Source organism: Lentibacter algarum (assembly GCF_018860975.1).
Classification (GTDB): Bacteria; Pseudomonadota; Alphaproteobacteria; order Rhodobacterales; family Rhodobacteraceae; genus Lentibacter; species Lentibacter algarum_A.
Genome location: NZ_JAHKQI010000002.1, coordinates 169,638 through 283,749, shown reverse-complemented (window position 1 = coordinate 283,749; position 114,112 = coordinate 169,638). Strand labels below are relative to the sequence as shown.

Below are 114,112 nucleotides of genomic sequence, written 5' to 3'. Positions count from 1 at the left end.
TCAAAAGCTCATCACCGCATTTGACGCTGAGGCGCTCACCATCGGGCTTGATCGTCCGCAAGAAGGCGCTGCACTTGTTCAACGGTTGGACGCCATGCAAGCCGCCGCTGCACGGGTGGCCAATGCAGCCCGTCGCGCTCCTTTCCGCCGCATCCTGCGCCTGCCTTTTGGCGACGGAGAAGCACACGCCAACGCAACTTACCGCGCCGCCGTTCAGCGTCATGTTCCCAATGCCATAGCCGGCGGCATCGAGGAGGTGCTCGCAACGCAGGGCGACGGGTTGATCCTCTACGATGCTCTGCGCGCTTGGTCGGTGCTGGTTGGTGATGTCACATGGGGGGGCGCTTACCTAAGTGGCTGGCTGGAAGACAACGGAACTCTCGCCGGACTCGACGGGCTGGCAAAACATGTGGCCTTGCTTGATGCAGCCTCTCCCGGGCTAACCGCACAGGATACTGCGGTGATGGATCAGGCCCGCGGCTTTGCGGCAGAGGTGCCCGAACCCGACCGCGCTTGGCTTGAGTTGTTACGCGCCGAGCGGATGCGTGCCCTCCCTGACTGGCAACCAACGCAAGCGATTGCCGCGCTCGAAACCGTGGTGTTGCGCCGCTCTGGTGAACCCGTCGAACAGGGGATCGCCGGGCTGTTTACTGTCGCAGGTTGGGCCGAGGCCCGCGACTTTGCCGTTGGTGGCGCGGTGCAGCGCGCACGTGACCTTGCTCCAATGATCACCGGACAAACACTGCCGACCGAAAACAACTCTCCGGACTTGCTGATGAACAGGCTTCACCAGGAAACAATGGCCACCTGGAAAGAGTGGCTTGCCGATCTACGCGTGCGTCCCTTCGGGCAACGCGAAACGGCAATAGTTGTTTCCGGCGCGCTGGCACATCCTGAAAACCCACTGACAAATCTGCTCGGCGAGGTCTGGCTGCAAGTCGGCGGCAATGATCGGGGCCGCAGCCACGCGCAGCAACTTACCCTCGCCCGCGAGTTCGGCGCGATGATCCAATATGTCGAGCAAGGACGCATGGCCGAAATTTCGCGCTTGTTTTCACAACTCAACGTGGCTCTCGGCGCCATCGATATCAACGCAAGTCGCGGCACCCAACGCCTGATGAGCATTCAAGACCGTGCCCGCTCGATCGCCGCTTTGCAAAACGCACCGCGTATCGTTGTGCAGATTGCTGAAGATGTGCTGGCGCAGTCTGCACTGCCAGAGCAAGGGCAGAGTGCAAACCCGCTGACACGTGGCTGGCAACAACAGGTGTTTCCGCTTTGTCGCGACACTGTCGGGCGCTACCCCTTCAACGATGGAGGTGCCGACGCCAGCCCAGCCGACTTGGCCGCTTTGCTCGGGCCACAGGGCGCGCTCAGCATCTTTGTGCGGCAAACCGCTGCGCCGTTTCTTGAAACTTCCGAGTCTCCTTGGCGCTGGAAACCTGAAGCCCGTTTTGCCGGAACAACACCGGAAAGCGCAGCCTTTCTTGAGCGCGCCATGCAGATCAGCGAAGGGCTGTTTGACGCTGGCGGGCAGCTCAGCTTTAACTTAACGCTGGCGGCACTGGCCGAGCGCGGGCAAACGATGTTTGCAATTGGTGGCGCAGCACAACCTGTGCGCGCAACGGGTGCACCTGCCGAACTCAACTGGCCCGGGCCGCAACCCCAAGTCGGTGTCGAAGTCAGCTTTCGCGAAAGCGCAGAAAGTGCGCGCATCCTGCACACCGGCCCTTGGGGGCTGATGCGGCTGATCGACGGATTGCGGCTGCGCCAGCGCGACGGTGGCCAGCGTATGCTACTTGATTTGCGAACCGAATCTGGCCGCGTTTTTCTTGAAATGCGCTTTGACAAAAAGCTGAACCCTGTATCGGTGCGCAGCGCCATGAAAGGCCTGACATGCCCTCCAACACTTTAACCGATTTTTCGCCCCTTTTGCTGGATTTCTATGTATAGTGAGCGGGTATTACTTGCGTATTCTTCGACTCGTTTTTTTGAACTGAGGAGCAAACAATGCCATTAGACCGCATCGCCATTTTAACAACACCGCTTGCTGAAGAAGACACATTGCTCTTTTCCAGCCTGTCGGGCGCCGACCACATCAGCCAGTGTTTTGACTTCACCGTTCTGGCGCACAGCTATGACCCCAACATCGCGGGAACCGACTTGCTAGGCCAGATGGTTACTGTCGCAGTAACCTCCAATCCTGATGCCCCTGACGATGCCCGCTATTTTCACGGCATGGTTGATCAGTTCCGCTTTGAGGGGAATGACGACGCAGACATGTTCGTCTATCGCCTGACGCTACGGCCCAAGTTCTGGCTGCTCTCAAAGACCACCGACAACAGGATATTTCAGGATCAATCCGTAGAAGAGATCGTGACTTCACTCTTGTCCGAACATGGCATTGACGACTTCCGGCTTGAGCTGTCCGGTAGCGCGACTGAACCGCGTGACTACTGCGTTCAATTCGGCGAATCCGATCTTGATTTCATCCAACGGCTCTTGGAACACGAAGGCGCATTCTATTATTTCCAGTTTGAAGAAGATAAACACACGCTCGTCATCAGCGACGACTCAGAAAGCCTGGAAACCCCGCCTGATCTGGCTGAAATCCGGTTTGAGCCAAACGTCCTGTCCAGCACCGATGGCAGCGGCGTGATCACCAGACTCACCAGAACCGATAGCATTGTTTCCGGCGAACACACACTCACCGACTACAATTTTGAGTCTCCCTCATCCGATCTGATCGCAAAGTCCAAGCAGTCCAAAGACCACGAAAACGATGCGATGGAACGCTACAGCTACCCGGGGCATTACATGGATGTATCCAGCGGTGACGCTGTTGCTGGCGTTCGGCGCACCGAAGATCAGGCCCTCAGCAACCTGCTCTATGCTCACTCCACCGCCAGCATTCCGCGCTCGGGCAACCTGTTTGAGCTGTGGGATTACCCCCGAGATGCAGAGAACCAAAGCTACCTCATCCTCTCCGCCGAGTATGATATCTGGGATGGTCAGTATGGCGCCGGTGTAGGCCGCGACCAGCCTGAAGGGTTTATGGCAAAGTATCGGCTGGTGCCAAATGCGGGCAAGTTTCGCCCCCCCCGCACAACGCCAAAGCCTGTCATGAAAGGGCCGCAGACAGCGCGTGTTGTCGGGCCCGGCGGCGAAGAAATCTATACCGACGAATACGCCCGCGTGAAGGTTCACTTTTTCTGGGACCGCGCCGAAGAAGGCCAAGGCGACACAACATGCTGGATCCGCGTGAGCGCCGCATGGGCGGGTGCCGGATATGGTTTCATCCAGATTCCGCGCATCGGGCACGAGGTGATTGTCGACTTTCTTGATGGCGACCCCGACCGCCCGATCATCACCGGTCGCGTTTATAACGCTGAACAAATGCCCCCCTATGACTTGCCTGCCAATGCCACGCAGTCGGGCTGGAAATCCGAAAGCTCGCTCGGCGGTGGCGGCTTCAACGAGCTACGCTTTGAAGACTTGAAAGGCTCTGAAGAAGTCTACTTTCAGGCCGAGAAAGACCACAACGAGCTGGTCAAAAACAACGAGAGCCGCCACATCGGAAACGACTTCGCCGAGACGGTTGTCAACAACGCGACACAGGATGTCGGCGTCAACCGTGACGAGACGGTTGGCAGCAACAAAACCACTTCGGTTGGTGTCGACAGAACTGTAAGCATCGGCAGCAACGACACCGAAACAGTCGGCGTCAACCGCAGCCTGACGGTCGGCGCAGATGAAACCATCGGCATTGGTTCGAACTCGACCGAGACCATCGGCGTCAATCACACACAAACTGTCGGGGCAGTTCAGACGATCACTGTTGGCGTTGCGCGTATTGATTCTGTTGGCGCTGCCGAAACACGCTCTGTCGGCGGCCCCCAGACCAACACCATCGGCGCAACACGGCAAATGACGGTCGGCGCCACCCAGTCACATGAAATCGGCGCGACAGACAGCTGGGAGATCGGCGCAGGGCAGTCCGTCAAAATCGGAGCCGATCAAGGCATTGAAGTCGCGGCGAACCATAGCCTGCAAGTCGGGGCTGACAGCGGCTTGGCAATCGGCGCGAACATGTCAACGACAGTCGCCGAGAGCAAAACCGTCGAAGTCGGAACCGACCTGGTTGTCAAAGCCGCCGACAGCATTACCTTTACGTGTGGTGACGCCAAATTTCAGATGAAGAAAGACGGCACGATCGTGTTGGAGGGCAAAGACCTGACCATCAAGGGATCAGGCAAAATCAACATCACGGCCAGCGGCGACATCACCATGAAGGGCAGCAAAATCAATCAGAACTAGCTCGAGCCAACCGCGCCAGTTTCGGCAGCATAAGCTCGACGCGTTCTGGCGTGGCACGACCCCACCACATGACATCCGGCTGAAGTTCCGGTGCGCTTTCTCGCGGCGCTTTGACTGGCGCCAGCAGGTCAGCAAGCGCGTCGGCACCAGCTTGCGCGTCGGTGGCCTGCAACAGCGCAGCCCACGCGGCATCGGCCCATACATCGGCCTCCGCCTGTGCCGCACCGCAAAGCGGGCTGCATGCCACTAGCGGATAAATCCGGCCAACCGCGTCTTCGCTGGGTTCAATCACCAAAAGCCACGAGGCCTCGTTTAACACAGCCACCGCCCGCACCCCGCCCTCGGGCCAGACTTTCGCGTTGCGCACAATCGGCATGATCTCACTGGTCAGCCAGTGGTCAAGCGGGGCGCGCAAACCCGCCGGCAAGCCACGCGCCACAAAGTCTCCTGCTGATGGCATTTTGCCAAAGAACCCCGTGCCCATCAGTTTCTCAAAAACCGCGCGGACACGAAAATCCGGAGAACATCTTGAGGTCAAATGGGTTCTCAACCGAGTTGGCGCGCAGGCTATAGCTTGCCGAATATCCGCCAGCCGAAAGGCGCAGATCAAACGCTTCCGGCAGCGCGGTCGCTGACAGTTTGCCCTTTCGTATGAGGCGCAAGATCGCCCAACTTCCGGTTTCCGATGTCACCAGTTCCGAGGTTCCGTTTACTGGCGCAAAGCTGAGCGTGATCATGTTTGTGCCGTCCGGCCCCGGCCACGTCATAGGCGCAGGGCGTGCGGCGGCGTTGAAGTAACTCAGCGTCTGGCCATCAACATTCAGCGTCACGCGGCTGGCATTGGCCGAGAGGTCTTTTGGCTCAAGCGAAAACGCCAGCACAGGGCCTGCGCCGCCGGGGAACAGCGCATCCCGCATCGAACGGGCGTTTTCAAACGGTTTGAGCAACGCCGCGTCGAGCCCGAAGTCCGCCCGCCACTTCCAAGGCCGAACCGAGTTGTCGATGTAGGGTTGCAGGTGTTCGTTGGTGAACTTGTCGATCAATCCACCGCTGCCAAAAATGCGGGCAAAATCCATCGTGTTCACATCAATCGAGCTTGACTGATCAAAAGGGTAGCGGCCCGACGTCGCAGACGTGCAAAACGGCAGCACATCGGCGCGCCAGCGGGCATTGAGCTGCGCAACAACGGCCTCGCGCGTCACGGCGATCGTATCGCCAGCAATGCCGGCGATCCAGCTGTCGATGGGGTCTGGCAAGATCGCGGCTTCGTTGGCGATAGCACCGGTGAGTTGCGGCAGCCCGCCCCGCGCCAGCAGGGCCGCCCGCGGATCAGGGCTCGCTGCGACAGTTTGCAACTCGTTAGACAAGGCCGTGAGCGCGGCAACAGCATCGCCCAATAACGGCGGCTGTCCGTCGACTTCTTCAACAGTGGCACGGATCGGTGCAAAGTGGTCTGACACCGGCGTGCCCGGCGGCAAAGCGGGTGCCGCCGTAGAGCCGCTCGTTTTGGCAATCTTGCGCCCCGTCTTGATCAGCTTACCCAGTTTGCCGAGCTTGCTTGCAGCCCTAAGTGCTCCGTCCTTTGCCGCGGCATTGCCTTCGCTCTCTTCGATCACCCGCGCCAAGTGCGTTTCGTAAACCACCGATTCCAGCAAGCGTTTTAAGGCTGAGTCAGCCGAGGCCAGATCTTTAAGGTTTTGGCGCGCCTGCACCAGATCATCAATCGGCGTCAGTTTTACGTCCCGCAGAAAACCGTCCCATTGCGAGATGAAATCATCATAGTAAAGCTTGAGAATATCTGCTTCCAAAGTATCCGCCGATGCATCCGCGCTTTCCGAGCAACCTCCGGCGAACACTGCGCGATCAAGCGTTGCTTGCGCGGCTATCTCGGGGATAAGCGGCATAACCGCGGTGTGAAACCCGTCATAAGTAAAGGCTCCGGGCAGGCCAACGCGCAGGGTCTTCTCCGACAAGCGCGTCAGTACGCGAGAGCCGTTCGGCCCGGTTTTCTCCGCCGGAACCCAGTCTTTCAATGCGACGATGGCAGGGTCCGAGCGCAAACTGCGATAAGCTCGCACCGCCAGCGGTATGGTGCAAATGCTCTCAAGCGCAACCGACACCAATGCCGGATCAGGCTCGATCTTGTCTTCTTCGCCGGCCATACGCTCCAAGGCTGCAAGCTGGTGGTCGACAGCTTCGTCAGTGGGAAACGGATCAATCGGAGCGAACTCGGGCAAGGTCAATTGCCACCATTGGCCCAAATATGCCGCATCATACGGGGCTTGCCCTGTCAGCATCTGGTATGACTTCAACGCCCCCAACAAGAACTCCGGATCGCGCGAATGCCGCCACATCGTCGCTTCAAGTAGCGCCACCATACGTGGCTCAAGAATGTTGCGAAGAGCCTGATCATAGGCAATCGTATGAACCTGCGTCAGTTCCGCGTCTGCCCTCGGGCCGATCATTGTCAGCGCTCCGGATGCAACGCTGGTTTGCGCATTTGCGGTTTCGTTGGCGGCTTCAAGCGCTAGGTTCAGGTCTAGCGGATCAGTCGGAGCCTGACGTGCGGCAACATTGGCCAGGCGCGCTGACAAGTTGGTTAACTGGCGTTCTTGCTCCGTCAACGCTCCGTTGTAGCGTAGGAACGAAAACAGAAACACAGTCGCAAGAACAACCGTGACCAGCGTCGCACCTGCCAAAGTGCCGCGCCAAATCCAGCGGCGGCGTTCTTCTGCGCGCGGGTCAAACCGGCCAAGTCCTGCCTCGGGAAAGATCAGATCCGTGAGCATCCCGCGCAGAAAAAAGCTGCGCGTGTTGCCGTATTCGCGGCGCTGTTGGATCGGTGCCGAAAGACCGAGAGAGCCCGCGATGCCGGCAACCATACGGTCGATAGGCGAGCCTTCCTGCGTGGCCGACGTAAAGTAAACACCGCGCATCCACGGGCTTTCTTCATACTTGCTTTCACCAAAAATCGCTTCGATCAATGTCTTGAGCGGGGCCGTCAACTGCTCAAGCTGGCTCGGAAAGCGAAAAATTTCGGCACGGGTTTCGAGCGGAACATCGTCAGCAATACGTGCGACAAGCCGCTCCTCTAGCGCCTCTTGCAAAACGCGCATTTCCCGCTCGACAGTCAGCCCGTCAACACGATCACCAGTGCCCAGAGTTGCACCCCAAACTTGCCCGCGCTCCTCGGCATTGAGTTCTCCAAAGAAGCTCTCAAACCCCGGAACCAGATCAGACTTGGTGATCATCAGATACACAGGCAGCTTCAGGCCGGTCTCCTCGCGCAGTTCTGCCAGCCGCTTGCGTATCTCGCGGCCATGCTCGCGGATCGCGGTATCATCGCCGGCAAGCTCCTGCACCGATAGTGTCAGGATCACACCGTTGAGGGCGCGCCGCCCACGGTGCTTTACGAGCAAGTCAACAAAGCCCTTCCACTCGGCGGCATCAACGTCTGGGTCGCTTTGCTGTTGCACATAGCGTCCGGCGGTATCAATCAACACCGCGTCTTCCGTAAAGAACCAGTCGCAGTTGCGCGTGCCGCCTATGCCTTTCAGATCATCACTCAGATCGATCGGAAAATGCAAACCGGACTGACGCAGCGCTGTCGTTTTACCGGTGCCCGGCGGGCCGATAATCACATACCACGGCATATCGCGCAAAAACTTGCGCCCGCCCAGCTTCGAGCGTTTCATTTGGTCAAGAATGCCCTGAAACTTCGCCTGCACCTCAGCAAGATTGTCTTCTCCCGGCCCTGCAACTGCCTCGGGTGTGGGCGCAGCCAACTCGGCAACAAAGGCGCGGTTTGCTCGGGCGGCGCGCATCTGCCGGAGCAGCATCGACACCAGCCAAAGGATGACAATAACGCCGATCACGACAATGCGGGTCAGTTCTCCGCTCAGCGGCGCGGCCTCACCAACACGGATAAGCGGGCCGTAAAACCAGATCAGCGTGCATAAAATTGTGATGCCGATCAGCGTCCACAGAAACCGTGAAAACAAAAAGCCGAGGATTTTTTTGAGCACACCCATGGCCTACACCTTCTTCTGCAAGATAATTTCGACACGCCTGTTGCGCGCACGGCCCGCACGCGTGGCGTTATCACCGATCGGATCCGTCGCGGCCTTGCCATTGGATGTCACCAGTTCCGCAGGAACACCGGCAGCAATCAGCATATCTGCAATGGTTTTTGCGCGCCCTTCCGACAAGCCCTGATTTGAGCGGAAGGGGTTTGATTTGCGCACCTGTATGCTGTCGGTATGGCCCGTCACGCGGACAGACCCTATGAACTCACTGTTCTGCACAATCACCGCTGCAATACTCTCGATCAGGGTTGTGTAGTCCGGGTTGAGGTCGGCTTTGGCCGAGCGAAACACCTCGGGTGCCGTGGCCTGAACGACGATCACAGCAATCGACACATCCTCGCGGCCCGTCAGAGCTTTTGCTGTGGCCTCCGGTGCAGCAGCACCAAACAGTGGCAACAACTCAAACATCAGCGGGTCAGCACTCAGCTGCGGCTGGGCCTCGGTTTCGATAATCGGCCGGTAGATATCGGCCCGCGTTGGTGGCGGCAAAACACCAGCGAGGGTGAACAGTTGCTCGCCCCGGTTTGACAGCTTGATTCCGAGGCCAACATAAATCGCCGTTGTGAGTGCCAGAGCCATCAGAATGATCGACCACAAGGGCACGATAAAGCGTTTCTCTTCGTCGTCGGCCTCAACACCTTTCCAGTGCGGTGCCAGCGGAGCATCAGCAGCATCACGGTCACGCAGCAACCGGCTCATCTGGCCCCGAGTGCGTGCGATAGCCGCCTCGCCCTGCGCTCCGTCGCGCCTGAACTTGCCGCGAAACCCAAGCGACAAACACAGAAACACCAGCTCCATAAGCTGCGGATCACGTTCGGGGAAACGGACAAGATCTTCCGCAAGATCAAAAAACCGCTCGCCCGCGTCGACGTTGCCATACATCGACACCACAAGCGGCATACGCGGCCAACCACTGTTGCCGCCCCAAGGTGTGTTCAGCGCGATATCGTCAAGCAAAGCGGCCACAAACCATGCGCCCTGATCGGCCCGTGACAGCGGCACACCGACTGCAACAGCGCTATCACGCGCTTGCGTTAGTGTTTCCAAAAGGCGTGTGCGAAGCACTTCGGGGTTTTCCGGCACTGCGGCACTCTCAAGCTCCGGCGCCAGCCCCAACAGCGTAGAAAACGCATTGACCAGCGGGTTGTCACTCGAGCGCGTAGAACGCACCGGAGCACCGCGCACCGGAGCAGCAGCAGGTTGCTGCTGTGCCGAAGCCGAGTTGCGGCGCACCGGCCTTACGCGTGTGCGGGCCGCATCGTTCTCTAAGCCAAAGGGGTCTTCGTTGCTCATATTCTCATCTGCTCACTGCATAACAGTCGACTTCGGGTTCGCGTTCAAACTTACCGGCGACGCCAACAACAAAACCGGGCGCATCTTGCAACGCAGCCCAATGCTCTGACTGCCGGTCAAGCTCAAGGCAAAGCCGGTCGCCGTCATAGGGTATCTCGCGTGGTTGGCTGTTGAGCGGCTTAAGCGGAATGCCCGTGAGCCGCGACTTCCAGAGAGTGTCAAACTGATCAGCCGAACCAACCGTGGCCTGATCAACAAAGAACTTGCGCAGCATTTTCTCTGACATATCGCCACCGATCCTCAGCACGATGCGGTTGTTCTGGATGATCTCCGGGTTGTCGATGCGCACGGTCCAGACGTTTTCGGCATGGCGTGACACCCGCAGCGACCGCGACTTGGGCTCAACATGGCGCAGGGACAGAACCAACGAACGCAGCGTGTCGGCCAGCGCCTGAAAGCTCAGTTGCGGATCAGCATGCGTGTAGGCGGGCAAATCGCCCAACCGCCGCGCAGAAGCTCCGTAAGTTGCCATGCGGCCAGCAATGCCCGCAAGCTCCTGATACAGGTCAGCCGGATGAGAATTGTTCTGCTCCGCCAGATGCGCCAGCCGCGGCCGAACACTGTTGGCCAGCTCCAGTATCAGCAGGTTTTCCATTGACGCGCCCGAGCCGCCCAACACCATCGCCCCGTGAGCGTCAGCAATGCGGTCCATGCCGTTGACCAGTTCTTTGAGCAACTGACTATACCACTCAACCGCTTCAAGCCGCAGCGCAGGAGCCAAAAACCCCGGATCAAGCGAGACTGCCCCTTCCGAAGTCAGCCCCTCCACCCGTGCGATCGGCAGCGTGACGTATCCTGCGGTTTCGTCGCCCGGCAGCAATATCTTGGGTGCCAAACGCGCAACCTCGATCTGGTTGGCATCTGCACCGCCGCGGATGATGTCGCGGGTTTCAATCACGGCCCCGCGATAGCGGGTGCCTGAAGGCGCTTCATGGGCCGGATCAATCAGCGCCGCACCCGCGGCTTCCGAAGGAACAGCAAGATGAACAAGCCCCGCTTTGGTCTTGGCTTTAACAGAAACAGGCGTCACGTCATCGGCCCCGTCCGGCACGCTAATGAACGTCCCGTCAGGCATAAACCCCTGTGCATGTTCAACCGCGATCTGCCCGGTGTCTAACGCCACCGGATCAAGCAGAAGGCCCAGAAACCCGAAGCTCGCCTGAGGCTGCGCCGCAAGCGTTTGCCGCAGCATCCAGTCTGTATAGCGGTCTTGTTGCTGAAAATGCTGGGTGCGCAAAAACAGCCCTTCCGACCAAACGACTTTGTTCTTATCTGTCATATTTGTCCTTTGCAGATCAGGCGCTAGAAAGCGACAAGCCTTTTGAGCCGACATTGATAATGAGACCCGAGCTCGCGCCCGGAGCAGAAATTTTTGCCCGCACTGTTTTCCCTGTCGGGCTGCGGAACCCCCCAACAACTCCGATCACACTCACGCCGGGTTGAATGGTGATAGCCTTGCTCGCTGAGCCGCCCGGGGCCAGCACGATCTGGTCAGAACGGACAAGATCACTGCCAAGCGCGCTGGCGGGGTTTTGAAGCGCAAAGTAATCAGCACCGTCAAAAGACGCGGCACTGGTTAGCTGCAATACCGTCAACGTCACCGGACGGTCGCCGCCGCCGGGGCCGGGGTTCATACCTGCTCCGCTTTGCGCGCTGATCGCTAACACCGCGGGTGGCGCCTCTCCCATGCAACCCGCCAGCAATGCGCCGCCAGCTCCTAAAGCGGCCGTGATCATAAACCTGCGTCGTGTAAAATAAGTCATGTCATTCCCTCTTTCTGTTTTCATAGGCGTCTCTAAAGTCAGCCCCGACATCTCCCAGAAACTGCTTCTCCGCAGTTTCGGCAATGTCGCGGTAACGGTCTTGATAAATCTGCCAGAGCTTGGCGTTGCGCCCGCCTGCCGCCAATGACTCAAGCAAACCCACGTCTTCCATCTCTCGTGCAATCTCCTCGGGGTCAAACTTGTCAACCATACGCCGCAACGCGATTTGCAGCGCGCTCCAAGTGCGAACCTGATGATCAGCCAAGTCCCGATAGGCACTCTCGATGGCCTCTGACGGCCCAAGATAGCCGCGTCCACGCGGGCGAACGAGCGCACTCAGCGCATCCTCCGGAGTTGCCAGAAACTTCAAGGGGTTCACATCGGCGCTGGCGATGATGGTTTGTGCAACGCGGATCTTCTGCTTTTCCTGCGCACGGGTGCGCAAAAGCAGCATCAAGCCTTCGACCATATCACGCATGCACTTGCCGAGTTGCTCCATCTCTTCAGCGGCATCAACAGCCGGAAGCTGCGCCGGATCAATCCCCATGCCCCTCAACAGGGCATCCCGCAGGTCTTCATCTTCACGCTTCACGGCCGCCTTTTTAGCTGCGGGCGGTGCTTCGCTAGACTCTTGCGGGCTTGGCTTTGCCGCCTCCGGAACAACCGCTGCGGGCGCAGGTGCTTTTTCCCAATCGCCAAAGATATCTGCCTTGACGTCGGGCTGTTTCACCTCTGGCGTGGCTTGCGGCTCAGGTGTTGCCTCGGTGTCCGGCTCATCAAAAAAGCCGCCCGAGAAACTCCCTGTGTCGCTCCCGCTTTCCTCCACAACACTCTTGCGTAGATCAAGCCCGAACGGGTCGTGCTGGTCTAGAGGGCGGGGGGCGCGCGCCACTTCCTTGTGGCTCTTGTCCTCGGTCTTATCTGTGCGCAATCCGAACGGATCAGGCAAAGCGGCAGGCCTCACGGGAGCCGCTTCAGGCGGTGGCGTTTCATCCTCGGCAGGGAAAAAGCTTGAAGAGCGCGCAGCGGGGGGCGCTTGCTCGGGTTCCTGCGCCGCTGCCGATGCCGTTGCCGTGCCCGATGCCGCCTCAACCCGAAACGTAAAGTCACCAAGATGCAGCCGCATCCCCGGCTCGATAACTTCGACGTTTCCAAGCCCTACAGGATTAGCCGCATTGTCGATGAACAGCCCCCCTGAAGAGGCATCCGTCACCACAACCTTGCCACCCTCTTCACTGATCACACAATGCCGGCGCGAAATGAACATTTTGGGGTCGTCTATCTGCCAGTCAACATCGGCACTGCGCCCGATAGACATCTGGCCACCAGAATAGACCCGCTCCATTTCCGCTTGCGGCGCAGGGGCCGCTTCTATCACGAGACGGAGTTTCATCCGGCCATCCTTTCTGGCGCACTTGCACCAAAGTTGGCACCGGTATTCGCTGCCGGTTCCGTCACATTCGAGAATCCAAGGTCATCAGAGCCTGACATCTCTTTTGGCGCAAGCCAAGCACTGCGCCCCAACTGACACATGCCCAGTTTTGCAGGCGGCACTTCGCCTGCCGCGAGGATTAGGCGCAAACCAAAGTTAATGTCTTTGCCCGCCGCAAACACCAGCGCGTGTCGCAACCGCACCCAAGCGTCAGGGTCGTCAAGAAACCCGCTAAACTGTTCGAACGTCAGTGGGCCAAGTTGCAACTCGGCGTGGCTTTGTCTGTCAAACACCCGCGCTCCAACGACGCAACCGCTTCCAAGCCCGGCGTGCTGCAGGCCCAAACGGCTCTGCAACGGTTCGGGTATGTCGACCCAGCGCCCTGCGAACTCCTTCAAACTGACAGGCACGCCCAGCACCGTCTCAAGAAACGCACAGAGCCGCTCAGGGCTGCGCGCTTCCATCACCAGCGAGGTTGCATGCCGCAGTTTTGCCCCGTCCAGCCGGATGTCACCTGTGGTTGTTCCCGGCAAGCCCTGTCCGGCCAATGCCCGCATTGTTGCCGTCACGCGCCCACCGCCGCCATGCGCGATGTTGATCTCGGGCTGCGCGTCAGCCCAAGAACGCCAGTAGAGTGCAATCAGACGGTGCTGGAGCATGTTGATAAAATCGAGAAACGACGTATCGGCCGTTGCGCCACTGCTATCACCGGCAAACCAACGGTTTGACAATCGCGCCATGATCCAGCGGGTCATGTGCAGCGGCATCGGCCCCTCAGGCCCGATCAGGCCCAGCACGTTCACGCTAATCTGCGGCTTTCTTGTCTCGGTGCCCGATGTTGCGCTGGCAACGTCACTCGCCGCAAACGACATACGCGCCGTTTGCCCCAGCCGCGCAGGTTCTTTCTGCGCGCCTCCCGCCCGACCAAAGCGCAGCTCTTCGGTTTCCAACTGCCGCAGCAGCTCGAAGAAATCCATTTGCGCAGCGGCTTTGCTGCCCGTCAGATCAGCGCGCGTGTGCCCGTGGTCATCGGCCATGTCACCTCCGTCTGTTGTTGGGTCAGGTGCGTTTTCGTGCGCACAAAGGAATTGATCGCGGTGTGGCGCGCAAAGAGCTGTGCCAGCAATGAAGACAACAGCAAACTGCTGCCACCCGTTAAAAGCGCTTCGTTGATATCAAGGGTGATCTCGGTGCCGTGCCCGAAACACAAAGGCCCTGACAACTCGAGCCGCTCGATGACCGGACGCGACTTCAGGCCTGTCACAGCTGTTCCGTGGCGGCGCAACGCGGGGTCGCCCCTGTCGGCATAAAGCTTGATCAACGCGCGCAAGGGCTCGGTGCCTTTTTCGCTATCAGCAAGGGAAATGTGATTGAGGCTCAGCTGCGAAATCCAACGCCAAGTCAGGTCATCAATCTGGCGCTCGTCAGAAGCGCCCGATGGCAATGCTGCACGCAGCGATGCACGCGGCCTGCGCATCGGTGACAGCAGTTTGACAGATTGCACCGGATCACCGGAGTCCAGCGTAAGTGTCGGCGTGTCATCAAGTATCGGCAGATCACGGTTGGTGCAAAGCGCCCGCACATCCAAGCGCCGCAGCGGGCGGGCGTCTCGCGCATGGGCCGGGCGACCAACCGAAATGTAGAAGTCGTCGCCGGTGTAACTCGACCGCGTCTGCCCGCGGCGGACTTCCTCCGTATCAGGGCGGCGCGGGCGGCGGTCAGCCGAGTAAACATGGCCGCTGTCCGCTTCCGCTTCGACAGAAAATAGCGGTGTCACCCGCGATTGTGGCCCGTCGGTTTCCGCATCTTCAACCCGCAGCAAGCGGAATATCTCAAAGTCGCGCGGGCGGGTTCTGTCGGCCTGAACAATATGCTGGGCAACGTTACGGCGCAGCTCTACCAGATTGCACTCGTGTTCAAAAAGGTTGAGCACCGGTGTTGTGAAAAGGCTGAAGTCTTTTGCGCTAATGCCGGACAGATCATTGCACTCTTCGCGCAGCAGCACCACGATTTCGAGCTTGTTTGCACCCGCAGCCCGCACCATCGGAGCCAGACCTGCCAAGCGCATGAAGTAAAACCGCGAGGGCATTAGAAAATACTCGCGCAACAAGCGGTAGCCTTCAAAAGACTCGCGCACCCGTGGCAGCAGCGCGTCCTCGTCATTGACCCCGATCATGCTCGGAGCCTGAACAGCCTGAAACGGCGCGCTCTTTTGTGACGGTCGGGCAACGGCACCAGTGCCAAAGCCAAACACCGCATCAAAAATCGCTCCGCCACGCGTTCCCGCACCAAAGTAGAGATCGAGCTGATCAAGCGACAACTCGTCAAGCTGCCCCGCGCCGTCGCGCTTGATGGTGATCTTGACACCCGCCGCCGCATCACGCGCCGCAGTGGCGTTGATACCAGCCTGCGCCAATGCGCCTTTGTCTTGGAGGTATTCAACCTCGGCAATCTCAACCGGCCACAGATGAACCGTCTGCGCCGTGGTGTAGGTGCAGCGCGTTTGTTGCCCCTCGCGCAACCCCGACGTCAGCCGCGTGCCGCGCTTCATAACGTGCCCGTCAAGCATCCGCTGCACTTGCGGCCCGGGGCTCATTGACGCCATCGTCATCGCCGGCGCTGGCCCACCCAAATCAGGGTAAAGCGTGTCGATCAGCGTGCGCACATACCGGCTGGACTCACCATCAACCTTAAGCCGCGTGCGCGCCGCAAGGTAGGCAACACCCTCCAGCAACCGCTCAACATAAGGATCAGGGCAGGGAATGGAATCAAGCGCAAGGTTGCGTGCAACATTGGGGTGCAACGCAGCAAACTCTTCGGCCATCGTGCGCACATGGCTCAGCTCTTCTTCGTAGTATTCCAGAAAGGCCTGATCCATCACCGCACCTCAAGCGTTGTCAAAGCACGGCCATTGTCGAGATCAACACTGGTCGAAAGGCGCAGGCGCTCAGGCACCGGCGACAACAGCAGCACACCGTCAATGTCGATGCGCATGCCGATTTTGTCGCCGGTGCGCACCCGAACTTTTACGCTATCTTTTTTTAGGCGCGGCTCAAAAATGTTGAGAACATTCTTTATGTCACGCGCCAGATCATCCTTGTCGAAGTCGGAACCTGAACGCCCCGAAAACGACGGCACCCCGTAGTTGAGAACACTGGCTCGAACCTGCGGAAACTCCGCCAGCTGGCTGGCAGGGCTTTGATGGTCCAGAGTTTCGCGTTCGGTCAGCAAAAATTGAGCCTCCAACCGTTCAATGTTGAACAGCATTTCGATATCTCGGCGCACCGCTTCGCGCAGCACGTCGGAGGTGACAACAACGCCGCCTTCTTCCAACCTGCGCTTGCGCCCCGAAAGCTGAACCAGCCGGTGCGCAAGCTGTTTGGTGTCGTCATCCAGATCATCACGCCGTTCAACTTCGCGGGTGCCGCCAGCGATCACTGCTGACACCTGCTCCACATCTCCGAGCGCCTTTGTCAGGTCTCGCACCAAAGCATCATGCTCGGCTGACATGCCCGGCAGTTCGTCAACCAGCCGGTCCCATAGGGACGGTTGGACAGCTTCCTGCCGGGCGACAGAGTTGGTGTCATCACGATCCATCGCCATAGGCTACCTGACGGTCTCTTAGACGCCGGCCGCGATGTCGTATGTGATCTCGTGCTCGTCACCAGCAGAGTGATCATCTTCTTGAACGGTGTATTTGTAAGTTACGTCTTCAAACACAAGGCCGACGATTTCCTCGATCATCTGGCCATCTTCTTCATCACCCACACCAACGACTTCAAACTTTGAAATCGTCACGTTTTGCATCGTGATGACGAGATAGTCGAGATGCGCTTCGCCAGAGTCTTTTCTCACGCTGAGAACCATCTCAGGAAAAGACTTGCCCTGCATACACGCTAAAGCCAGATAGGCCGATGAAGCATCCGTAAACTTGCGCACATTGATCGGCCCAACCTGAGCGCGTGAACGCGAGCGCCCCTTGCCAACTTGAGCAGCAGACCCCTGTTCGATGTTCCACAGGATATCATGAAAATCAATTTCCTTTTCATGCTCTGCGCGTTGGGATTCACCTTCGATATCGTCAATTTTCCAATAACCTGTAAGTGCCATTTCAATTCTCCAATCTGTTCAGGGTTGCAATCAGGTCTTGACGGAAGGCAGCTCGGAAACGAGACGCAATGAGGCGTTGATGCCTTCCAGTTGGTAATGAGGCCGCAGAAAGAAGCGCGCGTTGTAGTAGCCGGGGCGGCCCTCAACGCTGTCCACTTGCACTTCGGCCGCTGCAAGAGGACGTTTGGCTTTGGCTTTGTCGTCAGCCATCGCCGGATTGGCCAAGACATAGCGGTTAATCCACTCGCTCAACCAAATCTGCATGTCAGCCCGCTCTTTGAACGTGCCGACTTTGTCGCGCGCGATAGCCTTGAGGTAGTGCGCAAAACGGCTCACTGGAAAGAGGTAGGGCAGGTTTGCCGATAGCCGCTCGTTTGCCTGGGCGTCCGGATCAACCAGACGGCCAGCGCGGGTTTCGTCGTCCTGTAAACTGTGCGCGCCAATGAACGCCGCCACATCCGTATTCTTGCGGTGCAGGATCGGCATCATGCCGAGCTTTGCAAGTTCCGCCTCACGCCGATCGTCGATGGCGATCTCGGTCGGGCATTTCATTGCCGTTGATCCGTCATCCGTCGGGAAGGTGTGCACCGGAAGGTTCATCACCGTTCCGCCGGATTCGACACCGCGAATTTGCGTGCCCCAACCGGAGATTTTGTGACTGCGGTTGATGTTCACGCCCATCGCATAGGCCGCGTTCATCCACACATAGTGGTCATGCTGACCGTCGATCTCTTCCTCGAAGTCAAAGCCTTTGACAGGTACTGTCTCCGCACCATAGGGCAAACGGCCAAGCACCCGCGGCATCGCCAAGCCGATGTAACGCGCATCTTCACTCTCGCGCAGACTTTGCCAGCTGGCATAGTCCGGGCTTGAAACAATCTGCTCCAGATCTTGCGGGTTTGGCAGCTCCTGCCAGCTTTCCATACGGAACAACTGTGGCGCGGCAGCTGCAACAAACGGCGCATGTGCCGAAGCACAAATGCCCGAAAGGTTGCGCAGCAAGCTGACATCTTTAGGTTTGTGGCTAAACTCGAAGTCACCGACAATCGCACCAAAAGGCTCGCCGCCGAACATCGAATATTCGTCGCTGTATATCTTCTTGAAGATCGGCGACTGATCCCACATTTGGCCTTCGTAGTCTTCCAGATGATCGCCCAAGTCTTCCTTGGCAATGTTGAGCACGCGGATCTTGAGCTTCTGGTCGGTCTCGGTGTTGTTGATCAGATAGTGCAACCCACGCCAGCTGCCTTCCATCTTGCGCACTTCAGGAGAGTGCAGAATTTCGTTCATCTGCGTTGACAGCATCCCGTCGATGCCCGCGATCAGCGATTTGATAGATTTGACAGCATTGCCGGAAATCGCAGCAGTCCCTGCGCGTTCCTTCGCCGCAAGCGCGAGGTTTGAAACCAGCGCCTGAAGCTTCTCGCCTTCGCTATCCTTAACGCGAAAGTCTTTTTCTAGCAGATCACTGAACTCACCCAGATCAAGTGCTTCGGCTTCGGCGGCGCCTGCTTCGGCTGTTTTCTTCTCGGCCATGCTCAGCTCTCCTCGTCAGATGTTGCAGCCATAGCTTGCTCGGCGGCTTGCGCCAGCAGCGGCTCGTTGGTCAAAAGCTGGGCAATGCGTTTCTCGGCATCTACTTTACCGTCCATATAGCTCAGCAATTCTTCGAGTTGCTTGCGCATCTTCAACAGCTCGTTGAGTTGCGGCACCTGTTCAGCAACCTTGTCTGGCGCAAAATCACTCATGCTTTTGAATGACAGATCTACAAACAGTTCCTCGTCGGCGTCCGCACCGTCTTCCGCCGGCAGGGTGTTCTTGACCCGCGCCTTAACGCGTGGGCTCAGGGCTTCCATGAACTTGTTGAACCGGCCCGCGTCAGTCTCGACAAAGGTGCGGTCGTTGATCGGTTTCTTGGCTTCGCGCGTTTCCGAAGCACCCGCCAGATCGGCCATCACGCCCATCACAAAGGGCAGTTCTATCGTGGTCGGGCTGCCATAGTGCTCCACATCATAAGCGATCTGCACCCTCGGAGCGCGGTTGCGCTCAATTACCTTTTGCTTACTGTCAGCCATTAAAATCCCTCCAGCTGTTGTTCCAAATTTTGGTCGCTTTGTTTTCGTGTCTTTCGCCGTCAAATACTGACGTATGCATCGCTACTTCTTTTTACCCTCGTCGACTCCCGCCACATTGCGAAACTCCTTCAACCCCGACGGCGCGATCTCCTCCATAATTTCGAGGAAATCCATCGCCACCATCCGCCGCATCCGCCGCGCAAGATGCGGCATCGGGCTTCCGGGCTCGGTGCGCTCATAGAACGCTATGATCTGGTCCAGACTGTTCTGGACATCCGCTCGAGACGCGATCGTCCCGGGCGCTGACGGAGCCGGCGCCGCGGCATCCGGTGCCTTGGCCTTCGCGGCTTCCTTAGGGTCTGCCGCAGTGGCAGCGGGGTTATCTTCTACCATCGGAGCATCCTCTGCCGTGTCGGTCACCGCCTTTGCCAATGTTTGGTGACACTGCGCTAAAAACTCCTGCATCTCTGGCATCGCCAGCCCGGGTTGGTCTCCAAATTGCGCCGCTTTAGCAACCGCATCGCTTAAATCGTTCAGCCCCTTTTCGCAGGCAGAAATGCCTGCCATCAGCCCTTCCAATGTCTCCGTGTCCTCGGCGGCCATCATGCGTGTCGCGGCCTGCACACGATTGACGCGCTGGCCGTGCGCAGCCGTAAGCGCATCCTTCTCTGCCTGACTAAGCCCCGACGCAGCTTTTGAAAGCATCTCGAAATCGCTCAATGCTGCTAAGGCCATATCGTCGCCCGTAATCGGCCCAATGCCGCGCGGGTTCAAAATCACTCCAAATCTCATGTCGCCCAGCAAACCGCTGTCGTCATTCTCCAATTGTCGAAAGGCGTTCAGCCGTGGAAGCGCAGCAACTTTCGGGTCATCGCGATCCCGCAAAGCAGGATGTAGACTGTCCCAATGTTGCGCCACGGTTTGCGCCAAAAAATCCAACGCCATAGACAGCGCCTCAAACCCGTTCAAGTTAAACTGCGCCCGCGTCATCAAGACCAAAAGGCGCAAATCACGCCCTTCGTTGGATAGCTCCTGACCCTCACTGATAATCCGGTCCCAATCAACATTCGGGGCGGCATCACTCAGCGATCCATCGTCATTTACACGGGCGGTACGCGCGGCAGGTTCTGTCAGTCTCTCTAAATCGTGAAACCGCAAATCATGTCGCAATTCGACACCTGAGGGGTTCTCCCCCTCGATTGGCGCGAGGAGGCGGTCAAAGTTCATCCCTCTGGGCCTTCTAATAAATCAACTACAACCATAAGTGTTGCACGAGTTTTTGATTCTAGCAACAAGTAGCCTTCCCGATGGGCATTTGAAGCCCGAAAAAGCGCTCTTCCTCGCCTTCTCTGCCTGCTGCACAATGCGGCAAATCTCCGTTCTCGCGCATGTTTTTGTTGTCATGTGCAAACCCGTTCTTGGTGAATCGCCTCGTGCGTGTGATACTGCACGTGTTGACCGCGGCTTGGTTACGGCCATTTCTGGAGAAAATCATGGATGTCACAAAACAAGTAGACGGTGTCGTGATCGGCTTATTTTTAGGCTTCCGAGACGAGGCACCGCAAGTCGTCTTTCCCTCAAATCCCGAGGATCACGCCGTCTCCGCACGGGCGCTTTGCACTTTGTCTGCGCAAGACGCGGGCTGTGAAGTCGCGCTCTTGTTCGAGGACGGTGCGCGCACCCGCCCGCTGATCATCGGACGTATCGTCGAGCCTGTGCGCGAAGCTTCGCCGAACGTCGTGCATGATGGTGAAAATACCCGCATAACGGGCACAGAGAGAATTGAGCTGCGGGTTGGTAAGTCTGTGATCATTATGGAAAAAGATGGCCACATCACCATTCGCGGCACGCATCTGGTCAGCCATGCGTCGGGCTCCAACCACATCCGCGGTGGCTCGGTCAACCTGAACTGATGGCCGTTCCTATCCTCAAAGATATCGTCCGACAGCACGCCGAACAGGCGGCCCATTTGTGGAACGTCTACGACTGGCACCTGCTGAACCCCGACGAAAACCCCGACATGGACGAAGAGCGACTCGAACGCCTCGTCGAGCAATTGAATGCCCACATCGACGGCGTGCGCGTCGCCGGTGACGAAGGCGTAGCCATCGCCGAAGAACGCTACGCCGAGTTCCCCGAAGCCGGCGAGCTGTTCCTGCTGCGCATGCTACAGCCAACAGCACGCGAGCTGCTCATAGCTGACCTCGACCTGAAAAGCGTGCGAAACTATCTGGCGTCGAAACTTGACGCGGCCCGAAGCTGAACCGGCCTATGCCACTTCGACCTCGTTGATGCGCGACCAGCTCTGACCATCATAGCGCAAAACGTCCTTCGCGCCGAGGCTCCAAAGCACGTTCCCACCGTGCCCGAGGTTGTAAAATGTCTCGCCAATCTCCATCGCCTCCGAAACAACATCTAGCCCCTTGTCCTCAGACCAGCTCGCGAGTGCGCGCATCATAGCGCAATAAATTTTTCCATCAAATTCCTGAATTCCCCAGATGTCTGCTTTCGGTTCATCCGGGGCATACACCGTGAAGGCATCCTTGCGCCCTTTGGCCACAACACCCCGTTGGCCGCCAACATAAACACTGCCATCGGCACCGCATACGACGCTAAGAAACGCGAGGTTCGTTGTGCATTGCACCGGCGTCCACTGATCACCATCATACCACCAAATCATGCCGCTGCGCCCGGCTGCATAAATTTCGTCAGCAGCAAACCCATCGATACTCTCCAGATGATTTCCCGGATAGTCTGAAAGCAAGTCGTCCGTCGGGCCAAAACTTTCCCAACGGTCGGGCCCGAGCCGCCGATAGGCTTGCAGGTTCGCCCCACAAGCGACAATCTGATCACCCGCAACACCGATGTCACGCATCACGCCCTGTTGTGTGCCAAGGGTTTCCAGATTGGCTTCGTTACCGTCGCTTTTATCATCGAATACCGCAACCTGACCAACTTCGTTCAAGACGAATAACTCCCCTGATCCGCCTGCGGCATAGGTAAGCCCCGTCACTGTGAACTGATAAAACTCGACTTGAGAAGCCAGTGTCGGCGTGACGGTATAGACAGCGCTATGCGGTTCGCTGGTATCAAATGCAAGCTCGTCAAGAACCAGAGCAACACTGGCCTCCTCCCCGTTCCGCACCGCCGCTTTGGTGATTGAAAGATCCATTAGCAATGGGATCATGACTTGGCTCCTTTCAGCCTAACCGCGCTGGTTCCACTTCAGCATCAAGCTCCGCACGCCCGAGAAGATTTGTGCTGCTTCGCTACCCTGCCCCGGAGCGCTGACATGTATGGGTTCATCAGGCTTCAAGCCCAGATCGTTGATGTGATGATAGTCAAGCTGGGCCCTCAAACATGCGGGATCACATGAAGATAATGGAAAAACGACAGCAACCGACTCGATCGCTTTTTCGCGCACTTCCGAATAGGGAGCAGCGGGTAAGCTAGCGCCGCCGCCCCCTACAAATCCGAAAGGCGTTGGTGTTGTCGGACTTGGCGACGCCTGCGCCCATCCCTTCATTTCCGTATGCATCAAACCGTGGGAGCCAATCGAATGGCCGCTACCCTCGGCACAGATCACAGGGGCCTTAGCTTTACTATAATTGATCTGGGCACCGTCCTTGTCCATGATCTCTAGTGTCTTTTTCGCCTTGGCGACCGTTGTTACAAAACTGGAATCCGGAACGAGGTGATGCCCCGTCTGGCCCTTGCAATGACATTCTTCATCGTATTTTGGCAGCTTGCAAACCAGGGCTGCCAAACAAGGATCAAGTTGCGCCTTGTTGCTCATCTCTTGCACTGCCTTGTTGGTTTTTACAGTGCTTCCAGAAAAGTTCGCGTCCGCCTTCGGAACAGCAGCAGAGGGCATCGGCGAGGTCGCCGACGAAACATGGGTAAGACTATCTTTGGCTGTATCCGGGTAGCGTTCCGACACTGATTTGCCTAAGCCTGCCGCTTCGCAAGAAGCCTCGACAGCATCCTTGTCTTTGCACTCGCGCTGAACTCGCTTGATATCGTCAGCACAAGGGTTGCCGGCCTCTGGAGGGTTCGGATTGCCAATCTTCGGCCAAGGCACCACATTCGGCGGCGAGCCGTGGTTGTTTGTTGAAATATCCGAGAACCGCGTCAGGTTTTTGCCCTGCGCTTTCACGTTCATCGAGAACGCCTGACTGTAGCTTTTGCCGGTGTTCTTGGAGCTGACCACGCCTTTTTTAGCGGCTGCTCCGGCTTCGTCTCCGGTGGTCTTGGTGAAGTATGATTTGTTCTTCTGGTTAACGGTCTCACCGCCGATCTTGACAGTGCTGGTGCCTTTGTCGGTGTCGTCATCCAAGCCAAAGTTCGGATAGGGAACTGGCACGCCCGGAGGGGTTGCCGGGCATTCCGGCGGGGTCATGCAAACATCGGGGAATGCCGCCAAAATCTTGTTGGCCTGCTTCTTGCACGACACTTCAAGCTTGTTTGCAAACACCGTCATGCCGCCGCCCTTTCGCGTATCACTGATTGCAGGATAGCCGCGCCGCAAGCTCCGTCGTCGCCCGTCGCTTCAACCATCAGAACATCTCCCGGAATGTATCCGCGCTCAAACGCCGTCAGGCCCCAGCCGATCATCAGCGGCACAATGGCCGCACCAACATTACCGATGCAATCGCCGGGCGTCCAGATATCCTGCGGATCGCGATGAAGGCGCATTGTGCGCTGCATCGCCAAGGCGCTCTGCTTGAAGAAATAGGACTCTCCCGTCAGGTCGCAAATGCGAAAATCGACTTCGCCAAAGTCGGTCAGCCCGGCGTCTGTCATAGCGTCACGGTAGGCCTGCGTCAGCCCATCGGCGCGCAGGGGCTTGTCGTCGGGGTTGTATAAAAACGCCTCCTCGCGTGCGAGGGCAAGCCCCGTCAGCGCAAAGTGTTGTGGCGGGCCGGACTTGCACAAAACAGCCCCTGCCGCTTCACCGGGGATAAACCCGTTTGCGACATCAGCCGTGAGCAAACGCTGCACCCCCAGATAATGCGCAATCGTCGGGCCGCTCAGCAGGTTGTCAGCACCCACAATCAGCGCGTGCTCGGCCTCGCCGCGTGCAAACATCCGGCGCACCCGCTCCAGTGCAACCAAGCCGGATGGCCGGCCATGCGTGACGACATGCAGCTTGGTCGTTGCTGGCAAGCCCGAGTGCTCGAGAACCCGCTGACCAAACCGATCAACATTGCGCACCGGACGGCCCGGGCGCGTGGTCTCTGCAAGGCAGAGCACAATCTGCAAGTCAGCCAGTGCAGCCTCCTGCCCTTGCAGTGCGTCAACGATGGCGCCAGCCGCCAGATGCGCCAAACGCTTTTCACCAACCCAGTCGCGCGGCAACGAAACCGGCGCACCAAGCAACCAGTCACCACCGGGCGTCATAAACTGGGTCTCCTGAAAGCCATCCACACTGGCCCGCATCGCCGCAGCAGTGGCGGCCCCGTTCAGCCCGACAGCCGTCACCATGCCTGCCTTGATAATGTTAACGCAGGTGCTCATTCGCTTGCCGCCAATGACATATATGACTTGCCCGCTTCCTTGGCCCGTATCAGGCCGCCGCGTGGCCGTCCGATCCAGCATTCGGTAAACTCCGTGACAGACCGCTTGATCGGCACATCCACCCGCCATGTCATCGAGAGTTGCCGCGCCTCGGTGTCAAAGATCAGCGTATCGGGGTAAATCACCTCGTTGCAGGCTGTCTCCCACTCCCGAAACAGTCGCACCGGCAGCGCCGGATCAGGCAGGCGAAACGCCTCGCGGCCTGAAGGGGTGAGGTTCAGCAGCACAACATCCAGCGAGCGTTCGGGCTTGGCTATCTGCTGGTCTTCGCCCACCTGCTGATAATAGCGCTCGTCAAAGTCGCTCGGCAGAAACGGGAACACATTGTCCTGCCAGTCCTGATCATATGTCCCGCCATAGCGCAGCCTGTCTTCCCTGCCGCGCCAGATCGGCCCCAGCGCCATTGGGCGGTAGTCTTCATAGGGTGACGTCACTGGCGCACCGACTTCCTCGGTTAATGGCAAAGGCTGGCCCGAAAGCTTGGCCTGATTGCGAAATGATGCAAAGCCAAGCCCATGCGGGTTCGACATAAAAGCTGGGGGGGTCGGGTCGTCAGGGTTGAGCCGGTCAACGCCGCCAAACGCGGTGTCATACCCAAACTCCTGCCGCTCGAAGGGATAGGGGTCAGTCGCGCGCACCGAGGGGCCCATCACTCGCCACTCTCGCTGGCCGACGACGTGAAAGCTCTTCTGCCATCCACCAACCCGCAAACCAACTTGCACCCGTTCGGCGCGGCGCCCCTCCGGAGCGTAGGCCGCACCTTGCACCACGACGTCACACATCGGTTTGCGAAAGGCGAAGTCGGTCTCCCAGCGTGTCGCACTAAAGCCCGGCTCCCCCGTTGCTTCATCCGCGGCAACCAGCGGAACATGCGTGGCAGATGCCTCGGCCACCGCACCACTGCGCGCAGGAAAGTCAAAGCTGCCCTTGATCACCACAACAAAGTGCTCGCGCCCTTCCACATCCATGCCCATGGTGTGTTGGTGCAAATATCCCGGGCGGTTAAAAACCTTCATAACATCTCACTCGAAGCTGTATTCAAAACCCTGTTCACTGCCTGTCACTGTCACCTTGGCCAGCTCACGGCCATCAAGGCGGTAGTTCAAAATGCGACGACTGAGCTCCGGCATCAGGGTGTTGGTTAAGATCGCGTCAATCATCCGCCCGCCACTTTCGATCTCGGTGCAACGGTCTTTGATCACCTGCATCGCGCCCTCTCCGATAACCAGCTCGGCACCGTAACCCTCACCCAGCCGTTTGGCGAGACTGCGCAGCTTGTGTGTCGAGATCGCCTCGATCATCGCATCACCAAGCGGCAAATAGGGAATGGTCACCACACGGCCCAGCAAGGCCGCAGGAAAGACATCAAGCAATGGCGCGCGCAAAGCCGCGTTCAGCTCCTCAGGGTCGGCAGCCTTGGTGCCATCTGCCGTCATCGCCATGATCTCGTCAGAGCCGACATTTGATGTCAGCAAAATCAGCGTGTTCTTGAAATCAATCCGCCGGCCCTCGCTGTCGTCCATCATGCCCTTGTCAAACACCTGAAAGAAAATCTCGTGGACATCGGGGTGGGCCTTCTCGACCTCATCCAGCAGCACCACAGAGTAGGGCCGCCGCCGCACAGCTTCAGTCAGAATGCCGCCTTTGCCGTAGCCCACATATCCGGGCGGTGCGCCTTTCAGCGTCGAGACGGTATGCGCCTCCTGAAACTCGCTCATGTTGATGGAAATAAGGTTGTCCTCACCTCCATACATCATCTCGGCCAATGCCAGAGCAGTTTCTGTTTTGCCGACGCCCGACGGGCCGCACAGCATGAAAACACCAACAGGCTTTTCTGGCGGCTTCAACCCTGCCGCAGAGGTCTGAATGCGGTTGGCTATCATCTCCATAGCGTGGTCTTGCCCGACAACCCGCTCCGCCAATGTTGCCGCAAGCGACAGCGCGCGCTCCGTCTGGCTGGCCAGCATCCGGCCCATGGGTATGCCCGTCCAGTCCTGCACAACAGAGCCAACAGCCAAGCGGTCAACCGAGGGCAAAATCAGCGGGGTTTCTCCCTGTGCCGTCGCCAGTTCAACCATGCGCTCCTTGAGCGTGGCCAGTGCTTCAGCGCGGTCAAACGGCGGCGCATCCTCTTCACTGTCAGACTCGTGGCTCTCGGCAACTTCCTCCATCATCTCGTCGTCGGCATCGCCCAGATCACCTGTCTCATCGACAGCCGCGCCCAAGCCGCGCAACTGGCCCCGCAGATCAAGGATTTCGGTGACAATCTCCTTCTCGGCGTCCCAGCGTATGTTGGCCGCATCAAAGGCCGCGTTCGCCTCTGCCAGTGAAGCTTCGACAACCTCCTTGCGCTCGCCAACCTCGATACCAATCGCTTCTTCGCGCTCGATGATCCCCTGTTCGATCTCCAGAGCATCCAGCCGCCGCTGGGCGTCTTCCACTTCGGCTGGCGTCGCGTGCTGGCTTACCGCAACCCGCGCGCAGGCGGTGTCCAGAAGGCTAATCGCCTTGTCGGGCAACTGACGGCTGGGGATATACCGGTGTGACAGCTTCACCGCTGCCTCGATCGCCTCATCCAGCAGCTCAACCTGATGGTGCTTTTCCAAAACGCCCGCAACACCGCGGCACATCAAAATGGCTTTGGCCTCGTCAGGCTCGTCAATCTTGACGACTTGAAAGCGCCGCGTCAGGGCCGGATCAGGCTCGATATGCTGCTTGTATTCCGCCCATGTCGTCGCCGCGACAGTGCGCAACTCACCGCGCGCAAGGGCCGGCTTGAGCAGGTTCGCCGCGTCGCCCGTGCCCGCCGAACCGCCTGCGCCAATAAGCGTATGCGCCTCGTCGATGAACAGGATGATCGGCACGTCACTTGACTGCACCTCCTCTATCACCGCCTTCAGGCGTTTCTCGAACTCGCCCTTCACACTGGCACCCGCTTGCATCAAACCGATATCAAGCATCTGCAACTCAACATTGCGCAACTGCGGCGGCACGTCGCCCTTGGCCAAACGTTGTGCAAATCCTTCAACAACCGCCGTCTTGCCGACACCGGCCTCTCCCGTCAGGATCGGGTTGTTCTGCTTGCGCCGCATCAGGATATCAACGATCTGGCGAATCTCGGGATCACGCCCGACAACTGGGTCCATCTTTCCGTCGCGCGCCCGCTCTGTCAGGTTCGTCGCATAAAGCGCCAAGGCTGACTTGCCGCCCGGAGCCTTCTTCGCACTCGGCGCCTCGGTGGCAGCATCACCACTGCGCTCGATTGACTCCGCCAGCAGGTTATCAAGGTCTGACGCCATCGCACCGACATCAAACTTGTCAAACTCCAAACTGATCTTGAACAGCAACCCTTCCAGCACCGGCACATTCAGCGCCGCGAGAATCACATAAGCCGAGCGCACCGTGTCGTCACCGAACTCGAAAGTTGCGTAGTTCCACGCTTCCTGAATAGCCCGAAAAATGTGATCGGAAAACTCCTCAACCGAGCCGGCCCCATGCGGCAGCGCATCTGTGGCCTTCAGTATGTCACCGTCAAAAACATGCCGGTCAACACCGGCCGCATCCATCAAAATCGAAAGGTCAGATCCGTCGGTATCTGCAAGCGTGGTGATGAAATGCACCAGCTCCACATAAGGGTTGCCGCGTCGCTTCGCGGCCTGTGCCGCCTCAGAAAAGCTCTTCAGGCAAGTCGGGTTTAACTTGCCGACCAGCTCCTTACGCTTGATGGTTTCATTAGATCCGCGTGCAGCCATATCAGGGCATCCTCCGTTAAAATTCCGGTGCAAATTCCAGTGTTAAAAAAAAGAACTCAAGATTTGGTCAAAAAGGACTCACACGCTATGGTAGACTCAAATCTGATTTGAATCGACACTTTTGAACATTTCTCGGAATTGAGAGGAGCATCCATATGAAAGACCCTATGCCCTCTGACATCTTTCAGACCGGCCAAGTCCTCAACAATACCTACGAGATCAAAGGCATTCTCGGGCGCGGCGGCACCGGTGAAGTCTATCTTGCTATCAACCAAATAATTGGGCGACAATCCGCAATCAAAGCGCTTAATGCCCAGTTTTCGGGCAACTCAGACTACTTGGAGTTGATGAAGCGCGAAGAGCAAATGCGCAATATCATGCATGACGCGGTGGTGCGCTACTCCGAGTGCTCGCGCACCGATGACGGGCATGTCTTTCTGGTCATGGACTATATCGAAGGCACGCCGCTGAGTGATCTGATGTTTGAGCGCCGCGTCAGCGACCAAGAGCTGCTGATCGTCGCGCACCGCGTTCTGGCCGGCCTTGACGCGACCCACGCTCAAGGGATCATTCACCGCGATCTCTCGCCTGACAACATCATCCTGCGTGACGGCAAGGCCGAGCGTGCAACGATCATCGACTTCGGTATCGCCAAAGACACCGCAACGGGCGCGCGCACCATTGTCGGCAATAACTTTGCTGGTAAGTATGAATATGCCGCGCCCGAACAGCTTGATGGCCACGCCGATTTCCGAACCGATCTCTACGCGCTCGGGGCCTCCCTTCTGGCCGTCGCACGGCGTGATGTGCCCGATGTCGGTAGCAACCCGGGTGAAGTTGTTCGTTACAAGAAAGAGCCGCTTGATGTCTCCGGCATCAAAGCACCCCTGTCAGACCTGATACTGCTTCTCAGCGCCCCCGACCCAGCACAGCGCCCGTCAACAGCCCTTGAAGCACAGGCGCAACTTGACCGCTGGCTCAAGCCAGACACCCACAACAGCAAAGGCACCGGCAGCCCCAAAAAGCGCAGTGGTAAAAGCAGTGGAAACAAAGGCCTGCTGGCCGTGCTGGCTGCTGTTGTCATCGGTGCTGGCGTTTTCTTTTCCGGTGCGCTCGACAGCTTGTTTACCCCGCCCCTTCCCGTTGCCAGCCCCTATAGCCTTGCCGCAGGAAACGGGCCAACCGGCAGCACGTTTTCAGGCCATGCTCCCGATACCGAAAGCGCCGCTCTGCTGCGCGCGGCCTTTGTCGGAAGCACAGGCTCGCAGCCGCCGGAAGGTGCGCTCACGCTCGCCACCGGCCTACCAGACCCCGCTTGGCCCGCGCGCGTCACCGAACTGATGACGCTTCTTCAGCCGCTGGAGGAATGGCAACTTGATGTCACAGACACCTCTGTTGAGTTGATGGCGCTTGCCCCCGACACGAGCACGCGCAACGCCATGAACAGCACCATGCGCGACTGGGCCGCGCGCAGCGAAATGCAGCTGCAAAGCAGTATTCTGGCCGGGCCCGAAATGCTCGGAACCGACGTGCTTGAGGCCGCTCTGGCTGAGCACGCCACATGCGGCGCGCTGTCGCTTCTCGGTGCCGAAAATGGCGCCTACGGCATGTTTGATCCTGTCACCATCACGGGCGATATGTCGGCGCGCAGTGACATCGAGACCTTGCAGCAGGCCCTCACGCCGCTGATCGGAGAGCGCGCATTGCGGGTCGAAACCACGATCCTCAACTCCGATCTCTGCGCAATCCGTTCTGTAATGCCGCCAACATCCTCAGGTGCGGTTTCTGTCTGGCTGGGCCGCGCTGCAACAGGCGACGCGGTGATGACAGGCATTTTCCGCACTGGCGAAAACCCGGTTGTTGACGTGCAGCTGCCCGCGACGATCACAGGCGCCTCTCTTTGGGTGATGGTCGTCGACAACACCGGCAAAGTTTTTAACATCTTGCCCAACATCAACCAGACCGAGCATATGGTCGACACCTTGGGAGTGGTCGAAAACGGTGTGCGGCGTGTTCGGGTTTTGTGGCCCATAGCCGCGCTGCAAGAAGACGCCACACGCCTCGCCATTCAGGTTGATTCCGAAAGCTACGGCAAATCCGAGATCGTGGCGATCCTGTCAAAGACACCCCTGTTCGGCATGCGCCGCCCCCGCGATGAAAGCGTTTCGTCTCTGGCTGAGTCTCTCGCCGAAACCCTCGTCGGGCGTGAAGCCGAGATCATCGGCGTCGCCTCGCGCATTATCGACGCGCGGCCATAACGGGCGAGCGCCAGTAACGAGCGCCTGCGCACGCTGCGTTAAGTTAATTGGCGTTAACGTTTTGGCCGCAAAACTGTCTGCACGCATTATGCATGTGTTTATGCACTGTGGTATGCACGCATTGTGCAGGGGCGGTTTCGCCCTTCTCCGGCGCATTAACCCGACCATGCGTTGCTTGCTTAACTCTCGCCTAAATAGGCCACCAGCGCTGCCGGAGGATTGGCGAAAATCTCGGCGGTTTCGCGCGGTGCATGCACCTGCCCGTCAGCCACCAAGATCACCTGATCTGCAAAGCTCTTGGCGTCCTGCGGATCGTGGCTAACCATCAGCACACCCGCACCCCGTTCTGCGGCGATTTCATCCACCAATGCCAGCATTTGCTGCCTCAGTGCCGGCCCAAGCGCGGCAAAGGGTTCATCAAGTAATATCAAAGGCTTGTCTTGCAACAAAACCCGCGCCAGCGCCACGCGACTCTGTTGTCCCCCCGACAAATCTCCTGGCTTTCTTTGCGCAAATTCCGCCAGTTCCACCCGCTCCAAAGCTGCTTTTACGCGGGCTTTTTCGTCTTGGTTCAGCTTCAAAGAAGGCCGCAACCCAAGCGCTGCATTTTGCCAGACTGTCAGGTGCGGAAACAAGTTGCCGTCCTGAAACAGCATCGCCACAGGCCGCTCGCTTGGTGTCGCCTGTGTTATCTCACGTTCCTGCCACAGTATCCGCCCCTTTGAGGGGGCGAAAAACCCTGCAATTACAGATAGTAAAGTCGACTTCCCTGCCCCCGAAGGGCCGGTGATAACCAGCCGTTTCGCAGCCTCAATCTTGCAGTCCGCCGCCAAAGAAAACGCCCCTTGCCGCACAAGTATTTTGTCGAGTTCAAGCACCCTTTCGTCCTCCCCAATCCAGCAGCGCAAACAGCCCGTAACTGAGCCCCAACAACAGTAAAGCCGCCCCCGCAGCAGCATCCATCCGGTAGGCTCCCATCAAGCGATAAATCTGCAAAGGCAACGTCGCTTGCTCACTGTCAGCGAACAGCGCAATAACACCTAGATCACCCATAGAAAGCGCTGCCGCCAGCCCCGCTGCGAAGCCAAGAGAGGCGCGCATTTGAGGCCATAAAAGCAGCCTGAACCGCGCAAGCCCCTGCAGGCCCAAACCGTCTGCAAGCTTGCCATAATCCCGTTCGACACGGGCATACTCCGGTGCCAGAACGCGCAGCGCAAAAGGCAATGCTAACAAGGCGTTGACCAGCACCGTAACAGGCAAAGAGAGCGCAGACGGGTTGAGAAACGGGTTGATCATCAGGAACAAACCCACCCCCAGGACCAATGGTGAAATTGCGAGGCCCAAAAGCCCGATAACCTCAGCCCAACCACGACGCGCAGAGGCCAATGAAAATGCCGCCAAGAGGCAAAGCACCATTGAGCAAAACGCGACAAAAACCGAAGTGTAAGCCGCTGTAAACACTGAGGATGGTAGGTCTAGAAAACTCGGAATTCCCTTCAAGATAACCGCCAGCAACGGCAGCCCGACAAACCCCGCTGCGAGGCCCAGAACAAGCAAATCCTGCGCCTTAAGCCAAATCGATTCAGGCCTCCATAACACATCACGTTTTGCCAGCCCCGCCCCGAACTCGGCCACCTTTCCAAGCCGCAAGGCAAACAGACCAACCGCAACCACCAGAGCGAGTTGCACCAAAGCAAGCCCCGCTGCACGAGCGAGGTCAAACTCAAGCCGGAACGCCTCATAGATCGCCAGTTCCAACGTCGTCGCTCCCGGCCCGCCCCCCAGTGTCAAAGCGACGGCAAAGCTGCTCAGGCAGATCAGAAAAACCACCAGCAATACGCCAGGCAAACGCTCTCGAAGCATCGGCCATTCAAGGAACCGCATGACATCAACAGGGCGCATCCCCAAGGCCGTTGCAAGACGAAACCGCTCGGGAGGAATGGCCTCCCAGCCTTGTAGCAACAAGCGCACCGCAAGCGGCAAGTTAAAGAAAACATGCGCCAAAACAACACCGTGAAGCCCGTAGATATTGACAGGTGGCAGGCCCATGTTTCCCAACAAGGTATTGAGAAATCCCGCCCGCCCAAAGACGGCCAGTAAGCCAAGAACCGCGACGATCACGGGTAAAATAAACGGAGCGCCCATTAGCAATACAAAGGCGCCCCGCCCGATAAACCGCCGCCGCGCCAGCGCCCGCGCCACAGGAACCGCCAACACAGCACTTAGCACCGCTGACATAACAGCTTGCAACACCGTAAAGCGAAGCGCAGCCCAGTCGGCAGAAGCGAGGTTTTTTGGCCAGCCAACCTGCGCCAAAATCACGGCAATCGGCACGAGCACCAACACGCCCACAAGCGTAGCAGAAACAGCGCCTGCCCCGTTACTTACTGAGACAACGCGGCGCGCCATTCTTCCAATGCTCCAGCACGCACATCAGCGGCCTCCTTGGCCGACAACAGCAACGTTCTTTCAGGTTTCATCATGCCCGCAAACCCTTCAGCCAAACCCGCATCAGGCGTAACTGCAGGATACATCCAGTTGGTTGTCGGGATAACCTCCTGAAACCCGTCCGAAAGCATAAACTTCAGAAATGCATCAGCCAACTCGGGTTGATCGCTGCTCGCCAATTTGCCAGCCACTTCTACTTGCAAGTAATGGCCTTCCTCAAACTTCGCTGTGGTTTTGCTTGCGTCATCTTCCGCGATCAAATGATAAGCTGGCGACGTGGTGTAAGACAAAACCATGTCGGCCTCGCCTTCAAGGAACAACCCGTAAGCCTCTGACCAACCTTTAGAAACGGTCACGATGTTATCAGCAAGGCCTTCCCACACGGCTGCACTTTTATCACCGTAAGCCGCCTTAACCCACATCAACAAACCAAGCCCCGGTGTCGATGACCGCGGGTCCTGGATGAGGATTTTCACATCACTCTCTGCCAAAGCCATGAAGCTGCTAGGGGCGTCAAAACTCTTGTTGTGGACGAAAGCAAAATAGCCCCAATCGTAAGGCAGAAACACGTCATCGTCCCATGCGACAGGCAGATCAAACTCTGCGGTCACACCATGCGGTGCAAACAAGCCGCTCTCGGCAGCCGCCGCTGTCAGGTTGGTATCGAGCCCAAGCACAACATCCGCTTCGCTGCGCGCCCCTTCAAGCCGGATACGTGATAACAACGCTGCCCCGTCTCCAGCGCTGACAAACTTCAAATCACAGCCGCACTGCGCTTCAAAAGCCGCTTCGACTTTCGGGCCGGGCCCCCACTCCGAAACAAAACTGTCATAGGTATAAACTGTGAGTTCTGGGGTTTCGGCAAAGCTCGCTCCAGCAAGCGTTGCAAAAACTCCCGTAGCATATGCAAGATGCTTCATATCATCCTCCTTAAAATGCGACGGGCGGAGTAAGCAGGATGAATTTCCCGACCTTCCCTCCGCCGGTCTTAACCGGTTCAGGTTCAACGGGTCCGCTTTCGCATCTCAGCTCCAAAGAGCCCCCCGAGGTATCGCCAACCTACGCAGCATCACCTGCGCCGACAAGCCCTCTTTTTCTTGGCAAAAATATCCTAGGGGGTTTGGGGGACTGGTCCCCCATGAGTCGGATTGCGCGCAAGCGCAATTCGAAATAAACCAAGCATAAAGGAGCCGCCTCATGAGCATGAACACTTTCGGACACCTGTTTCGCGTCACCACATGGGGTGAAAGCCACGGCCCCGCCCTTGGCGCCACGGTTGACGGCTGCCCTCCGGGTGTGCCGCTCTCTGAAGAGGCGCTGCAAGTCTGGCTCGACAAGCGCCGCCCCGGCCAAAACAAAAACACCACCCAGCGCCAGGAAGCCGATCAAGTTCGCATCCTCTCTGGCGTCTTTGAGGGCGTCACCACTGGCACGCCCATTCAGCTGATGATCGAAAACACCGATCAGCGCTCAAAAGATTATGGCGAAATCAGCCAGACTTTCCGCCCCGGTCATGCCGACATTACCTATCACCAGAAATACGGCCTGCGCGACTATCGCGGCGGCGGGCGCTCTTCAGCGCGCGAAACTGCCGCGCGTGTTGCGGCTGGTGGCGTGGCCCGTGCTGCGCTCAAGGCCCTTGCGCCTGATGTGCAAATCATCGGGTACATGACACGCATGGGCGACAAAGCTATTGATCGCAGCAAATTTGACTGGGACGCCATCGAGCAAAACCCGTTCTGGATCCCTCAAGACGCCGCCACCGCTGCGATCTGGGAAGACTATCTAACTGCCGTGCGTAAAGACAAAAACTCCGTCGGCGGCGAAATTGAAGTTGTTGCCCGTGGCCTTCCCGCGGGGCTTGGTGCGCCGGTCTATGCCAAGTTAGACACTGATCTTGCCGCTGCAATGATGAGCATCAACGCTGTCAAAGGTGTCGAAATCGGCGAAGGCATGGCCGCTGCACGCCTCAAAGGAACCGACAACGCCGACGAGATTTTTATGGGCAATGACGGCAAGCCGACCTACAGCTCGAACCACGCAGGTGGTATCTTGGGCGGCATCTCAACAGGCCAAGACGTTGTGGTGCGGTTCGCCGTCAAGCCAACATCGTCTATCCTTACACCACGCGCCTCGATCCGCATCGACGGAAGTGCAACCGAAGTCGTCACCAAAGGCCGTCACGATCCCTGCGTCGGAATCCGCGCAGTGCCCGTTGGCGAGGCGATGATGGCCTGTGTAGTGCTTGACCACATCCTCCTGCACCGCGGGCAGGTCGGTGGATCTGTCGGAGACACGCGCGGCACGATCGGCTAGTGCTTGCGATCCTTTCCATTACCTTGCCGATCTTTGCGGCGGTCGCGCTAGGGTATTTCACTGTGCGCGGCGGGTTGTTCAAGCCCTCTGATATGCGTCTCTTTGGCAGCTTCGTGCTCAATCTCGCTCTGCCAGCGTTGCTCTTCAACGCAGTTGCAACCCGCGATGTAAGCGACGTCTTCAACGTCACCTATATGGCCGTGTACGCGCTCGGCGCACTGCTCACCATTATAGCCTGCTTTTCCGTGTTCAGCCTGCTCGGCACCTCCTCCTCTCGCCGTGCTGTAGGAGTGATGGGCGCGACATGCCCCAACTCGAGTTTTATCGGCTATCCACTCATGTTGCTGACGTTCCCGGAGTTCGCGGGGCAAATTCTCGCGCTCAATATGCTGGTCGAGAACTTCTTTATCATTCCTGCCAGCCTTGTCTTGTTCGAGCTGTCCAAGGCCGGCCGCCGGACAAGCCTGCTCACGTTGATCGGCCATATCGCTCTCGGTGTGTTGCGTCGCCCGATGGTCATTGCGCTGATCCTTGGCCTCCTTGCGTCGCTGCTCCGACTGCCGATGCCCGAACCGATGACTCGAACTGTCGGCATTTTCGCGGCCTCGGCTTCAGCGCTCGCGCTGTTTTCTATCGGCGGAGCTCTGGTTGGCCTGCCCTTCAAGGGCAACCGGGCGATGGCAACACTTACAGCAGGGGGCAAGCTCTTGCTGCATCCAGTGATGACGATGCTCGCACTTCTCGTAGTGTCGCTCCTCGGCCTTGCTCCGCTCAACAGCGAGTTGGCGATTGCTGTTGTTTTGTCTGCTGCTGTGCCGATGTTTACAATCTACGGGCTGTTCGCAAGCGAACTCGGGCATGAGGGCATGGCCTCGATCGCACAGATGCTGGCAACTGCGGCTTCGTTTATTACCCTCAGTGTGTTGATGCTCGCGCTCCTATGACGCGGCCAAGGCAAGATCCATAAGCGCTTTGATCTCGGCTTTGCCCGTGCCCGCAACGATGCGCCCAAGCTCCTCGCCGCCTTTCAGGACAACCAATGTCGAGCGGCGCGGAATATTGTGTTCGTTGACCAACATCCCCTTGCCGTGCTCGTCCCAATCTACATCAATGAAGGTGATCTTCTTGTCGTAATCGGGGTTGGATTGCTTGAGGCTGTTGATCACCCGCTCCTGCGCGGCACAGGTGGTGCACCAGCTTGCTTTGAAATCAAGAAACACAACATCGCCTTTGGCAAGGTGCTTCTCAACAAGCCCTTCTTTGTAGTTCATCTGGGCTGCAAAGCTCAGGTTCGGAAGCGCCAGCGCGGCAAGACCCGTAAGGCAAAATTGACGTCGGTTCATAAGATCTCTCCAGAGGTTAAATCGAAACAGAAAAGTCGATAAGCCAAGCCGGCAACGCATTGACTGCCCAAGCTTCGACCATGTGATGCAAGTTAAACAACAGCGCCAGCCCGACTGCGACAAACACAGCGCCCATAGCTGGCCGCGCCGCCAAAGCAACACGCTGCATGCGCTCGCGGTTGCGCATCAGCCAAGCTCGCGTGCCGTATCCAAGCGCCAGGATCAGTGTAGAAACGCCAAGTGCAAAAAACACCATAATCGCAGTCGCGCGGCCAAGGCTCTCTCCTTGGCTAGCCAGTGCGATCGCACCGCCAAGTGTCGGGCCGATACAAGGGCTCCAGACTGCACCGAGCAGCAAGCCGCCAGCATACTGGCCCATAAGCGAACTTTGGTTGAGCTCGTTCATCTGCGCATCAGCCCGCGCCGACATACCCGCTGTGGCCCCCGCAAAAACAGCGCCCATACGCGGCACCAACAGCAGCAGCCCGAAGGCGATCATCAAGACAGCGCCGCCCTGAGCAACAGATTGCTCGGTAAGCCCCAAGGCGCGGCCAAAAGCCGTGACAAACACACCGAGCAACACGAAAGATGTGCTCATGCCGGCGGCCAAAGCTACAGGCCCTTTCGGGTTTGCCCCCAAAGCTCCGGCAAGCACCACGGGCAAGACGGGCAACACACAAGGGTTGATCAGCGTGAGTAGTCCCGCCGCATATGCCAAGATAAATTCCATGCTTATGACTTATGCGAGCGCGAATGGTCTTGTCACCAAAACTCTGGTTAACGCAACTTCACGATGATGTGGGTGATTGTTTCGAAAGCTGCACGGCAAGAATTCCGAACGCGATAATCGCAACACCGAAAACATCGAGCCAACCCAGCTTTTCTCCGAGAACCAACGCCGCGATAAGAACACCGACGAACGGGTTGAGAAAGTGAAACGTCGCAGCCCGAACAGCACCAATGCGATCAACCAGAAAGAACCACACGAGCGTCGCTGCGAGGCCGGGCACGAGCGTGGTGTAGGCAAAGGCCGCGATCAACTCGAAGTTCATATCGACACGCGGAGTTTCGAGCAAAACTGCTGCTGCGAACAATGCGGCCGACCCCACGAGCATTTGCAAGCCAACGACCATCATGAAGTTGCCGCCCGAGGTTGCCCCACGCAGAACCAGCGTCGCCAGCGTCAATGCGAGAACGCCAACAACCAACAGAGCAAAGCTAAACATGTCTATGCCACCGCCAAAACGTGACCCCATGATTATGCTCACACCAATCACCCCTGCGATCAGGCCGAGCAAACCCAGCGGTTTGATTTTCTCGCTGAAAAAGGCCCAGCCGGCGACCGCGACCAGCAGCGGCATCGTTGATGCGACAATAGCCGCAAGCGAGGCTTCTATCTTTTGCATCGCCACAAAGTTGAGCCCGAGGTAAACCGCGTTCTGGCAGAGCCCGAAGACGATCGTCGCCCGCCACTGCCCGCGTGTCAGCCGCCAGCTTTGGCCCATCACCCGCGCAATCAGAACGCCAAGTAAACCGGAGATCAGAAACCGGAAAGACAGCGCCCAAATTGGCGAAGCGTGCTCAACAATAATACGCGCCGACGTGAAGGCACTTGACCACATGACCGCAAAGGCCAGCCCCATGAGAATTGCTCTAAGATCCAACACCTGTCTCCAACGTAAAAGGGCCGCCACTGGGGCGACCCTTTCGGAAACTTTGCTGAAAGTCCAGCTTAGCCGTTAACGCTGTCTTTAAGCGCTTTGGCGATTGTCATTTTGACAACCTTGTCCGCGTCTTTCTTGATCTGCTCGCCGGTCGCCGGGTTGCGAACCATACGCTCTGGGCGCTCACGGCAGTAGATTTTGCCAACGCCAGGAAGTGTCACGGCGCCGCCGCCTGATACTTCTTTGGTGATGATCGCGATGATGGCTTCAAGAGCTGAGCCAGCTGATTTCTTGTCGCTGCCCATTTCCTCGGCGAGTGCTGCTACGAGTTGGGTTTTTGTCATTGGTTTTGTCATTGGTTTCTCCTGTAATTGCCCGATATAGGGCCCCATTGCGCTCATATAACTGCATGATGCGGTGCAACACAACGATATGTGTGCTGTTCAGGCAAGAAAATATGCGTTTTTCTGCGTTTTTCCGGCCTAAAGGAAGGCTGTTTCGCTAAAACTGCGTAGTTTCCGGCTGTGCAGGCGCTCAAGCGGCATATCACGCAGTGACTCCATCGCTTTGATGCCGATCATCAAATGCCGGCTCACTTGAGTTGTGTAAAAGTCGCTGGCCATGCCGGGCAGCTTCAGTTCGCCGTGCAGCGGTTTGTCCGACACACAAAGCAACGTGCCGTAAGGAACCCGAAAGCGAAAACCGTTTGCAGCGATCGTTGCACTCTCCATATCAAGCGCAACAGCACGGCTTTGACTGAGGCGCTGCACAGGGCCCTCGTTTTCGCGCAATTCCCAGTTGCGGTTATCGAGGCTCGCAACGGTGCCAGTGCGCATCAGGCGTTTCAACTCATAGCCTTTCAGCATCGTCACATCGGCAACAGCCTCTTCCAGCGCGACCTGTATCTCTGCAAGTGCCGGAACCGGCACCCAAACAGGCAGGTCATCATCAAGCACTTTGTCTTCACGCAAGTAAGCGTGGGCGAGCACAAAATCACCGAGCTGTTGTGAATTGCGTAGCCCTGCACAATGCCCGACCATAAGCCAAGCATGCGGGCGCAAAACTGCGATATGGTCTGTCGCTGTCTTGGCGTTTGATGGCCCGACACCGATGTTCACCAACGTAATCCCCGAGCCGTCAGCCCGCTTGAGGTGATAACTCGGCATTTGCGGCAACTTGTCGGGCGTTGGCAGTAAGCCATCCGCACTGGTGATCTCGGCATTGCCGGTGCCGACAAAGCTGGTGTAGCCGCTGTCTTTGTCGGCCAGCATTTTGCGCGCGTAGGCTTCAAACTCGTTCACGTAAAACTGGTAGTTGGTGAACAAAATGTGGTTCTGAAAGTGCTCTGGCGCAGTTGCAGTGTAATGCGCCAACCGTGCCAGCGAGTAGTCAACCCGCTGCGCCGTGAAAGGTGCCAAGGGCTCGGCGCCGTCCTCTCCGGCTTGGTAGGTTCCGTTCACGATGTCATCGTTGGTCGTGCTCAGGTCCGGCACATCAAAGACATCGCGCAGCGTGAACTCGGCAGCGCCCTCTTGTGGCACGGAAACCCGCGCGTCATTGGCGACGGCAAAATGAACAGGCATCGGGGTGTCGGAGTATCCGACCTCAACAGGCACTTGATGGTTCTCCATCAGAAGTTCCAGTTGTTGCGTGAGATAGTCGGCAAACAAGTCTGGCCGCGTGATCGTCGTGCTGTGCCGCCCGGGCTGGCTGACATGTCCAAAGCTAAGGCGGCTGTCAATCTGTGCATAGCTCGTGGTTTCAATTCGGACTTGCGGGTAAAACGCCCTCATCCGACCGCCCGTAGGCACTTCAATCATCGACTCGCTAAAAGTTTTGCACAGAAACTCAACGGAGATGTCATAGAGCTCGATCAGTCGCGCGACGGCTTCCTTCGCATCATCAAAACTCTGGAATTCGCCCTGATCAGGTGTCACAAATTGCGAAGGCATCCGCCGCTCCTATCAGTTAAAAGAAAACCAGCACTCTGTTGCAAGGCTGGGTTAAGCTTAGGGTGTCACGAAGCCCGATAAGGTTCAAGGAGCACATCATGGACTATGAAACAGTCAGCCCAGAGGAATTTGGCTCAGGCCTCCGCGGGTTTGGGTTTAACTTGTTGGTGACTGACGTGAAGCGCACTGCCGCCTTCTTAGAGACTGTTTTCGGCATGAAAGCACATCGTCTGTCCTCCGATTTCGCGATCATCACTCAGGGTAGCAACGTCATGCAATTGCACGCCGACAGCACCTATGCGTCAAACCCGCTGCTCGGTCTTCTTCCCGAAAATCCGCCTCGTGGTGCCGGCATCGAGATCAGGCTCTATGACTGCGACCCTGACAAAGCGGCGCAAATCGCCGAAGCCGCTGGTGGAACCATCCTTCAAGCCCCGACAGACAAACCGCATGGGCTGCGCGAGGCCTTCATCCTCTGCGCCGATGGTTACGCTTGGGTGCCGTCCCGGCCAAAAACCTGAACGAAAGTCGCAAACACGCTTGAGTGCCGTTTTCAGCCCGTGCAGTCTCCCCAAAAGGGAGTCGGTTTCATGACGTTCACCAACCTCGATCACTGGCACGAGCGCGTCGATATGGCCGCCGCCTTCCGTTGGACGGCGCGGCTGAACATGCACGAAGGCGTTGCCAACCACTTTAGCCTCGCCGTCAACGACGAGGGCACACGCTTTCTGATCAACCCCAATCAGGCGCACTTCTCACGCATCAAAGCCTCTGACTTGCTCGAACTCGATGCGAACGACCCTGCATCACTTGAAGGCCCCAACGCGCCCGACCCGACAGCATGGGGCCTCCACGGCGGGTTGCACCGTGCTTGCAAACACGCGCGATGCGCGATGCATGTGCACTCCATTCACGCAACCGTTCTGGCCTCTCTTGCCGACAGCCGCCTCCCGCCAATCGACCAAAACTGCGCGACGTTCTTTAACCGCTATGTGATCGACGAGAGCTACGGAGGCCTCGCCTTTGAAGATGAAGGTGCGCGCTGTGCCGCGCTGTTTAGCGACCCAAAACAGAAGGTGATGATCATGGGCAACCACGGCGTTTTGATTATCGGCGCAACCGTCGCCGAAACCTTTAACCGCCTCTACTATTTCGAGCGCGCCGCCGAAACATACATCCGCGCTCTGCAAACAGGCCAGCCCTTGCGTGTTTTGCCCGACGACATCGCCGAGAAAACCGCACAAGAGCTTGAGGACTACCCCGAGCAAGACGAGCGGCATTTGTCTGAACTCAAGGCAATCCTCGATGATGAAGGTTCTAACTACGCAACCTGATTGCAGATACCGCTTGAGCCACCTGCCCAACAGCGACAAACCGGAAGCAACGCCACCTTAGCAAGGACACGCCCATGCAATTCGCCATGACCGAAGAACAACAAATGATCGTCGACACGACGCGCGCCTTTGTAGAGAAAGAACTCTACCCGCACGAGGCTCTTGTCGAGCGAACAGGGCATCTGCCGATGGAACTCATCCGCGAGATACAGCCCAAGGCAATAGAGGCCGGGCTTTATGCGGCGAATATGCCCGAAGATGTGGGCGGTGCTGGCCTCGATACGCTTTCGTGGTTGCTTTATGAAAAAGAACTCGGCCGCGCCAACTATGCGCTGCATTGGACATGTGTTGCGCGCCCGTCAAACATTCTGTTGGCAGGCACCGAAGAGCAGCGAGAGCAGTATCTCTACCCGTGTATCCGCGGTGAAAAGTGGGACTGTTTGGCCATGACAGAGCCTGGTGCAGGTTCTGATCTGCGCGGCATGACAGCAAGCGCGAAGGAAGACGGCGGTGACTTTGTTCTCAACGGCACCAAGCATTTCATTTCGCACGCCGATATCGCCGACTTCTCGATCGTGTTCATGGCGACAGGCGAGGAAGAAACCCCGCGCGGAAAGAAAAAGCTGATCACCGCATTCTTTGTCGACAAAGGCACTCCCGGTTTTAGCGTGCGTGACGGCTATCGCAACGTCTCGCACCGCGGCTACACCAATGCCGTGCTCGAGTTTGACAACTGCCGCCTGCCTAAGTCTGCCGTGCTTGGCGAAGTTCACAAAGGCTTCAATGTCGCCAACGACTGGCTCGGTGCAACGCGCCTGCAAGTCGCGGCAACATCCCTTGGCCGTGCTGAAAGGGCCTTTGAGCATGCTTTGGCTTACTCTGCCGAACGCAAGCAATTCGGCCAGCAGATTTCCAAGTTCCAAGGCGTGTCGTTCAAGCTCGCCGATATGGCGCTTGAGATCAAAGCCGCGAACTTGCTAATGCAAGAAGCTGGCTGGAAGTTTGACCAAGGCACAGTCACCGAGGCCGACATGTCGATGGCCAAACTCAAGGCAACCGAAGTGCTGGCGATGGTGGCAGACGAGGCGATCCAGATTCACGGCGGCATGGGCCTGATGGACGAGCTCCCGCTTGAGCGTATCTGGCGTGATGCCCGCGTCGAGCGCATCTGGGAAGGCACCAGCGAGATCCAGCGTCACATCATCAGTCGCGACCTCTTGCGCCCGCTTGGTGGGTGACAACGTGCACCAAGACCTGAGCAAGTTACTAAATCCCAAATCCATCGCTGTCATCGGCGGCGGGGCATGGTGCGCATCTATCATCAAGGCCGCAGAGATGATCGGCTTTGAAGGTAGCATTTTCCCTGTGCATCCAGACGGAAAAATGATCGCAGGGCGCAAAGCGGTTACATCACTCGCCGCATGGGACGGGCCGATTGATGCCGCGTTCATCGGTGTGAACCGCAACGCCACAATCGAGATCGTTGCCGAGTTGGCAGCCCTGAACGCTGGCGGCGCTGTGTGCTTTGCATCCGGTTTTTCCGAAGCCAGCGCCGAGCTTACCGACGGTGCCGATTTGCAGGCTCAACTTGTTGAGGCCGCGGGAGATATGCCCATTCTCGGCCCGAACTGTTACGGCTTTGTCAACGCGCTCGACCGAACCGCTATCTGGCCGGATCAGCACGGATGCCAACCGGTTGAAAGCGGCGTAGCGATCCTCACGCAAAGCTCGAACATTGCGATTAACATGACCATGCAACTGCGCGGGTTGCCTCTTGCCTATACCGTGGCCTGCGGAAACATGGCGCAGACATCGCAAGCGCAAATTGCGATGCAGCTTCTCGACGATCCGCGCGTCACCGCGATTGGCCTGCACATCGAAGGCTTTGGCGACACGGCTGAATGGCACAGCTTGGCACTCAAAGCAGAGGCCAAATGCGTCCCTCTGGTCGCGTTAAAAGTTGGCCGCTCAAGTCATGCTCAGGCAGCAACAGTCTCGCATACTGCCTCTCTCGCGGGGAACGATGCAGGCGCCGATGCCCTGCTCAAACGTCTCGGAATTGCCCGCGTGCCGGATGTGCCGAGCTTTCTGGAAACACTCAAACTCATGCATGTCTGCGGGCGGCTGGAGGCCCCAACGCTGGCAACCATCAGCTGCTCGGGCGGTGAGGCGAGCCTCGCGGCCGACACAGCTCATGGCCGCGCGCTCGAATTTCCGCCGCTGAGCGAAACGCAGAAAAGCCAACTGTTTGAAGCTCTCGGCCCTAAAGTTGCACTGGCCAATCCGCTTGACTACCACACCTATATCTGGCGCGACACCGCGCGGATGACCGACACATTCGCAGCAATGGCCGGGCCTGATACCGGCATCACACTGGCGATTGTTGACTACCCGCACACCGATGCAGGTGACTGGGCCTGCGCGACAGAAGCCATCATCAACGCCCACAAGCGCACGGGGCGGCCCTACGGTGTCGTCACGACACTGCCCGAGCTGCTGCCACCCGAGCTTGCCACGCAGTTTATGCAAGCCGGTGTCGTGCCCTTTATGGGGCTAACCGAAGCGATCATTGCTGTTGAGGCTGCCGCGCTTCAGGCCCCCGTTCCCGGCACGCCCCCCTTACCGGCAGGTGAAGTTGCTGGTGCTGTTACGCTCTCCGAGGCCGAAGCCAAAAGCGCGTTGACGGCTCATGGTATGCCAGTTCCAAAATCCAAGCAGTTGACCACGCTGGATAACCTTGAGGAGCAGCTTGAAGGCATTGCCTTTCCACTGGTTCTGAAAGCCGAAGGGCTGGCGCATAAGTCAGACTCCGGCGGCGTTGCCCTCGGGCTTGCGAGCGCTGAAGATACGATGAAGGCGGCGCAGAAGATGGGCGGCAAAAGCTGGCTTGTCGAAGAGATGGAAAGCAACACTGTTGTCGAGCTCTTGCTGGGCGTAACCCGCGATCCGGCGCATGGTCTGCTGTTAACACTTGGCGCTGGCGGGGTTCTCACCGAGGTGCTTCAGGACAGCGCTTCGCTGCTTATGCCCGTCACCGCAAGCGAGGTCGATGCGGCTCTAACCCGCCTCAAATGCGCTCCGCTCTTGGTTGGTTATCGTGGTAAACCTGCGGCTGATCGCAAGGCTATAATCCGCGCCACTCTGGCAATGCAAGACTACGTGATTGCACATCTGAGCGAGATTGAAGAAGTTGAAGTGAACCCGCTGATCTGCACGCCCGACGGCGCTGTCGCAGTTGACGCACTTATCCGAAAGGCCATGCCATGAGCGATCAACAATCCCCCATCAAAACCCGCCGCGAAGGCGCGATTCTCGAAGTCACTCTTGATCGTCCGAAGGCCAATGCCATCGACCTCGCGACAAGCCGGATCATGGGCGATGTCTTCGCCGAGTTCCGCGATGATGACAGCCTGCGTGTGTGCATCATCACCGGCGCTGGCGAGAAGTTCTTCTGCCCGGGGTGGGACCTTAAAGGCGCAGCGGGCGGCGACGCGGTTGATGGCGACTACGGCCTTGGCGGGTTTGGTGGCTTGCAAGAATTGCGTGACCTCAACAAGCCGGTGATCGCGGCCGTCAATGGCATCGCCTGTGGTGGCGGGCTTGAGTGGGCGCTTTCGGCTGACATTATCCTCGCTGCCGAACACGCCACATTCGCGCTGCCAGAAATCCGCTCAGGCACGATTGCTGACGCAGCCAGCATAAAGCTCCCCAAGCGCATCCCCTATCATATCGCGATGGAACTTCTGCTCACGGGCCGCTGGTTTGATGCCGAAGAAGCTAAAACCTGGGGCATCGTCAACCACATTCACCCCTCGGCTGGCCTTTTGGACGCCGCTTGGGAAATGGCTCGCTTGCTGGCTTCCGGCCCACCACTTGTTTACGCTGCAATCAAAGAAGTTGTGCGCGATGCCGAAGACAGCAAATTCCAAGACGCTATGAACCGCGTAACAGGCCGACACCTGCGCACGATAGATGTGCTCTATGGATCAGAAGACAACCTCGAAGGCGCAAAGGCCTTTGCTGAAAAACGTGATCCAGTCTGGAAAGGCCGCTGAGGTTTGTCGTTAACCTTTTGCAATTCAACACGAATTTGAGCCAACTTACGCCTGCTAGCGACGTGCTGTATTGATTTTGCAGCCGGCCTTCCTGTATTCTGTAGATGGTTGCAATATGGGCCTAGTGCTTCTTGCGCAGTGCTCATAATGCAAACCTAGTCTAAATAAACAGTGTAAGCGGTGTGAAGAATGAATATTGGAGAACGTCTTTGATGATGTCACTCGACTTCGCTACGCACCTTACAAGAGCCCAAAAAAGACTTATATTTCTGATAGTTGACGCTTTGATGGCGCCATCTTCCCTTCTTGTAGCTATATGGTTGGTTGGCGCTGCACCCACAACCGGTCAAGGCATTTGGGGCCTTGCACCATTGCTGGTAACCTTGATGCTGGTCAGTGGTTTTGCCAGCAATCTCCTCGGCTTACCGCGAATCAAATTGAACTCATATGAGCTCCTGGGCATTGTCAGAACGGCGATATTTGCGGCAGTCCTTGGGGCTATAGCCTATGTGCTAAGTTTCAAACTGGCTGATTTCGGCTCAAATGCTGTCTTCGCTGTGTTCACAATGTTCTTGCTGATCGCCACGGTTACAATCCGCATCGTGCTACGGCATCTGCTCATCAAAATTTACCGTCGTGGCAGTGATCGCACCCGAATTCTTGTCTATGGGGCGAGCCAGACTGGCCAGCAACTTGCTATGGCACTGCAATCCGACGAAAGCTTGCAGCTGATCGCCTTTATTGATGATAATCCGACGGTGCAGAACCTTGTTATCGCAGGCCTGCCGGTGTTCTCCCCTGTCAATCTGGCTGACTTGGTTCGCAAGGAGCGGATCGACCGGATCGTGCTGACACTGCCCTCTGTGTCGCAATCCGAGCAGGCCCGCCTTGCCCACAAACTACGCGCTTTGGGCTGCGAAGTTCACTCGCTTCCCAGCTTTGCCACACTTATCGGTGAGGGGGCTATCGGCTCAAAATCCAGTCCTGTTACGATCAATGATCTGCTCGGCCGCGGCAACCTGTCCGAGCAGTTGCCAACCGTCGCCGAGAGCTACTCCGGCCGCAGCATCCTGATCACCGGTGCAGGCGGGTCTATCGGCTCTGAATTGTGCCGTCAGATCATTAGCTGTGAACCAGCAAAGATTGTGCTCTTTGATCACTCCGAGTTGGCGCTGTACACCATCCACAAGGAGCTTTCCGAGTTGGCACCGCAAGCCACTGTTACACCAGTGCTTGGCTCTATCACTGACAAAGGACTCGTTGAGCACGTGCTCGCACAGCACCAAATTGATGTGATCTTGCACGCGGCTGCTTACAAACATCTGCCCCTTGTCGAGGAAAACGCTATTGCCGGCCTGACGAACAATGTGCTCGGCACCAAGACGGTCGCTGAAGCCGCTCGCGCCGCCGGAGTCGCGCGCTTTATTCTTATTTCGACAGACAAAGCCGTGCGCCCCGTCAATGTTATGGGCGCGTCCAAACGGCTGGCAGAGCTTGTGGTGCAAGACCTCGCCTCACGCCCTGAAGGCACGCGGTTCTCGATGGTCCGCTTTGGCAATGTCCTCGGGTCGTCAGGCTCTGTCATTCCATTGTTTGAAGAGCAGATCGAACGTGGCGGGCCAGTGACCCTCACGCATGACGAAGTCACCCGCTATTTCATGACAATCTCGGAAGCCGCGCGCCTCGTGCTGCTCGCTGGCTCCTATTCTCGCGGCGGTGACGTGTTTGTGCTCGACATGGGTGATCCGGTTCCCATTCGCCGCCTTGCCGAGCAAATGATCGCGGCTTCAGGCCTACAAGTCAAAGACGCCGCAAATCCGCATGGCGACATCGAGATAGCTGTGACTGGCCTGCGCCCCGGTGAAAAGCTGCATGAAGAACTGCTGATTTCGTCAGATATGCTGACGACACCGCATAGCAAAATCCTCCGCGTTCAGGAAAGTGCTCTGTCAGAAATTGAAGTTGCAAACGCAGTGCGTGATATCAAAACAGCGCTTGAGCAACACGACGACGACATCGCCCGCGCGATCGTGGCGCGTTGGATCACCAAAGACACCGAGCAAGCCGATAAAGCCGCAACATCTCTCGGTAGCTCGGCCTAAAGCGTTTCGAGATGAAGTTAAGGCATAGCTTGATTTAGAAACGCGCACAGCATCAATAACCTGCACGCGCTTTGCCTGCTCGCGCTGTCTCAACAATAAGTCGAAACGCTTTAGGCTTCGTCTTCTTTAGGGGCAGCAATATAGTCGTGACGGCCAACCGAAACATAGGCCTCAAAGCCCGCGCGCTTGGCGTCTTTGTCAGTGTATATGTTTCGCAAGTCAGCAAGCTTGGGGTGGTGCATCCGCTTCGCCAACCGCTTCAGATCGAGCGCTCTGAACTCGTTCCACTCCGTCAGGATCACGACAAGATCAGCGTTTTGCGCGGCCTTGTAGGCATTCTCTACCCAATGAACGCCGGGCAGCAAAACTTCGCCCTCGTGGGCACCTTGCGGATCAACGACGCGCACCTTGGCACCGCCACCAACCAGCGCCGGAACAATCGTCAGTGAAGGCGCGTCGCGCATGTCATCGGTCTCGGGTTTGAACGTTACACCGAGCACCGCAACAACCTTGCCGTTAAAGCTGCCATCACAGAGATCAAGCAGCTTGTCGATCATCCGCCGCTTTACCTCTTCGTTGACTTTGATAACCGTCTCGGTGATCTGCATGGGCAGGCCGTTTTCCTGCCCGATACGGGCCAACGCCTTGGTGTCTTTCGGAAAACATGATCCGCCGTAGCCCGGCCCCGAGTGCAAGAATTTGTTGCCGATGCGCCCGTCAAGCCCCATGCCCTTGCTGACTTGCTTCACGTCAGCTCCGGTGCGCTCGCACAGCGCTGCGATTTCGTTGATAAACGTGATCTTAGTCGCCAGAAACGCGTTGGCGGCATATTTGATCATCTCTGCGCTCTCAAGGTCGGTTACAATGATCGGAAAATCGCGCAAAAACAGCGGACGGTAGATTTCTTGCATCACCTCTTCAGCGCGGTCACTTTGCACGCCAACAACCACACGATCGGGCTTCATAAAGTCGTCGATCGCCGCGCCTTCCCGCAGAAACTCGGGGTTGGAAGCGACATCGAACTCTAGCTTGGGGTTGGCTTTGCGCACCGTCTGCTTCACCTGCCGGTTGGTGCCAACCGGAACAGTCGATTTGGTCACAATCACGGTATAACCCGTTACTGCCTGCGCGATCTCCTCAGCCGCGGCCATAACATAAGTCAGGTCAGCATGCCCGTCACCGCGCCTTGTTGGCGTTCCGACAGCAATGAAAACTGCTTCCGCATCCGCAACCGCACTCACCAGATCGGTGGTAAATGACAGCCTGCCAGCACTGACATTCTTGGCCATAAGCGCCTGCAAGCCGGGCTCAAAGATCGGCACTTCGCCAGCTTCGAGCATTTCAATTTTTTCAGGGTTCTTGTCGACACAGACAACATCATGCCCGAAATCAGAGAAGCACACGCCCGAAACCAAACCGACATAGCCGGTGCCTATCATCGCAATTTTCATAAAACTTACTGCCTTTGTTTCGTTTTTCTCGCCTATGCCTGCGACACTGTCAACAAACTGGAAACAATGCGCCTCAGCTTGGGCCAAAAAGGTAACGATAACACTTAAAGAAGCTCGGAAATTTCCAGAAAATTTCCGTCAGTATCTCTGATCTAGATCGACATAATCGGCCCGCGAGCCCCCCGTGCGTTTGATGGGCCCCTCCACAACGGCAACATAAGGTGGTCAAGCGCCTCAACCGTCACAACCGACATTGCCTTTCCCCTTTGCTTCTCTAATCTGCGCGCAACAAGTTTATAGGTTCTCCGACATGGAAACGCACACCGATATCCTCGACCCGGCCCGCGCCAACGCCCTGCAAGCCTCTCTTGGCCTGCCCGCAAACATCACGCAAGGCAGCACACTGCCACCGTTCTACCATCAGCTTTACTTCTGGTCGCCTGAGCCGCCCGAAAACCTCGGCCGTGACGGACACCCCGCTACTGGCAACAGCCTGATCCCGAACCTCGGTTTGCCGCGCCGTATGTGGGCTGGTGGGCGGCTTGAGTTCTACACTCCGTTGCTCGCAGGTCATGCCGCTACAAAGCAAACAACCCTGCATTCTGTGAGTGAAAAACACGGCAAATCAGGCCCCCTCGCCTTTGTGACGTTGCAACATGATATCTCTCAAAACAGCAGGGTCGCCCTGCGCGAGTATCAAGACCTCGTCTACCGCGAAGACCCGACATCAAGCACACCAGCTCCGCAAGTTCTTGTGGCCCGCACTGACGAAACATCGTCCAATGCGTGCGACTTCAATTCAACGCTTCTGTTTCGCTATTCAGCTCTCACATTCAACGGGCATCGCATACACTATGACGAAGCCTATTCGCGCGAGGTTGAACATTACTCCGGCCTCGTTGTTCATGGCCCTCTTCTCGCGCAAATGCTCATGCTCATGGCCGAAAAGCACCTTGGAGCGCTCGCAAGCTTTTCCTTCCGCGCCACATCTGCGCTCATGCACACAGAGACAGCCGAGTTTTGTATCAAAGACAACAGCCTCTGGGTTCGTGCGTCCGATGGCCGTCAATGTATGCAAGCCGAAGCTACAACGACGCGTCAGGCCCAAATTCCGCCGGAATAGAGTCTGTTTCGTCCAAAATCATCTCCGCCATCATCCGCGCAATTTCTGTCGCCATTCCAAAGCCGATCTTAAAGCCGCCGTTGGCGATGAACTGCCCTTCAAACAGGGGGTGCGCACCCAACATCGGTGCACGGCTCTTGGCTTTAGGCCGCAGCCCTGCCCAGCGTTGAATGACTTCTGCATCACGCAAAACCGGCAGCACCGCATATGCGCGCTCAAGCACCGCATCAAGCTGCTCGTCGGTGTCAAAAGGTGTTTCAAACTCCCGCTCACTGGTTGAGCCAACAGCTACAGTTCCGTTCCAATGCGGTACAATATGCACTGTGTCTGCAAACACCTGAGGCGCGTTGCTTGCGTCATATTTGAGCAAAGCGCCCTGCCCCTTCACTGCACTGCCGATATTGCCCGCGAAATGCCGGTTCATGCGTTCAAGATCATGCACACCGGTTGCCCAAACAACTTTGCCGGCATCCTCGGCCTCCGTAGTGATCACACCGCCGCGCGCTTCTATGGCCTTTGCTAAAGCCTCGCAGGCTTGCTTGGGGAAAATCCGCGCGGTGAGCGTGTCATGCACATATTGCCCCGTTGCGCTGTCTGGCACCAAGCCCAACAAGTCGTCTGCATGGCACACGCGCCACTGCGCCTTGCCCTTCCAAAGCAATTTCGATGTCTCTTCTCGCCCGCGCGCCAACGCAACGGCGCGTTCGTCAGCAAGCGGCTGTATTCGCCCTGTGCGCGCATAACTAGTCTCTATTCCGGCCCAAAACTGAACATTCTTCCAAAAATCTTCTGCTGCAATCAAGCTCTCAAACTGACGCTCTTTCTTCTCGTTCCAGTTCTCCGGCACATGCGGTGCGAGCGCGCCGACAATGCCGCCACTTGCCCCTGCTGCAACGCCGTTCGGGTCGATCACCCGCACCTTCGCCCCTCGACTTAAGCACTCCCAAGCGATGCTGAGGCCGAAAACACCGGCACCTCGCACTGTCACGTCTACCATTGCCAAACTCCTGCGCGGGCGGCATGCTCGCGGTGAGAACCTTCTACCGGATAACCTCTAAATGAACCAGACAGCCGAGCTTTCCTGGCGTTCAGGCCAAGTGCCTGTTTCCGAGCGCTTTGATGATCCCTATTTTAGCCTCGAGAATGGTCTCGCCGAGACCACTTATGTGTTTCTCGACGGGAATGATCTTCCCGCCCGGTTTCGTGACGGATTTCACATTGCCGAGCTCGGATTCGGCACTGGCTTAAACCTGCTCGCCACGCTCAAGCTCTGGCGTGATAGTGGCCAGCAAGGCTGTCTGCATTTCACCAGCTTTGAGGCCTTCCCGATGGATGCTGAAGCCATGCTCAAGGCGCAGGCTGCTTTCCCCGAACTTGCCGACATCAGAGAAGAGCTCGCGCCGCATTGGCTCTCGGGCGCGACCGCGATCAAAACTGAAAGTCTCAGCTTCAACCTTATCCTCGGTGATGCGCGTAAAACAGTCTCTAATATGGCGCAAAAGTCCGACGCCTGGTTTCTTGATGGTTTCTCACCAGCCAAGAACCCCGAGCTTTGGGAGCAAAGCCTGCTCGCCCAAGTCGCTGCTCAAACTGCCCCCAAAGGAACCGCAGCAACCTACACCGCAGCGGGTTTCGTGCGCCGATCGCTGGAAGCCGGCGGTTTCACCGTGCAGCGCCGCCAAGGATACGGCCGCAAGCGCCACATGACAGTCGCAAGGATGCCCGCATGAGCGCCCAGAACAACACTCGCCTCGGCATCGGGCTGATGGTCGCAACAACCTTCATCTTCGCGGTGCAAGACGGCATTTCGCGCTATCTCGCTGGCGAGTATAGCGTGCTTATGGTGGTGATGATTCGCTACTGGTTCTTCGCCGCATTTGTAACCGCTGTCGCTTCGCGCAAAGACGGTGGCATCCGTGCCGCTGCCCGCACTGAGCAACCTTTCCTGCAAATCTTCCGTGGCCTTCTCCTCGCTGCCGAGACTTGCGTGATGGTCTACGCCTTCACGCTGATTGGCCTTGTCGAAAGTCACGCGATCTTCACATCATACCCTTTGCTCATTGCTGCGCTTTCCGGCCCGATCCTTGGAGAAGCCGTCGGTTGGCGGCGCTGGACAGCGATTTTCATCGGCTTCGTCGGCGTGCTCATCATCCTCAAGCCTGGGCTTGGTGTGTTCGCGCCCGCGGCAGTCGTGCCGCTTGCCTCCGCCCTCATGTTCGCGCTCTACGGTTTGCTAACGCGTTACGCCGCCCGTAAAGACACTGCCGAAACGTCGTTCTTCTGGACAGGTGTTTCAGGCGCGATCGTAATGACAGTTGTCGGCGTGTCCCAATGGGAACCAATGACAGCACATGATTGGTTCTGGATGGCAGCGCTCTGCGTCATCGGCGCAACTGCGCACTACCTGCTGATCAAAGTCTATGAAGTTGCCGAAGCCAGCGCCGTGCAGCCGTTCGCTTACTTACAACTGGTGTTCGTCTCGTTTATCGGCGTGTTTGTGTTCTCGGAAACCGTCGCGCTAAACGTTGCGATCGGCGCGGCCGTTGTTGTGTGTGCTGGGCTTTTCACGCTTTGGCGCGAGCGTCAGTCAAGCTGAAGTTTGCGCATCGTGCCGCCGACAAGCTCCTTGCTGAACGGCACCGGAAGCGCCGCATCTCCAAGCCGCGCACGGTAGACAGGCAGGCTTTCGGCAACGCGCATCACATAATTGCGCGTCTCGTCAAAGGGAATGCTCTCGATCCAGTCAATCACGTCGATCACCCCTTGCCGGGGATCGCCCCGCTCGTTCATCCAGCCGTCAGGCCGCGAAGGGCCGGCGTTATATGCCGCCGCCATCATAATCACATTGCCGTCATATCGCTCTGCCAGTTTCGCAAGATAAGCTGAGCCAAGTTCGGCATTGTAACGCCAGTCGTTCAACACCCGCGACGGCACATGATCATGCCCCAACTCGCCCGCAACTTCGGCGGCGGTCGGCGGCATCAGCTGCATCAACCCAAGAGCGCCCGCGCCGCTGGCAACGCTCGGGTCAAACTCGCTTTCCCGCCGCGCTATCGCGAGCGACATTTCTACAGGCACAGGAAAATGCATATTTTGCATTGGGTGCAGCGCGTAATAGTGCGCAGGCAACGTAATGCCGCGCTTCACGCTGGCCTTTCCAAGCATCACCGCAAGGTGCGGCGCGCCAATGTCGAGTGCAAAATTTCCAAGCTGCCCAAGCGTCTTGCGGTCAGCGTCCTCACCAATCTTCAATATGAACTGTTCAGCCAGGCTCAGTTGCCCGTTCTTGGCCAACAAAGCCACGAGCTTTGCCAAGTCGCCCTGCGCAAACTCCGCCTCTTGCCACGCGGGGAAGTATTCGCTGCCGGAAAGCGCAGAATCAGTCTCTAATCCCGCCCGTTCAGCTGCCAGTAACCCGTAGAAACTCGTCTGGTGCTGGCCTCCGAACTCATACGAAAGTTGCGCCTCTCTGGTCTTTCCGAGCGCGGTATAGGCCTCGCCCAGCCAAAAGCCCGCACGGCCAAGCGAAATCGGTGTTTCAACAGCCCCTATGAACCGCTTGAAATGCACAACAGCCTGCCCCGCGTTGTTCAGCTTTCGCAGCGCAATATACCCCGCAAGCCATTCAAGATCAGCAAAGGAACTACCTGCCGTCAGCCCGTGATTGATGGCCAGCCTGTAAGCCGTGATCGGATCGTCTTCGCGCATGATTTGCCGCGCAAGGCTACGCCGCCATCCGGCCCAGCGAGCCGGTTCCCCCAACTTACCCTCTTCGCTCTGGTCGAGCATCAGCTTGATCGTGCGCTCCTTACTGCCGCGATGATAGTTCCACAGAAACTCCTCATACTTGAGCCCCGGATCACTGCGCAGCTTTTCAGGCACAGAGGCGATAACTGCCTCGGGGTCTTTCGCCTTGGCACGCAGTTGCAACCGCGCACGCGCAAGCTTGGCCTGATCATCAGACACCAGCGCAATCATCCTGTTCGCATCATCCTTCAGGCCGCGAAACAGCGCCATATCAAGCCGCGCCTCGTGATGTGGCGCCAGCAACTTGGCGTGGTCTTTCAAATAGGCCTTATGTAGCTCCGCGCTCAGATCAAAGCTCCGCCATGCCATGATCAGCGTAGCTTCGGCTTCGTCGCGTTCACCTGCCTCGATCAGCGCTTTCGTGAAAGTCAGAATGCCCTGCCCTGTCTGCGCCGTATGCCCCTTGAAAAATCGCAAAACCTGCGAGTTGGGCGCGCCTCGAAAATGCTTCTCGTTGCGTGTCTTGAGGCGCTCAAGCCCCGGCCAATGCGGATAACGCTCTACGAAAGCAAGCACAGCGTCAGCCGGGCCTGCCCCGCCTTGCAACCGCAACCACTCAATAAAAACCTGCGCTTCAGGTGCAGCTTTCGCAGCCAATACATCAGCTGTCGCCCAGTCGCCTTTTGACGCGGCAACAATTGCGCTGCTCAGCGGGCGCGGCGCTGCAGGCGCTTCGGCGAACACGGCACCAACAGGCATAACCATGGCTAAAAGAAACAGGAACCGAGCAAACATCTCTTGCATTTTTCCTTAACAAACAGGATAGAACAGGCGCAGCATAGCTTGTGTTCACACCATGCGCCAACTCACGAAAGCGCGTGCTCATGAGCTAAGGCCTAAAACCGCCGGTCGCAAGGCCTGTAAACACAATGAAGGAGCGCATCATGTTCAAAGGCTCAATGCCTGCCCTGATCACGCCGTTTAGCAACGGAACTGTGGATGTAGAAGCGCTCAAACAACTGGTTGAGTGGCATATCGGTGAGGGCTCTCACGGGTTAGTGCCCGTCGGAACATCAGGCGAAAGCCCAACGCTGACGCATGCCGAGCATGACTTGGTTGTGGAAACCGTGGTTAAAGCAACTGCTGGCCGCGTGCCCGTTATCGCCGGTGCCGGCTCAAACAACACACTCGAATCAATTCGCCTCGCGCAAGCGGCTGAAAAGGCCGGTGCTGACGGTGTGCTGGTGGTTACGCCATACTACAACAAACCGACGCAAGCAGGCCTCATCGCGCACTTCCGCGCTGTGCACGACTGCTGCAACCTGCCGATCATCATCTACAACATCCCGCCGCGGTCTGTTGTTGATATGTCACCCGAAACTATGGGTGAGCTGGCCAAATTGCCACGCATTGCCGGCGTAAAAGACGCCACAGGCGATCTCAGCCGCGTGCCGCTTCAACGTATCACTTGCGGCAAAGACTTCATTCAGCTTTCCGGCGAAGACGCAACTGCGCTTGGCTACAACGCGCACGGCGGATCTGGCTGTATTTCTGTCACCGCCAATGTCGCACCTGCACTTTGCGCCGAGTTCCAGACAGCAACGCTTGAGGGCGACTACGCCAAAGCGCTAATCTTGCAAGACAGACTCATGCCGCTGCATATCGCGATCTTCCTTGAACCAGGTCTTGTGGGCGCCAAATATGCTCTTTCAAAGCTCGGTCTTTGCAGTCCGGAAGTGCGCTTGCCGCTTACGGCTATCACCGCCGAAACAGAAGCCGCCATCGACGCCGCAATGCGCCACGCCGGATTGATAAACTAGACTCTAACTTAGCCAAATTGCGCTATTTCAACACCCGAACTTGTGAGTTTGGCCCGTAACGCACGGGCCATACTCACGGCCTCTGCCGTATCGCCGTGCAGGCATACAGTGTCGATCTTTGCAGGTATGCGCTTGCCGCTCGAGGCAATGATCGCGCCTTCCTGTAGCATGAGCAAAATGCGCTCTGCCGCGGCATCAGCATCATCTAACACAGCGCCCTTTTTCGAGCGGTCAACCAGCGTCGCATCATCCTCATAAGCGCGGTCGGCAAATATCTCGCCCGCCCAGTTCGCACCAAGGTCTTGCGCCACGCTTTGCTGCGCGGTTTCACACAGCACCATCAAGGTTATGTCAGGGTCAACCCTAAGCGCTGCCTCATAGCAAAGCCGCGCCAGCCCCGCGTCTTCCGAACACATGTTCGACAATGCACCATGCAGCTTGAAGTGCCGCACCTGTGTGCCAACGCTGGCAGCTATGCCCCGCGCTGCTCCAAGCTGATAAGCAATCAGATTTTGCAGTTCTTCCGCGCCAAGTTTCATCCGCCTTCGTCCGAACCCTTTGAGGTCAGCAAACCCCGGGTGCGCGCCTATGCCAACATCATTCTGAACTGCAAGTCGCATCGTGTTGGCCATCACATCAGGATCACCGGCATGAAAGCCGCAGGCAATGTTGGCCGAGCTGATCACATCAAGCAGCGCCGCATCATCACCCATTTTCCAGGGCCCAAAGCCCTCGCCCATGTCTGAATTGAGATCAACCTTGATGGTCATGTGCTACTCCTCATCGCCAGCGACTGCACCGCTGATCAACTGATAACTCAGCAAGTTCGCGATGTCATGTGGGCTGCGTATCACTGGCTCTGATATGTCTCTAAATCTGCGCAAAACGTCCCTTTCAGGTGTGAACAGCCTGTCTGCCTCTTCAAGTGAAATCACTTCAAACCAGAGTTCAGAGTCGGGCGCGGCTTGCGCAACAACCGGCATATCTTCTTCCAGCACCGCTCCAATTCTCGGGTAACCACCTATCGTCTGACATTCCGCCATGAGCACGTAAGGCTCGCCAGCGCCTGTCATCTGGATGTCGCCCGGAACAATCACATCAGACACGACCCCAAGCTGGTCTGTCGCGTTAAATCCGGCACCGGCGTGCTCAAGTTTTGCTGCCTGACGGTTGGCTTGTCCGCTCTTGCGAAATCTTGTCGCAACAAAGCGTTCAAACACATCAACACTGTAATGTTCAGTCTGTGGCCCTGTCACAAACCTGAGCCTGCCGCCAGAAAACCTGTCGGCGATCGGCACTGCAAGGGGCGGCGCAGCGAGGTTGTTGTCTTGGCCAAGTTTCAGCTGGTCACCACCCTGCAAGCCCTTCCCAAGTCGCGCACCCAAATGCGTTGCGACGCTGCCAAGTTGCTTTCGCTCATCAAACCCGCCGCCAAAGGCGACATAGCCGTAAACGCCCCTCCCCGAAGGCCGCAGCGTCAACACTTCATCTGGCATCAAAATATGGCTGGCGTTCCAGCGCAAAGCACGCCCGTCGATATCAGCTTTCATTGGCGCGCCCGTCAGCGCAACCCGCTGCGGTGCGCTCACCGTTGCTTGCAGCCCCGTCGGTGTCTCGATCGCGGCAATGCTCATGTCGCCGCCCAGCAAGGCCGAAGCCTCAAGCAATGCGTGCCTGTCCATCGCCCCTCCGCGCGACAAGCCGTATTTCAAAAACCCCTCACGGCCCAAGTCTTGCAAGGTGGTGTTCGGCCCGGCTTTAAGCAGCGAAACGACGCTCATGTTGCGGCCTCTTCAAGCTTGGCTCCACCCATGTTTTCAGTCTCTAACAAAGCAAAATCATGCTCGGATACGGCCTCAAAGACTAGCTCGTCACCGGCCGTCAGGGCAAAGGGGTGTTCAGCGTTTACATCAAATAATGGCAGCTTCGTAAGCGCGATCTGCCGCCAGCCAGTTGGAGAGGGATTGGCAAACAAAACCAACTGCCGCACAGCGATTACCAGCGCGCCAGCAGGCACCGACGGCGTGAGCTCGGCTTGCCGCCCGATGTTCCAATGCTCTGGCAACATGCCCAAATATGGCTGCCCCGGCGCAAACCCAAGCGCGAGCACCCGCACCCTGGACTGACTCAGCTCGCGCACCGCGGCCTCTTGCGACACGCCCGCAAGCTCAGCCGCTTCTCGCAACTGCGGACCGGCATCACCGCCGTAAAGCGCCGGAACCCGCCACAACCGGGCAGGCTGAATTTTGGTATCAGCAAACCAGTCACGACTGTTCAATAGCGCCTGCAAACTGTTCACAATGTCTTTTCGCGCAGCAACACCGCGATCAAAGCGCACAAACACCGAGGCCAGCGCTGTGCTCACTTCAAGCACACCCGCAATCTCATCCGCCTCGACCTCGGTTGCAAAACGCAAAACAGCACGATTCGCCACATCATCAAGTTGGTCTGCAAAACGCACAAGGTAGCCTTCGGTTCCCAGTGGCAAGATGGCAGGCATATGGCTCATGGCTTTCCTTTACGAAACATTCGTGGGCCATTTTGTCAGCAATGTCGCAAATGAAAAGCGTCTATTCGCTTACCGTTGCTGTCTGCGCCTGCTTCCTGTGTGAATATTACCCTCAAAGGAGGCCCGATGCTCGAAATTTGGGAAGGTATGAAAGCAGCAACTTGGCTTGTGCTGACGTTTGACGCCGATTTGGTCGAAATCGCCATGCGCTCGCTATTTGTGACGCTGTCAGCCGTGGCCATCGCCGCGCTTATTGCTTTTCCGCTCGGGGCGTGGTTGGCGATAAGCCGCTATCGCTTTCGCCGGCTTGTTATCGCCACGCTCAACGCACTTATGGGCCTGCCGCCTGTCGTTGTCGGCCTCGCGGTCTATCTGCTTCTGTCACGTTCCGGCCCCTTCGGAGTTATGGGGCTGTTGTTCACGCCATGGGCGATGATCATTGCGCAGGTCATTATCCTCACGCCTCTTATCGCCAGCATAGCGCATCAGTCTATCCGCGATCTCTGGGCCGAGTATCATGACCTGTTGATTTCGCTCAACACCAGCCGCTCACAACGCATTAAAACGCTCCTCTGGGACAGCCGCCGCGCCCTGCTCACAGCCGCACTCGCAGGCTTTGGCCGTGGCATCGGAGAAGTCGGCGCAATCATGATCGTCGGCGGCAATATCGACCATGTCACACGCGTTATGACAACCGCCATCGCGCTTGAAACCAGCAAAGGTGACTTCGCCCTCGCAATCGGCCTTGGGTTTGTGCTCATCGGCCTCTCTCTCACGGTAAATATAGCGATCCACATGCTCACCGGAACCGAGGTGCGTGACCGATGGTAAGCATTCTGCCCCTCACCCTGTCTCAAGCCACGGTTTCACGCAGGGAAAAGCGCCTGCTCGGCCCAATTGATCTCACGCTCGAGGCGGGCGGGATCACCATCGTCCTTGGCCCCAATGGCGCGGGTAAAAGCACCTTGCTCAGGCTCATGCACGGGTTGGAAAAGCCAAGCTCGGGCAAGCTGCGTTATGCCGCTCCGCGCGCGCTTGCCTATTCACAACAAGCCTTCGTGTTTCAAACACCTGTTATGCTGCGCCGCTCTGTGCTTGGCAACTTGAGTTACCCGCTCACCACACACAAAATGCCGCGCGCTGAAGCAGAAAAACAGTCTCTAACATGGCTTAAACGGCTCGGGTTAGGCTCTCATACCAGCCAACGCGCCTCACAGCTTTCGGGTGGTGAGAGACAAAAGCTCGCCCTTGCCCGTGCGCTCATTCGTCAGCCAGAACTCCTGTTCCTTGACGAGCCCTGCGCAAACCTCGACGGCGCCGCCACCCGCGATATCGAGCGCTTGATCATCGAAGCCGGCGCATCCGGAACCCGCATCATCATGGCGACACATGATCTGGGTCAGGCGCGCCGTCTGGCTGATGATGTTTTGTTCGTCCATCACGGACTCATTCATGAACAAAGCGAAGCCGCTACATTTTTCGACAATCCGAAAACAACCGAAGCACGCAGTTTTTTAAAAGGAGATCTAATCTAATGAAACGCCTGTTCCTTACCCTCGCCGCCACTCTGATGTTCGCAACCACTGCCTCCGCAGAGAGCCTCAAGCTGGCAGTCACCACGTCATTTCACAACTCCGGCCTGTCTGACATTCTGCTGCCTGAAATCAAGCAGGACACCGGACTTGAAGTGCAACTAATTGTTGTCGGCACAGGCCAGGCGCTTCGTCTCGGGGCCGCGGGAGATGTCGACGCTATCTTGGTGCATTCCCGCAAGGCTGAAGACGCCTTTCTCGCTGAAGGCAACGGCACTCACCGCCGCGAGATAATGTATAATGACTTCGTGATCATCGGGCCAGAAAGTGACCCCGCTGCAGTAAGCGAAGAGTCACAAACTGTCATCAACGTCCTGCAACGCATCGCCGATGAACAAGCGCCCTTCGTCAGCCGTGGCGACGACAGCGGAACCCACAAGAAAGAGCTCGCACTTTGGAGCGCCGCCGGCATAACCGAAGAACAGCGTTTGCCGCGGTGGTATAAGGAGGCAGGCGCTGGTATGGGCGCATCGCTCAACACCGCGTCGGGCGTTAATGCCTATATTCTGGCCGACCGGGCGAGCTGGCTCAACTTCGGTAACAAAGGCACTCTCAAGCTGCTCTTCGCCGGTGATCCGACCCTGTTCAACCAATACGCCTACATTCCCGTAAACCCCGCGAAGCACGGGCACGTCAAACACTCCGAGGCTCTTGCACTTGAGGCATGGCTTACAGGCCCTCGCGCCGCCGAGCTGATCAACAACTACAAGATCAACGGCGAAACGCTGTTTACCTTCAACGCGGAGGCAATGCTCGAAGCTGCTGAGTAAGCTAGGCGCTACTGATTGAACACGCGGCTTGGGTGTAATTCTCCGGCCTTGTAGACGCCGACAGCCACAGCCTTGCCATCAAGGCTCGCCCAACACTCGTCGCCGTATTCGACATCGGCGGCGAGCACCATGCCGGGGTTGCCGTTGCGCAGTTTGGCCGCGCCTTCGGGCGTGGTCTTTAGCTCGGTCACATCAGCAAGGCCAATTTCTAGCGGCAAGATATGCGCATCTAAAGCCACGTCATGCGCCATCTCTTCAATCTGCTCAAAAGTCAGCCCTTCGTCGGCCTCAAACGGCCCGGACCAGACTCTACGCAACCACGAAACGTGCCCTTTGCAGCCGAGGGCTTCACCAAGATCACGCGCAATCGAGCGCACATAACCGCCCTTGCCGCAGATCATCTCAAGCTTGGCATGGTCAGCATCCCGGCGGTCAACCAGCGTCAGTTCCTCTACCCACAAGGGCCGCGCCGCAAGCTCAACATCTTCGCCGTCACGCGCCAGCTTGTAAGCCCGCTGCCCGTCGATCTTCACCGCAGAAAACTTCGGCGGCACTTGCTGGATGTCACCAACGAACTTGAGCAATGCTTCTTTGATGTCGTCGTCGCTTGGCCGAGTGTCCGATCGCGCAATTACTTCGCCCTCGGCGTCATCAGTGTTTGTCGCTTCACCGAGCTTCACCTCAAACTCATAGGCCTTCAGCGCGTCGGTGATGTAAGGCACCGTTTTGGTCGCCTCGCCCAGCGCCACAGCCAAAACACCGGTTGCATCCGGGTCAAGCGTGCCAGCATGGCCCGCCTTTTTCGCCTGTAACGCCCAGCGCACTTTGTTAACAACTGACGTCGATGTCATGCCAGCAGGTTTATCAACCACCAGCCAACCCGAAATATCGCGGCCTTTGCGTTTGCGTCCCATGTCTGCCCCTTACTGCAAGATGTCGCGGGTTAGCGCAGCCGCCACGGCGCGTCAATCGGCGGCTTCAACCACACCTATAATCGGCCCAAGCAAAAAGCCCTTGTCGTTACGGTTAATGTCGGGCGCATAAATGCGCGAAACATTGCCGTCAAAGTAAAGCGCTTGCGGCAGCTTTAGCGCGTCACGCACAAAGCTGCCCAACTCGTGAAAGGTGACTCGGTTGTTTGAAATCACAAACACCGCGCGCTTGCCGTCAGCGCTTGTCGCGACACCGTTGCGCACATAACGGCTGGTGCTGTCGCGTAAAAACCTCGGGTGGAGTTCACCGTCAATCACCAGCATCGGGCCAGATTGCGTCGCATGTTTACATTCAGGCTTCTGGCGCAAAAATTGTTTGGTTTCAAACACATCGGCACGTCCGTCGCGCACACAAAACACCCCGTTCGGCAGCAGCCCAAAGTTGCCCGGCCCTGCGTTCGGAATCACCCGCATGAGTTCAACACCGTTTTCAACATAATGCCCAACAGGCGCGCGATCGTCGTGATACATGCCCGCGTTTGCAGCAAAGGCGAGCTTCTTGTTCTCAAGTTTCAGAACGTCATCAACAGCAAAGAATTGACCCAGAACAGAGCCTTCTTCGCTTTCTTTGTAAAACAGCCTTAGCTCTTCAACGCCCGCATCAACTTCGCAAATTGTGTAGGAGTTGCCCTCATACACGCGGTCTTCACAGCTGACCGCCCCCACAGTTGAAGCAAGGCAGCTTAGCCCGAGGGCAAATATGAGGTTAGTTGTCCAAGTCACGTTTAACTTCGGGGCGCGCAAACATCGCGTTCGTGGCGTCCATCTGATCAAAGGTTGTATCAAGCAAAAACTTAAGGTCAGGCGTGTGCCGCAACCCGACTTTCTTGCCAACAATCCGCCGCAGCTCATGTTTGTTGCGCCCAAGCAGCTCAAGCACAACATCCTTGCCCTCGCCCGCCAGCGGCAAAACAAAACAGGTCGCGATCTTGAGGTCCTTAGAAACCCGCACCTCGCCAACCGTGATCGAAAGCCGGTTGAGATCAGGGTCGTGAATGTCCCCTTGCATCAAAACCTGCGCGAGCGTGCGGCGGATAACCTCGCCGACGCGCAACATGCGCTGTGAAGGTGCGCCATCATTTGAATTACTCTTAGCCATATGCAGCAGTTAAACACTCTGCAAAGCTTTGCCAAGCTCCCTCAGGCGCGCTATGAGCAGCATAAGCAACATTTTACCGGAGCCAAGCATGTCAGATCTACCAGGGATAACCATTACAGGCGCCTCAGGCCGCATGGGGCAGATGCTTGTCAAAACCGTAGTGCAGTCGGACAAGGCCCGCCTCGTTGGTGCGGTTGAGCGTGAAGGTCACGATTGGGTCGGCAAAGACATTGGTATGCTCTGTGGCTTGGGCGAAGTCGGTGTGCTTGTCGAAAGTGATCCGCTGCCCGCCTTCGCACGCTCACAGGCGGTCATCGACTTCACAGCGCCCGCTGCCACGCTTGAGTTTGCGGCGCTAGCAGCGCAAGCCCGCGCCGTGCATGTAATCGGCACGACAGGCATGTCAGAAGCCGAAATCGCCTTGTTAGAGCCTGCTTCTCGGCATGCGGTGATCGTGCGCGCTGGCAATATGAGCCTTGGGGTCAACTTGCTTACACAGCTGACAAAGAAGGTCGCCGAGGCGCTCGATGATGACTACGACATTGAAGTGATCGAGGCCCATCACAACCAGAAGGTTGATGCCCCTTCAGGCACTGCTCTGATGCTCGGAGAGGCCGCCGCCGAAGGTCGTGGTGTTACATTGTCCGATGTTTCCGATAGCGGACGTGACGGCCTGACCGGCGCGCGCAAAAAAGGCGACATCGGCTTCTCGGCGATCCGCGGCGGCGATATCATCGGTGAACATGACGTAATGTTTGCCGCCGCTGGCGAGCGCATCACTCTGCGGCACGTCGCAACTGATCGCTCGGTTTTTGCCCGTGGCGCACTCAAGGCCGCGCTTTGGGGCCAAGACAAATCTCCTGGGCACTACAACATGCTCGACGTTCTCGGGCTGTAAGCCAGCTCTTTTTCTTGGCACAAATATCCCCGCCGGAGGCTCCGACGCTTCAAAGCCGGCTCAAAAATCGATGGCGATGCCCTTTTTTTCCCAGTCGCCGTAGCGCGCAGGGTCGGGCCCGTCACGCCCGCCGAGCTCCTTGGGGGCAGCCTTCATAGCCGCATCACGCGCAACACGTCGCTCTTCGGCTTCAGCCAAAGCGCGTTTGGCGGCGTCGGGCAGATCATCACGGTTTGACATGGCGTATTCCTTTCGGCTCGCACCTGATATAAGCCGCCAACAACCAGATGCCAAGGATGCCCGATGACAACCCCCCGCCAAGCCGCACTCAACATGCTCAACCAAGTGCTCGCCGAGGGCCGTTTGATGTCAGAGACAACAACACTGCGCGCACTCGAAGGGCTTGATGGCCCCTCAAAAGCCCGCGCCCTGCGCCTTGCCAACGAGACTCTGCGCAACATCGAGCGCGCTGACAAACTGCTCAAACCGCACCTGCGCAAACTGCCGGCTCCCTATGTCCAGAACATGCTGCGTCTGGCGGCCGTCGAGCTTGCCCAAGGCGGCGATGCGCATGGGATCGTCAACGAGGCCGTCGCGCTGGTCAGCAAGCACAAGAAATACGGCAGCATGAAAGGGCTGGTGAACGCCGTGCTGCGTAAAACCGCTGCAGATGCCCCCGGGAAATTCGCCATCATGCGTGCGCCGCGCTTGCCCAAATGGCTGCGTGGCCCGCTCTCCGAGGCTTATGGCCGCGAAGCCCTCGCCGCGATGGAAGCCGCGCATCATGCCGGCGCACCGATTGATATCTCGGTGAAATCTGACGCCGCCGGTTGGGCCGAAAAGCTCGGCGGCACACTCACATCTTTCGGCTCTGTTCGCCTGCAAGACGCCGGCCAAGTCACCGCACTTGAAGGCTTTGAAGCTGGCGACTGGTGGGTGCAAGACAGCGCCGCATCCCTGCCCGCACAGCTGCTCGATGCTCAAGCAGGCGAGGCCGTGCTCGACATGTGCTGCGCACCGGGTGGCAAAACAATGCAGCTCGCCGCAACTGGCGCTCGCGTCACCGCACTCGATGCATCCGAAACGCGCCTCAAACGTGTCATAGAAAACCTCACGCGCACGGGCCTTACTGCTGAAATCATCTGCGCCGACGCCCTCACCCACGAGAGCAGCTACGACGCCATTCTGCTCGACGCGCCCTGCTCGGCCACAGGCACAATCCGCCGTCACCCCGACTTGCCACATGCCAAAACCGGTGATGGTTTCAGTGAGCTGATCGAGTTGCAAACGCGTATGCTCGCCCACGCTGCCAGCTTGGTCAAATCTGGCGGACGGCTGGTGTTTTGCACCTGCTCGCTCCTGCCCGACGAAGGCGAGGTGCAGGTTGAAGAGTTCCTCGAAACGCACCCCGAGTTTAGCGCCGACACAAGCGCGCTTGAGCGTGGCGGAATTGACCCCGCCTGGATCACCCAGGAGGGCGGTTTGCGCCTGCGCCCTGACTACTTTGCCGAGCAAGGCGGCATCGACGGCTTTTATATGGCTGTGCTGAAACGCGCCTAATCTGCCACGCCCACCTTTTGCTAGTGACCACGCCTCATGCGCGGTGTAATGTTCCGTCAACAGTCGCCGAAAAGAGCGCATGAGGCACAGCAGTATGTCCGAACAAGAACCCATAGGTGCTTTCGTAACGCGCCTGATCAACCGCTACCATGCGCGTGTCGGGGCGTTTTCGACACCGCCAACAGCCTTCGTGTCGCAGCCCGAACCGCGCAGCATCGGCCTGTTTGCGCGCGGCAAACAGTTGATCGCTGGCAACTACCTTTTGGCAGGTCAGCTTCTCACTGGCGCGCGCAAAGAGTTCTGGGATCTCCCCCTCGCTTCCCCCGAGTATCAGCGCGAGGCGCAGGGCTTCGGTTGGCTAGATGATCTCGCCGCCGTGGGCGACAGCAGCGCAAGGCTTTGCGCGCAAACGTGGCTGCTGCAATGGAACGACAAGTTCGGCCGCGGCACGGGCCCCGGCTGGACGCCCGATCTGACAGGTCGGCGCCTCATCCGCTGGATCAGCCACGCGTTTTTCCTCATGCAAAACCTTGAGAGCGAACAGTCGCATCAGTTCTTTCGCTCGCTCGCACACCAGACAAACTTTCTTGGCAAACGTTGGCAGGCTTCCCTGCCCGGCCTTGCACGGTTTGAAGCGCTCACGGGCCTTATCTACGCCTCGCTTTCGCTTGAGGGCATGGAGCGGCACATTGCCCCTGCGCAAAAGGCGTTGGCCCGCGAATGCGCAACGCAAATCGACGCAATGGGAGGGCTCTCAACGCGCAACCCCGAAGAGCTGCTTGAGGTGTTCACTCTGCTATCATGGGTTGCATTGGCCCTGCGCGAGGCGGGGCATCCCGTCACCGCCGAGCATGAAGCCGCATTGGCCCGCATTGCCCCGACTCTGCGCAGCTTGCGTCACGCTGACGGCAGCCTCGCGCGGTTTCATGGCGGCGGTAAAGGCGTTGAGGGGCGGCTAGAACACGCTCTTGCAGCCTCAGGTGTAAAGCCAACGACACCTGATGGCTTGTCGATGGGCTTTGCACGGCTCTCGGCGGGTCGCACCACCATCATTATTGACGCCTCGCTCCCGCCCACGGGCCGCGCGAGCCACAACGCACATGCCTCGACACTGGCCTTCGAGCTGACATCAGGCCGCCGCCCGCTGATCGTAAACTGCGGCTCAGGAGCCTGCTTTGGCGCCGAGTGGCGGCGCGCTGGCCGTGCAACACCAAGCCACAGCACCCTCTGCATTGACGGTTCCTCCTCGGCACACCTCACCCCTGCCGCCCGCGACGGCGCCGAGCTGATAACAGGCGGGCCGACACATGTGCCCGTCGAAATCAGCCACGTAACTGACGGGCTGCGCTTTCAGGGCGGGCACGACGGCTGGGTCAAAACCCGCGGGCTCACTCATGCGCGCACCCTCGAGATAACCAGTGATGGCCGCGGCATTGTCGGTGAAGACCTGCTGATCGCCATCGACGAGGCCGACAAAGCCACCTTCATCAAATCCACACAACACCTGCTAGAGCCAGGCCTGCTGTTTCATATCCGCTTTCACCTTCACCCCGAAGTCGACTCAGCGGTTGACCTCGGCGGCGCGGCTGTTTCGATGGCGCTGCGCTCTGGTGAAATCTGGGTGCTGCGAGCCGGTGAAGGCAGCACGCTTAGCCTTGAGCCGAGCGTCTACCTCGAGACAGGCCGCCTAAAACCGCGCGCGAGCAAGCAAGTCGTGCTAACAGCCCGCGCCTTTGGGCCAAGCACCCGCCTCCTCTGGTCGCTCTCCAAGGCGCAGGAAAGCGCAATAGGCATCCGCGATGTGCAACAGGATGACATTGAGCCGCACTAACTTTCCCGCAAAGCCTTTTGCAATTTAGCGCTGCACCCCATAAGGAGCAGGGCAAGCCCAACCAACCACAGGATTGTTGCCAAATGACCTCGCTCGCCCCCAGTTTTGCCCCCGTAAAACGCGCCCTCCTTTCTGTCTCCGACAAAACCGGCCTCGTTGACCTCGCTCAGGCTCTCGCCGCGCGCGGTGTTGAGCTGCTCTCAACCGGTGGCAGCGCCAAAACTCTGCGCGATGCGGGGCTAAACGTGAAAGATGTCGCCGACATCACAGGCTTCCCGGAAATGATGGATGGCCGTGTCAAAACTCTGCACCCGAACGTGCACGGCGGTTTGCTTGCCCTGCGTGACAACGACGATCACGTTGCCGCAATGGACAAACACAACATTGCCGCGATTGATCTGCTGATCGTCAATCTTTACCCGTTTGAAGCCGCACTTGCCCGTGGGGCCGCCTACGACGAGATGATCGAGAACATCGATATCGGTGGGCCAGCGATGATCCGCGCCGCCGCCAAAAACCACGCCTTCGTCACCACGATTGTTGATGTCGAAGACTACACCGCGCTGCTTGCCGAGCTTGACGAGAACAACGGCGAGACCAGCTACAGCTTCCGCCAGCGCCAGGCGCAAATCGCGTATGCGCGCACTGGCGCTTACGATGCCGCTGTTTCAAGCTGGATGGCTGGCGCGATTGATGAGCCAACACCCCGCCGCCGCGCAATTGCCGGCACTTTGGCACAAACACTGCGCTACGGCGAAAATCCGCACCAGCAAGCAGCCTTCTACCTTGACGGAACAGCACGCGCAGGGGTTGCCACAGCAACCCAGCACCAAGGCAAAGAGCTTAGCTACAACAACATCAACGACACTGACGCCGCCTTTGAGCTTGTCAGCGAGTTCGCGCCTGAAGATGGCCCAGCCGTAGCGATCATCAAACACGCCAACCCTTGCGGCGTGGCCCGTGGCGCCTCCCTCAAAGAAGCCTACATCCGCGCCTTTGACTGTGACCGCACATCAGCGTTCGGCGGCATCATCGCCCTCAACCAAACGCTCGACGAAGAGACAGCAGAAGAGATCGCAGGTATCTTCACCGAAGTTGTCATCGCGCCAGATGTGACCGATGGCGCTATGGATATTTTTTCCAAGAAAAAGAACCTCCGTTTGCTCACAACCGGAACGCTTTCAGACCCTAAACAGGCTCAACTCAGCTATCGTCAGGTGTCGGGCGGTATGCTGGTGCAAGACAAGGACAGCGGCTTTATCACGCTGGATGACCTCAAGGTTGTCACCAAGCGCCAGCCCTCAGAGGCCGAGCTAGCCGACATGATGTTTGCTTGGACAGTGGCAAAACACGTCAAATCAAACGCCATTGTCTATGTGAAAGACAAGGCCACAGTCGGCGTCGGCGCAGGCCAGATGAGCCGCGTTGACAGCTCGACCATCGCGGCCCTCAAAGCAGCTCGCATGGCCGAAGAATGCGGCTTGCCTGAGAGTCTCGCCAAAGGCTCTGTTGTGGCGTCCGACGCATTCTTCCCCTTCGCAGACGGGCTTCTTGCAGCCGCCGAAGCCGGCGCAACTGCCGTCATTCAACCTGGCGGATCAATGCGCGATGACGATGTGATCAAAGCCGCCGACGAGGCCGGCCTCGCTATGGTCTTGACGGGGATGCGCCACTTCCGGCACTAACAGTTAACGAGCACACAACTTTCGCGGTAAGCGAACAGTCTAACGACAGGCAGGAGAGCGTTAATGCGCAAGGTTTTTTGGGTCGGAGTGGTGACATTCCTCGCTGACCAAGCATCAAAATACCTCGTGGTTCACTGGATGAACCTTGCGCAAATTGGTGCGATAGACGTCTATCCACCCTACCTCAACCTGCGCATGGCTTGGAACTACGGTGTCAACTTCGGCTTGTTTGCCGAAAACAGCGATCTTACGCGCTGGGTGCTTGTCGCGGTCGCGCTGGTCATTTCTTGCGCGGTCCTGTGGTGGATTCACCATGAAGACACCGGAACCGCAGGAAAGATTTCGGCTGGGTTGCTTGTTGGTGGCGCGCTCGGCAATGTGATCGACCGCGTTGTCTACGGCGCGGTGGCCGACTTTCTCAACATGTCATGCTGCGGGTTTAACAACCCCTACGCCTTTAACATCGCCGATATCGCAGTTTTTGCCGGTGCAATCGGGCTGGTTCTGTTCACTTCGGGTGAACCAGACAAGAACAAGGGCAAAAACGCCTCGTGACCTTGCCTTGCAGATGGTTTATGTCAGTCACATAGAAGCCGGAGAAGCGTGATGCGCCTTATACATGTTGTCCTTGCCTTGGTTGCTACCGTAAGCCTTTCGGCTTGTGGCGGCTCTGATCGTGACATCACCATGCGCCTGCTTGAAGCACCCGGTGACGGCCCTGATGAGTTCGGTGTTTTGCCCGGCAAACCGCTTGAAGCCCCGAGCGACTATGCCGAGCTGCCAACTCCGACACCTGGCCAGACAAGCCTCACCGACAGAAGCCCGCGTGCTGAAGGCATTGCTGCCCTCGGCGGGAACCCTGCGCGGCTAACTCCGGCTGGTGTTCCCAACTCGGACAGCGCGCTTGTGCGCCATGCCTCGCGCAATGGCACCAACCCCAATGTCCGCGCCGAACTTGCTGCCGAAGATGAAAAATTCCGCACCCGTAAGTCGCGGTTCACAAAAATCCGGATCGTCAAAACCGACCGCTATGCACAGGCCTACAAACGCCAGACACTTGACGCCTACAAAGAGTGGTATCGTTTCCGCCGCACGGGCGTTCGCACACCAACAGCACCTCCGACAGGTGAGTAAGCCAGCAGCTTATCTGCATCACAAACCTGTCAACGCCGCTTGATGCGCGCGCACAACTCACTACTTTGTAAGCAATTCTGATTGGGAGAACCTTCATGCGTCGCTTCGGCCTTTCTGTTTCTGCTGTTTTCGGGGCGCTGTTAACAGCCTTGCCGGTTTCAGCCGAGAAACATGACTTCGTCAGCACCTTCACTCTCGACAACGGCCTTGATGTTGTGGTGCTGGAAGATCACCGCGCTCCTGTCGTAACGCAGATGCTCTGGTATCGGGCTGGCTCGGCCGATGAGTGGCCCGGCACATCCGGCGTCGCGCACTTCCTTGAGCACCTGCTGTTCAAAGCGACCGACAAGCTTGCATCAGGCGAGCTTTCCGCAACTGTGGCGCGCAACGGCGGGCGCGACAATGCCTTCACCAGCTATGACTATACCGCCTACTATCAGCGCGTTGCCGCCGACAGGCTTGAGCTTATGATGCGCATGGAGAGCGACCGGATGACAAACATCCGCCTCACCGAGGAAGACATTGCAACCGAGCGCGAAGTGATCATCGAAGAGCGCAACCAGCGCACCGAAAACAGCCCCGGTGCCCTGTTCAACGAACAGCAGCGGGCCGCGCAATACCTCAATCACCGTTACGGCGTGCCAGTCATTGGCTGGCGGCACGAAATGGTCACGCTTGATCTTGACGCCGCGATGGCCTTCTACAAACGCTTCTACGCGCCCAACAACGCGATCCTTGTCGTCGCTGGCGACGTCGAGCCAGATGCCGTTAAAGCCCTCGCTGAACAGTATTACGGTGTATTAGAGCCTAATCCTGAGCTTGGCCCCCGTGTTCGCCCCTCCGAGCCGCCGCAAACCGCCGAGCGCCGGATGATCTTCCGCGATGCGCGCGTCGCTCAGCCTTATGTAACCCGCAGCTACCTCGCCCCTGAGCGCGACAGCGGCGCACAAGAAACCGCCGCCGCGCTCAAGCTGCTTTCTGACCTTCTCGGTGGTGGCACCACGTCATACATGGCCGAAGAGTTGCAGTTCAAAACCCAGCAGGCTGTCTACACCTCGGCCTATTACAACGGCAGCACGCTCGACGACACGAGCTTCAGCTTTGTCGTTGTCCCTGCCGAGGGGCACAGCCTCGAAGACGCCGAAGCCGCGCTTGACAAGCTGCTGGTTGACTACATCGAACGCGGTGTTGACCAAGAGGCGCTCGACCGTATCAAAATGCAACTCCGCGCCAGCCAGACTTACGCCCGCGACGATGTAAGCGCGCTGGCAAACCAGTATGGGCAGGCCCTCGCCATCGGCCTCACAGTTGAAGACGTTCAGGCATGGCCCGATGTGTTGCAGGCCGTTACCGCCGACGACATTATTGCCGCAGCGAAGGCTCTAATAAGGCCTGAAAGCTCGGTTACCGGTTACATCATGCCCCCTAAAGGAGACGCATCATGAGAGTCTTTCTGCTCGCCGCGCTGACATGGCTTCTCGCTCTTCCCGCTCTTGCAGGTGTCGATATCAACGCTTTCAAAACCGCCGGCGGGCTGACTGTCTGGCATGTGGAAGACCGCTCCATTCCCTTTGTGGCACTTGAGCTGCGCTTTCGCGGCGGGGCCTCGCTCGACGCTGAGGGAAAGCGTGGCGCAACCAACCTGATGACAGGCCTGATCGAAGAAGGCGCCGGTGAGCTTGACTCGCAGGCCTTCGCCAAGGCCCGCGACGCACTTGCTGCCTCGTTCGAGTTTGACGTGAGCGATGACACGCTCACAGTTTCGGCGCGCTTTCTGACAGAAAACCGCGATGAAGCCCTTGCTTTGTTGCGCACCGCTCTGGTCGACCCGACATTTGATGAAGCCTCGATAGAACGCGTGCGCCGTCAAGTTGCCTCGTCCATTTTGTCAAAAGAGAAAGACCCAAGCGACATCGCTAGCGCAAGCTTTCGCAAACGCATCTACGGCGATCACCCTTACGGTTCTGACTCAAGCGGCACGATGGAAAGCCTCAACGCCCTAACGCGCGACGACCTGATCGCCGCGTTCAAAGGCGCCATCGCACGTGACCGCATCTATATCGGCGTGGTCGGCGACATTTCCGAAGCTGACCTTGGCCCGATGCTCGACAACTTGCTCGGCGAACTTCCGGCGACAGGCGCTCCGATGCCTGACAAAGCCACGCCCGCATTCGACGGCAAAACAACCGTTGTGCCCTATGCAACGCCGCAATCCGTTGCGATGTTCGGCCAGCCCGGCCTGCCCTTTGATCACCCCGACTATTTCGCCGCCTATCTGCTCAACGTCACCCTCGGCGGTGGCGGGTTTGAAAGCCGGTTGATGACTGAAGTGCGCGAAAAACGCGGCCTCACCTACGGTGTCTACAGCTACCTCGTCGGCAAAGACGGCGCCGATGTCTGGATGGGCAACGTGCAATCTGCCAACAACCGCGTCGCCGAGGCAATTGCCGTTGTGCGCAGCGAGTGGGCGCGCATGGCTGAAAGCGGTGTCACTGCGGAAGAGCTGCAAGACGCCAAAACCTACCTCACCGGCGCCTACCCCCTGCGTTTTGACGGCAACGGCCCAATCGCCAACATCCTTGTCGGAATGCAAATCCAAGGCATGCCGCTCGACTACATCGCTACCCGCAATGACCGCGTCAACGCCGTGACTCTCGAGCAGGTAAACCGCGTCGCGCGTGAGTGGCTCAACCCCGACCTGCTCAGCTTCACAGTCGTCGGTCAGCCTGAAGGGCTCTAAGCAGCGCGCGCAGCGTTAACCATTTTCGCTGCCATACCACAGGCAAAAACCGTGCATACGCATTATGCACTGGTATATGCACTGCGGTATGCACCCGAGTCACAGGCCGTTTTTCAGCCCGTCGCTCGCGTTAACCCCACCGCTCGCTACTCGCCGTAAGGCACCCAGATGTTCTTAACCTCTGTCGCTTGGTTCAGGAAAGCGCGGCCCTCGCCAGCACTGCCAAACCAGTCTCGCGCCTGTCCGCTATTCACCCAGCTGCGCTTGATATTTGTTGCAGACGCCGCTTCGATTTCTTTAGAAATATCACTCGAAGAAAAGCTCCAAACCGCGTCCACATCCATGTGGCTCGCCAGCGGTTTTGCCAGCTCGGTGTGACGGCCCGTTATGATGTTTACAACACCGGCAGGCACGTCTGATGTCTCCAGAACCTGCACAAAATCAAGCGCTTCCAGTGGGTAAGGCTCTGACGCAACAAGCACCGAGCGGTTGCCCATCGCCATCATCGGCGCCAGCGCCGAGACAAGCCCCAAGAGCGGCAGCTCGTCGTCAACAAATGCGCCCATCACGCCGACAGGCTCGCGCATCGCCAGCGCAATGCCGCGGATCGGAACGCCATGCGCTTGCCCGTCAAACTTGTCGGCCCAAGCCGCATAAGTGAACAAGCGTTTGACGCAGGCAGCAACTTCCTTTGCGCCGCTCCTGCCGCCCTTCACGTCGTCTATCCGGCCAGCAAACTCTTTGGCCCGCGCCTCAAGGTTTTCGGCCATATAATAAAGGATCTGAGCGCGCAAATGCCCCGTGGTTTTGCCCCAGGCAGACGCCCCGCGAGCGGCTTCAACAGCGTTGCGAATGTCCTTGCGGTTGCCTGCTGGCGCTTCTGAAATCAGCTTGCCAGACTTGGAGAAAACCGGTGTTGAATAGCCGCTATCAGGCCGCGCTTGCTTGCCGCCGATGTAGAGCTTACCTGTCCGGTCAAGCCCGCCCTCGCGCCCGTCCTTGGCCGGGTTCGCCGCGGTTTTCGCCAGCATCTTTGCCTTGCCTTTGGGCCGCGTGTAGGCCTGCAAACCTTCCCAGCCTCCCTCGCGCCCGAAGCCGCTTTCGCGCACACCGCCAAAGCCCGCAGCCGCGTCAAACAGGTTGGTCGCGTTAACCCAAACAACACCCGCTGCCAGCTTGGGCGCCACGTCCAAAGCAAGGTTCACATTCTCGCTCCATACACTCGCTGCAAGGCCGTAGCGCGTGTTGTTGGCGAGTTGCACAGCTTCGGCTGGCGTGCGGAATGTCATCGCCGCCAAAACCGGCCCGAAGATCTCTTCCTGCATGAGTTTTGACGCGGTCGAGAGGCCGGTAATAAGTGTCGGCGGGTAGAAGCATCCCTCAGCCGGGAGGTCTACGTTTGCTACGTAAACCTCTCCTTCATCATTTGCCTTCACCATGTCTGTCACGGCTTTAAGTTGCACCGGATCAACCAAAGCGCCGATGTCGATTGATTTATCAAGTGGGCTTCCGAGCCGCAGCTTACCCATGCGCGCTTTGAGTTTGGTGTAGAACGCGTCGGCAATACCCTCTTGCACCAACAAGCGAGAACCGGCGCAGCAGACCTGTCCTTGGTTAAACCAGATCGCATCGACAAGGCCTTCAACAGCACTGTCGATGTCGGCATCGTCAAACACGATATAGGGGCTTTTGCCGCCCAGCTCGAGCGTCAGAGCCTTGCCGCTCCCCGCTGTCGATTCGCGGATTTTACGGCCCACGGCAGTTGAGCCAGTAAAAGCTATCTTGTTGATATCATTGTGATTTACGATCATTTCACCAACCGCGCCATCGCCCGTGACGATGTTTACCACGCCCTTAGGCAAGCCAGCTTGTCGGCAAATATCAGCAAACAACAGCGCCGTGAGCGAGGTGTATTCAGCCGGTTTGAGCACCACAGTATTGCCCATCGCCAGCGCCGGAGCGACTTTCCAAGCCAGCATCAGCAGCGGGAAGTTCCAAGGGATGATCTGCCCGCAAACGCCCAGCGCTTCTTGCTCGGGAAGCTCGGCTTCCATCAGCTGCGCCATGCCAGCGTGATAGTAAAAATGCCGCTGCACAAGCGGGATGTCGATGTCGCGGCTCTCGCGGATCGGCTTGCCGTTATCGAGCGTTTCCAGCACCGCGAACAGGCGGCTATGTTTTTGCAAAAGCCGCGCGATGGCATAGAGGTGTCGCGCCCGCCCGTGCCCGCCAAGTTTCTCCCATTTCGGTTGGGCCTTGCGGGCAGCCGCAACGGCTTGATCAACGTCAGAAGCGCTCGCCTGTGAGATGTTGGCAAGCACCTCGCCGTTGGCAGGGTTGCGGCTCTCAAAACCCTCGCCAGCGGGGGAAAACCCTCCATCAATGAACTGTCCGAAAGCAGCGCCATTATCGGTGATCCAAGCAAATGCCTCGGCCGCATTTTCCGGTGCTTCGCCGTAGTCCATGCTCTCGAAAATGTCTTTAACGCTCATCTCAATTCACCCTGCTGCGTGACGGTAAGAGGCCGAATATGCCCCCGTCACATGATGTTCTAACTGCCGTTCAATATCGCCCAAAAGGCTCGATGCTCCGAAGCGGAACAAGTCTGGCTCGAGCCAACGATCGCCGAGTTCTTCCTTGATCAGCGAGAGGTAAACAAGCGAGTCCTTGGCCTTGCTGATCCCGCCTGCCGGCTTGTAACCGATGCGAATGCCAGTGGCCGTTTCATAGTCGCGAATAGCGCGGATCATCACGAGGCTCACAGGCAATGTCGCGTTGACGCTCTCCTTGCCTGTCGATGTCTTGATGAAGTCAGCGCCAGCCATCATGCAAACCAAAGAGGCACGCGCGACATTGCGCAGCGAACCAAGCTCGCCAGTTGCCAAAATCGCCTTTACATGCGCCTCGCCACAGGCCGCCCGAAAGGCGCGCATCTCGTCGTAAAGCGCCTGCCAGTTTTGCGTCAGAACGTGTCGCCGCGAGATAACAATGTCGATCTCGCTTGCGCCCGCTTTGACGCTTTCCTCGATCTCTTGCACACGCAAGTGAAACGGTGAAAGCCCTGCCGGAAAGCCAGTGCTCACTGCCGCAATCGGGATACCAGACCCCGCCAGAGCCTCAGCCGCTGGCGCGATCATATCGTGGTAAACACAAACAGCTCCTGTGGTTATCCCAGTCACGCCGAGCGCCTGCAAAATGTCTTCACGCACGGGCTGCTTCGCCTTTGCACACAGCCGCGCCACACGCCCTGCGGTGTCATCACCAGCAAGCGTCGTGAGGTCAATGCACGTGACGGCCTTGAGCAGCCAAGCCGCCTGATGCTCTTTCTTCACACTGCGCCGCGCAGGCAAGTTGGCAGCGCGGCGTTCGATCGCAGATGTGTTCGCCTGCACCCGTGCCACCCAGTCAAGATCAAGCTCCATGCCTGCGTTGCGCGGCTCAAGAGTTTGCGGCAGTTGGGCGGTTTTTTCTGTCGGTTTGGTTTGCATTTCTTCACACCTTTCAGGCCTTGGCCAAGCGTCTCATGTGCTTGCCCGTTTCGCAAGCGAAAGACCTGTAAAAATGATCTGCGCAAAAACTGCACAAACGCGGCGCGGTAGCTGCACATGCTCTGGGTAGAACAGACAAAACACAACAGTGAGGACAGTAACATGAAAACGTTTTTGGTAAGAGGCCTGCCGACATCGGTGCAGACAGACGGATGGTGGATGAGCGAGCCGCCGCATTCAAAACGCCCTGATAATGGCGCCAAGTCACAGCCGGTCTTTCCGCAGCTCATTGCGGTTGTTGCGCTTGTTGTTACCGGAGACGCCCTGCTTTGGAAGGCCTCACCAGGCCTCTCGCTGGCGCTATTTGGCATGGCGCTTCTGCTGGCAGTCTGGTTGCTTAACGGGCGGCGCGGCACCGGAGCTTTTGGTTTTGCTGCGCTCGCATTCCTGCCGCTCGTTGAGCACGCACAGCCGCTGTCGTTTGCCTTCTTCTTCACGGGGCTGTTGCTCTCGGTTGTTTGGCTAGCTCTCGGAGGGTGGCCCGGCTTGGCGCGGCTGTTTGGTGGGCTCTGGCGCTTTGTCGAGCACGCACCTGATGCTGCGTTTTCTCAGGCCAAGAGCGCGGCAAACGCAGCACTTTCCAGTACGCCGGAAGCTTCGGTAAAGTCTGCAGTTCTCAGCTGGCTTGTTCCGGTGGGTCTCGGGCTTGTCTTTGCTTCTCTGCTCGTTTCGGCCAACCCGATGTTGTCGAACTTGCTAGACGGCATACTGCGAGCCCGTTGGCTCTCAACCGAGTTGCTTGCGCGGGTGTTGTTCTGGGGGGGGCTGGTTATCCTGACACTGCCGATCCTGTCGTCGCTCAACATGCAAGAGCGGCTAAAGTTCACCCCGTCACCGCTGCCTGAGCTTCCTGTTCCCGCAGCACTCAATGCCAGCTCAATCTGCCGCTCGCTGATTTTGTTCAACTTGATGTTTCTAGTGCAAACCTTCCTCGATGTGACGTATCTTTGGGGCGGCGCAAGCTTGCCTGATGGCATGAGCTATGCCCAATACGCACACCGTGGCGCCTACCCTTTGCTCGCAACTGCGCTGCTCGCCGGAGCTTTCGCGCTCATTGCACGGCCCTTTACCAGCGGCAGTTCGCTGTTGCGGATTGCCCTGCTCGCTTGGGTCGCACAGAACGTGTTTCTGGTGCTGTCTTCGCTCCTGCGACTTGAGCTGTATGTTGCCCAGTACGGCCTGACACACCTGCGTATCTCGGCGTTCATCTGGATGGTGGTTGTTGCTCTGGGGCTGGTTCTTGTCGTGGTGCAAACTCTGCGAAACAAGCCAGCAAGCTGGCTGCTTGGCCGCGCAGCTTTGCTCGGAGTTGCCGCGCTTTACCTTGCCAGCATGATCAGCTTTTCAAATACCATCGCGCGGCACAACCTCGGCAAAGACCTCGTGCTTGACCCTGGCTATATTTGCGCACTCGGGCCACACGCGCTGCCTGCAATCAAGGAGTTTGAGGCCAAGCACGGCTTCAGGCTTTGTGGTGATGCAGGGTCGATCAATCTACAAGTTTCAGATTGGCGCGAATGGGGCTTTCGTGACTGGCGCTTGCAGCGTAGTTTGGCGGCACTCGCAACTGAGGAAACGCTCTGATGGCCGATATTTTGATCATCGACGATGACCCGCAAATCAGGGAAGTGCTGCGCATTGCACTCAAACAGGCGGGGCATGTCACGCGCGAAGCAGGAGACGGCGCCGAAGGGCTGACCAAAGCGCAGAACGGGCGCGATGATCTGGTCATTCTCGACATTGGCCTGCCTGCGATGGACGGTATCGAGCTGTGCAGAAAACTGCGCACAACAAGCGATGTGCCCGTTCTTTTTCTCACTGCGCGCGATGACGAAATCGACAAGATCATCGGCCTTGAGATCGGCGGTGATGACTACATGACAAAGCCGTTTTCTCCGCGGGAGTTGACGGCGCGTGTGCGCGCCATCCTCAAACGAACGACGGCTCAAACAGCGGCCCACGGCGCGCTCACACGTGGCATGCTTTCGGTCGATCCAAACAAGCACCTCTGCCGGTTTGACACACAAGATCTGTCACTAACCCAGCGCGAAATGGCCTTGCTTTCATTCCTCATGGCACGGCCAGACAATGTCTACTCGCGCGTGCAAATCTCGGACGCTGTCTACGGGCCGACAATCCATGTTTCCGATCGCACGATCGACAGCCACTTGCGGAATTTGCGGGCCAAGCTGGCCGATATCGGTGCAACTGACGCAATTGAAACAGTCCACGGTGTCGGCGTAAGGATGGGCACATGCCAAGGCGCGTAACCCAAAAATGGAGACCGCCACTGGCGCTGGTGATCGGCGGAACCCTGGCTGCTGTGCTCTGCCTGCCGCTGCTTGGCGTTGGTTACTTTCGCCTCGCCGGAAACGTCCTTGGCTGGGGCGAAACTTCATGGCTCATTGGCTGGATGGCGGTGTGGGCTACGGCGGTGTTGGGCTACCTGCTTTGGCGGCTGGTGCTGCGGCCCGTTTATGCACTGACAGCTCACGCCAATGCCGTGAAGGACGGGCAACACAACGCGCCTTTACCGCCGCATTTTGGCACGCCCGAGTTCAGCACATTGGCGCACGCTGTTGACGATATGGCCACTGCTTTGCAAAATCGCGAAGCAGGTATTCGCGCATATTCTGACCACGTCACCCATGAGTTGAAGTCGCCGCTGACAAGCATCACCGCCGCTGCTGAATTGCTTGAAGCAGACATGTCCGAGGCTGACCGCTCCGAACTGATTGGTTCGATCAGAACCTCAAGCGCGCGCATGCAAGAGCTGCTCAACAGTCTGCGCAAACTTGCCACCGCGCGCGTGCCTTATGGTCGCGGGCCGACGCAGCTTTCGTCGGCGTTGTCGGGCCTGTCAGACAGTCTTGAGGTGCGCTTGCAACAAGACGCCGAATTACCGATCGACCAAGCCGCGCTGCGTGTGGTGTTAGAGCAACTGGCACGCAACGCCTCTGAGCACGGCGCAACGGAGCTTTTGCTGCACGCTGATCCCGCGACACTGAAGGTCAGTGACAACGGCCCCGGCATTGCTGAAGGCGATCGCACGCGGGTGTTTGACCCTTTCTTTACCACGCGCCGCGAAACTGGCGGCACGGGCATGGGCCTGTCTATCGTCAAAGCGATGCTTGAAGCCAACAATGCCGAGATAGTCTTACTGCCTTCACCGCAAGGCACCGCGTTTCGTGTCAGCTTCTAAGCGCGCGACACCATCGCCGCTTGCCCCCTAAGGGCCGCTTCGTAGTGGTCTGCAAGGGGGTTTTCTCCGATCACCCTAAGATCAACTCCAAGCCAGTATCCGCGAGCAGCCGCAAGTTCGGCTCCGAGAAGATGCCCGAGAACGGCACCAAGATCACCGCTGAGTTCTGCGGCACGAAGCTGCGCCGCGAGCCTCTCTGGGCGCGCAAGGCTCTCTTCTACCGCGCTCGGCGTCACGGCCTCTGTCCCACCTAAGGCTTTCGCCATTCGCAGTGTCGCGAACGACTGAAAGCTGACAACCTCACCAGCGCTCACCTGCACCCAATGCGTCACATCGCCAGTCACGCAGATCACCCCGTCCCACTCCGGATCGGACGCCACAAAGGCCGCCACAGCTTTACGCTCTTGTGCCGGCAGCAGGCCACGCGGCGCTGCTTGGGTCAGATCACACCAAACGCCCGAGTCCGGTTTAGCCTTTGCAGGAACGCTTTCTGTCATGCTCGTCACCCCTCAATTCGCAATAAACGGCGCGTCGATTTCAACAAAGCGCGGCCCTGTCTGGCCGTGTTTTGGACGCAGCGCACGCGCCAGTGCCTCGGCTTCAGCTGGCACGCGCGTATAGGGCATACCGCAACTCGCTGCGACAGCTTCAAACAGCGGCGGCTTGGGGTCACATCCGACAACATCAATATCTGCGCGCTCCATGGTCAGTTCGATTTCGCCATATCCGCCATTGTTCCAGACAATAAACGTGATCGGCAGTTTCTCCTGTGCCGCGGTCATCAGCTCCGGCAAGGAAAACTGCGCGCCGCCATCTCCGGCAATAACAACAACGTTGCGTTCGGGTGATGCAACTTGTGCGCCAATGGCCGCCGGAATAGCGTAGCCGAGCGCGCCAAAGCCCGTTGATGCATTAAACCAGCCACCGGCAACATCGTGATCAAAATAGAGGTTGCCTGCATACACAGGCTGGGTGCTGTCCCCGACGATCAAAGCCGCCGGGATCTCGTCTCGGATCACATTCAGCAACTCGCACATCAGGCGGTAGTCGTCGCTCAGCTCAGCCCAAGCCGCGACGCGAACCTGCTCGGCGCGCGCGGCAGCATCCTTGATCGGTAAGTTGGGCAGCTTTTCGGCCAGTGCTTGCGCAACAAGCCCCGCGTCGGCTTCAATCTTGAGATCAGCCGCATGCCGCGCCAACTGCTCAGAGCTGATATCAACGCGGATAAGCTTTTGCATGTTCGGCAAGGAACCCCTACCAAACATATCATAGTCTGTCGGCCCAAGTTCAGTTCCCAAAGCGAGCACACAATCAGCGGCTTCAATCTCCTGACGAACGGCCTCAAGACTCGCGCTGGCAGGAATGCAAAGCGGATGCCGGTGCATAAGCCCGCGCGCATTGACTGTCGGAACAACGACCGCATCAAGCTTTTCTGCAAGCGCACCGATGGCCGCATCAGCCCGTTTGGCACCGCCACCAACCAGCATAACCGCCCGCTTGGCATTTGTGAGCATAGCCATAGCCGCTTCAAGCTGGTCCGCCTGTGGCTCTTTGCGCTCGGGCACCGTAACCTTCGCGCTCGGTTTTGCATGCTCATAAACAGCCACGTCCAGCGGAATCTCGATGTGATGCGGGCCGCCGCGCTCACTCTCCATAGCCTCAAACACGCCGTCAATTGCCGGCACCAGCTCATCAGCATTCATGATGGTTTGCGCCGTAATAGAGACAGTCTTGGAAAGACCGATCTGGTCAGGAAGCTCATGTAAACAGCCCAAACCGCGGCCCAATGTTTTGGTCGGGTTCACACCTGTCACAACCAGCATCGGCACAGAGTCAGCCCGCGCCTGGCCCATAGCCGTGAGGGTGTTTGTCAGCCCCGGCCCCGTGATCACAAAAGCCACACCCGGCTTGCCGGACGCGCGTGCATAACCGTCAGCCATAAAGCCCGCGCCTTGCTCGTGACGGGGTGTGATATGCCTGATGCCAGACGCAGCCAAGCCGCGGTAAAGCTCAACTGTGTGCACCCCGGGGATGCCAAAAACGACTTCGACGTCATGCGCTTTTAGGCGTGCAACCAGCGCCTCACCAAGTGTTGGCATTTCGCCGCCTCCTATCCTTGTGGTGTCATACCTTTGCGAGCGCGCCCGCGTTCCAACCCGAGCTGATGCTCGCGGAAGATAATTATGATGCCTGCCAAAATAACAAGCCCTGCGCCAGCCAAAGTGCGTAAATCCGGCACTTCGTCAAAGAACACAAAACCGATCATGATCGCGAAGATGATTGAAGCATAATCGAAAGGCGCAACAACCGAGGCAGGTGCAAAACGGTAGGCCGAGGTCAAAAAGATCTGCCCCATGCCGCCGAGCAAACCCGCGAGGATCAGCAGTAGTGCTTCTTGGCCCGTCGGAACGACCCATCCAAACGGCAAGGTGAGAAGCGCCAGAACCGTCGAGGTTACCGAAAAGTAAAACACGATTGCCGCAGTCTGTTCTGCAGCGACAAGCTTGCGAATGTAAATCTGTGCGATCGCCGCACACAGCGCACTCATCAGAACAAGCAGAGCACCAAGTGCGGCTGTCTTCTCGACTGTGTCATTGGTGAACGCGCTCAGCCGCGGGCCAAGCACGATCAACACACCAAGCATCCCCAAAGCGACCGCCGCAAGCCGAAACAGCCGCACTTGCTCGCCAAGAAACATCGCCGCGAGGATCACCGTGAGCAGCGGCGCCGCATACCCGATCGCGGTCACCTCCGGCAGAGGCAAAAGACCAAGCCCCGCAAAGCCCATTGCCATAGCCGCCGTGCCAACAAATCCGCGCCAGAAGTGCCCCATTGGCGAGGCAACCTTGAGCCCGGTGCGCAAATCACCCCGCACTGCGAGCCAACCAAGGATCACTGGCAACGCAAACACCGATCGAAAGAACACCGCCTCACCCGCCGGCACATGGCTTGACGCCGCTTTGATCAGCGAGGCCATGATGATGAACATTGTCACCGAGCACAGCTTGAGAAGGATGCCTCGTAAGGGCTGCATAGTGTCTCCTTTTGAAAGGACAGTCGCGCGGGCGAAGCCAAAGGTCAATTCACCTATTGCACCTTTGGTCGCTCATATGAAAAACTCTTTCATGCCAAAGGAGTTCAGCATGCCTGAAAATCACCTGTTCGACAGTCTCTCTGCTTACGCGGGCCGCAACCCCGAAAAACCGTTTGCGCTGCGTGTCGGGCATGAGCCGCGCAGTTTCGGGCAACTCTTTCACAATGCACAGCGTTTCGCCGCAGCGATCACAAGCGCAGGCTTCAAACCCGGCGACAGGCTTGCAGCTCAAGTCGATAAATCCCTCGAAGCCATCGAGCTATACCTTGGTGTTGTCGCAGCTGGCGGAGTGTTCTTGCCGCTCAACCCCGCTTACACCGCTTCCGAACTTGCCTATTTCCTATCCGACGCATCACCATCCATCGTCGTCTGCGACCCTGCACGCGAAAACGAGATTGCACCGCTCTGCAACAAAGCCCGTCTGTTCACCCTTGGTTCCGACGGCAGCGGCACGCTCACTGACGCGCTGACCGATGCCCTGCTTGAGCCGATAGCACGCACCGCTGATGATCTCGCCGCGATCCTCTATACCTCCGGCACCACAGGCCGCTCAAAAGGCGCGATGCTCAGCCACGACAACCTGTTCTCGAACTCGCAAACCCTCACAGAATACTGGCATTTTTCCGACAGCGATGTGCTCATTCATGCCTTGCCGATCTTTCACACGCACGGGCTGTTTGTGGCAACAAATGTCGCGCTCCTGTCTGGTGCAACCGTTCATTTTCAGTCGGGCTTCTCACCCGATCAGATCATCGAGGCTCTGCCAACGTCAACCTCTCTTATGGGTGTGCCAACGTTCTACACCCGCCTTCTTGCTGACCCCCGCCTTACACCCGAGTTAACCGCAAACATGCGGCTGTTTATCTCGGGGTCTGCGCCCTTGCTCACAGACACGCATGAACAATGGCAAACCCGCACCGGACATCGCATCCTTGAGCGTTACGGCATGACAGAAACCAACATGAACACCTCGAACCCCTACAATGGCGCGCGGCGTGCAGGCACAGTTGGCCTGCCGCTTCCGGGTGTCGAACTTCGTGTTGTCGGAGCTGAAGGCCCCCTACCCCAGGGTGAGATCGGAACACTCGAGGTTCGCGGAGCAAATGTTTTCAAAGGCTATTGGCAAATGCCCGAAAAGACAGCCGAAGAACTTCGCCCTGACGGTTGGTTCATCACCGGTGATCTCGGCATTGTCGACAAACAAGGCTATGTCAGCATCGTCGGGCGCGGCAAAGATCTGATCATCACCGGCGGTTTCAACGTCTACCCAAAAGAGATTGAAGCCCTGATTGACGATATCGAAGGTGTCAAAGAAAGCGCTGTCATCGGCGTGCCGCACGCTGACTTCGGCGAAGGCATCGTTGCCGTCATCGTGCCGGAAAACGAAAGACTAACAGAAAACAACGTTAATGCCGTTCTCGCAACCAAACTGGCCAAATTCAAACAGCCCAAAAAGCTGCTTCTCTTGCCCGAACTTCCCCGCAACACGATGGGTAAAGTTCAAAAGAAAGCCCTGCGCGAGACCTACGCAAACCTCTTCACCTAACTGCTTTTTCTTGGCCGTAAGTATCCCGGGGGAGTTTGAGGGGGCTGGCCCCCTCATTTGAGTCGCGCGTCAGCGCGAAACCGCTCCTTTCAGTCCGGGGCAATCATATAGCCGGCACCGCGCACGGTTTGTAAGTAACGCGGCTGCTTGGGGTCTACTTCAATCTTGCGCCGCAATCTTGTGATCTGCACATCAATCGCGCGCTCTTGTGCCTGTCCACGGTCCCGTCCAAGCTCTTCCACAAGGTTCGCCCGTGAAATCGCCTCGCCCGGTTTGGTTGCAAAAATGCGCATCAACTGGGTCTCGGTCGCGGTAAGCCGCACCGGGTCTTCGCCCTGCCAAAGCTCCCCGCGCTCTATGTCGTAGTTAAAGCCCCCAAGCGACAGAACTTTGGGGCGCACGTCTTCGGGCGTTACTTCCGGCATTCGCCGCAAAATCGCATTGATCCGCAGCAAAAGTTCCTTTGGCTCGAACGGTTTGGCGAGGTAGTCATCGGCACCGGCTTCAAGTCCGGCAATCCTGTCTTCGGTCTCGCCCTTGGCCGTCAGCAACAAGATAGGTGTCTCGGAAGTTTCCCGAATAGCACGTGTCAGATCTATCCCTGTTTCGCCGGGCATCATCACGTCCATAACGATCAAGTCAAAATCGAGCCCCTCCAGCAGCCGCCTTGCATGTGCAGCGTCACGAGCTCCAGACACCAGGAATCCGTTGCGCATGAGGAACTTCTGCAAAAGCATCCGGATGCGCTCGTCGTCATCGACAACCAGCAGGTGTGGGTCTAGCTCATTCATTCGTTCTTATCCCGCAGCCCGTTATACTTACGGCGCATTTCAACATCCATCATCGCTTCCAGAACCTGTTTGAACCCGCGCACAGCTTCTGGCCCGGCCGCTCTATAGGCGTCGCGCATACGCGCGCGCTGCACTTCCGAAAGCGCTTGTGCAAGGTTCATTCCTTCCTGCGTTAGGTGCAAATGCCGCTCGCGCCTGTCGGACTTGCCTATCTGGCTTTCAACAAGGCCATCTTGAACCAATGTGCGCAATACACGGTTAAGTGATTGCTTTGTTACGCCCAGTATTTCTAGCAGGTTGTTAACCGTGGTGCCCGGCGCACGGCCTATAAAGTGCACTGCTCTGTGGTGGGCGCGCCCATAGTTATGATCGCGATCAAGGTTCAGCTCTTCCAAAATTCTGTCAGGGTCAGCTGTAAATCCGCGATAGGCAAAAAACATTGCCTCGCTGCCTTGTTGCAATTGCTCATCTGTCAGAAACAACAAGCCTTCACTACCAATACTTTCACTCATACCTGCCCCCTGCAAACTTGCTGTTATTTTAAGTCAGCTTTATTGACACTCCAAGCCTCAACTGTTAGCCATTCTGAGTTTCTGCGCAATATTATGCTCACTTCCGGCCTATTTGCGCAACTTATGTAAACCTGATGCGTAGAGGAGATCACAATGTCAGGCTACGATGATCGTGACGGCAAAATCTGGCTTGATGGAAAGCTGGTTGATTGGCGCGACGCCAATGTCCACATTCTCAGCCACGCGTTGCATTATGCCAGCTCTGTGTTTGAGGGCGAGCGCTGCTACGACGGCAAGATTTTCCTGTCCCGCAAACACTCCGAACGTCTGCACAAATCGGGCGAGCTGCTTGATATGCCAATCCCGTATTCGGTCGACGAGATCGAAGCTGCCAAGCGTGAAGTGCTAGATGCCAACGGCCTCGACAACGCCTATGTGCGCGTTGTTGCGTGGCGCGGCGCAGGCGAAGACATGGGCGTAGCTTCCTCCAGGAACCCTGTGCGCATGGCCGTCGCGGCTTGGGAGTGGGGCAGTTATTATGGCGACGCAAAGTATGATGGCGCCAAGCTCGACATTGCCAAATGGAAGCGCCCCTCGCCCGAGACGATTCCGACATCAGCCAAAGCCGCGGGCCTCTACATGATCTGCACGATGTCAAAGCACGCCGCCGAAGCAAAGGGCTGCTCTGATGCGCTCTTCCTTGATTACCGCGGCTACGTTGCCGAAGCGACAGGCGCCAATATCTTCTTCGTCAAAAACGGTGAAGTCCACACGCCCGATCCGGACTCTATTCTCAACGGCCTCACCCGCCAGACAGTGATCGGTATGCTTGAGGAGCGCGGCATCAAGGTGCATGTGCGTCACATCATGCCTGAAGAGCTCGACAGCTTCGAGCAGTGCTGGCTCACAGGCTCCGCGGCCGAAGTGACGCCCGTTGGCCAGATCGGCGAGCATACCTTTGAAGTCGGCACGCTGACCCGAGAAATATCAGAAGCCTATGAGGCGCTGGTGCGCAGCTAAGGCATCTCCAGTTCTTGTAACACTTCAACAAGAACTGGAACGCTTTCAGCTACAATCACGATCAAGGGCGGTTATTGTCTCGCCCTTGAAGCAAATTTTCCAGAGATAACCACGTGACTGGCACAGTTTCGTCAGAATTTTCCTGCAGTCTTCATCTGTTGATATAGAAGATTCTGGAGAAACCCGTGCAAGCTGCCGCAGCACAAACACCTGATGCACAATCCGCCAGCCTCTCGGTGCCTGCTGCTGCGCTTTTGGTTTGCCTCGTGGTGGTTTTGCTGTCGGCTCAGTCGTCGGGGCAAGGTCCATACGACACCGCCAGTGCTATTCAACTGCCGCCGCACGTTACCGTGTCACCGCTCAAACCTTGAACTGACGCTGCATCTTCGCCATGCCGCCGATCCAGCGTTCGTAATTCGCGGCCTTAGCGCGGAAATACTCGTCGACATTCGGGTGTGGCAAAATCAGAAAGCGCTCCGCTTCCACGCCGTCGATCGCAGCCTTGGCTACGTCTTCCGCCGAAATGATTCCATCCATAGCAGCGGGGTTGTTGGGGTCGTCGCCTATCATGGCTGTGTTAACAGCTTGCGGGCAAAGTGCAGAAACCCGAATGCCATCATCGCGATGGGTGATTGCAAGGTTCTCTGCAAATCCGAGCGCCGCGTGTTTGGTCACTGAGTAAGGCGCGCTGCCGATCAGTGTGAGCAAGCCCGCAGCAGAAGCCGTGTTCAAAAAGTAACCGCCGCCCTGCGCCTTGTAGCGAGGCACCATCGCGTTTGCCGCGTTGACATGCGCCATGACATTCACGTTCCAGGACAGCGCCCAGTCTTCAGCGCTTGCCCCGCCTGCGTTCTCAAAGCTCAGGTCCAGCCCGTTAAGCACGCCGGCGTTTGAGCAAAACAACGAGATCGGCCCGTGCTTATCCTCGACTTCCACAGCCAGCGCTTCAACTTGTGCGGCGTCAGTCACATCGCAAACATGCCTCGAGTCGGCCGGGGTGTCATGCACGCTTTCAAGAATGTCAGTCGCCGCAACGTGCGCCGCCCCACGCGCCCGAAGTTCATTGACCAGCGCAAGGCCAATACCGCGCGCAGCACCAGTTACAACAACTGTTTTGCCCGAGACATCCATCAGCTTGGAGACATACCGCGCAAACGCTCCGAGCGGCGGCGTAGCATTTCAAGCGTTGTCAGCAGGCAGATCGAGATGAAAACAAGGATTGTCGCAACCGCCAGAATTGTCGGGCTTATCTGTTCACGCAGGCCGGTGAACATTTGCCAAGGCAGCGTTTTTTGACTGGCCGAGCCAACGAACAGCACAACAACGACCTCGTCAAAGCTGGTAATGAAGGCAAACAAACCACCCGAGATAACACCGGGCAAAATCAGCGGCATCTGCACGCGGAAGAACGTGGTGATCGGGTCGGCCCCCATGTTCGCCGCCGCACGTGTGAGTGAGCGGTCAAAGCCAACCAGCGTCGCCGTAACGGTGATAATCACAAACGGAATGCCAAGCACCGCATGAGCAAGGATAACCTTGATGTAACCCACGAGGTTTTTGTCGAGGCCAAGCGTGCTTTCCATCCAGTTACCAAACTGGCTGTAGAAGAAAAACATACCCGTTGCCGAGATGATCAACGGAACGATCATAGGCGAAATCAAAATTGCCATGATCGCGCGGCGCGCCGGAACATGCGACTGCGACAGGCCAATCGCGGCCATCGTGCCAAGGCTCACCGAAATGACCGTCGCGATCGGCGCGATGATCAGCGAGTTCTTGAAGCTGCGCTGCCACTCGTTGTTGCTAAAGAAGTCACGGTAGTGCTTGAGCGAGTAGCCCTCGGGATCAAACCGAAGCATTTCCGGCGTGAAGGTAAAGAAGTTCTCGGCATTGAACGACAGGGGCATAACCACCAGAATTGGCGTGATCAGGAAGATAAAGATCGCTCCGCAGATAACGCGAAATGCATAGTGCCAAAGCACCTGACCAGCTGTGAGATAGGGCGGGAGATAGGAGCGATACCGCCCCTCATATATCCAGTAGATCATCCAACCGCCAACAGCGCCGAAGATCGCGCCGAGCACCGCACCGGGGATGCCAGCACCAGCAAAGCCAGCAATGCCAAGCCCCGCGAAGGTTATGCCGCGACCCGCCCGCTCATCTTTCAGAACGTTAATGTAGAGAAAGGCCAAGCCAACAAGCAGGGCCGCGCCGCAGATCGCTCCGATAGGCCCGCTGCCATTTGCCGTGCCAACGAACAGCCCGATGAAAGCCCCGAACAGGCCAACAACCAGAGCAACCAGCCAGAACGGTTTGCGCGAAATAGGTGTGAGTGCTGCCATTTTCTTTACCCTAACTTCACGTTGTCGATGCCCACGATCTTGTCGTAGGCCCAGTAGAGAACAAGAACCGCCGCCAGCAAGATCGCCCCAAGCGCGGCCGCGAGGCCCCAGTTGCCCGAGATGGAAATGTGGTAAGCGATCCGGTTCGAAATAAAGACGCCCTTCGCGCCGCCGACGATCTCGGGGGTGATGTAATAGCCGATCGACAGGATAAACACCAAGATCGAGCCCGCTCCAATGCCGGGGATAGACTGAGGGAAATACACCCGCCAGAAGGCCGTCCAGTTCGTCGCGCCAAGTGACTTGGCGGCGCGCAGGTATGTCGGCTGGATGGTCTGCATCACCGAATACATTGGCAAAATCATGAACGGCAGCAAGATATGCGTCATCGCGATCACGGTGCCGGTTGCGTTGTTGATAATCACCAACCTGTCATCAGTCGCCACAAGGCCAAGCCATACAAGCACTTCGTTGATCACGCCCTGCTGTTGCAACATCACTTTCCACGCCGAGGTGCGCACCAGAAGCGAAGTCCAGAACGGCAACAGCACGAGGATCATCAGCAGGTTCGCCGAACGCGCAGGCAGGTTCGCCAATATCCAAGCGACAGGATAGCCGAGCAACACGCACATTCCGGTGATGACCAATGACATCCAAAGCGTGCGCTTGAACAGCGTCATCATGATGCGCTTGCTTTCAGACTGTACAGCTACGCCCTCGGGAGTGCGCTGCATGTCTATCGCATTGAGGTAATAGCCGTTGGTGTAATTCACCGAATGGGTTTGGATAGCTTTCCATGTTTCGACGTCACCCCACTTCTTATCAATCTTGATAAGAGCTTCTTTGAAGGGGCCGTCTGTTTCCAGATCCAACTTCTTGATCTTGCGACCGGACTTGCGAAACAAACTCGAGATGCCTGTCTTTTCGAAATTCAAGCGTCTTCCCAGTTTGGTGTGTTGTTTGGCATCAATTGCCACCAGCATGTCAGCTGTGAAGGCCTGATAAACCGTCTCGTCTGGCAACTCACCACTTGTGCCATCCCAGTCTTTCAGCACAGCAACGGTTTTGGGCAAAACTTCCCCGACTTCACGGTTGTCGACTGAGCGGAAAAGCATCTCGCCGATCGGCCAGATAAACGAGAACATCACAAACAAAAGCAGCGGTGCGATCATCAACAACGCCCGCATCTTTTCCACACGTAACGCGCGGGCAAGGCTCTTTTTAAGCGGGGTTCCGTCCGCCGCCAGCACTGGGCCTGTGTGGGTTGTCTCACTCATGTTCGTCCCCGTTTTGGTCTGCTTGTTCTTACAAATTGTCTAACAAATAGAGGGTCGGAGAGGCCGCAGAATAACGGCCTCTCCTAAGTGCTTTACTTGGCGAGCCAAGCTTGGAACTTCGCGTCGATGTCGTCACGGTAGTCAGCCCAGAACTCGTAGTTGTAAAGGAACGTGTTCTTGGCGTTGTCCGGGTCGGTTGGCATGTGTGGTGCCATATCGATGCCGAGATCAGCGTGCTTGCTTACAAGCGGAGCCGATGACTTGCGTGCAGGGCCGTAAGCGATGTATTTCGCTTGGTCGGCAAGACGCTGCGTGTCTGTCGCGAACATGATGTAATCAAGTGCGCGCGCTTTACGCTCGTCTGACAGGCCTGCCGGAATGATCCAACCGTCAAGGTCAAACACCTGAGCGTCCCAGAGCATTGCAACAGGTTGCTTTTGCTCTTCGATCACGCTGAACAGACGGCCGTTGTATGTTGAGCCCATGATGACTTCACCATCAGCCAAAAGCTGTGGTGTGTCGGCACCGGCTGACCACCAGACAACACTGTCTTTGATCGTGTCGAGTTTTGCGAGCGCTTTGTCTTGGCCTTCGGGAGTTGCCAGAACTTCATAGACGTCTTCTTTCGCAACACCGTCACAAAGCAAAGCCCATTCCATGTTGTTGATAGGGCGCTTTTCGAGCGAGCGCTTGCCAGGATAGGCTTCAAGGTCAAACACGTCACAGATCTTGCTTGGCGGTGTGTCACCAACAAGGTCAGTGCGGTAGCCGAATGTTGTCGAGTAAACGATCTGCGGAATGAAGCAATCGCTGACCAGCAGCTCGCCAAAGTCCTCAGAGGCTTTCATACCGTTGTCGCCGTCAGCAAGCTGTGTGTCGGCATCAATTTCCATCGCGAGGCCTTCGTCGCAAAGGCGCATGGCGTCCGCTGCAACAACGTCAACAACGTCCCATGTGACGTTGCCGGCTTCGTTCATCGCGCGCAGTTTTGCGACCGCTTCAGCCGAGCTGTCGTCGTTGATGATGTTGACACCCGACTTTTCAGCATAGGGCTCGTGATAAGCCTTGAGCTGTGACTTGGAGTAAGCGCCGCCCCATGAAACGATGGTCATTTCATCGGCCATGTCAGCAGCACCGGAAACGCCAGCAACCATAGTCAAAGCTGTTGTCGCCATTAGTGTTTTCGTAAATTTCATTTTTGGTCTCCCGTGTATCGCCTGTTTTGGTAAGTATCGGTCTGGCGCATCAGGCGCAGCGTCAGCCCACTTCAATCGTCGCATCCGAACAGTCGGACACGAGATATTCTTATGCATCAAGCGCGCGGCAATCTTCAGGAAGCCAACCGATCTCGATCTGCTCACCCGGTTTGAGGCGCGTCTGGTCAGGTGCGTTGCGTGACTTGATGACAAAGTCGTCATTGCCAGCAACCCGAAGCCGCGTGCGGAAAATGTCACCCATGTAGATGAACTCAAGCACCTCGGCCTTGAGCGTGTGCGCGTCGGCATGCAGACGGCTCTTGTCAAATTCGACACGCTCGGGGCGGATTGAAACTGTTGTGCGTTGGCCAACTTCACTGACGTTCACAGGCATCGCATCAATCTCTTCGCCGCTGTCGAGCACGACAACGCATTGGTCACCGCTGATAGATTTGACCTTGCCGCTAAGCGTGTTGTTCTCACCGATGAACTGCGCAACAAACGAGTTTTGCGGGTTTTCATACAGCTCGTCCGGCGGCGCGATTTGTTGGATACGGCCGTCATCAAACACCGCAACGCGGTCTGACATAGTCAAAGCCTCGGTTTGGTCGTGGGTCACATAAACCGTGGTGATACCAAGCTCATGTGCTAGGTGCGTGATCTCAAACTGCATCTTTTCGCGCAGTTGCTTATCGAGTGCGCCGAGCGGTTCGTCCATCAGAACCAGCTCAGGCTCAAACACCAGAGCACGCGCCAGAGCGACACGTTGCTGCTGTCCGCCCGAAAGCTGCGCAGGGCGTCGCCCGCCGAAGTCACCCATCTCGACCATATCAAGCGCGCGCTTAACCTTGGCTTCGCGCTCACTCTTGCCGATCTTGCGCACTTCCAGCGGGAAGCTCAGATTTTCGGCAATCGTCATATGCGGGAACAGGGCGTAGTTCTGGAACACCATGCCAATGCCGCGCTTGTGCGGCGGAATGTTATTGATGCTCACCCCGTCAATTTTGATCTCACCATGTGTGGCAGTTTCAAACCCCGCCAGCATCATCAGGCAAGTCGATTTGCCCGAGCCCGACGGCCCTAGCATTGTCAAAAACTCGCCCTTGGGAATTGAGAGGTTGAGGTCTTTTACAACGAGCACTTCGCCGTCATAACTTTTCTGGACACGTTCGAATTCAACGAACGCATCGGCAATTTTTGTGTCAGCCAAAACAGGCTCCCCGTTTGTCTTTGCGACTTTGCGCCGCTTATCAGATGGTATCTAACCTCATTGGCACGGCGCAATGCAACCCGATAATCTCATTTCTTTTTTTGCCATCCCCGCCCAGTATCCGATAACGCCACAACGCTTCCGCCGGAACATCGGTTGTGCTTTTCCACCAGAATAACCGTTGCTGTCGCTGGTCATCTGCCCCTCTCCAAGCCGTTTCGAGGGCCACACTGAAGCGCGCAAAAGCCTCGCTGCACCGCCTCATAAGCTTGCGAAGCACTTCTGACGTTACGAAACCACGCCTCGTGGAACCAAGTTCCGTTCTGCGGTATTGGCAGTAGCAAATTTCCCGCTTAACCTCTGGTCAACAGAGTCGTTTGCGCATCGTTTCAGGGGCACGCGGTTCACCGCCAAGGGAGAGAAACATGTTCATTCGTCAGGTATCGCCATGACTGCGATGACACTTGAGGCCGCCGCGAATCATGTCATAAGCACCAACCCTGTCTTTGAGGTGCACAGCGTTGAAGTGCGCGGCGTCACCGTCAAGGCCTTCAAAAACATACCGCAAACCGTGCCTGCTCTACTCGCCGCCGGATGGGCTGCTCACAGCGACGGAACGCTTGAGTATCTCGCCTACGAAAACGAAAGCCAAACCTACGCAGAGTTCACAGCGACGGTTCACCGGGCCGCCGCCGCTATGCGCGACGAGTTGGGCGTGCGGCAGGGCGACAGGGTCGCAATTGCAATGCGTAACTATCCGGAACTGCTGGCTCTTGTCTTGGCTATCTCCGAGCTCGGCGCTGTTGTTGTGTTCGTCAATGCACTTTGGACAACCCAAGAACTTGAGTTCGCATTGCGCGACAGCAGAGCAAAAGTGGTTTTTGCCGATGGCCCGCGCATGCAGCGGATTTTGCCTCTTCGTGAGACGTTGGGGCTAACTTTGGCAGGCGTTCGTGACGCGCACGACATGACAAACCACAACTACAAGACACTGGTGAAAAACGCTAAGTCTGACAATGCGCCAGAAGCCGAGATTGCCACCGATGACGACTTCGCAGTGATGTATTCCTCCGGCACGACAGGAAACCCAAAAGGCGTTGTGCAGACGCACCGAGGCGCAGTTAATGCGGTGTTCAGCTGGTTGATGCAGTCGGTCATGGCCCCGCTTGCGGCCCCTCCCGAACCCGGCGCGCCCGACGCGCCGCGCCCTTCTGCCCTGATCGTCACCCCGCTGTTTCACGTTACCGCAACCCACCCCTTGTTTCTGCTCAGTTTGCCCGCAGGTGCCAAGATCACCCTTATGCACAAGTGGGATCCCGAAGAGGCCGTGCGGCTGATCCGCGACAACAACATCACCCGCTTTCTGGGAGTTCCGACACAATCCGCCGAGTTGATGGAAGTCGCCTTGCGGCTAGGTGAAACGCTGCCGACGATGGACTATCTCGGCGCCGGTGGGGCCAAACGCCCCGCCGCACAAGTCGCGCGGCTTTCCAAAGCATTTCCGAATGCGGGCATCGCCACAGGCTGGGGCATGACAGAGACCAACGCGCTCGGTATCGGCATGATCGGCGACGATTATAAAGCCCGCCCCGAGAGCGCCGGTAAACTGCACCCGCCCCTGCAAGAGCTCAAGATCCTCGGTGACGATGGCGCTGAACTGCCCCTTGGCGAGCTCGGAGAGATCACCGTCAAAAGCCCCGCCAACATGCGCTGCTACCTCAACCAACCAGAGGCGACAGCCGAAGTCTTGCAAGACGGCTGGCTGCGCACCGGCGACTTGGGCGTGCTTGATGCCGAGGGCTATGTCACCATCCTAGATCGCAAGAAAAACATCATCATTCGCGGTGGCGAGAACATCGCCTGCCTTGATGTCGAGGGCGCGCTGCACGGTCACCCCGACGTGCTTGAGGCGGTGGCATTCTCGGTTCCCGATGAGCGCCTCGGTGAAGTTGTTGGCGCTGCGCTGCATCTGCGTGAAGGTGCCGCGACGACCCTCGAAGAAATGCTGGAGTTCCTCGACGGCACCCTCGCCAAATACAAACTCCCCGCGCACCTTTGGACTCAACACCAAAGCTTCCCTCGCGCGGCCACCGACAAAAGCGACAGGCGTGCCATTCGCACGGCCTGTCTGAACAACCAAGAGGCAACAGTATGACACACCCAACCGAAGCCGAGACAGGCGCATATATCGCCGAAGCCGGCAAACAAGCATGGCAAGTTCCCGGCCTGTCTGAAAGCACGCCAAAGCGCCCTATAAAGACTGTCGGCATCATCGGCGCAGGCACGATGGGCGGCGGTATCGCGATGAACTTTGCCACCGCTGGTTATGAGATCAAGATTGTTGAAACCAAGCAGGAAGCGCTTGATCGCGGGCTTGGCGTGGTGCGCGGCAACTATCAGCGCTCCTCCGACAAAGGCCGCTTTCCGCAAGAAGAAGTCGAGGCCCGTATGGCCCGCTTTGACGGGCGGCTGGCGATAGCCGATCTGGCGGATTGTGATCTGGTCATTGAAGCCGTGTTTGAAGACATGGCGCTTAAGCGCAAAATCTTCACCGAGCTTGACGCCGTAATGAAGCCCGGCGCGATACTGGCCACCAACACCTCGGCGCTCGACATTAACGAGATCGCCAGCATGACCAAGCGGCCGGAAGATGTGATCGGATTGCACTTCTTCTCGCCCGCCAACGTGATGAAGCTGCTTGAGATCGTCCGCGCCAAGCACACCGCCGATGATGTCGTCGCGACTTGCATGTCTCTGGCGCGCGACATCAACAAGATCGCAACCCTCGTGGGCGTTTGCCCCGGCTTTGTTGGCAACCGCATCCTGTTTGCCCGTCAGATACAAGCCAACAAACTGGTCTACCAAGGCGTCATGCCGTGGGATGTTGACGCAGCCCTCAACAGCTTTGGCTTCAAGATGGGCCCCTTCCAGATGTCTGATCTGGCAGGCCTTGATATCGGTTGGTCAAAAGGTGCGAAAACCGACAACCCCATTCGCGACGCGCTCTGCGAGCTTGACCGCCGCGGCCAGAAAACCAAAGCAGGCTTTTACGACTACGACGAAGACCGCCGCCCCGTGCCCTCGGACGTGACCGCTGGCATCATCCGCGATATCACCGGCGCTGAGCCAAGCTCCATGAGCGCGGAGGAGATCATCGAAAACTGCATCTATCCGATGATCAACGAAGCCATCAAAATCCTTGAGGAGAACAAAGCCCAGCGTCCTTCTGATATCGATGTTGTCTGGCTCAACGGCTACGGCTGGCCCGCCGACAAAGGCGGCCCGATGTTTTACGGCGACATGGTCGGCGCGCAGGCGGTGCTTGACGTAATGGAAAAACTCGGCGCGGCAGATCCGGCATTTACACCCGCCCAAACGCTGCGCAAACTCGCGGCTGACGGTGGCAAATTCACCGAAATCGACACCGGAGGACTAAAAGTATGAGCTACGAGTTTATCAAGACCGAGACGCGCGGACATGTGCTACTTGTCACCATGAACCGCCCGGAAGTTTACAACGCAGTGCACGTCGATATGCACAACGAGATGGCCGACTGCTGGGACAAGTTCGCTGCCAATCAAGACCTCTGGGTTGCCGTGCTCACAGGCGCGGGCGACAAGGCCTTCACCGCTGGCAATGATCTGAAAGCAACGGCAGCGGGCACAAGCAAAGCCAAGATGACCGAGACAGGCTTTGCCGGCCTCTCCTCGCGCTTTGATCTGGAGAAACCTATCATCGCAGCCGTCAACGGCTTTGCCATGGGCGGCGGGTTTGAAACTGCGCTGTCTTGCGACATCATCCTCGCGGCTGACACCGCCAAGTTCGCCTTGCCTGAAGTCAAAGTCGGCTTCTTTGCAGCTGCTTCCGGTGTGCAGCGTCTGTCACGCTACATTGGCCGTTTGGCCGCGCAAGAGCTCATGTTCACAGGCCGCACGATCAGTGCCGCCGAGGCGCTTGAGCTGGGCTGCGTCAACGCTGTCTACCCCGCCGATCAGCTGATGGAAAAAGCGATGGAAAAAGCCGAGCAGCTCTGCGCGGTCTCGCCTTCTGCCGTCAAAGCAACCAAGCGGGTGCTCAATGACATGCACCTGCGTGACGGCATGAAAGACAGCATCGCTTTCTCTCGTGAAGTGATCGCCGATCTGTCAAAAACCGAAGATTTCAAAGAAGGCGTCGACGCCTTCGTTGCAAAGCGTGCGCCCAACTGGGTCAACAAATAATCTTGCCAAATAGGAGGCACCTAAATGTCTGACAAAGATACAAACCTGAACAACCTTGGCATTTCCGACAAAGCCAAACCGCTCCTGAACGCAGTCATCAAGCACATCCGCGAAAATGTTGATCCGATGACAGAAGAGTTTCACCGACTCGGTGAAGGCCGCGAGGATCGCTGGTCATACCATCCGCGCCAGCTTGAACTGCTCGAAGAAGCCAAACAAAAAGCCCGAGACGCGGGGCTTTGGAACTTCTTCTTGCCCAACGCCGAAACAGGCGAAGGCTTGGCCAACCTCGACTATGCCTACATCGCTGCCGAGCTGGGCAAGAACCCCCTCGCCTCGGAAACCCTTAACTGCTCGGCGCCAGACACGGGCAACATGGAAGTGCTCGAGCGCATCGGCACACCCGCCCAAAAAGAACAGTGGCTGAAGCCGCTCTTGGCCGGTGAAATCCGCTCGGCTTTTGCCATGACCGAACCTGATCGCGCCTCCTCGGATGCCAAGAACATCGGCATGACTGCGGTGCTGGAAAACGGCGAGTGGGTGATGAACGGCGAGAAATACTATATCTCTGGTGCCGGTGATCCGCGCTGCAAAATCATGATCGTGATGGTCAAAACCTCCCCCGACGCTGAGGCCTTCCGCCAGCAATCCCAAATCCTCGTGCCGATGGATCACCCCGGTGTCGAGATCGTCGGCCCGATGCACGTTTTCGGCCATGACGACGCGCCGCACGGGCATATGCACATCCGGTTTACCAACGTGCGCGTGCCGGAAGAGAACATCCTCTGGGGTGAGGGCAAAGGCTTTGAGATCAGCCAGGTGCGCCTCGGACCAGGCCGTATTCACCACTGCATGCGCTCTATCGGACAAGCCGAGAAAGCGCTTGATCTGATGATCGACCGTGGCCTCAACCGCGTGGCCTTTGGCAAGAAGATCGTTGATCTCGGCAAGAACATGGAAACCATTTCCCGCGCCAAGATCGAGATCGAATCCATGCGCCTGCTGGTGCTGAAAGCCGCCAAAGCGATGGACGTGCTCGGCAACAAGGAAGCCCGCATCTGGGTCAGCATGATCAAGGCCAAAGTGCCGGAGCAGGTTTGCGACATCATCGACCAAGCCATGCAGGTGCACGGCGCGACAGGCATCAGCCAGTGGTCGCCGCTCTCTGGTATGTATGCACAGCAACGCACCCTGCGCTATGCTGACGGCCCCGATGAGGTGCACCATCACGTCATCGCACGCCACGAGGTGCAAACTTACAAAGACAGCAACTCGCGCCAAGACGCCATCAAAGGCGACACACAAGCCCGCGGCTCAGGGGGGTTCATGGGATGAACTTGTTTGATCTGACAGGCAAAGTCGCGCTGCTCACAGGCGCATCCAAAGGCATGGGTTACGAGATGGCCCTCGGCCTCGCCAAGCACGGTGCGACAGTGGTGATATCGTCGCGCACCCAAGACGAGCTTGACGCCGCCGCCGCGCAAATCAACGAAGCAGTGGGCGGCAAGCGCGCCCATGGCATTGCCTCAAACATCGTGCACAAAGACAGCCTGCAAGCGCTGGTCGACAAAACGCATGAGGTTGCTGGCCCTATCGACATCGTCGTCGGCAATGCAGGTGTGAACCCCTACTACGGCCCGATCACCGGCATCTCCGATGAGGCCTACGAGCGCACCATGAACGCCAATGTGCAGTCAAACCTCTGGCTGGCGAAAATGGTCGCGCCCGACATGGAAGGCAAAGGCGGCTCGATGATGTTCACCTCCTCGATCGGCGCGTTTAGGGCTTCCGACACACTGGGAACCTACGGCATGTCAAAGCTCGCACTCATCGGCCTCGTGCGCAACTTAGCGGCCGAGCTCGGCCCGAAAGGCATCCGCTTTAACGCGATCTGCCCCGGGCTGGTCAAAACCGACTTCGCCCGCGAGCTTTGGGACAAACCAGGCGTTGAGGAGAAATACTCAAAGGCCATCCCGCTCCAGCGTTTGGGCGAGCCTGACGACTTTGCAGGCCTTGCTGTATTCCTTGGCTCTGACGCCAGCAAATACATGACCGGACAGGCGCTCACCGTCTGCGGCGGCTCAAGCATGTGGAGCTGAGGCATGGAGCTTAAAGGCAAAATCATCGTCGTGACAGGCGCGGCCAGCGGCATTGGGCAGGCCATGTGCCAACGCTTCGCCGCCGAGGGCGCCAAGCACATCGCTTGTGTTGACCTCAACCTTGAGGGCGCACAGGCGACAGCGAGCGAGATCGGCGGCACAGCTTACGGCGTCAATGTCGGCGTTGCAGACGAGATCGTGCAACTGATCGAAACCGTCGAGCGCGACATCGGCCCGATTGATCTCTTCTGCTCCAACGCTGGCATCTCTGTTGCTGGCGGCGTTGAGGTTCCTGACGACGACTGGCAGCGTATCTGGGACATCAACGTGATGTCACACGTCTGGGCCGCCCGTGCCCTCGTGCCGCTCATGTCGGCGCGTGGCGGTGGCTACTTGCTCAACACCTCCTCGGCGGCAGGTCTGCTCAACCAAGTCGGCTCGGCCCCCTACGGCGTCACAAAGCACGCCGCTGTCGGTTTGGCCGAATGGCTGGCAATGACATATGGCGACCAAGGTATCAAAGTCAGTGTCCTTTGCCCGCAAGCCGTGCGCACCGAGATGACACGCGGCCACGAAGACCACGTCGCCGCCATCGACGGAATGATGGAGCCGGAGCCCGTAGCAGAAGCCTGCGTGCAGACTATCCGCGCTGAGGAGTTTTTGGTTCTGCCGCATAAAGAAGTCATCAACTACATGCGCGCCAAAACCGACAACTACGACCGCTGGATCGGCGGCATGCGCAAACTCAACCGCCGCTTTGGCGAGATTGAAACCTAAAGAAAAAGGACGACCCCTATGATCGGATATACAACACTCGGCGTTTCAGACATGACCCGCGCCAAAGAGTTCTACACCTCCCTGTTTGAAGCCCAAGGCGCCAAAGTCGTGATCGACTCTGGCCGCATCGCCTTCATCGGCACCAAGCGCGGCGAGCCTATGCTGGCGGTCTGTGAACCCTTCAACAAAGAGGCCCCGACCGCTGGCAACGGCACAATGGTCGCCTTTCCGACGAGCAGCAAAGAAGAAGCCGAAGCGCTCTACAACAAAGCAATCTCCCTCGGCGCAACCTGCGACGGTGCCCCCGGCCAGCGCATCCCCGACCGCTTCTACGGCGCCTACGTGCGTGACTTTGATGGCAACAAACTCTGCTTTTTCGTGTTCGGATAAAACCAGCACCCAACGCAGCTTAACACTGGCTGAAAGGTCAAGTATATCTGGCCCAAACCAGACATTCCCTTCAACCCAAGCAAAGGCCCTCAGCGCGGACAAAGCAGCCGTTACCCTTCCGAGTGTTTGCTGACGCAGCATCCGCTCGCACGCGCGGCACGCTCATCGCCGCGTTGCAGCCGATGTCGCCAGACCGGTCATTCAAAGCCAGTCTGAGGCGCGAATTTCGAACCGCCCATTCGCTGCAACCACGACCAGCTATCGAGGAGCGGGACTTAGCACTAGTTCGCCGCGTTGGCCCCAACGGCAGTTTTCGGCACCTTACGTATGCAGAGAAAAACACCAAGGACTGGCAACCGGTTATTTGCCGCGAGCGCAAGCTGGTCCAGGTCTTCTTTCAGAAGCAGAGATTTACCTCCTGCTGTCTACAGTTCGTGTAGGACTTTCTGCCACAGTTGTCCTTGATTTTCCCGGTGGCGTTCCGGATGCCCAGCTCACCTACCGGCGCAAAGGCGAAAGGTGTCCGCGCCGCTTCACTGGCCGTCTTCCTGCGGGTATGGATGCCGGTCACAACGGCGCCAACGTGTCAACAGGTCGGAACCTATTCGAAAATGGTTTCGTTACGGCGGAACATCGAAACCGTGTAAGATTCAAATTCCGCATAGTCATGGAACATTTTGGGTATTCGCCGCTGGCAGAGCTGGCGAATACCTCGGCACGATGTGATCGTCGGCAAGTTGGGATCTCGTTAGGCCATTCCCACCGGCACCTGATTGGGCCGCATATCGTCCGGGCGCGACATCAGGATCTCGGTCAGATCAGCCTTGATCGATGCGTAGTCGGGGTCATCAAACACGTTGCGAAGCTCATGCGGATCATTCTCCAGATCATACATCTCTCCCGCACCGGATTGCAGGTCCACGGTCAGCTTGGCCGTTTTGCTGCGCACGGTGCGAAGAGACAGGCCAACACCCACGCGACCGGGCAGAAGTTCCCACTCGCTCATTGCGGCCTCGCGTGTGCCGTCCCCCGAGATCACATCGCGCATGGACTGTCCGTGTATATCCATCAGGCTGTCTGCCCCCGCCCAATCCATGAAGGTCGCGCCCAGATCAAGTGTCGAGAGCGGCTCAAAGCTGACTTTTCCGACGGGGACATCGGGGCCTTTCACGATGGCGCGGACATTCAACAGCCCTTCAAACGGCATCGGCCCTTTCAGAACCAAGCCATGGTCGCCCAGCCAATCTCCATGGTCGGCGGTGTAGACGATATAGGTGTTATCCGCCAAACCCTGTGCTTCCAGTTCGGCGATGATACGCCCCACTGAATGGTCGATCAGCGACAGCTGACCATAGGTATTGGCGATCACCTCGCGCAGGTGCTCATCCGGTATTTCCGGATAGCGCGAATAGCTGGTGCGGACCTCGGCGCCCTTGCCTTCGATCTTGGTCTCGACCGCTGCCTTGTGCCACCACGGGCGGCCTTCGAAGTCGCGCGTTCGGTGTTCTGGCAGGTCCACGTCTTCCGGCTTGTGCAGCGAGGCCCATGGTTCGGGGCAGTCAAAGGGGTGGTGCGGGTCGGGGAATGACACCCACATACAGAACGGTTTGTCATGGTCCTGCTTGATGAAATCTATGGCACGATCGGCAATCCAGGTTGAATTGTGATAAGCTACGGGCAGTTTGGACGACCAGACCTGCGGTGCATCCTTGTGATCGCGATGGCTTTCCCAAAGCAGCTTGTTTTTCTGTTCGCCCCGACCATCGCCGTAATACCATTCTTCATAGGCCAGCCCGGCGGGTGGTTTCTCAGGAAGCCACCAATTGTGGCCGATGTGGACGAGTTCCGCATGATCGAAGCCCATATAGGGCCCGCGCCACCCCTCTGGCACTTTGGCCGAACCCGGAATGGACTCGACCGTGTCGCTGTCTCCAAAGGTGTGATAGGTCGCAAAATGCGCTTTGCCTATCTTGGCCGTGTGATAACCCGCCGCAGACAGCGAAGCCGCAAATCCCTTTTCACCCAGTTCCGGATCCAGATCGATCCCGTTGTCGTGCACGCCATGGGTACGTGGCAACAGACCTGTCAGGATTGAGGCCCGCGCGGGCTGGCAGACCACGCAGGGTGTCACAACCGTTTCAAGGCTGGTGCCTTCGGCGGCCAGCATGTCCAGATGCGGGGTGTAGACATTGCGGCCCCGAAAACCATAGCAATCGCCGCGCTGCTGGTCGGACGTGATGAATAGGATGTTTGGGCGTGTCATGTGATGTCTACCTTTGGCTTGCGGAGAGAAAGAAAGATCACGGCGAAGGCGCACAGGATGAACGCCGCCGCGATCGGGCTTTTGAGGAGGAACCAAGGGTCGCCTCCGGTTGCGGAAAACGCCTGCCGTGCGGTGTCTTCAATGCGCCCGCCCAGAACGAACCCGATCACGAAGGGCAGTGGTGAGATCGCAAAGCGCATCATGAAGTAACCAAGGATGCCGAACCCGAAGGCGAACCAGATCGCGCTCATCGAGGTTTCCTGAACGTACAGGGACGCGAGGGTCAGCAGCAGGACAACCGGCAATAGATACTGTTTCGGGATACGCACCAGGGCGCCAAGTGACCTCATGAAAACCCCGCCGACCGTCCAGTTCAAAAGATTGGCAAGGATCATGGTCGTGAATAGACCGAATGCGATCACCAGCTCGGGGTTCAGGTCTGACGAGAACTTGAAAACCGCAGGCCCCGGGTTGAACCCGCCGATGGATTCCGCGGCGAGGATCAAGAAAACGGCGGCCGTATTGCCGGGGATACCAAGCGACAGGACGGGAATCAGGTTCGCGCCGGAAACCGAGGAATTCGCGGCCTCGGTGGCGGCGATACCCTCGGGCGCACCCTGTCCGAACTCGGGGTCTTCGGGCTTTTTCTTCTTTGCATAAATCCGTTTTCCGGTCGCGTATCCGATGGTGGCGGCAAGCGTCGAACCGACCCCGGGAAGTGCCCCAATGATCGTGCCGATAATGGCCGAGCGACCAATATGGGGAAATATCTGGCGAATATCGGCCCAGTGCAGTCGCTGGTCCCCTTCGTCCTTGGCGACTTCGATTGCCCCGGTGTGGCGCTTTTGGTGCCAAAGGTTTTCTAGCTCGGTGAAAATTGCCCCGATGACGAGCACACCAATGACCGCAGCCGTAATCGGGATTCCGTCCGAAAGCGCGGCACTGCCAAAGCTGAGGCGGGGGTAAAAGTCTTCACCGGTACCTATATAGACGGCCAAAAGTCCCAGCCCGCAGCTCAACAGACCCTTGGCCGCAGACCCGCCTACCACGGCTGCAATAAAGCTGAGCGACAGGATCAGGAGCGCCGTCTTCTCGGGAAGGTCCAGATAGGTTTCGACCAGGATCGCCAGGAAAGGCGCACAGACGATCAGCACGATATCTGAAAATGTGTCGCCCGTGACCGAGGAGAAATGCGAGATCTTGAGTGCTTTGCGCGCCTTGCCGGACTTGGCCATCGGATAGCCGTCAAGCGTGGTCATATAGGCGTCGGGTGTTCCGGGCGTGTTAAACAGGATCGCCGGAACCGCCCCTCCGACGGTAGATCCTTTCATGACGCCGATCAGGAAGCCGAGAACGGGCAACAGCGCGTCTGAGTTGAACCCGAAAATCGAAATCAGGATGGGCAGGGAAATGGCCATAGCGATGACACCGCCCAACCCCGGCGTTGCACCCACAATGATCCCGAGGATCAGACCGAAGGCCACCATCATCACGGTGATCGAGACAGAAACGCCAAGGAGAGAGAATGCCTCGGGTCCCTGAAAGACCGCGAGTATGCCAAGCCAAATATAGTCGAGGGTGCCCAAATCGGTCATCAGACATCCCCATTCGGTGGCAGAAGAACGTCGTCAAACGGCAGGTCATAAAGAACGATGATGCCGATGACAGCCACCAGCGTGACCCACAATGCGCGCCATGTTGCACGCTGTTCGACAAAGGCCACGATACAGAAGACCATCGTACCGCCTCCAAGCACAAAACCGATATATTTCCAGGGCGCGGTGTCGCGAAGAAGCCTGTATTCCTCGGCCGCAACCAGACTGGCGGCAACAGGCCCGGCCCAACGCATCAGCAGGATGCCAATGACGCCGACGATCGAAATCGCCCCGATGAATACCAGATTTTGTCGAGAAGGGTGATAGTCAGGCGAGTGTCGTTCAAACAGCAGCATCACACCTGCCATCAGAATGAAACCCGCAGCCAGTGTCGGAGCAAGACTGTCACCGACGATGTAACGGCCACGTTTGCGTTCGACCAGCCAGGTCTCGGTGTCGAGGGGTATCCAGATGAAGGCAAGGATCAGAGCGAAGGCAATACAGCCCAGACCCAGTGCCGTGCGGGCAGAGAGGTTTCGCATATCGAACTCATTGGTTGACTGAGGGGGGGAGCGGATGGCGCGAACGCCGCCCGCGATCTGAGTAGAGGGGCCTTAGTCAGCGGCTGCCGCGATCAGTGCGCCTGAGGAGTCGTATGCATCCTGAACTGTGGCTTCAAGCTCTTCTCCGGTGAGGATCATTGCTCCGCCAAAACCTTTCATGAGGAAGGCATTGGCCTTGCCGCCTTCTTTGGTTGCAACCTCGGCGATTGCAGATGCAATTGCAGCGCGCGCTGCAGGATCCATATCCTTTGGACCCACAAACAAGAACGCAAGTTCACTCACGAAGTCGACACCATAATCGGACAGAAGCGGGGCGTCGGGCGAGTTCTTCAACGGTTCGCTGCGTGCGGAGGCCAGTTCGACCATATCGCCTGCGGCTACGGCTTTCGCCTGGACGCCTGCACCGAAACCAATATCCATGTCGCCAGCGTTCAGGCCGTTCGTGACAGCCTTGCCTCCCTTGACCGAGATGATGTTGAAGTCGACGCCGTTTTCTTTGCCAATCACATAGGCAATGTCAGCCAATGCCGGAGTCATCACTCCAAAACGGATTTCTTGGCCGCCTTTGGCCGCTTCAATAACGTCACCAAGCGTTTTCCAGCCTTTGTCGGCAAGCGCGACGATCCCCATTTGCGTGCCTGCGGTTGTGGTGATCAGCGTCACGTCCTGTGGTGAACCCGTTTTCGAGGCGACCATGCTATAGCCAAGGCTGCTCGTTACGATCATGGCGATTGTTGTGCCATCTGCAGGCGCATCTTTAACTGCATTCACAGCGTTCAACCCACCCTTGCCAGTGACTTGCTCAGGGATAACCTTCCAACCTTGCGCCGCTTCAAGCTCTTCCGCGATCAATCGCGCCTGCGTGTCAGCACCGCCACCAGCGGCAAATGCGATGATCATCTTGATGGGGCCCGGCGGGGTCCAGTCCTCTGCAAATGCGGCCGTAGACGTTCCGAGAATCGTGGCGGCAACCACCGCAGATTTAAGCAACTTCTTCATGTTTTCCTCCCTGAAGCACAAATTCGTTGGCGTCACATGTCGCGCAAAAAGGTGGAAAAGTCAACAATCAAGTTGACTTTTCCACTAACCTGATAAAAATTCAGGTGAAGCGAAGGATTGTGAAAATGACGAATTCGGATGAAAGCGCGATCAGATTGGGCCTGCTGCTGCCCTTCCAGATCGCGCAATTGCACTCGGCGCTGAACGCGCAGGCAAAGGTCATCATTTCTGCCTATGGTGATCTGAATCTTGCCCAATGGCGGATCGTTCGGGTTGTCGCGCTTGGCATCGAAAACACCACAACGCCGGTGCGCAAGGCGACCGGGATCGACAAAAGCCAGTTCAGCAAGATGCTTGGAGCCCTTGAGCAAAAGGGCTACGTGGTGCTTCACCCCTATGAAAATGACAAACGCCAGCATGTGATCGAGTTGACCGACAAAGCGCGCAAGGCTCACGAGCGCCTTGGACCCGTGCTGGACGAACGCCAGCGGCATCTGGTGGCGACACTCACCGAAGACGAGCTGGCCGTTATCTACAAGTCGATCAAGGTCTTGGCGAACGCCGCGCAAAAGACCGATTTCGACATCCCGGCCCCCGAACAGGAAGAAGAGTAAACAATGACATCCACCCCAAACCTTCTCGTCATCCTTTCGGACCAGCACCAGGCCCGTGCCATGTCCTGCGCGCACCATCCGGTGGTGCAGACACCGCATCTGGATGAACTGGCGGCGCGCGGCACGCGCTTTACCAACGCCTACACGCCTTCCCCGATCTGCGTTCCTGCCCGCGCAGCCTTTGCGACAGGTCGGCAAGTGCACGACATCCGCAACTGGGACAACGCGATGCCCTACAAGGGAACGCCGCGTGGCTGGGGGCATGCGTTGCAGGACAAAGGCGTTCGCGTCGAATCCATCGGCAAGCTGCATTACCGTCATGAAGAGGATGACAGCGGCTTTGACGTCCAGCATATCCCAATGCATGTGGCCGATGGGGTCGGCATGGTCTGGGGCTCGATCCGCCGCGAGGACGAACGCGTTTACAACAAACACGTGCGGATGATGGGCGATACAATCGGGCCGGGGGAAAGCAGCTACACCAAATACGATCGCAGCGTCACGGACATGACCTGTGACTGGCTGGCCAAGACCCAAGACAGCGCCGCGCCCTGGTGCCTTTATGTTGGCCTTGTTGCGCCACACCACCCGCTGATCTCGCCTCAGGAGTTCTATGACCTCTATCCCTTGGACAAGCTTCCGCCAGACAAGCTGCGGCTCAAGGACGGCTACGCGCGCCACCCCTGGATGGACAAAATGGCGGATGCGATGGTCGGAGAAGATGGCTGGAAGGATGAGGAAGAGCGGCGCGTCGCGATTGCCTCGTATTACGGGCTGACCAGCTACATGGACCACAATGTCGGGCGGATCGTCTCAGCGTTGAAGGAAAGCGGGCAGTTCGACAATACCACGATCATCTATTCCAGTGACCACGGCGAAAACCTTGGCGTCCGCGATCTCTGGGGCAAGATGAACATGTATGAGGAATCTGCCGCAATCCCGCTGATTGTTGCACCTGCTCCCGATTTGGGAGCCGATCCCCGACCGACCAGCCACACGACGACAAGCCTGTTGGACATCTCGGAGACGATCATCGACCACTTTGATGCCGAGCTTCCGGGCGAGAGGCCCGGGAAATCGCTCTATGACATTGCCGCGTCCGAAGACGACACCGATCGCGCCGTGTTCAGCGAATACCACGCGATCGGCGCGGTGTCCGGCGAGTTCATGCTGCGCAAGGGCGATCTGAAACTGATCGAATATGTGGGCTATGAGCCTGAGCTGTTCAATCTGGCCGAAGACCCTGAAGAGTTGACCAACCAGGCGCAGAACCCTGCCTACGCGGATGACCTTGCCCGGATGCAGGCAGAGCTTCGCAAGATCTGCGACCCGGACACCGTCAATGCGGAAGCCTTCGAAGATCAGGACGCGATGATCGAAACCTATGGCGGCAAAGAGGCCGCATCGAAACTGGGCGCGCCATCCGCAACGCCGCCGCCCGCCACCTGAGCGGCCTTTGCGACAATTCAACACGAGGATCTGCCATGATGCAGGACACTATTTCTTTAGCTATTTCAGAGTTGAAAGCCCTTTTGGGCGACCGTTTGTCCACGGGCCAATCCGTGCGCGAAATCCACGGTCGCGACGAAGCCTATTCGGAACCAGCATTGCCAGATGCCGTGGCCTTCCCTGAAAGCACGGAAGAAGTGTCGGCGATTATGAAGATCTGTTCAGCCCACAAGATACCCGTTGTGCCCTTTGGTATCGGCACATCTCTGGAAGGCCATGTGATCCCGATCCATGGAGGGATCAGTGTGGACACAAGTCGGATGAACAAGGTTCTGGAAATCCACGAAAGCGATCTGGACGCCGTTGTGCAACCAGGTGTCACGCGGACGCAGTTGAACGACGACCTGCGCGCGACGGGCTTGATGTTCACGGTTGATCCGGGGGCGGACGCCACGCTGGGCGGCATGGCCTCGACCCGCGCATCAGGGACCAATACCGTGCGCTATGGTACCATGCGTGAAAACGTTCTGGCGCTCGAGGTTGTCCTTCCGGATGGCAGAGTGATCAACACGGGATCGCGCGCGCGGAAATCCTCGGCGGGGTACGACCTGACCCATCTGTTCGTGGGGTCCGAGGGCACCTTGGGCATCATCACCGAACTGACCCTGCGTCTGTTCGGGCGGCCGGATACCGAGCTTTCAGCCACCTGCGCCTTCAAAACCATCGATGATGCTGTGAACACGGTGATCACGGCCATTCAAATGGGACTACCCATGGCCCGGATTGAGCTTTTGGACGAAGTGCAGATGAAGGGCATGAACATCTTCAACCCTGGCTTGAACCTTCCCGAAAAACCGCATCTATTCCTCGAGTTTCACGGGTCCGAGGCGGGTGTCAAAGAACAGGTGGACCTGTTCGAAAGCGTCGCGGAAGAATTCGGAGTGTCCGGCTTTGACTGGGCGACCAAACTGGAAGATCGCGAGCGACTTTGGCAAGCACGTCACAACGCCTATTACGCGGGCAAGTCGCTGCGCAAAGGCTGCGAAGGCGTTGTCACGGATTGCTGCGTGCCCATTTCAGCGCTGGCAGATTGTATTGCGCGCACAAAAGAGCTGATAGCCGAGTCTGGCCTGATCGCCCCGATCGTGGGACATGTTGGAGACGGAAACTACCACCTCTTGATCCTGATCGACCCTGACAATGCCGACGAAATGGCCCGTGCCAAGCAACTGGCATCCGATGTGAACCGGACGGCGCTGTCCTTTGGGGGCACGGTGACGGGCGAACACGGCGTCGGAACCGGCAAGAAGAAATACATGATGGAAGAACACGGTGAGGCGTATCTGTTCATGGCGCAGCTGAAGCAATCCATTGATCCGCTGAACATCATGAATCCCGGAAAACTGGTGTCGGTGAACTGACCGGAAACGCTGCGTTGCTTTGTCAAACAGAACGGCTATCCGCATGACAGACCTCAAATCCAAAGCCCTGCAATTGACACTGGTCCTCGCATCAGCTTTGGCGGGGGCGTTTGCAGCGCTTGCGATGGGGTGGCCCATTCCCTTCCTTCTTGGAAGCCTGGTGGCAACGGCGGTCCTTGCGCTGACATTCGCCGCGCGCACCGGCGGTCCGGTTTTCTTCCCCAAAACCTTGCGAGAAGTGTTCATTGCCGTGATCGGCACGATGATTGGCACGACCTTCACGTCTGAAGTGTTGTCCATGGTGCCAACCCTTGCCGTCACCCTGTGCGCGATGATGGGTTTTGTCGTTCTCGCGCAGGCGTCGAACTATATCATTTTTCACTATCTGGGCGGCTATGACCGGCCAACCTCGTTCTACGCAGCCATGCCGGGCGGGCTGATCGAAGCGGTAGAAATGGGGACGAAAGCGGGCGGAGATGTCGAAACCCTGAGCATCCAGCATTTCGTGCGTATCGTTCTGGTGATCCTGATTGTTCCCTTGCTTTTTCTGGTGGTGACCGGAGAAGTGGTAGGCAGCGCCGCGAGCCAGACACTGGAAAAGGGTCCATCCGAATGGCGGGATTGGCTGATGGTGGCGACGATAGCCCCCGTTGGCCTTTGGATCGGCAAAGCCTCGCGATTGCCGGCGGCCCCGTTGCTTGGTCCATTGGTTTTGACAGCGATCCTGCAATCTTCGGGGGCCATCGATCTGGGCGGGCCTCCGGCACTTCTCAACCTGGCCCAGCTGATCGTCGGCGCAAGCCTCGGCGCTCAGTTTGCCAAGACCACCCCGCGACGCTTGTTGTCCGCCCTCGCGCTTGGGTTTGTATCGGTCATGGCGACTCTCGCCATTGCGTCGGGGTTGGCATTGATGCTGGGGCATTTCATTTCAATGTCTTTCCAGACATTGCTGATCAGCTTTGCGCCCGGTGGGGTCACCGAGATGAGCCTAATCGCGCTAAGCCTCGGGGTCAGTCCAGTTCTTGTCTCGACCCATCACCTGTTTCGCATATTATTCACCGTGGGTCTGACCGGTTTGCTGTTCAAGCGGCTTGGAAATGGCTCATCAAAAACCTAAGTTCATCCCATGCAACCAGACACGAAAAAAGGCAGCTGCTGTAGCCCCTCACGAAGTGCGGGGGCCGATACGCCACTTGCCGCGCCCATCGCCACCGGCGGGAAACGCATACCGGATGATGCCCTGCGCATTCCGGGTGGTGGGTCGCTCACTGGCACCAGCCGCCCCGAGATCCCGGATGACGGCGAAGACCCGATCCGGAACACCCGCGTGAAACCCTTTCGCATCGGGGCGACCACGGTCACGAATGCGCAATTCGCCGGGTTCATCAGCGAAACCGGCTATGTCACCGAAGCCGAGAGGTTTGGCTGGTCCTTCGTCTTCTGGATGCAGGTTCCGGAAGGGCTTGGTCCGACATTTGGCGTAAAGGACGTCGAATGGTGGCGCCGCGTGGATGGCGCCAACTGGCGCGATATCAACGGGCCGGGCACTATGGAGACTGTGTGGAGGCCTGACCATCCCGTCGTTCATATCTCGTGGAACGATGCACAGGCCTACGCCAAATGGGCCGGTGGCCGCCTGCCCACCGAGGCAGAGTGGGAACATGCCGCCCGTGGCGGCCTTGGCGATGTGCGCTTTCCCTGGGGTAACCGCGAACCCGATGACGCCGATTTCCAACCCTGCAATATCTGGCAGGGCGAATTTCCCAAATCCAACAGTGCCAAAGACGGCTTCGTGACCACTGCTCCGGCCAAACACTATGAGCCGAATGGCTACGGCTTGTACAATGTCGTGGGCAATGTCTGGGAATGGACGGCCGACGCCTATCGCATCAAATCGTTGAAAAAACACGTACGCCAGCGGCTTGCCGCGATGAAGGGCTATAAACTGTCCAAAGGCGGGTCGTTCCTGTGTCACTCTTCATACTGCTACCGCTACAGGATCGCTGCTCGGTCCGGCACCTCGCCGGATAGCACGACCACACATCAGGGCTTTCGTGTGGTTTGGCCGGAATAAGGAGGGTTGCAACGCACTGCAACTTTTCGACCAGCGCCCAACCTTGCTGTCATAGAAAATGCCGGAAACGACGGGCTGCGCTGCAGCGTTGACGCGCACCCATGAACGGAAGGAAAGGGTCGGTCGCAGCATTTGATCCTGCGGGGCTGGGGCAAGCGACACTTCGCGCCGCCACTTGGCTGCTTCGAGCCCATACTCACCGATGCTGCGGCCGGTACCAATTTCCACTTCTGGCCGGACGACGGACTCAGAAGATAAATGTTTCGCGGTGACGTCGAAACTGTTCGACGCCCAATTCGGTGAGCATTGTTTCGGTGCCATTCATCAAGCCGTCAGGTCCACACATGAACACTTCACGCGCGTTCAGCTCTGTGACGGATTGAATATCTTCAATCCCCATGCGTCGTTTTTCTAGTTTCAGTATGTTGCTGGGAACCATTTCATGCAGACTATCCATAGCAGATCGTGCAGCAGAAGGCGACCTGCTTACGCTTTGAAAGGCCGCGATGCGAAGCTTCACGTGACCGGGTAGCGAGCCTTGCTGCGACCCAAAATGGTTCAAGACGCTGATATCGTCATCACGCCCGGCAAACAGAAGCACGATATCGGTCGAAACCAGATCCGGATTTGTCTTTGCGATCTGCACGATCCCGTCCCACATCGACATGAATGGCGTAATGCCAACACCGCCAGCGATCCAAAGCATCTTTGGCGGGACAGTTGGGGCCGTCCCGTTGGGACCTTTCGCGAAACAGGTGAACCCGGCACCGGTTCCCTTGAAGGCGACCGGCAGAGTGTTCGCGATGAGTGTGTGGGCATTGTCGTGCAGCACATTTGACAGCAATCCACCCGGTTTGCATTTAACGGTAACGCTGACATGGTCGGTTGGGCGGAACTCATTGGCATTCCGGTCAAATTGCGGTGCGCTGGAAAGTGTCCATGTTCGGACGAAATCTTCGTTCACCAGCTGCGGGGTGGCTTCGTTCATGTGGCTGTAGCCTCGATCCAGAAGACCCGAGAAATCAAAGACGCCAAATCCACCGGGCAAGGGCGCAGCGATCGGCGATGAGAGCCGGAAGTTGAATGTCATGATAGTGTCAGACAGGGTTTGTGTTGAAACAAGCGTGGCCGAGATCGCCGTCTTCTCGTGGATCAACGGGGCATGCCCCAACTGCTCCAGTTCTTGCCGCAAGAGCTTCACCGGCGGATTATAGGGCGAGAGCTGCTCCTCGGACGTGAGTGTCAGGTCAAGCCCCTCATTGACCAGAACCGCCCCAGTTACCTTGATACGCGTCACCAAGCTCACCCGCGGCATCAGGGCTTCTGCGTCATCGTCTAACAGGTTTTCAGCCTCACCCGTGACGTACAACACATCGCCCGTGGCGAAATCCGGAAACAGGAGTCCGACCTGTGGGTCCGTCTCGATATTGCCCAAAGACTGATAAAAGCGATTGCCGGAATGGTCAGGCAAAACCAAGTAGGTCGTGACCTCGTCATCCGCCGTTTCTTCGTACATGCGGACAAAGCCCGGCGCACCACCGCGATGGTTCATACCCATATCGGTCTGTGCGCTCGCAACATCGTCCTTTGCTATGTGTTTTGTCGCCAGAAAGACGGTGCTTGCGCGGTCAATCACGGCTTTGGCAGCTTCGGGCAAGGCAGAGGTGATACTGTCAAAGCTGTCAAGTGCCACCTCGGCCTTGCGCCGTGTGGGCGCTAAACTGCGGACGGTAATGTATTTCGGGCAGTTCCCAAGATGTTGATCGGAGAGTAGCTGAAGCCGTATCTTCCCCGCAGCGCCAACAAAGGCACGGCTGATTGCTCCGGCGATCTTGTTGCGCCGACGGTTGGTGAAATCTATGCCGACGCCCGCAAACAGACGCTTTTCACCGCCAGATATCGGTGCTTGCTGCAAGGCCCGCGCGAATGGGTCAAAGGGGTTGGCCTGGGCTATGACATCCGTTGTGTTGTCCCCCGATACCGTGATCCCGAAGGATGGATTGTCATCCGATATAGTGACCAGAAGACTGACCCAAGGACGCCCCCGTTGGTCGAGCGTTGCCAGGGGCAGGTAGGGCAGGCCCGCAAAGAACTCCGCATGCTGTTGGGGCATGTGTCTGTCGATGGCCTGTGGAATGGCGGCCCGAAGCTCTTTGGGTGTGTTACGCCGTTCTTGCAGCAGCAACTCCCCCTTATGTGACCGATGTATTTGCGTCATTGTCGGATCCTTCCGCCATTGCCTTTGGAGGTTTCATTCGAGGGCATTTCGATGCTCCCGAATGACGGCTTAGAGTCCCAAATCACTCAGGCTGGAGTGATCGTCTGGTCGCCGCCCCAGCGGCCAGCGGAACTTGCGATCCGCTTCTGCGATCGGGTGTTCGTTGATGCTGGCGAACCGACGTTCCATATAGCCGTTCTCGTCGAACTCCCAGTTTTCGTTGCCATAGGCGCGAAACCAATTCCCGCTGTCATCATGGTATTCATAGGCGTATCGCACCGCGATGCGGCTCCCATCATGAACCCACAACTCCTTGATCAGGCGATAGTCCAATTCTTTGGCCCATTTGCGTGTCAGGAATTCTTCGATCTGGGCACGACCTTCGGGAAACTCGGCCCGATTACGCCACTTGCTGTCCGGCGTATAGGCGAGCGCGACCTTGGCCGCGTCACGGCTGTTCCACCCATCTTCAGCAAGGCGCACCTTTTCGGTGGCCGTTTCCTTGGTGAAAGGCGGTAATGGATGGCGGGGTGCTTCCTTGCTCATCACAAGTCTCCTTATTCGGCCAACAGACCGACTGCAGTTGCAGGCATCGCCTCAAACCCGGGCAAGGCTTCAAAACGGGCAAGCCACGCACGCACGTTGGGATAGGGATCCAGCGACACGTTCCCCTCGGGCGCATGTGCCGTGTACGAATACGTCGCCACATCCGCGATCGTCGGGCGATCCCCGACAAGCCACTCGCGCCCTTCAAGCCCGTGTTCCAGTTTCTGCATCGCTTTCTCGGCGGTTGCGGCCGCGAAAT

The 114,112-nt window shown here is 57.7% G+C and carries 101 protein-coding genes and 1 riboswitch (2 of these 102 only partly in view); of the genes, 46 read left to right on the top strand and 55 right to left on the bottom strand.

The window, feature by feature from the left end; genetic code table 11:
* A protein-coding gene (locus KO498_RS01995) for an ImcF-related family protein (protein ID WP_215958197.1) crosses the window boundary here: on the top strand, positions 1-1,915 show its 3' portion. It extends 527 nt beyond the left edge of the window; the window shows 1,915 of its 2,442 coding nt (coding positions 528-2,442); its start codon lies off the left edge, out of view; its stop codon occupies positions 1,913-1,915.
* A gap of 95 nt (positions 1,916-2,010) precedes the next feature.
* Positions 2,011-4,317, top strand: a complete 2,307-nt coding sequence (locus KO498_RS01990) for a type VI secretion system Vgr family protein (RefSeq protein WP_215958196.1) — start codon at positions 2,011-2,013, stop codon at positions 4,315-4,317.
* On the opposite strand, the gene tagF is transcribed toward KO498_RS01990, so the two are convergent.
* From tagF to tssA, 13 genes are all read right to left on the bottom strand, one after another.
* Positions 4,304-4,801: a type VI secretion system-associated protein TagF gene (gene tagF, locus KO498_RS01985; RefSeq protein ID WP_215958195.1), complete on the bottom strand. Its 498-nt coding sequence runs from the start codon at positions 4,799-4,801 to the stop codon at positions 4,304-4,306. The two genes, KO498_RS01990 and tagF, sit on opposite strands and share 14 nt — an antisense overlap.
* Positions 4,802-4,808: 7 nt before the next feature.
* A complete protein-coding gene (gene tssM / locus KO498_RS01980; protein WP_215958194.1) occupies positions 4,809-8,348 on the bottom strand; it encodes a type VI secretion system membrane subunit TssM in 3,540 nt (1,179 codons plus the stop codon).
* 3 nt (positions 8,349-8,351) lie between these two features.
* Positions 8,352-9,695, bottom strand: coding sequence for a type IVB secretion system protein IcmH/DotU (gene icmH / locus KO498_RS01975; RefSeq protein WP_215958193.1), 1,344 nt, complete (start codon positions 9,693-9,695; stop codon positions 8,352-8,354).
* A 4-nt stretch (positions 9,696-9,699) separates the two neighbouring features.
* Positions 9,700-11,034: a type VI secretion system baseplate subunit TssK gene (gene tssK / locus KO498_RS01970; protein ID WP_215958192.1), complete on the bottom strand. Its 1,335-nt coding sequence runs from the start codon at positions 11,032-11,034 to the stop codon at positions 9,700-9,702.
* A gap of 16 nt (positions 11,035-11,050) precedes the next feature.
* The gene (tssJ, locus tag KO498_RS01965; protein WP_215958191.1) at positions 11,051-11,518 is read right to left on the bottom strand and encodes a type VI secretion system lipoprotein TssJ; all 468 of its coding nucleotides are present in this window, start codon (positions 11,516-11,518) and stop codon (positions 11,051-11,053) included.
* Between the two features lies 1 nt (position 11,519).
* Entirely contained in the window at positions 11,520-12,911 is a 1,392-nt protein-coding gene (gene tagH / locus KO498_RS01960; protein WP_215958190.1) for a type VI secretion system-associated FHA domain protein TagH, read from the bottom strand.
* Positions 12,908-13,987, bottom strand: a complete 1,080-nt coding sequence (tssG, locus tag KO498_RS01955) for a type VI secretion system baseplate subunit TssG (RefSeq protein ID WP_215958189.1) — start codon at positions 13,985-13,987, stop codon at positions 12,908-12,910. The genes tagH and tssG overlap by 4 nt, the downstream gene beginning before the upstream one ends.
* On the bottom strand, positions 13,951-15,828 hold the full coding sequence (tssF, locus tag KO498_RS01950; protein ID WP_215958188.1) for a type VI secretion system baseplate subunit TssF: 1,878 nt from the start codon (positions 15,826-15,828) through the stop codon (positions 13,951-13,953). Before tssF ends, tssG begins: the two co-directional genes overlap by 37 nt.
* Entirely contained in the window at positions 15,828-16,547 is a 720-nt protein-coding gene (gene tssE, locus KO498_RS01945) for a type VI secretion system baseplate subunit TssE (protein WP_215958187.1), read from the bottom strand. Before tssE ends, tssF begins: the two co-directional genes overlap by 1 nt.
* Positions 16,548-16,571: 24 nt before the next feature.
* Positions 16,572-17,060 (bottom strand): Hcp family type VI secretion system effector, encoded by a 489-nt coding sequence (locus KO498_RS01940; RefSeq protein ID WP_215958186.1) that lies wholly within the window; start codon positions 17,058-17,060, stop codon positions 16,572-16,574.
* Positions 17,061-17,090: 30 nt separating this feature from the next.
* Positions 17,091-18,596 carry a type VI secretion system contractile sheath large subunit gene (gene tssC, locus KO498_RS01935; protein WP_215958185.1) on the bottom strand — a complete coding sequence of 502 codons (1,506 nt, stop codon included), beginning with the start codon at positions 18,594-18,596 and terminating at the stop codon, positions 17,091-17,093.
* Positions 18,597-18,598: 2 nt separating this feature from the next.
* Positions 18,599-19,135 carry a type VI secretion system contractile sheath small subunit gene (gene tssB / locus KO498_RS01930; RefSeq protein WP_215958184.1) on the bottom strand — a complete coding sequence of 179 codons (537 nt, stop codon included), beginning with the start codon at positions 19,133-19,135 and terminating at the stop codon, positions 18,599-18,601.
* 81 nt (positions 19,136-19,216) lie between these two features.
* The gene (gene tssA / locus KO498_RS01925; protein ID WP_215958183.1) at positions 19,217-20,362 is read right to left on the bottom strand and encodes a type VI secretion system protein TssA; all 1,146 of its coding nucleotides are present in this window, start codon (positions 20,360-20,362) and stop codon (positions 19,217-19,219) included.
* Between the two features lie 266 nt (positions 20,363-20,628).
* Between tssA and KO498_RS01920 the strand changes: the two genes are divergently transcribed.
* Both KO498_RS01920 and KO498_RS01915 read left to right on the top strand, forming a co-directional pair.
* Positions 20,629-21,048, top strand: coding sequence for a DUF6484 domain-containing protein (locus KO498_RS01920; protein WP_215958182.1), 420 nt, complete (start codon positions 20,629-20,631; stop codon positions 21,046-21,048).
* Positions 21,048-21,398, top strand: a complete 351-nt coding sequence (locus KO498_RS01915) for a hypothetical protein (protein WP_215958181.1) — start codon at positions 21,048-21,050, stop codon at positions 21,396-21,398. The genes KO498_RS01920 and KO498_RS01915 overlap by 1 nt, the downstream gene beginning before the upstream one ends.
* A gap of 6 nt (positions 21,399-21,404) precedes the next feature.
* Here KO498_RS01915 and KO498_RS01910 read toward each other — a convergent pair whose 3' ends face one another.
* Genes KO498_RS01910 through tssH form a run of 5 tightly spaced genes read right to left on the bottom strand, consistent with a single transcriptional unit; the run spans position 21,405 to position 28,464 of the window.
* Positions 21,405-22,322: a hypothetical protein gene (locus tag KO498_RS01910; RefSeq protein ID WP_215958180.1), complete on the bottom strand. Its 918-nt coding sequence runs from the start codon at positions 22,320-22,322 to the stop codon at positions 21,405-21,407.
* Positions 22,323-22,340: 18 nt separating this feature from the next.
* Positions 22,341-23,615: a PAAR-like domain-containing protein gene (locus KO498_RS01905; RefSeq protein WP_215958179.1), complete on the bottom strand. Its 1,275-nt coding sequence runs from the start codon at positions 23,613-23,615 to the stop codon at positions 22,341-22,343.
* Entirely contained in the window at positions 23,612-24,733 is a 1,122-nt protein-coding gene (locus KO498_RS01900; protein WP_215958178.1) for a 3-oxoacyl-ACP synthase, read from the bottom strand. Before KO498_RS01900 ends, KO498_RS01905 begins: the two co-directional genes overlap by 4 nt.
* Positions 24,649-25,728: a DUF2169 family type VI secretion system accessory protein gene (locus tag KO498_RS01895; protein ID WP_215958177.1), complete on the bottom strand. Its 1,080-nt coding sequence runs from the start codon at positions 25,726-25,728 to the stop codon at positions 24,649-24,651. Before KO498_RS01895 ends, KO498_RS01900 begins: the two co-directional genes overlap by 85 nt.
* A gap of 6 nt (positions 25,729-25,734) precedes the next feature.
* Complete coding sequence (gene tssH / locus KO498_RS01890; RefSeq protein ID WP_215958176.1) at positions 25,735-28,464, bottom strand: type VI secretion system ATPase TssH; 2,730 nt, start codon at positions 28,462-28,464, stop codon at positions 25,735-25,737.
* Positions 28,465-28,619: 155 nt separating this feature from the next.
* On the opposite strand from tssH, the gene KO498_RS01885 reads away from it, so the two are divergent.
* The gene (locus KO498_RS01885) at positions 28,620-30,722 is read left to right on the top strand and encodes a serine/threonine-protein kinase (protein ID WP_215958175.1); all 2,103 of its coding nucleotides are present in this window, start codon (positions 28,620-28,622) and stop codon (positions 30,720-30,722) included.
* A 179-nt stretch (positions 30,723-30,901) separates the two neighbouring features.
* Here the strand turns inward: KO498_RS01885 and thiQ are convergent, their stop codons facing one another.
* From thiQ to thiB, 3 genes are read right to left on the bottom strand one after another with little or no spacing between them, the layout of a single operon-like run.
* Positions 30,902-31,600: a thiamine ABC transporter ATP-binding protein gene (gene thiQ / locus KO498_RS01880; RefSeq protein ID WP_215958174.1), complete on the bottom strand. Its 699-nt coding sequence runs from the start codon at positions 31,598-31,600 to the stop codon at positions 30,902-30,904.
* A complete protein-coding gene (locus KO498_RS01875) occupies positions 31,593-33,131 on the bottom strand; it encodes a thiamine/thiamine pyrophosphate ABC transporter permease ThiP (RefSeq protein ID WP_215958173.1) in 1,539 nt (512 codons plus the stop codon). Before KO498_RS01875 ends, thiQ begins: the two co-directional genes overlap by 8 nt.
* Positions 33,107-34,090, bottom strand: coding sequence for a thiamine ABC transporter substrate binding subunit (gene thiB / locus KO498_RS01870; protein ID WP_215958172.1), 984 nt, complete (start codon positions 34,088-34,090; stop codon positions 33,107-33,109). Before thiB ends, KO498_RS01875 begins: the two co-directional genes overlap by 25 nt.
* 37 nt (positions 34,091-34,127) lie before the next feature.
* Positions 34,128-34,226, bottom strand: a riboswitch (TPP riboswitch).
* Positions 34,227-34,367: 141 nt separating this feature from the next.
* On the opposite strand from thiB, the gene aroC reads away from it, so the two are divergent.
* Complete coding sequence (gene aroC, locus KO498_RS01865) at positions 34,368-35,486, top strand: chorismate synthase (protein WP_215958171.1); 1,119 nt, start codon at positions 34,368-34,370, stop codon at positions 35,484-35,486.
* Positions 35,486-36,430: an AEC family transporter gene (locus KO498_RS01860; protein WP_215958170.1), complete on the top strand. Its 945-nt coding sequence runs from the start codon at positions 35,486-35,488 to the stop codon at positions 36,428-36,430. Before aroC ends, KO498_RS01860 begins: the two co-directional genes overlap by 1 nt.
* On the opposite strand, the gene KO498_RS01855 is transcribed toward KO498_RS01860, so the two are convergent.
* From KO498_RS01855 to KO498_RS01835, 5 genes are all read right to left on the bottom strand, one after another.
* Complete coding sequence (locus KO498_RS01855; protein WP_215958169.1) at positions 36,425-36,829, bottom strand: thioredoxin family protein; 405 nt, start codon at positions 36,827-36,829, stop codon at positions 36,425-36,427. The two genes, KO498_RS01860 and KO498_RS01855, sit on opposite strands and share 6 nt — an antisense overlap.
* A 16-nt stretch (positions 36,830-36,845) precedes the next feature.
* The gene (locus tag KO498_RS01850) at positions 36,846-37,559 is read right to left on the bottom strand and encodes a cytochrome c biogenesis CcdA family protein (protein ID WP_215958168.1); all 714 of its coding nucleotides are present in this window, start codon (positions 37,557-37,559) and stop codon (positions 36,846-36,848) included.
* 58 nt (positions 37,560-37,617) lie between these two features.
* On the bottom strand, positions 37,618-38,493 hold the full coding sequence (locus KO498_RS01845) for a DMT family transporter (protein WP_215958167.1): 876 nt from the start codon (positions 38,491-38,493) through the stop codon (positions 37,618-37,620).
* Between the two features lie 68 nt (positions 38,494-38,561).
* Positions 38,562-38,849, bottom strand: a complete 288-nt coding sequence (locus KO498_RS01840; protein WP_215958166.1) for an HU family DNA-binding protein — start codon at positions 38,847-38,849, stop codon at positions 38,562-38,564.
* A gap of 126 nt (positions 38,850-38,975) precedes the next feature.
* Positions 38,976-40,445, bottom strand: a complete 1,470-nt coding sequence (locus KO498_RS01835) for an AMP nucleosidase (RefSeq protein ID WP_215958165.1) — start codon at positions 40,443-40,445, stop codon at positions 38,976-38,978.
* Positions 40,446-40,543: 98 nt separating this feature from the next.
* On the opposite strand from KO498_RS01835, the gene KO498_RS01830 reads away from it, so the two are divergent.
* The 6 genes from KO498_RS01830 (at position 40,544) to KO498_RS01805 (ending at position 47,936) form a co-directional block, all read left to right on the top strand.
* Positions 40,544-40,966: a VOC family protein gene (locus KO498_RS01830; RefSeq protein WP_215958164.1), complete on the top strand. Its 423-nt coding sequence runs from the start codon at positions 40,544-40,546 to the stop codon at positions 40,964-40,966.
* A gap of 69 nt (positions 40,967-41,035) precedes the next feature.
* Positions 41,036-41,779 (top strand): class II aldolase and adducin N-terminal domain-containing protein, encoded by a 744-nt coding sequence (locus KO498_RS01825; RefSeq protein ID WP_215958163.1) that lies wholly within the window; start codon positions 41,036-41,038, stop codon positions 41,777-41,779.
* Positions 41,780-41,853: 74 nt separating this feature from the next.
* Positions 41,854-43,017 carry an acyl-CoA dehydrogenase family protein gene (locus KO498_RS01820; protein ID WP_215958162.1) on the top strand — a complete coding sequence of 388 codons (1,164 nt, stop codon included), beginning with the start codon at positions 41,854-41,856 and terminating at the stop codon, positions 43,015-43,017.
* Positions 43,018-43,021: 4 nt separating this feature from the next.
* Positions 43,022-45,046: an acetate--CoA ligase family protein gene (locus KO498_RS01815; protein ID WP_215958161.1), complete on the top strand. Its 2,025-nt coding sequence runs from the start codon at positions 43,022-43,024 to the stop codon at positions 45,044-45,046.
* On the top strand, positions 45,043-45,834 hold the full coding sequence (locus KO498_RS01810; protein WP_215958160.1) for a carnitinyl-CoA dehydratase: 792 nt from the start codon (positions 45,043-45,045) through the stop codon (positions 45,832-45,834). The genes KO498_RS01815 and KO498_RS01810 overlap by 4 nt, the downstream gene beginning before the upstream one ends.
* Positions 45,835-46,049: 215 nt before the next feature.
* Positions 46,050-47,936 carry a polysaccharide biosynthesis protein gene (locus tag KO498_RS01805; RefSeq protein ID WP_215958326.1) on the top strand — a complete coding sequence of 629 codons (1,887 nt, stop codon included), beginning with the start codon at positions 46,050-46,052 and terminating at the stop codon, positions 47,934-47,936.
* 110 nt (positions 47,937-48,046) lie between these two features.
* Here the strand turns inward: KO498_RS01805 and KO498_RS01800 are convergent, their stop codons facing one another.
* Complete coding sequence (locus KO498_RS01800; RefSeq protein ID WP_215958159.1) at positions 48,047-49,387, bottom strand: UDP-glucose dehydrogenase family protein; 1,341 nt, start codon at positions 49,385-49,387, stop codon at positions 48,047-48,049.
* A gap of 310 nt (positions 49,388-49,697) precedes the next feature.
* On the opposite strand from KO498_RS01800, the gene KO498_RS01795 reads away from it, so the two are divergent.
* Positions 49,698-50,510: an FAS1-like dehydratase domain-containing protein gene (locus KO498_RS01795; protein WP_215958158.1), complete on the top strand. Its 813-nt coding sequence runs from the start codon at positions 49,698-49,700 to the stop codon at positions 50,508-50,510.
* On the opposite strand, the gene KO498_RS01790 is transcribed toward KO498_RS01795, so the two are convergent.
* Positions 50,473-51,507 (bottom strand): NAD(P)/FAD-dependent oxidoreductase, encoded by a 1,035-nt coding sequence (locus KO498_RS01790; RefSeq protein ID WP_215958157.1) that lies wholly within the window; start codon positions 51,505-51,507, stop codon positions 50,473-50,475. The genes KO498_RS01795 and KO498_RS01790 overlap by 38 nt on opposite strands.
* A gap of 61 nt (positions 51,508-51,568) precedes the next feature.
* Between KO498_RS01790 and mnmD the strand changes: the two genes are divergently transcribed.
* The gene (gene mnmD, locus KO498_RS01785) at positions 51,569-52,240 is read left to right on the top strand and encodes a tRNA (5-methylaminomethyl-2-thiouridine)(34)-methyltransferase MnmD (protein ID WP_215958156.1); all 672 of its coding nucleotides are present in this window, start codon (positions 51,569-51,571) and stop codon (positions 52,238-52,240) included.
* On the top strand, positions 52,237-53,106 hold the full coding sequence (locus KO498_RS01780) for a DMT family transporter (RefSeq protein ID WP_215958155.1): 870 nt from the start codon (positions 52,237-52,239) through the stop codon (positions 53,104-53,106). Before mnmD ends, KO498_RS01780 begins: the two co-directional genes overlap by 4 nt.
* On the opposite strand, the gene KO498_RS01775 is transcribed toward KO498_RS01780, so the two are convergent.
* Positions 53,094-55,061: a lytic transglycosylase domain-containing protein gene (locus tag KO498_RS01775; protein ID WP_215958154.1), complete on the bottom strand. Its 1,968-nt coding sequence runs from the start codon at positions 55,059-55,061 to the stop codon at positions 53,094-53,096. The two genes, KO498_RS01780 and KO498_RS01775, sit on opposite strands and share 13 nt — an antisense overlap.
* A gap of 140 nt (positions 55,062-55,201) precedes the next feature.
* Between KO498_RS01775 and dapA the strand changes: the two genes are divergently transcribed.
* A complete protein-coding gene (gene dapA, locus KO498_RS01770) occupies positions 55,202-56,077 on the top strand; it encodes a 4-hydroxy-tetrahydrodipicolinate synthase (protein ID WP_215958153.1) in 876 nt (291 codons plus the stop codon).
* 8 nt (positions 56,078-56,085) lie between these two features.
* On the opposite strand, the gene KO498_RS01765 is transcribed toward dapA, so the two are convergent.
* The 3 genes from KO498_RS01765 to KO498_RS01755 are packed head-to-tail and all read right to left on the bottom strand — an operon-like array spanning position 56,086 to position 58,586.
* A complete protein-coding gene (locus KO498_RS01765) occupies positions 56,086-56,847 on the bottom strand; it encodes a LamB/YcsF family protein (protein ID WP_215958152.1) in 762 nt (253 codons plus the stop codon).
* Between the two features lie 3 nt (positions 56,848-56,850).
* Entirely contained in the window at positions 56,851-57,858 is a 1,008-nt protein-coding gene (locus tag KO498_RS01760; RefSeq protein WP_215958151.1) for a biotin-dependent carboxyltransferase family protein, read from the bottom strand.
* Positions 57,855-58,586, bottom strand: coding sequence for a 5-oxoprolinase subunit B family protein (locus KO498_RS01755; RefSeq protein WP_215958150.1), 732 nt, complete (start codon positions 58,584-58,586; stop codon positions 57,855-57,857). Before KO498_RS01755 ends, KO498_RS01760 begins: the two co-directional genes overlap by 4 nt.
* A 126-nt stretch (positions 58,587-58,712) precedes the next feature.
* Between KO498_RS01755 and KO498_RS01750 the strand changes: the two genes are divergently transcribed.
* Genes KO498_RS01750 through KO498_RS01740 form a run of 3 tightly spaced genes read left to right on the top strand, consistent with a single transcriptional unit; the run spans position 58,713 to position 60,948 of the window.
* Positions 58,713-59,417 (top strand): ABC transporter permease, encoded by a 705-nt coding sequence (locus KO498_RS01750; protein WP_215958149.1) that lies wholly within the window; start codon positions 58,713-58,715, stop codon positions 59,415-59,417.
* Positions 59,411-60,121: an ATP-binding cassette domain-containing protein gene (locus KO498_RS01745; RefSeq protein WP_215958148.1), complete on the top strand. Its 711-nt coding sequence runs from the start codon at positions 59,411-59,413 to the stop codon at positions 60,119-60,121. The genes KO498_RS01750 and KO498_RS01745 overlap by 7 nt, the downstream gene beginning before the upstream one ends.
* Complete coding sequence (locus tag KO498_RS01740; RefSeq protein WP_215958147.1) at positions 60,121-60,948, top strand: substrate-binding domain-containing protein; 828 nt, start codon at positions 60,121-60,123, stop codon at positions 60,946-60,948. Before KO498_RS01745 ends, KO498_RS01740 begins: the two co-directional genes overlap by 1 nt.
* A gap of 8 nt (positions 60,949-60,956) precedes the next feature.
* Here KO498_RS01740 and truB read toward each other — a convergent pair whose 3' ends face one another.
* The 3 genes from truB to rbfA are packed head-to-tail and all read right to left on the bottom strand — an operon-like array spanning position 60,957 to position 63,039.
* The gene (truB, locus tag KO498_RS01735; RefSeq protein WP_215958146.1) at positions 60,957-61,862 is read right to left on the bottom strand and encodes a tRNA pseudouridine(55) synthase TruB; all 906 of its coding nucleotides are present in this window, start codon (positions 61,860-61,862) and stop codon (positions 60,957-60,959) included.
* Between the two features lie 51 nt (positions 61,863-61,913).
* Positions 61,914-62,663, bottom strand: coding sequence for a phosphodiester glycosidase family protein (locus KO498_RS01730; protein WP_354667605.1), 750 nt, complete (start codon positions 62,661-62,663; stop codon positions 61,914-61,916).
* Positions 62,647-63,039 (bottom strand): 30S ribosome-binding factor RbfA, encoded by a 393-nt coding sequence (gene rbfA / locus KO498_RS01725; RefSeq protein WP_215958145.1) that lies wholly within the window; start codon positions 63,037-63,039, stop codon positions 62,647-62,649. The genes KO498_RS01730 and rbfA overlap by 17 nt, the downstream gene beginning before the upstream one ends.
* 88 nt (positions 63,040-63,127) lie before the next feature.
* On the opposite strand from rbfA, the gene dapB reads away from it, so the two are divergent.
* Positions 63,128-63,937: a 4-hydroxy-tetrahydrodipicolinate reductase gene (gene dapB, locus KO498_RS01720; RefSeq protein WP_215958144.1), complete on the top strand. Its 810-nt coding sequence runs from the start codon at positions 63,128-63,130 to the stop codon at positions 63,935-63,937.
* A gap of 60 nt (positions 63,938-63,997) precedes the next feature.
* Here dapB and KO498_RS01715 read toward each other — a convergent pair whose 3' ends face one another.
* Positions 63,998-64,177, bottom strand: a complete 180-nt coding sequence (locus KO498_RS01715; protein WP_215958143.1) for a DUF1674 domain-containing protein — start codon at positions 64,175-64,177, stop codon at positions 63,998-64,000.
* Positions 64,178-64,240: 63 nt separating this feature from the next.
* Between KO498_RS01715 and KO498_RS01710 the strand changes: the two genes are divergently transcribed.
* From KO498_RS01710 to KO498_RS01680, 7 genes are all read left to right on the top strand, one after another.
* Positions 64,241-65,497: an RsmB/NOP family class I SAM-dependent RNA methyltransferase gene (locus KO498_RS01710; RefSeq protein ID WP_215958142.1), complete on the top strand. Its 1,257-nt coding sequence runs from the start codon at positions 64,241-64,243 to the stop codon at positions 65,495-65,497.
* Between the two features lie 94 nt (positions 65,498-65,591).
* On the top strand, positions 65,592-67,328 hold the full coding sequence (locus tag KO498_RS01705) for a heparinase II/III family protein (protein WP_252731211.1): 1,737 nt from the start codon (positions 65,592-65,594) through the stop codon (positions 67,326-67,328).
* An 83-nt stretch (positions 67,329-67,411) separates the two neighbouring features.
* Entirely contained in the window at positions 67,412-69,013 is a 1,602-nt protein-coding gene (gene purH / locus KO498_RS01700; protein WP_215958140.1) for a bifunctional phosphoribosylaminoimidazolecarboxamide formyltransferase/IMP cyclohydrolase, read from the top strand.
* A gap of 63 nt (positions 69,014-69,076) precedes the next feature.
* Positions 69,077-69,568 (top strand): signal peptidase II, encoded by a 492-nt coding sequence (gene lspA, locus KO498_RS01695; RefSeq protein WP_215958139.1) that lies wholly within the window; start codon positions 69,077-69,079, stop codon positions 69,566-69,568.
* A 51-nt stretch (positions 69,569-69,619) separates the two neighbouring features.
* Positions 69,620-70,147, top strand: coding sequence for a DUF3035 domain-containing protein (locus KO498_RS01690; RefSeq protein ID WP_215958138.1), 528 nt, complete (start codon positions 69,620-69,622; stop codon positions 70,145-70,147).
* Positions 70,148-70,242: 95 nt separating this feature from the next.
* On the top strand, positions 70,243-71,592 hold the full coding sequence (locus KO498_RS01685; protein ID WP_215958137.1) for a M16 family metallopeptidase: 1,350 nt from the start codon (positions 70,243-70,245) through the stop codon (positions 71,590-71,592).
* Positions 71,589-72,887 carry a M16 family metallopeptidase gene (locus tag KO498_RS01680; RefSeq protein ID WP_215958136.1) on the top strand — a complete coding sequence of 433 codons (1,299 nt, stop codon included), beginning with the start codon at positions 71,589-71,591 and terminating at the stop codon, positions 72,885-72,887. Before KO498_RS01685 ends, KO498_RS01680 begins: the two co-directional genes overlap by 4 nt.
* A gap of 146 nt (positions 72,888-73,033) precedes the next feature.
* Here the strand turns inward: KO498_RS01680 and KO498_RS01675 are convergent, their stop codons facing one another.
* Positions 73,034-75,379, bottom strand: a complete 2,346-nt coding sequence (locus tag KO498_RS01675; RefSeq protein WP_215958135.1) for an aldehyde dehydrogenase family protein — start codon at positions 75,377-75,379, stop codon at positions 73,034-73,036.
* A 6-nt stretch (positions 75,380-75,385) separates the two neighbouring features.
* Complete coding sequence (deoC, locus tag KO498_RS01670; protein ID WP_215958134.1) at positions 75,386-76,375, bottom strand: deoxyribose-phosphate aldolase; 990 nt, start codon at positions 76,373-76,375, stop codon at positions 75,386-75,388.
* A gap of 162 nt (positions 76,376-76,537) precedes the next feature.
* Here deoC and KO498_RS01665 point away from each other — a divergent pair, with 162 nt between their 5' ends.
* Genes KO498_RS01665 through KO498_RS01655 form a run of 3 tightly spaced genes read left to right on the top strand, consistent with a single transcriptional unit; the run spans position 76,538 to position 79,637 of the window.
* Positions 76,538-78,019, top strand: coding sequence for a DUF4153 domain-containing protein (locus KO498_RS01665; RefSeq protein WP_215958133.1), 1,482 nt, complete (start codon positions 76,538-76,540; stop codon positions 78,017-78,019).
* Positions 78,019-78,705, top strand: coding sequence for a response regulator transcription factor (locus KO498_RS01660; protein ID WP_215958132.1), 687 nt, complete (start codon positions 78,019-78,021; stop codon positions 78,703-78,705). The genes KO498_RS01665 and KO498_RS01660 overlap by 1 nt, the downstream gene beginning before the upstream one ends.
* The gene (locus KO498_RS01655) at positions 78,690-79,637 is read left to right on the top strand and encodes an ATP-binding protein (protein WP_215958131.1); all 948 of its coding nucleotides are present in this window, start codon (positions 78,690-78,692) and stop codon (positions 79,635-79,637) included. Before KO498_RS01660 ends, KO498_RS01655 begins: the two co-directional genes overlap by 16 nt.
* Here KO498_RS01655 and KO498_RS01650 read toward each other — a convergent pair.
* The 3 genes from KO498_RS01650 to KO498_RS01640 are packed head-to-tail and all read right to left on the bottom strand — an operon-like array spanning position 79,634 to position 82,671.
* The gene (locus KO498_RS01650) at positions 79,634-80,134 is read right to left on the bottom strand and encodes a 2-dehydro-3-deoxygalactonokinase (RefSeq protein ID WP_215958130.1); all 501 of its coding nucleotides are present in this window, start codon (positions 80,132-80,134) and stop codon (positions 79,634-79,636) included. The genes KO498_RS01655 and KO498_RS01650 overlap by 4 nt on opposite strands.
* 12 nt (positions 80,135-80,146) lie before the next feature.
* Entirely contained in the window at positions 80,147-81,736 is a 1,590-nt protein-coding gene (locus tag KO498_RS01645; RefSeq protein ID WP_215958129.1) for a 5-guanidino-2-oxopentanoate decarboxylase, read from the bottom strand.
* A gap of 11 nt (positions 81,737-81,747) precedes the next feature.
* Positions 81,748-82,671 carry a DMT family transporter gene (locus KO498_RS01640; protein ID WP_215958128.1) on the bottom strand — a complete coding sequence of 308 codons (924 nt, stop codon included), beginning with the start codon at positions 82,669-82,671 and terminating at the stop codon, positions 81,748-81,750.
* Between the two features lie 109 nt (positions 82,672-82,780).
* Between KO498_RS01640 and KO498_RS01635 the strand changes: the two genes are divergently transcribed.
* Complete coding sequence (locus KO498_RS01635) at positions 82,781-84,277, top strand: malonate--CoA ligase (RefSeq protein WP_215958127.1); 1,497 nt, start codon at positions 82,781-82,783, stop codon at positions 84,275-84,277.
* Between the two features lie 89 nt (positions 84,278-84,366).
* Here the strand turns inward: KO498_RS01635 and KO498_RS01630 are convergent, their stop codons facing one another.
* Positions 84,367-85,068, bottom strand: a complete 702-nt coding sequence (locus KO498_RS01630) for a response regulator (protein WP_215958126.1) — start codon at positions 85,066-85,068, stop codon at positions 84,367-84,369.
* Complete coding sequence (locus KO498_RS01625; protein ID WP_215958125.1) at positions 85,065-85,580, bottom strand: MarR family winged helix-turn-helix transcriptional regulator; 516 nt, start codon at positions 85,578-85,580, stop codon at positions 85,065-85,067. The genes KO498_RS01630 and KO498_RS01625 overlap by 4 nt, the downstream gene beginning before the upstream one ends.
* Positions 85,581-85,733: 153 nt before the next feature.
* Here KO498_RS01625 and KO498_RS01620 point away from each other — a divergent pair, with 153 nt between their 5' ends.
* A complete protein-coding gene (locus tag KO498_RS01620) occupies positions 85,734-86,600 on the top strand; it encodes a branched-chain amino acid aminotransferase (protein WP_215958124.1) in 867 nt (288 codons plus the stop codon).
* 185 nt (positions 86,601-86,785) lie between these two features.
* Positions 86,786-86,971 (top strand): hypothetical protein, encoded by a 186-nt coding sequence (locus KO498_RS01615; protein ID WP_215958123.1) that lies wholly within the window; start codon positions 86,786-86,788, stop codon positions 86,969-86,971.
* Here the strand turns inward: KO498_RS01615 and KO498_RS01610 are convergent.
* From KO498_RS01610 to KO498_RS01590, 5 genes are all read right to left on the bottom strand, one after another.
* The gene (locus KO498_RS01610; protein WP_215958122.1) at positions 86,961-87,731 is read right to left on the bottom strand and encodes an SDR family NAD(P)-dependent oxidoreductase; all 771 of its coding nucleotides are present in this window, start codon (positions 87,729-87,731) and stop codon (positions 86,961-86,963) included. The genes KO498_RS01615 and KO498_RS01610 overlap by 11 nt on opposite strands.
* Entirely contained in the window at positions 87,731-88,942 is a 1,212-nt protein-coding gene (locus KO498_RS01605; protein WP_215958121.1) for an ABC transporter permease, read from the bottom strand. Before KO498_RS01605 ends, KO498_RS01610 begins: the two co-directional genes overlap by 1 nt.
* A 5-nt stretch (positions 88,943-88,947) precedes the next feature.
* Positions 88,948-90,219 carry an ABC transporter permease gene (locus KO498_RS01600; protein ID WP_215958120.1) on the bottom strand — a complete coding sequence of 424 codons (1,272 nt, stop codon included), beginning with the start codon at positions 90,217-90,219 and terminating at the stop codon, positions 88,948-88,950.
* A gap of 92 nt (positions 90,220-90,311) precedes the next feature.
* On the bottom strand, positions 90,312-91,415 hold the full coding sequence (locus KO498_RS01595) for an extracellular solute-binding protein (RefSeq protein ID WP_215958119.1): 1,104 nt from the start codon (positions 91,413-91,415) through the stop codon (positions 90,312-90,314).
* A gap of 109 nt (positions 91,416-91,524) precedes the next feature.
* Positions 91,525-92,625: an ABC transporter ATP-binding protein gene (locus KO498_RS01590; protein ID WP_215958118.1), complete on the bottom strand. Its 1,101-nt coding sequence runs from the start codon at positions 92,623-92,625 to the stop codon at positions 91,525-91,527.
* 448 nt (positions 92,626-93,073) lie between these two features.
* Here KO498_RS01590 and KO498_RS01585 point away from each other — a divergent pair, with 448 nt between their 5' ends.
* From KO498_RS01585 to KO498_RS01555, 7 genes are read left to right on the top strand one after another with little or no spacing between them, the layout of a single operon-like run.
* Positions 93,074-94,780 carry a class I adenylate-forming enzyme family protein gene (locus KO498_RS01585; protein ID WP_215958117.1) on the top strand — a complete coding sequence of 569 codons (1,707 nt, stop codon included), beginning with the start codon at positions 93,074-93,076 and terminating at the stop codon, positions 94,778-94,780.
* Positions 94,777-96,069 carry a 3-hydroxyacyl-CoA dehydrogenase gene (locus KO498_RS01580; RefSeq protein WP_215958116.1) on the top strand — a complete coding sequence of 431 codons (1,293 nt, stop codon included), beginning with the start codon at positions 94,777-94,779 and terminating at the stop codon, positions 96,067-96,069. The genes KO498_RS01585 and KO498_RS01580 overlap by 4 nt, the downstream gene beginning before the upstream one ends.
* A complete protein-coding gene (locus tag KO498_RS01575; RefSeq protein ID WP_215958115.1) occupies positions 96,066-96,845 on the top strand; it encodes an enoyl-CoA hydratase-related protein in 780 nt (259 codons plus the stop codon). The genes KO498_RS01580 and KO498_RS01575 overlap by 4 nt, the downstream gene beginning before the upstream one ends.
* Before the next feature lie 24 nt (positions 96,846-96,869).
* Positions 96,870-98,180: an acyl-CoA dehydrogenase family protein gene (locus tag KO498_RS01570; RefSeq protein WP_215958114.1), complete on the top strand. Its 1,311-nt coding sequence runs from the start codon at positions 96,870-96,872 to the stop codon at positions 98,178-98,180.
* A complete protein-coding gene (locus KO498_RS01565) occupies positions 98,177-98,944 on the top strand; it encodes an SDR family NAD(P)-dependent oxidoreductase (protein WP_215958113.1) in 768 nt (255 codons plus the stop codon). The genes KO498_RS01570 and KO498_RS01565 overlap by 4 nt, the downstream gene beginning before the upstream one ends.
* Positions 98,945-98,947: 3 nt before the next feature.
* Positions 98,948-99,721, top strand: coding sequence for an SDR family oxidoreductase (locus KO498_RS01560; protein WP_215958112.1), 774 nt, complete (start codon positions 98,948-98,950; stop codon positions 99,719-99,721).
* Positions 99,722-99,739: 18 nt separating this feature from the next.
* The gene (locus KO498_RS01555; protein WP_215958111.1) at positions 99,740-100,111 is read left to right on the top strand and encodes a VOC family protein; all 372 of its coding nucleotides are present in this window, start codon (positions 99,740-99,742) and stop codon (positions 100,109-100,111) included.
* A gap of 748 nt (positions 100,112-100,859) precedes the next feature.
* On the opposite strand, the gene KO498_RS01550 is transcribed toward KO498_RS01555, so the two are convergent.
* The 4 genes from KO498_RS01550 to KO498_RS01535 form a co-directional block, all read right to left on the bottom strand.
* Positions 100,860-102,374, bottom strand: coding sequence for a sulfatase-like hydrolase/transferase (locus KO498_RS01550; RefSeq protein WP_215958110.1), 1,515 nt, complete (start codon positions 102,372-102,374; stop codon positions 100,860-100,862).
* The gene (locus KO498_RS01545) at positions 102,371-103,969 is read right to left on the bottom strand and encodes a tripartite tricarboxylate transporter permease (protein WP_215958109.1); all 1,599 of its coding nucleotides are present in this window, start codon (positions 103,967-103,969) and stop codon (positions 102,371-102,373) included. Before KO498_RS01545 ends, KO498_RS01550 begins: the two co-directional genes overlap by 4 nt.
* Positions 103,969-104,511 carry a hypothetical protein gene (locus KO498_RS01540; RefSeq protein WP_215958108.1) on the bottom strand — a complete coding sequence of 181 codons (543 nt, stop codon included), beginning with the start codon at positions 104,509-104,511 and terminating at the stop codon, positions 103,969-103,971. The genes KO498_RS01545 and KO498_RS01540 overlap by 1 nt, the downstream gene beginning before the upstream one ends.
* A gap of 72 nt (positions 104,512-104,583) precedes the next feature.
* Positions 104,584-105,531, bottom strand: a complete 948-nt coding sequence (locus KO498_RS01535; protein ID WP_215958107.1) for a Bug family tripartite tricarboxylate transporter substrate binding protein — start codon at positions 105,529-105,531, stop codon at positions 104,584-104,586.
* A gap of 125 nt (positions 105,532-105,656) precedes the next feature.
* On the opposite strand from KO498_RS01535, the gene KO498_RS01530 reads away from it, so the two are divergent.
* From KO498_RS01530 to KO498_RS01510, 5 genes are read left to right on the top strand one after another with little or no spacing between them, the layout of a single operon-like run.
* A complete protein-coding gene (locus KO498_RS01530) occupies positions 105,657-106,145 on the top strand; it encodes a MarR family winged helix-turn-helix transcriptional regulator (protein ID WP_215958106.1) in 489 nt (162 codons plus the stop codon).
* A 3-nt stretch (positions 106,146-106,148) separates the two neighbouring features.
* The gene (locus KO498_RS01525; protein ID WP_215958105.1) at positions 106,149-107,594 is read left to right on the top strand and encodes a sulfatase-like hydrolase/transferase; all 1,446 of its coding nucleotides are present in this window, start codon (positions 106,149-106,151) and stop codon (positions 107,592-107,594) included.
* Between the two features lie 35 nt (positions 107,595-107,629).
* The gene (locus KO498_RS01520) at positions 107,630-109,015 is read left to right on the top strand and encodes an FAD-binding oxidoreductase (protein ID WP_215958104.1); all 1,386 of its coding nucleotides are present in this window, start codon (positions 107,630-107,632) and stop codon (positions 109,013-109,015) included.
* A gap of 43 nt (positions 109,016-109,058) precedes the next feature.
* The gene (locus KO498_RS01515) at positions 109,059-110,132 is read left to right on the top strand and encodes an AbrB family transcriptional regulator (RefSeq protein ID WP_215958103.1); all 1,074 of its coding nucleotides are present in this window, start codon (positions 109,059-109,061) and stop codon (positions 110,130-110,132) included.
* Between the two features lie 9 nt (positions 110,133-110,141).
* Positions 110,142-111,089, top strand: coding sequence for a formylglycine-generating enzyme family protein (locus KO498_RS01510; protein ID WP_215958102.1), 948 nt, complete (start codon positions 110,142-110,144; stop codon positions 111,087-111,089).
* Positions 111,090-111,336: 247 nt separating this feature from the next.
* On the opposite strand, the gene KO498_RS01505 is transcribed toward KO498_RS01510, so the two are convergent.
* From KO498_RS01505 to KO498_RS01495, 3 genes are all read right to left on the bottom strand, one after another.
* Positions 111,337-113,307 (bottom strand): pyridoxamine 5'-phosphate oxidase family protein, encoded by a 1,971-nt coding sequence (locus tag KO498_RS01505; protein WP_215958101.1) that lies wholly within the window; start codon positions 113,305-113,307, stop codon positions 111,337-111,339.
* Positions 113,308-113,376: 69 nt separating this feature from the next.
* Positions 113,377-113,853, bottom strand: a complete 477-nt coding sequence (locus tag KO498_RS01500) for a DUF1348 family protein (protein WP_215958100.1) — start codon at positions 113,851-113,853, stop codon at positions 113,377-113,379.
* Positions 113,854-113,864: 11 nt separating this feature from the next.
* Positions 113,865-114,112 carry the end of a glutathione S-transferase family protein gene (locus KO498_RS01495; protein WP_215958099.1) on the bottom strand. Its footprint extends 376 nt past the window's final position, so only the last 248 of its 624 coding nucleotides appear in the window; the start codon falls outside the window, past its right edge; it ends in the stop codon at positions 113,865-113,867.

What these genes read in the sequence shown, in the direction of transcription:
- KO498_RS01990 (WP_215958196.1), top strand. Translation starts at nt 2,011, where the DNA reads ATGCCATTAGACCGCATCGCCATTTTAACAACACCGCTTGCTGAAGAA.
- tagF (WP_215958195.1), bottom strand. Translation starts at nt 4,801, where the DNA reads ATGGGCACGGGGTTCTTTGGCAAAATGCCATCAGCAGGAGACTTTGTG.
- tssM (WP_215958194.1), bottom strand. Translation starts at nt 8,348, where the DNA reads ATGGGTGTGCTCAAAAAAATCCTCGGCTTTTTGTTTTCACGGTTTCTG.
- icmH (WP_215958193.1), bottom strand. Translation starts at nt 9,695, where the DNA reads ATGAGCAACGAAGACCCCTTTGGCTTAGAGAACGATGCGGCCCGCACA.
- tssK (WP_215958192.1), bottom strand. Translation starts at nt 11,034, where the DNA reads ATGACAGATAAGAACAAAGTCGTTTGGTCGGAAGGGCTGTTTTTGCGC.
- tssJ (WP_215958191.1), bottom strand. Translation starts at nt 11,518, where the DNA reads ATGACTTATTTTACACGACGCAGGTTTATGATCACGGCCGCTTTAGGA.
- tagH (WP_215958190.1), bottom strand. Translation starts at nt 12,911, where the DNA reads ATGAAACTCCGTCTCGTGATAGAAGCGGCCCCTGCGCCGCAAGCGGAA.
- tssG (WP_215958189.1), bottom strand. Translation starts at nt 13,987, where the DNA reads ATGGCCGATGACCACGGGCACACGCGCGCTGATCTGACGGGCAGCAAA.
- tssF (WP_215958188.1), bottom strand. Translation starts at nt 15,828, where the DNA reads ATGGATCAGGCCTTTCTGGAATACTACGAAGAAGAGCTGAGCCATGTG.
- tssE (WP_215958187.1), bottom strand. Translation starts at nt 16,547, where the DNA reads ATGGATCGTGATGACACCAACTCTGTCGCCCGGCAGGAAGCTGTCCAA.
- KO498_RS01940 (WP_215958186.1), bottom strand. Translation starts at nt 17,060, where the DNA reads ATGGCACTTACAGGTTATTGGAAAATTGACGATATCGAAGGTGAATCC.
- tssC (WP_215958185.1), bottom strand. Translation starts at nt 18,596, where the DNA reads ATGGCCGAGAAGAAAACAGCCGAAGCAGGCGCCGCCGAAGCCGAAGCA.
- tssB (WP_215958184.1), bottom strand. Translation starts at nt 19,135, where the DNA reads ATGGCTGACAGTAAGCAAAAGGTAATTGAGCGCAACCGCGCTCCGAGG.
- tssA (WP_215958183.1), bottom strand. Translation starts at nt 20,362, where the DNA reads ATGAACTTTGACCGCCTCCTCGCGCCAATCGAGGGGGAGAACCCCTCA.
- KO498_RS01920 (WP_215958182.1), top strand. Translation starts at nt 20,629, where the DNA reads ATGGATGTCACAAAACAAGTAGACGGTGTCGTGATCGGCTTATTTTTA.
- KO498_RS01915 (WP_215958181.1), top strand. Translation starts at nt 21,048, where the DNA reads ATGGCCGTTCCTATCCTCAAAGATATCGTCCGACAGCACGCCGAACAG.
- KO498_RS01910 (WP_215958180.1), bottom strand. Translation starts at nt 22,322, where the DNA reads ATGATCCCATTGCTAATGGATCTTTCAATCACCAAAGCGGCGGTGCGG.
- KO498_RS01905 (WP_215958179.1), bottom strand. Translation starts at nt 23,615, where the DNA reads ATGACGGTGTTTGCAAACAAGCTTGAAGTGTCGTGCAAGAAGCAGGCC.
- KO498_RS01900 (WP_215958178.1), bottom strand. Translation starts at nt 24,733, where the DNA reads ATGCTGGATCGGACGGCCACGCGGCGGCCTGATACGGGCCAAGGAAGC.
- KO498_RS01895 (WP_215958177.1), bottom strand. Translation starts at nt 25,728, where the DNA reads ATGAAGGTTTTTAACCGCCCGGGATATTTGCACCAACACACCATGGGC.
- tssH (WP_215958176.1), bottom strand. Translation starts at nt 28,464, where the DNA reads ATGGCTGCACGCGGATCTAATGAAACCATCAAGCGTAAGGAGCTGGTC.
- KO498_RS01885 (WP_215958175.1), top strand. Translation starts at nt 28,620, where the DNA reads ATGAAAGACCCTATGCCCTCTGACATCTTTCAGACCGGCCAAGTCCTC.
- KO498_RS01875 (WP_215958173.1), bottom strand. Translation starts at nt 33,131, where the DNA reads ATGGCGCGCCGCGTTGTCTCAGTAAGTAACGGGGCAGGCGCTGTTTCT.
- thiB (WP_215958172.1), bottom strand. Translation starts at nt 34,090, where the DNA reads ATGAAGCATCTTGCATATGCTACGGGAGTTTTTGCAACGCTTGCTGGA.
- aroC (WP_215958171.1), top strand. Translation starts at nt 34,368, where the DNA reads ATGAGCATGAACACTTTCGGACACCTGTTTCGCGTCACCACATGGGGT.
- KO498_RS01855 (WP_215958169.1), bottom strand. Translation starts at nt 36,829, where the DNA reads ATGAACCGACGTCAATTTTGCCTTACGGGTCTTGCCGCGCTGGCGCTT.
- KO498_RS01850 (WP_215958168.1), bottom strand. Translation starts at nt 37,559, where the DNA reads ATGGAATTTATCTTGGCATATGCGGCGGGACTACTCACGCTGATCAAC.
- KO498_RS01840 (WP_215958166.1), bottom strand. Translation starts at nt 38,849, where the DNA reads ATGACAAAACCAATGACAAAAACCCAACTCGTAGCAGCACTCGCCGAG.
- KO498_RS01835 (WP_215958165.1), bottom strand. Translation starts at nt 40,445, where the DNA reads ATGCCTTCGCAATTTGTGACACCTGATCAGGGCGAATTCCAGAGTTTT.
- KO498_RS01830 (WP_215958164.1), top strand. Translation starts at nt 40,544, where the DNA reads ATGGACTATGAAACAGTCAGCCCAGAGGAATTTGGCTCAGGCCTCCGC.
- KO498_RS01825 (WP_215958163.1), top strand. Translation starts at nt 41,036, where the DNA reads ATGACGTTCACCAACCTCGATCACTGGCACGAGCGCGTCGATATGGCC.
- KO498_RS01820 (WP_215958162.1), top strand. Translation starts at nt 41,854, where the DNA reads ATGCAATTCGCCATGACCGAAGAACAACAAATGATCGTCGACACGACG.
- KO498_RS01810 (WP_215958160.1), top strand. Translation starts at nt 45,043, where the DNA reads ATGAGCGATCAACAATCCCCCATCAAAACCCGCCGCGAAGGCGCGATT.
- KO498_RS01805 (WP_215958326.1), top strand. Translation starts at nt 46,050, where the DNA reads ATGTCACTCGACTTCGCTACGCACCTTACAAGAGCCCAAAAAAGACTT.
- KO498_RS01800 (WP_215958159.1), bottom strand. Translation starts at nt 49,387, where the DNA reads ATGAAAATTGCGATGATAGGCACCGGCTATGTCGGTTTGGTTTCGGGC.
- KO498_RS01795 (WP_215958158.1), top strand. Translation starts at nt 49,698, where the DNA reads ATGGAAACGCACACCGATATCCTCGACCCGGCCCGCGCCAACGCCCTG.
- KO498_RS01790 (WP_215958157.1), bottom strand. Translation starts at nt 51,507, where the DNA reads ATGGTAGACGTGACAGTGCGAGGTGCCGGTGTTTTCGGCCTCAGCATC.
- mnmD (WP_215958156.1), top strand. Translation starts at nt 51,569, where the DNA reads ATGAACCAGACAGCCGAGCTTTCCTGGCGTTCAGGCCAAGTGCCTGTT.
- KO498_RS01780 (WP_215958155.1), top strand. Translation starts at nt 52,237, where the DNA reads ATGAGCGCCCAGAACAACACTCGCCTCGGCATCGGGCTGATGGTCGCA.
- KO498_RS01775 (WP_215958154.1), bottom strand. Translation starts at nt 55,061, where the DNA reads ATGCAAGAGATGTTTGCTCGGTTCCTGTTTCTTTTAGCCATGGTTATG.
- dapA (WP_215958153.1), top strand. Translation starts at nt 55,202, where the DNA reads ATGTTCAAAGGCTCAATGCCTGCCCTGATCACGCCGTTTAGCAACGGA.
- KO498_RS01765 (WP_215958152.1), bottom strand. Translation starts at nt 56,847, where the DNA reads ATGACCATCAAGGTTGATCTCAATTCAGACATGGGCGAGGGCTTTGGG.
- KO498_RS01760 (WP_215958151.1), bottom strand. Translation starts at nt 57,858, where the DNA reads ATGAGCGTCGTTTCGCTGCTTAAAGCCGGGCCGAACACCACCTTGCAA.
- KO498_RS01755 (WP_215958150.1), bottom strand. Translation starts at nt 58,586, where the DNA reads ATGAGCCATATGCCTGCCATCTTGCCACTGGGAACCGAAGGCTACCTT.
- KO498_RS01750 (WP_215958149.1), top strand. Translation starts at nt 58,713, where the DNA reads ATGCTCGAAATTTGGGAAGGTATGAAAGCAGCAACTTGGCTTGTGCTG.
- KO498_RS01745 (WP_215958148.1), top strand. Translation starts at nt 59,411, where the DNA reads ATGGTAAGCATTCTGCCCCTCACCCTGTCTCAAGCCACGGTTTCACGC.
- KO498_RS01740 (WP_215958147.1), top strand. Translation starts at nt 60,121, where the DNA reads ATGAAACGCCTGTTCCTTACCCTCGCCGCCACTCTGATGTTCGCAACC.
- truB (WP_215958146.1), bottom strand. Translation starts at nt 61,862, where the DNA reads ATGGGACGCAAACGCAAAGGCCGCGATATTTCGGGTTGGCTGGTGGTT.
- rbfA (WP_215958145.1), bottom strand. Translation starts at nt 63,039, where the DNA reads ATGGCTAAGAGTAATTCAAATGATGGCGCACCTTCACAGCGCATGTTG.
- dapB (WP_215958144.1), top strand. Translation starts at nt 63,128, where the DNA reads ATGTCAGATCTACCAGGGATAACCATTACAGGCGCCTCAGGCCGCATG.
- KO498_RS01715 (WP_215958143.1), bottom strand. Translation starts at nt 64,177, where the DNA reads ATGTCAAACCGTGATGATCTGCCCGACGCCGCCAAACGCGCTTTGGCT.
- KO498_RS01710 (WP_215958142.1), top strand. Translation starts at nt 64,241, where the DNA reads ATGACAACCCCCCGCCAAGCCGCACTCAACATGCTCAACCAAGTGCTC.
- KO498_RS01705 (WP_252731211.1), top strand. Translation starts at nt 65,592, where the DNA reads ATGTCCGAACAAGAACCCATAGGTGCTTTCGTAACGCGCCTGATCAAC.
- purH (WP_215958140.1), top strand. Translation starts at nt 67,412, where the DNA reads ATGACCTCGCTCGCCCCCAGTTTTGCCCCCGTAAAACGCGCCCTCCTT.
- lspA (WP_215958139.1), top strand. Translation starts at nt 69,077, where the DNA reads ATGCGCAAGGTTTTTTGGGTCGGAGTGGTGACATTCCTCGCTGACCAA.
- KO498_RS01690 (WP_215958138.1), top strand. Translation starts at nt 69,620, where the DNA reads ATGCGCCTTATACATGTTGTCCTTGCCTTGGTTGCTACCGTAAGCCTT.
- KO498_RS01685 (WP_215958137.1), top strand. Translation starts at nt 70,243, where the DNA reads ATGCGTCGCTTCGGCCTTTCTGTTTCTGCTGTTTTCGGGGCGCTGTTA.
- KO498_RS01680 (WP_215958136.1), top strand. Translation starts at nt 71,589, where the DNA reads ATGAGAGTCTTTCTGCTCGCCGCGCTGACATGGCTTCTCGCTCTTCCC.
- KO498_RS01675 (WP_215958135.1), bottom strand. Translation starts at nt 75,379, where the DNA reads ATGAGCGTTAAAGACATTTTCGAGAGCATGGACTACGGCGAAGCACCG.
- deoC (WP_215958134.1), bottom strand. Translation starts at nt 76,375, where the DNA reads ATGCAAACCAAACCGACAGAAAAAACCGCCCAACTGCCGCAAACTCTT.
- KO498_RS01665 (WP_215958133.1), top strand. Translation starts at nt 76,538, where the DNA reads ATGAAAACGTTTTTGGTAAGAGGCCTGCCGACATCGGTGCAGACAGAC.
- KO498_RS01660 (WP_215958132.1), top strand. Translation starts at nt 78,019, where the DNA reads ATGGCCGATATTTTGATCATCGACGATGACCCGCAAATCAGGGAAGTG.
- KO498_RS01655 (WP_215958131.1), top strand. Translation starts at nt 78,690, where the DNA reads ATGCCAAGGCGCGTAACCCAAAAATGGAGACCGCCACTGGCGCTGGTG.
- KO498_RS01650 (WP_215958130.1), bottom strand. Translation starts at nt 80,134, where the DNA reads ATGACAGAAAGCGTTCCTGCAAAGGCTAAACCGGACTCGGGCGTTTGG.
- KO498_RS01645 (WP_215958129.1), bottom strand. Translation starts at nt 81,736, where the DNA reads ATGCCAACACTTGGTGAGGCGCTGGTTGCACGCCTAAAAGCGCATGAC.
- KO498_RS01640 (WP_215958128.1), bottom strand. Translation starts at nt 82,671, where the DNA reads ATGCAGCCCTTACGAGGCATCCTTCTCAAGCTGTGCTCGGTGACAATG.
- KO498_RS01635 (WP_215958127.1), top strand. Translation starts at nt 82,781, where the DNA reads ATGCCTGAAAATCACCTGTTCGACAGTCTCTCTGCTTACGCGGGCCGC.
- KO498_RS01630 (WP_215958126.1), bottom strand. Translation starts at nt 85,068, where the DNA reads ATGAATGAGCTAGACCCACACCTGCTGGTTGTCGATGACGACGAGCGC.
- KO498_RS01625 (WP_215958125.1), bottom strand. Translation starts at nt 85,580, where the DNA reads ATGAGTGAAAGTATTGGTAGTGAAGGCTTGTTGTTTCTGACAGATGAG.
- KO498_RS01620 (WP_215958124.1), top strand. Translation starts at nt 85,734, where the DNA reads ATGTCAGGCTACGATGATCGTGACGGCAAAATCTGGCTTGATGGAAAG.
- KO498_RS01610 (WP_215958122.1), bottom strand. Translation starts at nt 87,731, where the DNA reads ATGGATGTCTCGGGCAAAACAGTTGTTGTAACTGGTGCTGCGCGCGGT.
- KO498_RS01605 (WP_215958121.1), bottom strand. Translation starts at nt 88,942, where the DNA reads ATGGCAGCACTCACACCTATTTCGCGCAAACCGTTCTGGCTGGTTGCT.
- KO498_RS01600 (WP_215958120.1), bottom strand. Translation starts at nt 90,219, where the DNA reads ATGAGTGAGACAACCCACACAGGCCCAGTGCTGGCGGCGGACGGAACC.
- KO498_RS01595 (WP_215958119.1), bottom strand. Translation starts at nt 91,415, where the DNA reads ATGAAATTTACGAAAACACTAATGGCGACAACAGCTTTGACTATGGTT.
- KO498_RS01585 (WP_215958117.1), top strand. Translation starts at nt 93,074, where the DNA reads ATGACTGCGATGACACTTGAGGCCGCCGCGAATCATGTCATAAGCACC.
- KO498_RS01580 (WP_215958116.1), top strand. Translation starts at nt 94,777, where the DNA reads ATGACACACCCAACCGAAGCCGAGACAGGCGCATATATCGCCGAAGCC.
- KO498_RS01575 (WP_215958115.1), top strand. Translation starts at nt 96,066, where the DNA reads ATGAGCTACGAGTTTATCAAGACCGAGACGCGCGGACATGTGCTACTT.
- KO498_RS01570 (WP_215958114.1), top strand. Translation starts at nt 96,870, where the DNA reads ATGTCTGACAAAGATACAAACCTGAACAACCTTGGCATTTCCGACAAA.
- KO498_RS01565 (WP_215958113.1), top strand. Translation starts at nt 98,177, where the DNA reads ATGAACTTGTTTGATCTGACAGGCAAAGTCGCGCTGCTCACAGGCGCA.
- KO498_RS01560 (WP_215958112.1), top strand. Translation starts at nt 98,948, where the DNA reads ATGGAGCTTAAAGGCAAAATCATCGTCGTGACAGGCGCGGCCAGCGGC.
- KO498_RS01555 (WP_215958111.1), top strand. Translation starts at nt 99,740, where the DNA reads ATGATCGGATATACAACACTCGGCGTTTCAGACATGACCCGCGCCAAA.
- KO498_RS01550 (WP_215958110.1), bottom strand. Translation starts at nt 102,374, where the DNA reads ATGACACGCCCAAACATCCTATTCATCACGTCCGACCAGCAGCGCGGC.
- KO498_RS01545 (WP_215958109.1), bottom strand. Translation starts at nt 103,969, where the DNA reads ATGACCGATTTGGGCACCCTCGACTATATTTGGCTTGGCATACTCGCG.
- KO498_RS01540 (WP_215958108.1), bottom strand. Translation starts at nt 104,511, where the DNA reads ATGCGAAACCTCTCTGCCCGCACGGCACTGGGTCTGGGCTGTATTGCC.
- KO498_RS01535 (WP_215958107.1), bottom strand. Translation starts at nt 105,531, where the DNA reads ATGAAGAAGTTGCTTAAATCTGCGGTGGTTGCCGCCACGATTCTCGGA.
- KO498_RS01530 (WP_215958106.1), top strand. Translation starts at nt 105,657, where the DNA reads ATGACGAATTCGGATGAAAGCGCGATCAGATTGGGCCTGCTGCTGCCC.
- KO498_RS01525 (WP_215958105.1), top strand. Translation starts at nt 106,149, where the DNA reads ATGACATCCACCCCAAACCTTCTCGTCATCCTTTCGGACCAGCACCAG.
- KO498_RS01520 (WP_215958104.1), top strand. Translation starts at nt 107,630, where the DNA reads ATGATGCAGGACACTATTTCTTTAGCTATTTCAGAGTTGAAAGCCCTT.
- KO498_RS01515 (WP_215958103.1), top strand. Translation starts at nt 109,059, where the DNA reads ATGACAGACCTCAAATCCAAAGCCCTGCAATTGACACTGGTCCTCGCA.
- KO498_RS01510 (WP_215958102.1), top strand. Translation starts at nt 110,142, where the DNA reads ATGCAACCAGACACGAAAAAAGGCAGCTGCTGTAGCCCCTCACGAAGT.
- KO498_RS01505 (WP_215958101.1), bottom strand. Translation starts at nt 113,307, where the DNA reads ATGACGCAAATACATCGGTCACATAAGGGGGAGTTGCTGCTGCAAGAA.
- KO498_RS01500 (WP_215958100.1), bottom strand. Translation starts at nt 113,853, where the DNA reads ATGAGCAAGGAAGCACCCCGCCATCCATTACCGCCTTTCACCAAGGAA.